The organism is Falsiroseomonas sp. (genome assembly GCF_041690465.1).
In the GTDB taxonomy this organism is placed as follows: Bacteria; Pseudomonadota; Alphaproteobacteria; order Acetobacterales; family Acetobacteraceae; genus Falsiroseomonas.
Genome location: NZ_JAWLHG010000007.1, coordinates 109,556 through 199,973, shown reverse-complemented (window position 1 = coordinate 199,973; position 90,418 = coordinate 109,556). Strand labels below are relative to the sequence as shown.

Annotated in this window: 86 protein-coding genes, 1 tRNA gene and 1 pseudogene (1 of these 88 only partly in view); 53 read left to right on the top strand and 35 right to left on the bottom strand. The window is 71.2% G+C overall.

Annotated features, from left to right (window positions below; genetic code table 11):
• Positions 1-96: 96 nt before the first annotated feature.
• The 4 genes and pseudogenes from ACESM1_RS10390 to ACESM1_RS10375 all read right to left on the bottom strand — a co-directional run.
• A pseudogene (locus ACESM1_RS10390) lies at positions 97-353 on the bottom strand (IS21 family transposase); the annotation flags it as partial.
• 369 nt (positions 354-722) lie between these two features.
• A complete protein-coding gene (locus ACESM1_RS10385; protein ID WP_372619806.1) occupies positions 723-1,733 on the bottom strand; it encodes a Bug family tripartite tricarboxylate transporter substrate binding protein in 1,011 nt (336 codons plus the stop codon).
• A gap of 134 nt (positions 1,734-1,867) precedes the next feature.
• Entirely contained in the window at positions 1,868-2,749 is an 882-nt protein-coding gene (locus tag ACESM1_RS10380) for a LysR family transcriptional regulator (RefSeq protein ID WP_372619804.1), read from the bottom strand.
• A 33-nt stretch (positions 2,750-2,782) separates the two neighbouring features.
• Positions 2,783-3,913, bottom strand: a complete 1,131-nt coding sequence (locus ACESM1_RS10375) for an NAD(P)/FAD-dependent oxidoreductase (protein WP_372619802.1) — start codon at positions 3,911-3,913, stop codon at positions 2,783-2,785.
• A 174-nt stretch (positions 3,914-4,087) separates the two neighbouring features.
• Here ACESM1_RS10375 and ACESM1_RS10370 point away from each other — a divergent pair, with 174 nt between their 5' ends.
• The 4 genes from ACESM1_RS10370 (at position 4,088) to glgP (ending at position 11,642) form a co-directional block, all read left to right on the top strand.
• On the top strand, positions 4,088-6,121 hold the full coding sequence (locus ACESM1_RS10370) for a hydantoinase/oxoprolinase family protein (protein WP_372619800.1): 2,034 nt from the start codon (positions 4,088-4,090) through the stop codon (positions 6,119-6,121).
• Positions 6,121-8,112 (top strand): hydantoinase B/oxoprolinase family protein, encoded by a 1,992-nt coding sequence (locus ACESM1_RS10365; RefSeq protein WP_372619798.1) that lies wholly within the window; start codon positions 6,121-6,123, stop codon positions 8,110-8,112. Before ACESM1_RS10370 ends, ACESM1_RS10365 begins: the two co-directional genes overlap by 1 nt.
• 73 nt (positions 8,113-8,185) lie before the next feature.
• Complete coding sequence (locus ACESM1_RS10360) at positions 8,186-8,575, top strand: transposase (protein ID WP_372619796.1); 390 nt, start codon at positions 8,186-8,188, stop codon at positions 8,573-8,575.
• A gap of 1,366 nt (positions 8,576-9,941) precedes the next feature.
• A complete protein-coding gene (gene glgP / locus ACESM1_RS10355) occupies positions 9,942-11,642 on the top strand; it encodes an alpha-glucan family phosphorylase (RefSeq protein ID WP_372619817.1) in 1,701 nt (566 codons plus the stop codon).
• Positions 11,643-12,401: 759 nt separating this feature from the next.
• On the opposite strand, the gene ACESM1_RS10350 is transcribed toward glgP, so the two are convergent.
• Entirely contained in the window at positions 12,402-13,358 is a 957-nt protein-coding gene (locus ACESM1_RS10350; protein WP_372619794.1) for a LysR substrate-binding domain-containing protein, read from the bottom strand.
• Positions 13,359-13,469: 111 nt separating this feature from the next.
• Between ACESM1_RS10350 and ACESM1_RS10345 the strand changes: the two genes are divergently transcribed.
• The 7 genes from ACESM1_RS10345 to ACESM1_RS10315 are packed head-to-tail and all read left to right on the top strand — an operon-like array spanning position 13,470 to position 20,766.
• Positions 13,470-14,600, top strand: coding sequence for a mandelate racemase/muconate lactonizing enzyme family protein (locus tag ACESM1_RS10345; RefSeq protein WP_372619793.1), 1,131 nt, complete (start codon positions 13,470-13,472; stop codon positions 14,598-14,600).
• Positions 14,597-15,682 (top strand): mandelate racemase/muconate lactonizing enzyme family protein, encoded by a 1,086-nt coding sequence (locus ACESM1_RS10340; protein ID WP_372619792.1) that lies wholly within the window; start codon positions 14,597-14,599, stop codon positions 15,680-15,682. The genes ACESM1_RS10345 and ACESM1_RS10340 overlap by 4 nt, the downstream gene beginning before the upstream one ends.
• A 53-nt stretch (positions 15,683-15,735) precedes the next feature.
• The gene (locus ACESM1_RS10335; RefSeq protein WP_372619790.1) at positions 15,736-16,929 is read left to right on the top strand and encodes an ABC transporter substrate-binding protein; all 1,194 of its coding nucleotides are present in this window, start codon (positions 15,736-15,738) and stop codon (positions 16,927-16,929) included.
• 23 nt (positions 16,930-16,952) lie between these two features.
• Entirely contained in the window at positions 16,953-17,813 is an 861-nt protein-coding gene (locus ACESM1_RS10330; RefSeq protein WP_372619788.1) for a branched-chain amino acid ABC transporter permease, read from the top strand.
• Positions 17,810-19,612 carry an ABC transporter permease subunit gene (locus ACESM1_RS10325; protein ID WP_372619787.1) on the top strand — a complete coding sequence of 601 codons (1,803 nt, stop codon included), beginning with the start codon at positions 17,810-17,812 and terminating at the stop codon, positions 19,610-19,612. Before ACESM1_RS10330 ends, ACESM1_RS10325 begins: the two co-directional genes overlap by 4 nt.
• Positions 19,593-20,330, top strand: coding sequence for an ABC transporter ATP-binding protein (locus tag ACESM1_RS10320; protein ID WP_372619786.1), 738 nt, complete (start codon positions 19,593-19,595; stop codon positions 20,328-20,330). The genes ACESM1_RS10325 and ACESM1_RS10320 overlap by 20 nt, the downstream gene beginning before the upstream one ends.
• The gene (locus tag ACESM1_RS10315; protein WP_372619785.1) at positions 20,320-20,766 is read left to right on the top strand and encodes a hypothetical protein; all 447 of its coding nucleotides are present in this window, start codon (positions 20,320-20,322) and stop codon (positions 20,764-20,766) included. Before ACESM1_RS10320 ends, ACESM1_RS10315 begins: the two co-directional genes overlap by 11 nt.
• A gap of 432 nt (positions 20,767-21,198) precedes the next feature.
• Here the strand turns inward: ACESM1_RS10315 and ACESM1_RS10310 are convergent.
• Positions 21,199-21,291: transfer RNA gene (locus tag ACESM1_RS10310), tRNA-Ser, on the bottom strand.
• Positions 21,292-21,396: 105 nt separating this feature from the next.
• Positions 21,397-22,026, bottom strand: a complete 630-nt coding sequence (locus ACESM1_RS10305) for a glutathione S-transferase family protein (protein WP_372619783.1) — start codon at positions 22,024-22,026, stop codon at positions 21,397-21,399.
• Positions 22,027-22,126: 100 nt separating this feature from the next.
• Between ACESM1_RS10305 and ACESM1_RS10300 the strand changes: the two genes are divergently transcribed.
• Positions 22,127-22,411 carry a hypothetical protein gene (locus tag ACESM1_RS10300; protein ID WP_372619782.1) on the top strand — a complete coding sequence of 95 codons (285 nt, stop codon included), beginning with the start codon at positions 22,127-22,129 and terminating at the stop codon, positions 22,409-22,411.
• Positions 22,412-22,490: 79 nt separating this feature from the next.
• Here the strand turns inward: ACESM1_RS10300 and ACESM1_RS10295 are convergent, their stop codons facing one another.
• Genes ACESM1_RS10295 through ACESM1_RS10275 form a run of 5 tightly spaced genes read right to left on the bottom strand, consistent with a single transcriptional unit; the run spans position 22,491 to position 27,820 of the window.
• Positions 22,491-23,360 carry a dioxygenase gene (locus ACESM1_RS10295; RefSeq protein WP_372619780.1) on the bottom strand — a complete coding sequence of 290 codons (870 nt, stop codon included), beginning with the start codon at positions 23,358-23,360 and terminating at the stop codon, positions 22,491-22,493.
• Between the two features lie 27 nt (positions 23,361-23,387).
• A complete protein-coding gene (locus ACESM1_RS10290; RefSeq protein WP_372619778.1) occupies positions 23,388-24,356 on the bottom strand; it encodes a tripartite tricarboxylate transporter substrate binding protein in 969 nt (322 codons plus the stop codon).
• An 11-nt stretch (positions 24,357-24,367) separates the two neighbouring features.
• The gene (locus tag ACESM1_RS10285; protein ID WP_372619776.1) at positions 24,368-25,942 is read right to left on the bottom strand and encodes an alkaline phosphatase family protein; all 1,575 of its coding nucleotides are present in this window, start codon (positions 25,940-25,942) and stop codon (positions 24,368-24,370) included.
• 8 nt (positions 25,943-25,950) lie between these two features.
• Positions 25,951-26,913, bottom strand: a complete 963-nt coding sequence (locus ACESM1_RS10280) for a tripartite tricarboxylate transporter substrate binding protein (RefSeq protein WP_372619775.1) — start codon at positions 26,911-26,913, stop codon at positions 25,951-25,953.
• A 37-nt stretch (positions 26,914-26,950) separates the two neighbouring features.
• A complete protein-coding gene (locus tag ACESM1_RS10275) occupies positions 26,951-27,820 on the bottom strand; it encodes a fumarylacetoacetate hydrolase family protein (protein ID WP_372619774.1) in 870 nt (289 codons plus the stop codon).
• 60 nt (positions 27,821-27,880) lie between these two features.
• On the opposite strand from ACESM1_RS10275, the gene ACESM1_RS10270 reads away from it, so the two are divergent.
• Positions 27,881-28,549 carry a GntR family transcriptional regulator gene (locus ACESM1_RS10270; RefSeq protein ID WP_372619772.1) on the top strand — a complete coding sequence of 223 codons (669 nt, stop codon included), beginning with the start codon at positions 27,881-27,883 and terminating at the stop codon, positions 28,547-28,549.
• A 2-nt stretch (positions 28,550-28,551) separates the two neighbouring features.
• On the opposite strand, the gene ACESM1_RS10265 is transcribed toward ACESM1_RS10270, so the two are convergent.
• On the bottom strand, positions 28,552-29,673 hold the full coding sequence (locus ACESM1_RS10265) for a PepSY-associated TM helix domain-containing protein (protein ID WP_372619770.1): 1,122 nt from the start codon (positions 29,671-29,673) through the stop codon (positions 28,552-28,554).
• Between the two features lie 168 nt (positions 29,674-29,841).
• On the opposite strand from ACESM1_RS10265, the gene maiA reads away from it, so the two are divergent.
• The 6 genes from maiA (at position 29,842) to ACESM1_RS10235 (ending at position 34,765) form a co-directional block, all read left to right on the top strand.
• A complete protein-coding gene (gene maiA, locus ACESM1_RS10260; protein WP_372619769.1) occupies positions 29,842-30,492 on the top strand; it encodes a maleylacetoacetate isomerase in 651 nt (216 codons plus the stop codon).
• Positions 30,493-30,572: 80 nt separating this feature from the next.
• A complete protein-coding gene (locus tag ACESM1_RS10255; RefSeq protein WP_372619767.1) occupies positions 30,573-31,163 on the top strand; it encodes a carboxymuconolactone decarboxylase family protein in 591 nt (196 codons plus the stop codon).
• The gene (locus ACESM1_RS10250) at positions 31,156-32,127 is read left to right on the top strand and encodes a tripartite tricarboxylate transporter substrate-binding protein (protein ID WP_372619765.1); all 972 of its coding nucleotides are present in this window, start codon (positions 31,156-31,158) and stop codon (positions 32,125-32,127) included. The genes ACESM1_RS10255 and ACESM1_RS10250 overlap by 8 nt, the downstream gene beginning before the upstream one ends.
• 60 nt (positions 32,128-32,187) lie before the next feature.
• Positions 32,188-33,153: a Bug family tripartite tricarboxylate transporter substrate binding protein gene (locus ACESM1_RS10245; RefSeq protein ID WP_372619764.1), complete on the top strand. Its 966-nt coding sequence runs from the start codon at positions 32,188-32,190 to the stop codon at positions 33,151-33,153.
• Positions 33,153-34,139: an ABC transporter substrate-binding protein gene (locus ACESM1_RS10240; protein ID WP_372619762.1), complete on the top strand. Its 987-nt coding sequence runs from the start codon at positions 33,153-33,155 to the stop codon at positions 34,137-34,139. Before ACESM1_RS10245 ends, ACESM1_RS10240 begins: the two co-directional genes overlap by 1 nt.
• A 14-nt stretch (positions 34,140-34,153) precedes the next feature.
• Positions 34,154-34,765, top strand: a complete 612-nt coding sequence (locus tag ACESM1_RS10235; protein WP_372619760.1) for a 2-hydroxychromene-2-carboxylate isomerase — start codon at positions 34,154-34,156, stop codon at positions 34,763-34,765.
• Between the two features lie 29 nt (positions 34,766-34,794).
• Here the strand turns inward: ACESM1_RS10235 and ACESM1_RS10230 are convergent, their stop codons facing one another.
• Positions 34,795-36,054, bottom strand: coding sequence for a D-amino acid dehydrogenase (locus tag ACESM1_RS10230; protein ID WP_372619758.1), 1,260 nt, complete (start codon positions 36,052-36,054; stop codon positions 34,795-34,797).
• Positions 36,055-36,188: 134 nt separating this feature from the next.
• On the opposite strand from ACESM1_RS10230, the gene ACESM1_RS10225 reads away from it, so the two are divergent.
• Positions 36,189-36,626 carry an Lrp/AsnC family transcriptional regulator gene (locus ACESM1_RS10225; RefSeq protein ID WP_372619756.1) on the top strand — a complete coding sequence of 146 codons (438 nt, stop codon included), beginning with the start codon at positions 36,189-36,191 and terminating at the stop codon, positions 36,624-36,626.
• Between the two features lie 66 nt (positions 36,627-36,692).
• Here ACESM1_RS10225 and ACESM1_RS10220 read toward each other — a convergent pair whose 3' ends face one another.
• Entirely contained in the window at positions 36,693-37,610 is a 918-nt protein-coding gene (locus ACESM1_RS10220; RefSeq protein ID WP_372619754.1) for an NAD(P)/FAD-dependent oxidoreductase, read from the bottom strand.
• 128 nt (positions 37,611-37,738) lie between these two features.
• Between ACESM1_RS10220 and ACESM1_RS10215 the strand changes: the two genes are divergently transcribed.
• From ACESM1_RS10215 to ACESM1_RS10200, 4 genes are all read left to right on the top strand, one after another.
• Complete coding sequence (locus ACESM1_RS10215) at positions 37,739-38,839, top strand: YihY/virulence factor BrkB family protein (RefSeq protein WP_372619752.1); 1,101 nt, start codon at positions 37,739-37,741, stop codon at positions 38,837-38,839.
• A gap of 141 nt (positions 38,840-38,980) precedes the next feature.
• Positions 38,981-39,952 carry a Bug family tripartite tricarboxylate transporter substrate binding protein gene (locus ACESM1_RS10210; RefSeq protein WP_372619750.1) on the top strand — a complete coding sequence of 324 codons (972 nt, stop codon included), beginning with the start codon at positions 38,981-38,983 and terminating at the stop codon, positions 39,950-39,952.
• Complete coding sequence (locus ACESM1_RS10205; protein ID WP_372619748.1) at positions 39,916-41,346, top strand: ABC transporter substrate-binding protein; 1,431 nt, start codon at positions 39,916-39,918, stop codon at positions 41,344-41,346. The genes ACESM1_RS10210 and ACESM1_RS10205 overlap by 37 nt, the downstream gene beginning before the upstream one ends.
• A 52-nt stretch (positions 41,347-41,398) precedes the next feature.
• Positions 41,399-41,857, top strand: coding sequence for a RidA family protein (locus ACESM1_RS10200; RefSeq protein ID WP_372619746.1), 459 nt, complete (start codon positions 41,399-41,401; stop codon positions 41,855-41,857).
• Positions 41,858-41,861: 4 nt separating this feature from the next.
• On the opposite strand, the gene ACESM1_RS10195 is transcribed toward ACESM1_RS10200, so the two are convergent.
• From ACESM1_RS10195 to ACESM1_RS10160, 8 genes are all read right to left on the bottom strand, one after another.
• On the bottom strand, positions 41,862-42,629 hold the full coding sequence (locus tag ACESM1_RS10195; protein ID WP_372619744.1) for an ABC transporter permease: 768 nt from the start codon (positions 42,627-42,629) through the stop codon (positions 41,862-41,864).
• 8 nt (positions 42,630-42,637) lie between these two features.
• Positions 42,638-43,714: an ABC transporter permease gene (locus ACESM1_RS10190; RefSeq protein ID WP_372619742.1), complete on the bottom strand. Its 1,077-nt coding sequence runs from the start codon at positions 43,712-43,714 to the stop codon at positions 42,638-42,640.
• Between the two features lie 98 nt (positions 43,715-43,812).
• Positions 43,813-44,838 carry an extracellular solute-binding protein gene (locus ACESM1_RS10185; RefSeq protein WP_372619740.1) on the bottom strand — a complete coding sequence of 342 codons (1,026 nt, stop codon included), beginning with the start codon at positions 44,836-44,838 and terminating at the stop codon, positions 43,813-43,815.
• Positions 44,835-45,824, bottom strand: a complete 990-nt coding sequence (locus ACESM1_RS10180; protein WP_372619738.1) for an aminotransferase class IV — start codon at positions 45,822-45,824, stop codon at positions 44,835-44,837. The genes ACESM1_RS10185 and ACESM1_RS10180 overlap by 4 nt, the downstream gene beginning before the upstream one ends.
• Before the next feature lie 50 nt (positions 45,825-45,874).
• The gene (locus ACESM1_RS10175; RefSeq protein ID WP_372619736.1) at positions 45,875-47,191 is read right to left on the bottom strand and encodes a TRAP transporter large permease; all 1,317 of its coding nucleotides are present in this window, start codon (positions 47,189-47,191) and stop codon (positions 45,875-45,877) included.
• The gene (locus ACESM1_RS10170) at positions 47,188-47,685 is read right to left on the bottom strand and encodes a TRAP transporter small permease (RefSeq protein WP_372619735.1); all 498 of its coding nucleotides are present in this window, start codon (positions 47,683-47,685) and stop codon (positions 47,188-47,190) included. The genes ACESM1_RS10175 and ACESM1_RS10170 overlap by 4 nt, the downstream gene beginning before the upstream one ends.
• Positions 47,682-48,719, bottom strand: a complete 1,038-nt coding sequence (locus tag ACESM1_RS10165) for a TRAP transporter substrate-binding protein (RefSeq protein ID WP_372619734.1) — start codon at positions 48,717-48,719, stop codon at positions 47,682-47,684. The genes ACESM1_RS10170 and ACESM1_RS10165 overlap by 4 nt, the downstream gene beginning before the upstream one ends.
• Before the next feature lie 27 nt (positions 48,720-48,746).
• Complete coding sequence (locus ACESM1_RS10160; RefSeq protein ID WP_372619732.1) at positions 48,747-49,682, bottom strand: fatty acid desaturase; 936 nt, start codon at positions 49,680-49,682, stop codon at positions 48,747-48,749.
• A gap of 46 nt (positions 49,683-49,728) precedes the next feature.
• Here ACESM1_RS10160 and ACESM1_RS10155 point away from each other — a divergent pair, with 46 nt between their 5' ends.
• From ACESM1_RS10155 to radC, 21 genes are all read left to right on the top strand, one after another.
• Positions 49,729-50,556 carry a phosphate/phosphite/phosphonate ABC transporter substrate-binding protein gene (locus ACESM1_RS10155; protein ID WP_372619730.1) on the top strand — a complete coding sequence of 276 codons (828 nt, stop codon included), beginning with the start codon at positions 49,729-49,731 and terminating at the stop codon, positions 50,554-50,556.
• 44 nt (positions 50,557-50,600) lie between these two features.
• A complete protein-coding gene (locus ACESM1_RS10150) occupies positions 50,601-52,034 on the top strand; it encodes an NAD(P)-binding domain-containing protein (protein ID WP_372619728.1) in 1,434 nt (477 codons plus the stop codon).
• A 74-nt stretch (positions 52,035-52,108) separates the two neighbouring features.
• The gene (locus tag ACESM1_RS10145) at positions 52,109-53,338 is read left to right on the top strand and encodes an ABC transporter substrate-binding protein (protein ID WP_372619726.1); all 1,230 of its coding nucleotides are present in this window, start codon (positions 52,109-52,111) and stop codon (positions 53,336-53,338) included.
• Entirely contained in the window at positions 53,338-55,206 is a 1,869-nt protein-coding gene (locus ACESM1_RS10140) for an ABC transporter permease (protein ID WP_372619724.1), read from the top strand. The genes ACESM1_RS10145 and ACESM1_RS10140 overlap by 1 nt, the downstream gene beginning before the upstream one ends.
• Complete coding sequence (locus ACESM1_RS10135; RefSeq protein WP_372619722.1) at positions 55,203-55,985, top strand: ABC transporter ATP-binding protein; 783 nt, start codon at positions 55,203-55,205, stop codon at positions 55,983-55,985. The genes ACESM1_RS10140 and ACESM1_RS10135 overlap by 4 nt, the downstream gene beginning before the upstream one ends.
• Positions 55,978-56,691 (top strand): ABC transporter ATP-binding protein, encoded by a 714-nt coding sequence (locus tag ACESM1_RS10130; RefSeq protein ID WP_372619720.1) that lies wholly within the window; start codon positions 55,978-55,980, stop codon positions 56,689-56,691. Before ACESM1_RS10135 ends, ACESM1_RS10130 begins: the two co-directional genes overlap by 8 nt.
• Positions 56,692-56,703: 12 nt before the next feature.
• The gene (locus tag ACESM1_RS10125; protein WP_372619719.1) at positions 56,704-58,722 is read left to right on the top strand and encodes a hydantoinase/oxoprolinase family protein; all 2,019 of its coding nucleotides are present in this window, start codon (positions 56,704-56,706) and stop codon (positions 58,720-58,722) included.
• Complete coding sequence (locus ACESM1_RS10120; RefSeq protein ID WP_372619718.1) at positions 58,719-60,407, top strand: hydantoinase B/oxoprolinase family protein; 1,689 nt, start codon at positions 58,719-58,721, stop codon at positions 60,405-60,407. Before ACESM1_RS10125 ends, ACESM1_RS10120 begins: the two co-directional genes overlap by 4 nt.
• On the top strand, positions 60,404-61,249 hold the full coding sequence (locus ACESM1_RS10115; protein ID WP_372619716.1) for an FAD binding domain-containing protein: 846 nt from the start codon (positions 60,404-60,406) through the stop codon (positions 61,247-61,249). Before ACESM1_RS10120 ends, ACESM1_RS10115 begins: the two co-directional genes overlap by 4 nt.
• Positions 61,246-63,933: a molybdopterin-dependent oxidoreductase gene (locus tag ACESM1_RS10110; RefSeq protein ID WP_372619715.1), complete on the top strand. Its 2,688-nt coding sequence runs from the start codon at positions 61,246-61,248 to the stop codon at positions 63,931-63,933. Before ACESM1_RS10115 ends, ACESM1_RS10110 begins: the two co-directional genes overlap by 4 nt.
• Entirely contained in the window at positions 63,923-65,419 is a 1,497-nt protein-coding gene (locus ACESM1_RS10105) for a 6-hydroxynicotinate reductase (protein WP_372619714.1), read from the top strand. The genes ACESM1_RS10110 and ACESM1_RS10105 overlap by 11 nt, the downstream gene beginning before the upstream one ends.
• On the top strand, positions 65,398-66,312 hold the full coding sequence (locus ACESM1_RS10100) for a UPF0280 family protein (protein ID WP_372619713.1): 915 nt from the start codon (positions 65,398-65,400) through the stop codon (positions 66,310-66,312). The genes ACESM1_RS10105 and ACESM1_RS10100 overlap by 22 nt, the downstream gene beginning before the upstream one ends.
• The gene (locus ACESM1_RS10095) at positions 66,309-66,896 is read left to right on the top strand and encodes an amino acid synthesis family protein (protein WP_372619712.1); all 588 of its coding nucleotides are present in this window, start codon (positions 66,309-66,311) and stop codon (positions 66,894-66,896) included. Before ACESM1_RS10100 ends, ACESM1_RS10095 begins: the two co-directional genes overlap by 4 nt.
• A 55-nt stretch (positions 66,897-66,951) precedes the next feature.
• On the top strand, positions 66,952-67,932 hold the full coding sequence (locus tag ACESM1_RS10090) for an NAD(P)/FAD-dependent oxidoreductase (RefSeq protein ID WP_372619710.1): 981 nt from the start codon (positions 66,952-66,954) through the stop codon (positions 67,930-67,932).
• Entirely contained in the window at positions 67,929-68,498 is a 570-nt protein-coding gene (locus tag ACESM1_RS10085; protein WP_372619708.1) for a pyridoxamine 5'-phosphate oxidase family protein, read from the top strand. Before ACESM1_RS10090 ends, ACESM1_RS10085 begins: the two co-directional genes overlap by 4 nt.
• A 15-nt stretch (positions 68,499-68,513) precedes the next feature.
• Positions 68,514-68,792, top strand: a complete 279-nt coding sequence (locus tag ACESM1_RS10080) for a DUF3253 domain-containing protein (RefSeq protein ID WP_372619707.1) — start codon at positions 68,514-68,516, stop codon at positions 68,790-68,792.
• Entirely contained in the window at positions 68,789-69,238 is a 450-nt protein-coding gene (locus tag ACESM1_RS10075) for a DUF1499 domain-containing protein (RefSeq protein ID WP_372619706.1), read from the top strand. The genes ACESM1_RS10080 and ACESM1_RS10075 overlap by 4 nt, the downstream gene beginning before the upstream one ends.
• Positions 69,239-69,262: 24 nt before the next feature.
• Positions 69,263-70,999, top strand: a complete 1,737-nt coding sequence (locus ACESM1_RS10070) for an ABC transporter ATP-binding protein/permease (protein WP_372619705.1) — start codon at positions 69,263-69,265, stop codon at positions 70,997-70,999.
• Positions 71,000-71,123: 124 nt separating this feature from the next.
• The gene (locus ACESM1_RS10065) at positions 71,124-71,321 is read left to right on the top strand and encodes a hypothetical protein (RefSeq protein WP_372619703.1); all 198 of its coding nucleotides are present in this window, start codon (positions 71,124-71,126) and stop codon (positions 71,319-71,321) included.
• Positions 71,322-71,386: 65 nt separating this feature from the next.
• Complete coding sequence (locus ACESM1_RS10060) at positions 71,387-72,313, top strand: alpha/beta fold hydrolase (RefSeq protein ID WP_372619701.1); 927 nt, start codon at positions 71,387-71,389, stop codon at positions 72,311-72,313.
• A 62-nt stretch (positions 72,314-72,375) separates the two neighbouring features.
• Positions 72,376-73,263 (top strand): RadC family protein, encoded by an 888-nt coding sequence (radC, locus tag ACESM1_RS10055; RefSeq protein WP_372619699.1) that lies wholly within the window; start codon positions 72,376-72,378, stop codon positions 73,261-73,263.
• Between the two features lie 68 nt (positions 73,264-73,331).
• Here the strand turns inward: radC and ACESM1_RS10050 are convergent, their stop codons facing one another.
• On the bottom strand, positions 73,332-73,703 hold the full coding sequence (locus tag ACESM1_RS10050) for a YraN family protein (protein WP_372619698.1): 372 nt from the start codon (positions 73,701-73,703) through the stop codon (positions 73,332-73,334).
• Positions 73,704-73,738: 35 nt separating this feature from the next.
• On the opposite strand from ACESM1_RS10050, the gene ggt reads away from it, so the two are divergent.
• The 3 genes from ggt to ACESM1_RS10035 are packed head-to-tail and all read left to right on the top strand — an operon-like array spanning position 73,739 to position 76,084.
• On the top strand, positions 73,739-75,445 hold the full coding sequence (gene ggt, locus ACESM1_RS10045) for a gamma-glutamyltransferase (protein ID WP_372619696.1): 1,707 nt from the start codon (positions 73,739-73,741) through the stop codon (positions 75,443-75,445).
• A gap of 47 nt (positions 75,446-75,492) precedes the next feature.
• Positions 75,493-75,777, top strand: coding sequence for a hypothetical protein (locus ACESM1_RS10040; protein ID WP_372619694.1), 285 nt, complete (start codon positions 75,493-75,495; stop codon positions 75,775-75,777).
• A gap of 4 nt (positions 75,778-75,781) precedes the next feature.
• A complete protein-coding gene (locus ACESM1_RS10035) occupies positions 75,782-76,084 on the top strand; it encodes a hypothetical protein (protein ID WP_372619693.1) in 303 nt (100 codons plus the stop codon).
• A 9-nt stretch (positions 76,085-76,093) separates the two neighbouring features.
• Here ACESM1_RS10035 and ftsY read toward each other — a convergent pair whose 3' ends face one another.
• The 3 genes from ftsY to dapF form a co-directional block, all read right to left on the bottom strand.
• Positions 76,094-77,044, bottom strand: a complete 951-nt coding sequence (ftsY, locus tag ACESM1_RS10030; RefSeq protein WP_372619816.1) for a signal recognition particle-docking protein FtsY — start codon at positions 77,042-77,044, stop codon at positions 76,094-76,096.
• 270 nt (positions 77,045-77,314) lie between these two features.
• On the bottom strand, positions 77,315-78,547 hold the full coding sequence (gene mtaB / locus ACESM1_RS10025; RefSeq protein WP_372619691.1) for a tRNA (N(6)-L-threonylcarbamoyladenosine(37)-C(2))-methylthiotransferase MtaB: 1,233 nt from the start codon (positions 78,545-78,547) through the stop codon (positions 77,315-77,317).
• Complete coding sequence (gene dapF / locus ACESM1_RS10020; protein ID WP_372619690.1) at positions 78,544-79,371, bottom strand: diaminopimelate epimerase; 828 nt, start codon at positions 79,369-79,371, stop codon at positions 78,544-78,546. The genes mtaB and dapF overlap by 4 nt, the downstream gene beginning before the upstream one ends.
• A 223-nt stretch (positions 79,372-79,594) precedes the next feature.
• On the opposite strand from dapF, the gene ACESM1_RS10015 reads away from it, so the two are divergent.
• Entirely contained in the window at positions 79,595-80,563 is a 969-nt protein-coding gene (locus ACESM1_RS10015) for a RimK family alpha-L-glutamate ligase (RefSeq protein ID WP_372619688.1), read from the top strand.
• Positions 80,564-80,642: 79 nt separating this feature from the next.
• Here the strand turns inward: ACESM1_RS10015 and ACESM1_RS10010 are convergent, their stop codons facing one another.
• From ACESM1_RS10010 to ACESM1_RS10000, 3 genes are all read right to left on the bottom strand, one after another.
• Positions 80,643-81,608, bottom strand: a complete 966-nt coding sequence (locus tag ACESM1_RS10010) for an SDR family NAD(P)-dependent oxidoreductase (RefSeq protein ID WP_372619686.1) — start codon at positions 81,606-81,608, stop codon at positions 80,643-80,645.
• A gap of 85 nt (positions 81,609-81,693) precedes the next feature.
• Positions 81,694-81,984 (bottom strand): hypothetical protein, encoded by a 291-nt coding sequence (locus ACESM1_RS10005; protein WP_372619684.1) that lies wholly within the window; start codon positions 81,982-81,984, stop codon positions 81,694-81,696.
• Between the two features lie 107 nt (positions 81,985-82,091).
• Positions 82,092-83,204, bottom strand: coding sequence for a Kelch repeat-containing protein (locus ACESM1_RS10000; RefSeq protein WP_372619682.1), 1,113 nt, complete (start codon positions 83,202-83,204; stop codon positions 82,092-82,094).
• 216 nt (positions 83,205-83,420) lie between these two features.
• Here ACESM1_RS10000 and ACESM1_RS09995 point away from each other — a divergent pair, with 216 nt between their 5' ends.
• Both ACESM1_RS09995 and ACESM1_RS09990 read left to right on the top strand, forming a co-directional pair.
• Positions 83,421-84,362, top strand: a complete 942-nt coding sequence (locus tag ACESM1_RS09995; RefSeq protein ID WP_372619680.1) for a manganese catalase family protein — start codon at positions 83,421-83,423, stop codon at positions 84,360-84,362.
• Between the two features lie 94 nt (positions 84,363-84,456).
• Positions 84,457-84,810, top strand: a complete 354-nt coding sequence (locus ACESM1_RS09990) for a YMGG-like glycine zipper-containing protein (RefSeq protein WP_372619678.1) — start codon at positions 84,457-84,459, stop codon at positions 84,808-84,810.
• A gap of 25 nt (positions 84,811-84,835) precedes the next feature.
• On the opposite strand, the gene ACESM1_RS09985 is transcribed toward ACESM1_RS09990, so the two are convergent.
• From ACESM1_RS09985 to msrA, 5 genes are all read right to left on the bottom strand, one after another.
• Positions 84,836-85,780, bottom strand: a complete 945-nt coding sequence (locus ACESM1_RS09985; protein WP_372619676.1) for a sterol desaturase family protein — start codon at positions 85,778-85,780, stop codon at positions 84,836-84,838.
• Positions 85,780-86,535, bottom strand: coding sequence for a polysaccharide deacetylase family protein (locus ACESM1_RS09980; protein WP_372619674.1), 756 nt, complete (start codon positions 86,533-86,535; stop codon positions 85,780-85,782). Before ACESM1_RS09980 ends, ACESM1_RS09985 begins: the two co-directional genes overlap by 1 nt.
• 4 nt (positions 86,536-86,539) lie before the next feature.
• Positions 86,540-87,586, bottom strand: a complete 1,047-nt coding sequence (locus ACESM1_RS09975; RefSeq protein WP_372619672.1) for a YncE family protein — start codon at positions 87,584-87,586, stop codon at positions 86,540-86,542.
• A gap of 88 nt (positions 87,587-87,674) precedes the next feature.
• Positions 87,675-88,100: a peptide-methionine (R)-S-oxide reductase MsrB gene (gene msrB, locus ACESM1_RS09970; protein ID WP_372619671.1), complete on the bottom strand. Its 426-nt coding sequence runs from the start codon at positions 88,098-88,100 to the stop codon at positions 87,675-87,677.
• Complete coding sequence (gene msrA, locus ACESM1_RS09965) at positions 88,100-88,660, bottom strand: peptide-methionine (S)-S-oxide reductase MsrA (RefSeq protein ID WP_372619670.1); 561 nt, start codon at positions 88,658-88,660, stop codon at positions 88,100-88,102. The genes msrB and msrA overlap by 1 nt, the downstream gene beginning before the upstream one ends.
• Before the next feature lie 93 nt (positions 88,661-88,753).
• On the opposite strand from msrA, the gene ACESM1_RS09960 reads away from it, so the two are divergent.
• Together ACESM1_RS09960 and ACESM1_RS09955 are read left to right on the top strand one after the other, a co-directional pair.
• Positions 88,754-89,803: a serine hydrolase domain-containing protein gene (locus ACESM1_RS09960; protein WP_372619668.1), complete on the top strand. Its 1,050-nt coding sequence runs from the start codon at positions 88,754-88,756 to the stop codon at positions 89,801-89,803.
• 171 nt (positions 89,804-89,974) lie between these two features.
• Positions 89,975-90,418, top strand: the 5' portion of a protein-coding gene (locus ACESM1_RS09955) for an asparaginase (protein ID WP_372619666.1). It continues 672 nt past the right edge of the window; the window shows 444 of its 1,116 coding nt (coding positions 1-444); its start codon is at positions 89,975-89,977; its stop codon lies beyond the right edge, outside the window.

The window sequence follows — 90,418 nt, the reverse complement described above, 5'->3', positions numbered from 1 at the left end:
ATCTCCGCCTCCAGCCAAAGCTGGACGCCTACGAATCACACCCTGCCGCGCCGCATCCAATCACAAGCCGATTCCAGCCTGGGCTACTCGGGTCTAGCCGCCAGCGAAGCCGTGCTCGTCCCGCAGCCGCTGCCAGATCCGCTTCGCCGTGTGCCGCTGCTTCGCCGGCGCACTCCGTCCGCCACCAGCATCGCATCGACCACCCCGGTCAGCGTACCCAGCTTCGGCCGCTCCACCGGCTTCGTCCGCACATAGCCCGGCGGCTCGGAGAACCGGCACATCTTCGCCACCGTGTCACGGCTGAGACCCAGCCGCCGCGCCACCTCTCGCCGACTCAACCCCTCCGCGAACACAAGCTACCGAACCGTCGCGTAAACCTCCACGGCATACATCCTCCGGAGCCTCCTCCCGACCGGAAGGCACTCCTATCAATGGCCGGATTTCACTACGCCCGCAGCGCCGCCATGGCGCCGCTCCATTGGCCGACTTTCGCGCCGCCACGTACATCGCAGGCCTGGCCGCTTTGGCGGACCCAGGCCTCCGAGCCGGATGATGCGCAGCCGGCAGTTCGGTCAGCCTCGGTCCGGCATAGCCGTCGTCCGGCAGCAGCCGGAACAATGCGCTGTCCAACCCCGCCGGAGCATGCCGGCACAGCGCCCGCGGCGTCGGCTCCTCGGCCGGACCACGATAGAAGCGCGCCGGCACGTTGTCGGCACCCTTGTTCAGTCGGCGCGGGCGCCACTCGCACGAACCAGCGGCACCCAATACTCGATCTCCTCCCGCAGGAAGACGGAGAACCGCGCTGGCGTGTAGCCGGTCATGGGCGGCAAGCCCAAATCGCCGCTCAGCTTCTGCGCGACGGAAGGGTCGGTCAGCACCGTCTCTGTCGCCGCAGCCAACCTGTCCACGATCCCCTGCGGTGTCCCGGCCGGTGCGAACAGGCCGAACCAGGAATACGCTCTGTAGCCGGGCAGGCCTGCCTCGGCGCTGGTCGGCACATCCGGAAGGAGCGACGATCGCTCCGGGGTGGCCATGACCAGCGCGACCAACGCACCGCTGTCCACATGCGGCTTGATCAGGCCCGGTGCATCGGCGGTGAAGTCGATCACGCCGGCCAGGAGGTCGTTGAACACCGGCCCGCTGCCACGATAGGGCACGTGCACGGCCTGCGTGCCGGTCTGCTGCAGGAACCCGACGCAGGAGATGTGGCCGGACGAACCATTGCCGGCGCTGCCATAGCTGAGCTTGCCGGGGTTGGCCTTCAGGTGCGCGATGAACTCCTGCAGGGTGGAGACGCCGAGTTCCTTACGCACCGCGATGCCGATCGGCACCAGCACGGTGGGGGCGACCGGGACCAGGTCCTTCACCGGATCGTAGGGCATGTTCCTGTAGAGGCCCATCGCCAGCGCGGTGGTCGAAAGGCCGCTGAAGGCGAAGGTGTAGCCGTCCGGCGCCGCCTTCGCGACGGTGTCCACGCCGACGGTCCCTCCTGCGCCTGGGCGGTTCTCGATGACCATCGGCTGGCCGAGAACCTCGGAGAGCTTCTGCGCGACGATGCGGCTGCTGATGTCCGTGGCGCCGCCGGCCGCGAAGGGCACTACGAGGCGCACCGGGCGGGTCGGCCAGTTCGCCTGCGCCGCAGCCGACGGGATCGCCGGAGGAGCGGCAAGAAGACCCGTGGCGGCAAGCAGCATCCGCCGGCGCGGCAGGATCGGAAGGAAGGAGTTGCGCATCGAATGGGGTCCGCCTTCTTGGATTTCTGGCTTGCTGTCACCGGCGATGCCGGTAGGCGCCGACTGTAGCATTTCCGCCGCAGCGCAACAGCCGGAGCGATTCCCGTATCGGCGCAAGGCCAGTTGCCAGTCGTTCAGCTGCCCGGAAGCGCGGCACGCAAGGCGGCGATGAAGCTGCTGGCCAGCTTGGAGGTGCCGAGCCCGACCGCGCGCACCAGCAGGATGCGCCGACGCAGCGCCGGGACGAAGGGGCGCGCGACGACACCCGGCGGCAGGTCGCGCGCAGACAGCCCGTCCACCACCGCCACACCCGCGCCCTCGCGCACCAGAGCCATGGCGCTCAAGGTGGTGCCGACCTCGATCGCGACGCGGCGCTCGATCCCCGCCTGCTCGAAGGCGGCATCCAGGCTGCGGCCGAAATCGAGCCAGCTTCCGAACCCGATCTCCGGCTCCCCCGCGAGATGCTTCGGGCCGAGCTGCTTGCGGCGTGCCAGGGGATGCTGCGTCCGGATCAGGACCACGCAGCTCGTGGTGCCGATCTCCGAGGTTTCGAGTCCCGGCAGCCCGATGGGGGACAGCGCCACACCGAGGTCGATGCGGCGGGCCACCAGCGCCTCCGCAAGTTCCGAAACCGGCAGCAGATGGAACACGATACGCGCAGCCGGGTGCTCCCGCCGGAGAGCCGCGATCGCCTTCGGCACCGCCGAGACTGCGAGCGAAGAGGTGGCCCCGATGCGCAGTACCCCTCCCCCACCGCCGCCCAGCTCCCGTGCCAGCGCCTTCAGACCCTGCATCTCGCGGAACAGGCGCTCGACCTCGGGCAACAGCTCCTCCGCCTGCGCGGTGGGCACCAGGCGGCCGGCACGACGGAGGAAGAGCGGATAGCCGAGGCGGTCCTCGCAATGGCGCACGGCCTTGGAGAGGGCGGGTTGCGACACGTGCAGCACCTCCGCCGCGGCACTCAGCGTACGGCACCGCATCACTGTCCGGAAGATCTCGATCTCGCGCGCGTTCACGGCGGCGGAGCGTACCGCCGTCGGGCGCGGCCGTCACGCGGACGCAAAGCGTCCAGGCGCGAAGGGGGCGGTCGGGACGGCCGTCTCGCCGCGCGCCGCCAGTTCCGCGACGGTGGCGCCGACACCGGGCGCCATCTGGAAGCCATGGCCGCTGAAGCCGAAGGCGTGGACGAGGCCCGGCATGGTCCGCGAAGGTCCGAGCACGGGTTGCATGTCCGGCGTGTAGCCCTCCACGCCGCTCCAGCTGCGGATGGCCTGGGCACCCGCCAGGTCGGGGATGATACGCACCAAGCGCTCGAGCATGGCGAGGAACTGCTCCGGCGCGCAGCGCGCCCGCGGTGGTTCCAGCGTCACCGGCTGCCGGGTGCCGCCGCCGAAGACGATGTTCCCGCGCAACACCTGGCGGAAGTAGAGACCGGCGCTCACGGTGCCGAAGGCCTCGCGCAGGCGATATGGCAGCGGCTCCGTCACCCCGAGCTGCGGCCCGCGCGGCGTCAGCGGCACTGCCTCCCCGGCCGCGCCGGCGAACTCCGGTCCCCAGGCGCCGGCGGCGTTGATGACTTTGCGTGCCCTCACGCGGCGCCCGTCGGACAGCTCCGCCACCAGGCCCGACCCATCGGGCGCAAGGTGGAGGACGCGCGTCTGTTCCACCACGATGGCCCCGGCGCCGCGTGCCGCCCTGCCGAAGGCCGGCGCGGCCAGGCGCGGATTGGCCTGCCCGTCGCCGGGCAGCACGGAGGCCCCGACGAACTGCCTGCCGAGCCACGGGAAGCGGCTGCGGAGCGTGTTGCGGCCGATCAGCTCGGGCACGACCCCATGCGGACGCGCCGCCTCGGCCCAGTCCGCCAGCACCTGCATGTCGTCGTCGCTGGAGGCAAGGCGCACATGGCCGGTCACCGCATATTCGCAGTCCGCGCCGATCAGCTTCGGCAGCTCGCCCCAGATCGCGCGGGAGCGCTCGGCGAGCGCCAGCTGCGTGGGATGGCGGCCGTGGCGACGCACATTGCCGAAGTTCACGCCGCTCGCCTGCGATCCCACCAGGCCGCGCTCGACCAGCACGACGGGAACGCCGTGGTCCCGCCGCAGGAAGAACGCGGCGGAGGCGCCGACCAGCCCACCGCCGATCACCAGCACATCCGTCCGAAGCTCCCCCTGCGCGGCCACTGCGCCCTCCCGCTCACCCGGTCTATCCTGGGGGCGAAGCCTCGCCCTGGCCAATGCCGCGGCGAGGCCAGGCCATAGCCGTTGGTTATGGGCTTCCCTCGTGTCGGAGTTGGACCTGCGGGCGCGCTTCGGCAACTCTTCCCGGCACATGTCACCAGGGACGGATGGAACAGCATGGGGTGGCGCATTGGCGTGGACATCGGCGGAACCTTCGCGGACTTCGCCGCCCTCGATGAGGCGAGCGGGACGCTCGCCACGCTCAAGGTGCTGACGACACCGGCCGAACCTGGCCGCGACGTGGCGGACGGGCTCGCGCGGCTCGCCGCGCAGGGCGTGGATCTCGCCTCGGTCGTACGCTTCGTCCATGGCACGACGGTCGGTGTGAACACGCTGCTGCAGCGGCGCGGCGCCGTGCTCGCGCTGTTCACGACCGCAGGCTTCACCGACATGCTCGAGCTCGCACGGCTCCGAATGCCGGAGACCTACGGCCTGTTCTGCACGCGCGCCGAACCTCTGGTGCCGCGCGAGCGCGTCTTCCCCATCCTGGAGCGGATGGACGCCGCCGGCCGCACGCTGCGCGCGCCCGACCGGCCCTCGATCGAGGCGGCAGTCGCAGGGGCGCGGGCGGCCGGGGTTGATGGAATCGTCGTCTCCTTCCTCCACGCATGGCGGAACCCGGCGCATGAGGAGGCGGTCGCCGCGATGCTCGCCGAGATTGCGCCGGACCTCTTCATCTTCCGCGGCAGCGAGGTCTGGCCGGCGATCCGCGAATACGAGCGCACCACCACCGCCGTGATGAACGCCTATGTCCACCCGCGCGTCGCCGGCTACCTCGAGCAGGTGGAGGGGCGGATCGCGGCGGCCGGCGTGCCCGCGCCGCTCCTGCTGACGACCTCGGCGGGCGGCACGATGACGGCCGGCCAGGGGCGGCGCGACTGCGTCGGCATGCTGCTCTCCGGGACCGCCTCCGGCGTGGTGGGGGCGGCGGTCGTCGCGCGCGCGGCGGGCGCGCGGGAGGTTCTGACGCTCGATGTCGGCGGCACCAGCGCGGACATCGCGCTGCTGCGGGATGGGGCGCCCTCCTTCGGCACCGGGCAGGAGATCGGCGAGTTCCCGCTGGCGGTGCCGACGGTTGCCGTGAACTCTGTTGGGCGTGGCGGTGGCTCCGTCGCCTGGATCGACGCGCAGGGCGTGCTGCAGGTGGGGCCCTCCAGTGCCGGGTCGGACCCCGGGCCCGCCTGCTTCGGGCGCGGCGGCAAGGAGTTCACCGTGACGGACGCGGCGCTGCTCTGCGGCGTGCTGGGGCACGGGCAACTCGGCTACGGCGCCATCTCGCCGGAGCCGGCGCTGGCCGAGGCGGCCGCCGCGCCGCTGGCGGCGCGGCTGGGGATGGAGGTGCCGGTCCTCGCCGAAGGCGTCCTGCGGGTCGCGGTGAGCGGCATGCTGGTCGAGATCGAGAAGCTGCTGGCGCGTGCCGGGGCGCATGCGAGCGAGCTGACGCTGATGCCCTTCGGCGGCGCGGGGCCGATGCTGGGCGCCATGCTCGCGGAGGCGGCCGGGATCCGCAGGATCCTGGTGCCCGCCGTGCCGGGCACGCTCTGCGCCCTCGGCGCGCTGGCGGCCGACCTTCGGCGCGACGCGGTGCGCACCGTGCTGCTGCCGCTGGACGCCGCGGCCTGGCCGGCGATCGTCACCGCCTTCCGCGGCGTCGCGGCGGAGGCCGCCGGCGCGCTTGCCGCGATGGATGGCGGCGCCGAGGGCGAGATCGAGCTCGGCGCCGAGCTGCGCTACCGCGGCCAGTCGCATGAGCTTCCAATCGAGGTGGCGGCGGAGACCGCGCAGGCCGAGGATCCGGCGCGACTTGCCGCGCTGTTCCACGCCGCGCACGAAGCCGCCTTCGGGCATGCCGAACACGAAGCTGCGGTGGAGGTGCTGAGCGTGCGCGCCGCCGCGCGGCGGCGCGCCCCACCCGTGCCCATGCCGCGGATGCCCGAGCAGCGCGCCGAGGCCACGCCGGCGGGCCGCGTGAAGCTGCGGGCCGGCGGCGCCTGGCTCGACGCGGCGCTGCATCGGCGGGAGGCATTGATGCCCGGCGCGCGGCTCGCCGGGCCCGCCATCGTCACCCAGGCCGATACCACGCTTCTCGTCCCGCCGGGCTGGCGGGCTCAGGCCGACGGGCTCGGCAACCTGGTGCTGGAGGCCATCTGATGCGCACCGACCCGATCACCCTGCAGGTGCTCCGCAACCACTGCCGCGCGGCAGCGGAGAGCATGGCGACGACGCTCTACCGCACCGCGCATTCCACCTTCGTGAAGGAGACGGAGGATTTCACGATCCAGATCCTCGACGTGCGGGGGAAGACCTGCGCGGTGCCGCTCGATCTCGGCGCCACCTGGTATCCCGGCGTGGACTATGAGGCCGCGATCGCGTTGGTGCCCGGCGGCTACCAGCCCGGCGACATCGCGATGACGAACGACCCCTATGCGGGCAACCTCGCCACGCACACGCCGGACCTGCATTTGTGGAAGCCCGTCTTCCACGCGGGCGAGCTGATCGCCTATGCCGCGGGCCACATCCACAATACCGATGTCGGCGGCGCGGTGCCCGCCAGCGTCTCGCGCACGCTCACGGAGGTGCACCAGGAAGGCATCCGCGTGCCGCCGTCCAAGCTCTTCAGCGCCGGCGTGCTGGACGAGGGCCTGCGCCGCCTGATGCTCAACAACGTCCGCGTGCCGGAGCAGAACTGGGGCGACCTGAAGGCGCTCATCGCCGCGGTGAACACGGGCGAGCGCCGCATCCTCGATCTCGTCTCGCGCTTCGGCGCCAGGACCTTCACCGACGGCCTGGCGGATCTGCTGGACTATGCCGAGGCGCAGGCGCGGGCGGTGATCGCATCGCTGCCGGACGGCGAATACGTCTTCGACGACTACTGCGACGAGGACGGCGCGAACGGCGACCCGCTGCGCCTGCACCTGGCGCTGCGCATCCGCGGGGATTCTGCGGAGCTGGACTTCACCGGCACCGATCCGCAGACGCTCTCGGCCATGAACGTGCCCACGGGCGGCCACCCGCGGCACACGCTGATCCTGGTCGGCGTCTACTACGTGCTGTCCACGCTGAGCCCCGGCATCCTGCTCAACTTCGGCACCACGCGCCCGTTCACCTGCATCCTGCCCGAGGGCAGCGTGGTGAACCCGCGCTTCCCCGCGGCCGTCGGCATCCGCAGCCTGACCTGCGCGCGGCTGCGCAGCGTGGTCTTCGGCGCCTTCGTCCAGGCGGCACCGGAGCGGATGCCGGCAGCGCCCGCGGGCTCCTCCACCATCGTGAACCTGGCGGCCGAGGATCCACGCACGGGCCGGCGCGCGATTGCGGCCGTCGCACCGATCGTCGGCGGCGGCGGCGGAATGCCGCACCGCGACGGAACGGATGGCTCGGGCGCGGACGCCGCCTACCTCAAGAACAGCCCTGTCGAGGTGACCGAGGCCGAGGCGCCGATCCGCGTCCTCCGCTACGGCCTGATGCCCGAGACCGGCGGCGCGGGCGAGACGCGCGGCGGTCTGGCCACCGTGCTCGAGTTCACCACCGACGCACCCGAGGCGCGCGTGACGGCGCGGAACAGGGACCGCTCCATCTTCCGCGCCTGGGGAATTCTGGGCGGCCTGCCCGGGGCGCCGAGTACCTTCCATCTCAATCCCGAGACGGATCGCGAGCGCGATCTGCGCAACACGGATCTGGTACAGCTCGCGCCAGGCGACGTGCTCCGTATCGTCTCGCCGGGCGGCGGCGGCCGCGGCGACCCCTTTCGGCGCGATCCGGCGCGCGTTCTGCGCGACGTCCGGGCGGGGAGGATCGGCGGCGAGGCGGCAGAGCGGGACTACGGCGTCGTGCTGCGCGGCGGTGAGGTGGACGACCTCGCCACCGTGACGCTCCGTGCAGCTCGCAGGCCGCGCAGCGGCTTTGACTTCGGTCCGGAGAGGCGCGCGCATGAGGCGATCTGGCCTGCCGCGGCCTATGCGCATATGGCTGAAATCATGGGGCAGATTCCGGTCAACTGGCGCAACCTCGCCAAGAAAGCCTTCTTCCACGCCATGAGCGCCCGGCGAGAGACGATGCCGCTCGAGCAGCAGCTCGACGCTGTGCTGGCGGACCTTACGGCCCGCCACCCGTCGCTGCATGCAAAGCCCAGATCGCCGCGTTGAGCTTCGACCTGTAGCCTCCCTCGACCGCGAGGTCATGCGTGCGGCCCGCGCCAACGAGGCGTGCAAGCGGTTCATGATCGCACCCGGCGTCGGCGGCGTGGTGGCGCTCTCGGTCTGGGCCGCGATCGACGAGCCCGCGCGGTTCCGGCACTCAGCGAGCGTCGGCGCCTACTTCGGTCTGACGCCGCGGCGCCGCGCATCGGGCGAGATCGACCGAACGGGGCGGGTCTCGAAGTGCGGCGACAAGGGCGTCCGCACGCACCTCCACGAGGCCGCGAACGTCATCCTGACCCGCATCCGCCGCCCCTCGGCGCTGCTGGCCTGGGGCCTCGGCATCGCGAAGCGATCCGGATTCAAGAAGGCCAAGGTGGCCGTTGCCCGGAAGCTCTCGGTCATCCTCCATCGCATGTGGCGCGACGGCACCGAGTTCCGCTGGACCGGTGCCGCGTCCGCCAGCGCCTGATCCCTACGCGGCCGTCGTCGGCCGGAGGAGTTCGTCCCCGCCGGGACGAGGGCGAGGGTTGAGGCCGATCCCGGGAAGGCCAGCCTGCCAAAGCGGCCGACGGCGAACACCACATTGGCCCACCCAGATCCACTCAAGGCCATGCTGTGGCGGCGCCAACCGACCACGGACAGAACCATGAGCCCGGCGGCGCCGATCAACCGATGTCCTTGACGACGGCCATTAGCCCGCGATCGCCCTGGGTGTGCACGCCGCAGGCGGGCACGCCAGGGCGTGAATCGCCGGCTCGAAAGGGCTGGACCCGAGTTGTCCGGACACAGTCCGGGCAACTCGGGTGTAGAGAACCAGCCGGGACGCGACCAGGAGACCTGACCGGCAGCCAGGGGCCGGAGTGCCTGGCCCCTCGCTGCCCCAAGGCCCGTTGACTACTCCAATGCGTTACTCCAACCTCCCGCCGTCGCTCGTTGTAAGGCGCAGGTTTCAGGCGGGCCGGAGCAAATCAGCTCCGAATCCAGATCCCCCAGCCACTCCGTTCCCAACCGCCGGCAGCTCCACGGTTTTTCCCCAGGTTTTCGGCACTTTCCTGCCTCAGACCGGGGTGTCGCACATGCGTGTCACACAAGGGTGTCGCACGCGGTACCTTCAGCCAGCGGCCCGGGCTGGCGGATCACGCGCCGGACGCCACCCACCTTCACCGTCGTGGTGACACCTAGTACTGGCGCGGTCGTCGCCCGGGCACTTCGAGCGCGCGAGAATCGCTTGACCTGTCGCGGCATAAGATTGGTCGAAGGGTGGCCCGCAGGGCCGCCATGGCCCTCGACGCCGCGTTCGAGGAGCGGGTCGCCAGGATGGCAGATGACGGGTTCACCGCCGAAGCCCAGGCCGCGATCATGCGGGCGGCACGGGACCTCGTCCTCGAGCGCATGACCCGCGAGCGGGCAGTCCGCGGCGCGGACGCCCCCCCCCACTGCCGCGGCCCCGAGGCGTCGACCCGACGACCCTACCGGCAGTGCCCGGTCGGCTGGAGACGGAACTCTCCAGCTTCCCGGCCCAGGTCGGGGACGCGGAGCCGGACGAGATCGGCACCATCGCCACCCTGCCGCCGCGAGCTCCGGCTCGCCATCGCCCATGATCACTGCCTGTGCGCCATGCTGCTCCGCCAGGGTGCCCAGGCGGCAGGTGTGATCAAGGCCAGGGGCGAGACTCTTGGTGATCGGCACGCCGGCGCCTGCAGCATGCTGCAACCTTGTCCCGTCGCGATGAATGGATGCGGCTTGGCACGGCACAGCTATGCTAGTCTCATTTCCCTATGCGACGGCTGGCGGCTCGCGCGCCGCACCGCCCGACGACGAGAGGCCGCGTGTCTATGCCGCCGACGATCGATGCCTTCCTGCCGGCAACCCGGATTGCCTATCTCTCGATGGAGATCGCGTTCGACCCGGCGGTCCCGACCTATGCCGGCGGCCTCGGCGTGCTGGCTGGCGACACGATGCGCTCCTGCGCCGACCTGGAACTGCCGGTGGTCTTCGTGACGCTGGCCAGTCGCGAGGGCTATTTTCGCCAGGAGATAGGGCCGGACGGCACTCAGGTTGAGCAGCCCGATCCGTGGGATCCCGCAGCACGGGCGACGCGCCTCGACGCGATGGTCGCCGTCCGCCTCGAAGGACGCGCCGTGTGGATCCGGGCCTGGCTGCATCTGCATGCCTGTCCGCATGGCGGCTGCGTGCCGCTCATCCTGCTCGACACCCAGCTCGAGCAGAACGATCCCGAGGATCGAGGCATCACAGATCGCCTCTATGGCGGGGACGCGACGCTTCGTCTGAAGCAGGAAGCGGTCCTCGGCATCGGCGGCGAGCGGATGCTACGCGCGCTGGGCTTCGAGATCCGGATCTACCACCTGAACGAGGGGCACGCCGCGTTGCTTCCCCTCACGCTGCTCCGCCGCCGGCGCCTGCCGCTCGACCAGATCGCTGCAGGTCCGCTGCATTACGACCTCGACGAGGTGCGCGAGCGGTGCGTCTTCACCACGCATACGCCGGTCGAGGCGGGGCATGACCGTTTCCCCTACGATCTGGTCGAACAGGTGCTCGGGGACTTCTTCGAGACGGACCAGCTTCGCCTGCTCGGCGGGCCCGGAGCGCTGAACATGACGCTCCTGGCGCTGAACCTGAGCGCGTGGGTGAATGGCGTCGCGGCGCGCCATGCGGAAACCGCGCGGCGGATGTTCCCGGGCTATCGTATCCGCGCCATCACCAATGGGGTGCATGTGCCGACCTGGGCGCATCCGGCGTTCCGGCGCCTGTTCCAGACCATCGCGCCTGACTGGGCGCATGATCCGGATACGCTGGTGCGCGCCGACCGGCTTCCCGACGAGGCGGTGTGGAACGCCCGCACGGACGCGAAAGCCCGGTTGATCGAGGACGCGCGTCAGCGATGCGGCGTGCAACTGCAGCCGGATCTGCCGGCGATCGTCTTTGCCCGGCGCATGACCGGGTACAAGCGGCCGGACCTGCTCTTCACCGACCTGGAACGGCTGCGAGCGATTGCTGCCCGGCACCCGTTCCAGGTCGTCGTCGCAGGCAAGGCGCATCCGAACGACCGAGACGGCAAGGCGATGATCCGGGCGGTCCACGAGCATGCACGCATGCTCCGGGGTGCCGTGCCTCTCGCCTTTCTGCCCGGCTACGACATGGCCCTGGCGAAGGTGCTGGTCGCCGGCGCCGACATCTGGCTGAACACGCCCCTGCCGCCGCTCGAAGCGTCCGGCACCAGCGGGATGAAGGCTGCCCTGAACGGCGGGCTGAACCTGAGCGTGCTGGACGGCTGGTGGGCGGAGGCCTGCGAGGAGGGCATCACCGGCTGGGGCATCGGCCAGCAGGTGGCGGCGGGGGATGGCGACCATGCGCGGGAGCTCTACGCTAAGCTGGAGGAAGCGGTGCTGCCGCTGTGGCACGGCGACCGGGTGCGCTGGATCTGGATGATGAAGCAGACCATCGCCCGGATCGGCTCGCGCTTCCACAGCCAGCGCATGATGCGCCGCTACGCCGCTGAGGCCTACCTGCGCTGACGCGAACGACGTGCACCGCCGCGGAACGGCCGCCACCGGTATGCTGCCCTATTGCCCCACTCTCCGGTAGCGGTCGTCGTAGGCCTTCATCGTGACCGCGAGCGCCTGCAGCACTGCAGCCTCCGCAGCCGGCAGCCCGACCCAGCACCGCGCTGATGATCTCGCCGCGGGACGCGCCGGCGCTGGCCAGGGCGACATGGGGGTGTCAGGCCCTCGTGCATGCCCAGAGCCGCGAGCACCGCGAGATAGGCCAGGGCCTTTGTCTTCGCGTCTATCCCCGTCCTCGTGCGGGTGCGCGGCGATGGCGCAGCCGGTGTTGCATGGGGCTTTGGTGGCCTTTCGGCGGCTCGATTGTCGTGACGCGGCCGGGCGGCTCCGTCGCTGCCCGGTGGGCGGCGTTGGCGGTGGTGATGTCGGCTGTGCGGCGTCTGGTTGGTAGGGACGGCCGGACGCCATGGCCAGCGTGACGCGGCGGACCGCGACCGGCGGACTTGCGCGCCGATCTTGCGGAGCGCGAGGCGCATCGTGCTGCAGGGTGCATGGGCTCGGCATATTGGCCGATCACCGCAGAAGGGCGGGTGCTCTGCATCCTGCTCGAAGTCCATGCCTTCGCGGTATTCGGCTAAATCACCGCCGCCTTCGCCTGCTTCTTCGTCGGCGGCGATGCCAGGGACCGCGCGGCCGTATCGGAACAGGCCGTCCGCCCCCCCGAGCCACCCCCTCCGGCGGCGGCGCCCGGTGCTGCGGGCCGCCAGTTGCTCACTGGGCGGCGTCCTCGATCTCCTGCGGCAGGTTTCGCCCCCGCGCCACCAGGCTGGTGACGCCCGGCATAGCGCCGCCGTGCCGACGGATCGCCGCCAGCAGCATCAGGGCCGGGCGTGACAGCGTGCCCTCCCCCGGTACAAGCGCTTGCGCCGTTACCACCGAGCGTGGCTCCAGCCGCAGCCGCGCCACGCCGTGGTCGCGGTCGTCGAGCAGGAGGAAAGGATCGATGACCGCCACGCCGGCGCCTGCGCGCACCAGTGCAAGTGCCGTCGAGGACTGGTTGACCTCCAGCGCGATGCGCCGCTGCATCCCGGCTTCCCGGAAGGTCTGCTCCACCAGCCGCCCGAGCGGCAGGCTTCGGCTGAAGGAGATCAGGGGATAGGGCGCAAGGTCTTGCGGCGTCACCGCGGCCGACGCGGCCAGCGGATGACCGCTGGGCGCCACGCAGACCAGTTCCCCGCCGCAGAGGGGCACCAGCCTCGCATCGGTTTCCGCAACCGGCGTCAGCACCAGGCCGAAATCCACGCCACCCTGCGTCACCGCCTCGACCGCCGCCAGGTTGTCCATGGTCTGCACGGTGATCTGAATGCGCGGCCGCGCGCGCCGGAAGGCGGCGACGGCCTGCGGCAGCAGGTTGTCCGCCAGCGTCGGCGTCACCGCCACCACGACCGAGCCGACACTGGCGTCGCGGATATCGGCAACCAGGCGGTCGATGCGTTCAAGGCCCTTGAAGACGCGGTCCACCTCGTCGAGCAGGATGCGCAGCTCCGGCGTCGGCTGCAGGCGGCCCTGCGCGCGCAGGAACAGCGGGAAGCCGGCGCTGGCGGCGCATTCGCGCAGCATCATGCTCACCGCCGGCTGCGAGACGCGCAGTTCGGCCGCCGCCGCGGTGACCCCACCATGCAGCGCGACCGCACGGATCACCTCCAGCTGTCGGAAGCTTAGCTTCATCAGTTCAACTTACATCCTTCTGCCGAAATGGGGGTTGATCTTATTTTTCCAGAGTTCCAGGCTACCGCCATCTCGCCGGGACCATAAGGCGGGCCCAACCAGTGGACATCCATGCGCATCACGGCCATCGAGAGCTCCGTCGTCGCCTTGCCATTCTCCATGGGCGGCCCGCATCCGCTCTTCGCCGGGCAGCCCTGGGACCGGCTGGAGATCCTGCTGGTCCGGGTGGAAACCGAGGAGGGGCTGGTCGGCTGGGGCGAGGCCTTCGGCCATGCGGCCATCCCGGCCACGAAGGCGGCGCTCGACACCATCGTCGCGCCACTGGTGGTCGGCCGCGACGCGCGCGACATCAACGCGATCACCCGCCAAGTCTTGCACGGCGTGCATCTGCTCGGGCGCAACGGGCCGTTCGTCTATGCCTTTTCCGGCATCGAGATCGCACTGTGGGACCTGCTCGGCAAGCGCAGCGGCCAGCCGCTCTGGCGCCTGCTCAGCGGCAGCGCACCGGATCCGGCAGGATTGGACGCCTATGCCAGCCTGCTCTCCTATGGCGGCGACCTCGAGCTCGTCGCGCGCAACACCGCCGACGCACGCGCGCAGGGCTATCGGCACGTGAAGCTGCACGAGCTGACGCGGGAGGCTGTGCTGGCGGCCAAGGCGGCGGCGCCGGACGCGGCGATCATGCTCGACGTGAACTGCGCGTGGACACCGCCGGTCGCGCGCGACATGGCGGCCAGCCTGGCGCGCGACGGGCTGGCCTGGCTCGAGGAGCCGGTCTGGCCGCCGGAGGATTCCGCCGGCCTCGCCAGCCTGCGCCGCTTCGGCATTCCGCTGACCGCCGGTGAGAACACCGCCGGCCTGTTCGGCTTCCGCGCCCTGATGGAAGCGGGCGCCATCGACATCGCGCAGCCCAGCGTCACCAAGCTCGGCGGCATCGGCGAGATGCTGCAGGTCATCGCCCTGGCCCGCGCACATGGCGTCGAGGTGGTGCCGCACTGTCCCTATTTCGGGCCGGGCTTCGTCGCCACGGTGCACATCGCCGCCGCGCAGGTGGAGCGCCCGCTGATCGAGGTGCTTTGGCTGGAGATGGAGGCCAACCCCTTCGACCCCTGGGTGCGCGTGCGTGACGGCAAGGTCGAGGTGCCGACCGCGCCGGGGCTCGGCTGCGACCCGGATCCGGCGGTGCTGGCGCGCTACAGGCGCGCAGCGCCCACACGCATCGAGGCGAGGCGCGCCGCATGAAGGTTACCGCTGTCGAGACCACGCCCGTCGTCGTCACGCTGCCGCAGCCGATCGGCAGCGCGCTCGGCCAGATCACCTGCTTCGGGTGCATCCTGGTGACGCTGCGCACCGATGCAGGGATCACCGGCGAGAACCTGGTCTTCACCCTGAACGACCGGCGCACCAAGGTGCTGCGCCAGATGGTGGACGACTTGGCCGATGTCGTCATGGGCCGGGATGCCGGGCACATCGCCGGCTTCTGGGCGCGCGCCTGGAAGGACATCAACTTCCTCGGACACAAGGGCGTGCCGGTGGTCGGCATCTCGGCCATCGACGGCGCGCTGTGGGATGCGCTCGGCAAGGCGGCGGGACTGCCGCTGTACCGCCTGCTCGGCGGCGCGCAGGACCGCGTGCCGGCCTATCACAGCGGCGGGCTTTGGCTGTCGCGCTCAGTGGACGAACTGGTCGCGGAGGCTCGCAGCTTCCTCGACCAGGGCTTCCGGGCGATGAAGATGCGGCTCGGCAAGCCCGATCCGGCCGAGGATGCCGCCCGTGTGCGGGCGGTGCGCGACGCCATCGGGCCGCATGTCGCGCTGATGGCCGATGCAAACCAGGGCCAGACCGAGGCGCAGGCGATCCGCCTCGGCCGCATGATCGAGGAATTCCGCCTCACCTGGTTCGAGGAGCCGCTACCCGCCTGGGACCTCGACGGGCTGGCGCGCGTCGCCGCCGCGCTGGATACGCCGATCGCCAGCGGCGAGACGGAATACACGCGCTACGGCTTCCGCCGCATGCTGGAGCTGCGCTCGGCCGACATCCTGATGCCCGATCTGCAGCGCGTCGGCGGCGTGAGCGAGTTCATGCGTGTCGGCCACATGGCCGAAAGCCACGATGTGGCGGTTTCCAGCCACCTCTTCCCGGAGACCAGCATCCAGGTGCTCGGCGCGCTCTCGAACGCGATCTACCTCGAATACATGCCGTGGTTTTCGCCCCTCTACACCGAGAAGCTGGAGTTCGTGGACGGGGATGCGGTGGTGCCCGAGCGTCCCGGCTGGGGGTTCTCCTTCGACTGGGATCGCATCCGGCACCTGCAGAACCAATAGCCCGGCCCCGCACAGGCGTGGCCCGAGAACGAAGAAGACAAGGAGGAAGCACCATGACCATCACGCGCCGCGGTCTCGCACTCGGTGGCGTCGGCCTTGCCGCCGCAGCCGGCTCCGGTCTCGCCCGCCCCGCGCTGGCGCAGGGCGAGCCCATCCGCATCGGCTGGCTCGCCGCGCTGACCGGGCCGAGCTCCGCGCCCGCTATCGGCTTCGACCGCGGCGTGCACCATGCGGTGGACGCGCTCAATGCCGCCGGCGGCGTGCGCGGCCGCCGTCTCGAACTCGTCGTGCGCGACACCCAGGGCGATCCCACCAAGGCGGTGAACGCGGCGCAGGAGATGATCAGCCGCGCCCGCGTGCATGCCATCTGGGGACCGACCAATTCCGGCGAGTCGCTCGCCGTCACGCCGATCATCGCGCGCGCGCGCATGCCCAACGTGCATCCCTGCTTCGTGGACACGCTGATCGACCCGGCGCGCTATCCGAACGCCTTCCGCATGGCGCCGTCGAACAGCCAGATCGACGACGCCGTCAGCAAATACGGCGTGGACATCCTGAAGCTGAAGCGCTTCGCGGTGATCGGCGACACCACCGGCTATGGCACCACCACCGTCAACAGTTCCTCGGCCAGCTTCCAGCGGCGCAATGCCGAGGTCGTCTACCGCGGCACCATCGATGCGACCCAGCCGGACCTGACGCCCGACATGCTGCGGATGCGCAATGCGGGCGCCGAATCCATCGCGATCTGGACCGTCTCGCCCGGCCTGATCTCGCGCATCATGAACACCCGCGCCAACATGGGCTGGGACGTGCCGCTGATCGGTCATCCCGCCATGGGCTCCGGCGAGGTGGGCCAGCTCATCGCCAAGCCGGAGAATTGGCAGAAGACCTACATCCTGGGCTTCAGGAACTGCAGCTACGGCGAGGACGGCAAGCTGCCCCAGCATGTGCAGGCTTTCGTGGACAGCGTGCGCGGCAAGATCAACCTGGAGGACACCACGCTCTGGTGGGTCGCCGCCGGCGTGGACGCGATCAACATCATCGCCAAGGCCGTGCAGGAATCCGGCGGCACCGATCCCGCGGGCATCATCGCCTACTGGAACGGCGTACGGGCCTATCCGGGCCTCTACGCCAGCTACACCTGGTCGCCGCAGAACCACAACGGGCTGCCGGAGAGCGACCTGGTGATGTCGGAGGCGAATTCGCTGCGCCAGGGCGCTTACAAGCTGGCCCCAGGCTACACCTGAACCGAAGGGAACGGCGCACGGCCATGCTGCCTGCCATCATCCTGTCCGGCCTCGCGGTCGGCGCCGTCTATGCGATGATCGGCGTGACCTACAACGTCATGTTCTCGGCGTCGCGGGTCATGAGCTTCACCGCCGGGCAGCTGGGCATGCTCGGCGGCGTGCTCGGCGCCGCCTTCATCGGTGTGCTCGGGCTGCCGGCCCTGCTCGGCTTTCTGCTCACGCTTGCGGCCTGCGCGCTGGTGGGCGTGCTGACGGAGATCATCGCGGTGCGCCCGGTGCTGAAAAGCCTGGACCAGCACCTCTACGTGCTCTCGACCCTGGCGCTGGCGTTGATGATCCAGCAGTTCGTCGCCATCGAATGGAGCACGGAGCCGCAGCCCTTCCCGAACCTCTTCGGGTTCCAGGGCGGCGGAGCCGGCGACGAGAAGTTCTGGCTGCCGATCCTGGCCTGCGCGGCGACGGTGCTGGGGCTGGAGTTCCTCTACCGGCGCACCCTGATCGGACGCGCCTTCCTCGCCATCGCCGAGGACAATTTCGCCGCCCGGGCCCTCGGGCTGCCGGAGCGCAACCTGCGGATGGCGAGCTATGCGCTGGCCGGGGTGATCGGCGGCCTCGCCGGCTTCGCGTCCGGCCAGCTCTTCCTGGCCTTCTTCGCGAATGGCGCGATGCTGAACTTCTACGGCTTCGTGCCGGTGGCGCTGGGCGGGCTCGGCAACAACCGCGGCGCCATCATCGGCGGGCTGGCGCTCGGCGTCTTCCAGCAATCGGCGAACTTCACCTTCGGCGGTGTCTTCGCCTCGGTCGCCGTTTTCAGCGTGTTCATCGTCGTGCTCCTCATGGCACCGCAGGGGCTGTTCGGCGCCCCCGCGCAGCGCCGCGTATGAGCGCGTCATCGAGCGTGGCCGCGGGGCGCGGCGCCCCTCGCCAGGCATCGGGCGCATTGTGGCAGGCGCTGCCCTTCCTCGGCATCTTCGCCGCGGCGCTGATCCTGCCCATGGTCAGCAACGACTACTGGACGCTGATCGCGACGCGCGCGGCGATCTACTGGGTGCTGGTCTCGGCGCTGAACCTCGTCGTCGGCTTCGCCGGACAGCTGGCGATCGGCTGGGTGGCGATGCTCACCCTCGGCGCCTACACCACGAGCGTGCTGGTGGCCGGCAACGTGATGCCGCCCGTACCGGTCTTCCCCGCGCTCGGCGTGGCGGCCCTGGTCGGCGGCGTCTTCGGCTTCATCGTCGGCCTGCCGGCGCTGCGGCTGCGCACCTTCTACTTCGCCATGACCACGCTGGGCTTCGCCACCATCGTCACGCAGGTGGCGCTGGCTTGGCAGGGCGTCACTGGCGGCGGCATCGGCATCGTCGGCCCGGTGCTGCCCGCCCCCTTCGACACCATCTTCGGCTTCTACCTGTTCTGCCTGGGCCTGGCGGCCTTCTGCACCTGGATCAGCGCGAATGCCGCGCACAGCCGCTTCGGCCGCTCGCTGGTCGCGATCCGCGATGCGGAGGTGGCGGCGGAATCGTCCGGCATCTCCAAGCCGCGGCTGCTCGGCGCCGTGTTCCTGTTCGCCGGCGCCATGGCAGGGATCGCCGGCGGGCTGTTCGCCACGCTGCAATCCTACATCAGCCCCGAGGCCTTCACCTTCGACCTCTCGGTGCTGTTCTTCATCGCGATCCTGATCGGCGGCCGCGGCTCCATCCTCGGCCCGTTCATCGCCACGATCGTGCTCACCTGGCTGCCGGAATTCGCCGCACCGCTGGTCGCCTGGTCCACCTTCCTCTACGCGGCCCTGCTGCTGGCGATCGTGCTGCTGGTGCCGGGCGGCATCGCCGCGCTGCTGGACTTCCGCAGCCGACGGCGCATCGAGGCCGACCGCACCATCGTCCCGCGCCCTGAACTGCTGCCCGAGATCCTCGGCGGCCGGAAGGCGTCGGAGGCGATCACGCTCAAGGACATCGTGCTGAGCTTCGGTGGCGTGCGCGCCGTGGATGGTCTCGACCTGACGATCGAGCCGGGTGCGGTGCACGGCCTCATCGGCCCGAACGGGTCGGGGAAGACCACCACCCTCAACGTCATCTGCGGCTTCTATCGGCCGGAGACCGGCAGCGTCACGGTGGATGGCGAACCCCTGCCCGCCGCTGCGCCGCAGACGCGCGCCGCATCGGGTATCGCCCGCACCTTCCAGACACCGAAGCTGATCGGCGAGGCCTCGGTGCTGCAGAACGTCATGGTGGGCGGCGCCATCCGCGGTCGCGGCAGCTTTGTGGAATCACTGCTGGCCCTGCCGCGCCACCGGCAGGACGAGGCGATGCTGCGCCACGATGCGCTGCTCGCGCTGCGGTGCGTGGGCCTCGGCGCACTCGCCGATGTGCGTGCCGACCGGCTGCAGCACAGCGAGCTGCGCTTCCTCGAGATTGCGCGGGCCCTGATGCTGCGGCCGCGCTTCCTGCTGCTCGACGAGCCCGCCGCCGGGCTCTCGGCCGAGGAGATCCGCAGCCTCGGCGGGCTGATCCGCGCGATCAGCCGCCAGGGCACCGGCGTGCTGCTGGTGGAGCACCATGCCGACCTCATCTTCGAGATCTGCGACCAGGTGACGGTGCTCAATCTCGGCCGGGAACTGGCCGCCGGCACGCCGGCGGAGATCCGCGCCCATCCGGAGGTGGTCAGTGCCTATCTCGGCTCCTGAAGCGCTGCTCGAGGTCAGCGGGCTCGAGGCTGGCTACGGCAAGATTGCGGTGCTGCACGGCGTGGACCTGCGGGTCGGGGCGGGCGAGGTGGTGTCGCTGCTAGGGCCGAACGGCGCCGGCAAGACGACGCTGCTGCGCGCCGTCACCGGCCTGCTGCCCTGGAACGGCGGCAGCGTCCGCTTCGGCGGCCGTGACATGCAAGGCGCCGGTCCGCGCGGGTCGGCGCGCGCCGGACTGGTGCACGTGGTGGAAGGGCACCGCATCTTCACGCAGCTCAGCGTCACCGACAACCTGCTGCTGGCCGCCTACGACCTGCCGCGGCGGGACCGCTCGGCCCGCATCGAGGAGGCGCTGGCCGTGTTCCCCGAGATCGCCGCCAAGCGGCACGACCGCGGCGGCGCGCTGAGCGGCGGACAGCAGCAGATGCTGGCCGTGGCACAGGGCCTGGTGCGGCGCCCGCGGCTGCTTCTGCTCGACGAGCCATCGGCGGGCCTCTCGCCAGTGTTGGTGGACCGCGTGCTCGGCGTCGTTTCAGAGTTGCGAGCGGCCGGCACTGCCGTGTTGCTCGTGGAGCAGTTGATCGACAAGGCGCTGGCCGTTTCGGACCGGGTCTATGCCATGGCGCAGGGGCGCGTGGTGCTGGAGGCCAGGGCGGACGAGCCCGGCCTGCACCAGCGGCTGGAGCGTGCCTATTTTGGCGAGGCCGTTGCGGCTTGACCGCCTGGGTCCTCCGCTTGTGCGTGCAGATCTCGAGCTCGGCCACGAGAGGCGCAACCCGCAACTGCCGCGGGGCGAGGCGCTGATCGGCAGGCCGTTGATGGCGCACTCAGCGGTGAAGATCGCGTCGGTCCGCGCGGCGACGCGTGGCACCGCACCGGAGCCGGCGGCTGCATCGTCCGCCACCTCGCCCGCACTGGCCGCGCCACCCGGCAAGGGAACGTGGCAGGGACCGGGCGGCACGCAAGCCGCAACGGCCGCACAGGGTTCGCCTGGCACCACGGCGCAGCCCGCGACGAGGGCGGCCGAGCCGAACGCCCCGCCTACCGCAGCCATCTACGCCGAGCCGGCGTCGGGCGCATCGGGCGCCGAAACATCGGAGTTGTGGGGCATCGCCGATGAGCCCGCGCGGCCGGACTACCAGCCGCAAACCTAAGATGCCGCCGAGCATGACTTACGCGCAGCCTGGGGCTCCGACTATGACAGCCGCCTCAACCGCGCTCGGACCCTCCCCGCCCGTCGCGGCAGAGGCGAAGAAGCTCGGCTTGGACAACAGCAGCCGCTTCACCGTCGCGGTTGAACGCGCTGCGCGGCGGCGCGGCCGGTTGCGCCGTCCCGCTGCGCTGGCGCAACAGCGCGGGCAGGCGGCGGCGGGTGGTCGCCCCGTCCGAGCTGTCCAAGCCCCTCCCGCACGCTGGAAACCTTGGACGCTTCGCCACACCAACCCGGCGCGTCCACCTCGAAGTGGTGCCCGGCTATCCGCCGTCACTGCAATGCCTACCCGGCCGAAAGTGTGGGGAAGATTGTGGGGACACCGCCCGCGCGACACACGAAATCTGTGTAAAACCAAGCGCATACGGCACCAGGGTGGCGGAGGGGATGGGATTCGAACCCACGATAGGGCTTAACACCCTATAACGGTTTAGCAAACCGTCGCCTTCAGCCGCTCGGCCACCCCTCCGCACGGGTGTTCAAGGCTAGGTGCTGAAGTCGCACGACGTATGCGACGGCGCTTCTACCCGCCCCGCCACACCCAAGCAACCCTCACCACCTGGCCGCGCCGACCTCAGGAAAGCGCCACCTCGAAGCCGCGGCGCACGGCCGGGCGGGACATCATCCGCCCATACCAGGCGCCGACCTGCGGGAACTCGTCGAACGATACCTGATGCCGTTCGTGCCGCCAGGCCCAGCCGATGATCGCAAAATCCGCGATGCTCGGCTCGCCCTCGGTCGCCACGAAGTCGCGGCCGGCCAGGCGCCGGTCCAGCACGTCATACAGGCGCTTGGTCTCACCGTGGTAGCGGGCGAAGCCGTAGTCGCGGGCTGGGCCCTCGGACTGCATCAGGAAGTGATGGACCTGGCCGGGCATGGGGCCGAAGCCGCCCATTTGCCACATCAGCCACTCCCACACCGCCACCCGCCCGCGCATCTCCCGTGGCATAAAGCGGCCGGTCTTCTCGGCCAGATAGAGAAGGATGGCACCCGATTCGAAGACGCTGATCGGCTGCCCCTCCGGCCCGTCCGGATCGACGATCGCCGGAATCCGATTGTTGGGGGAAATCCGAAGAAAGGCGGGCTCGAACTGCTGGCGCTTGCCGATGTCCACCGGCGTGACCCGGTAGGGCAGGCCCATCTCCTCCAGCGCGACGCTGATCTTGCGCCCATTGGGCGTGTTCCAGGTGTAGAGGTCGATCATCCTGAGGGGCTCCCGGCCGGCAGTGCCAGCCGCTTGATCCCACGCCCGGCAGCGCACGCCAAGCTTGACCGCCCCCCGTCCGGTTTGCGATTCAGGCGGGGTGACAAGCCTCGTCAGCCTCCGCGCCGGGGACGACGACACGCTCTGGGCCGTGATCGCGACCGCGGGCCGCAAGAGCCGTGTCGCGAACGTCTATCGCTCGCGGGTGGATGCGCTGGCGGACAGCGCCTGGCGCACCCAGCAGGTCAGCGACTACGCGGACTGGCTGCGGCGATCCCGCCAGCCGGTACCGCATTACAGCGTGGCGCCCATCCGGCGGGCCGATCTGCCGAAGAAATGGAGCCCCCTGCCCGCCCTCGGCTTCCTGCGCGGGCAGGTGATCTGATCCCGGGCAGCGGCGGAACGGGGATCAAGGGCACGCCGAGACCACGACGGCCGCGCCAGAGCTTCGAACGAGCATCCTTTTAGGCACGCGCCATCCGGATGAGCAGCGGCGCATGCAGCACGCGCTCCGGCAGCCTGTCGCGGGCGGCCAGATGCGTGGGCGTTTCGCCGTTCGCCAGGGTGCCGAGCGGCACGACCAGATCCTCGCGCACGCCGAACACCGCATCGCTGTCGAGGTAGGGGTCGCCCTCCGGGAAGAGTTCCGTCACCAGCGGCCTGTAGCCCGCTGCCTCGGCAATCACGTGCAGATGGGCAGGCCGCCAGGCATCGCGGCCGAGCGCGCGCAGCATGTCCCCGGCCGGGCCGTCATAGGGAACGTTGTAGGACTTCGGACGCGTCGTGCTGAAGGCGAAGGTGCCGTCCGGCGCGCAGCGCAGCAGCGCATGATAGTTCTTGGCTGGCTGCGCCGCATCCTGCACCGCATAGAGGCCATTGTCGGCGTTCTGCCAGAGGTCGAGCGTCGCACCCGCGATGCCCTCGCCGGTCTCGGCATCGAGCACGCGGCCGGTGACAACCATCGGCTCGCCGGGCTGGTCCTTCCACAGGTCGCCGCCATCCGCCAGCTCCGGCGCACCCCGCTGATGGAAGGGTCCGAGGTTGGAGCAGTTCGTGGCGCCCTTCGGCGTGTTCACCATGTCCACCAGCGCGGAGACGCCGAACAGGTCGCTGAACAGGATGAACTCGTTGCGCTCCGGCGTGGTGATCTCGCCGGCGCGGGTCAGCGCCATCAGCCCGGCCATCCACTCGGCATGGGTGAGCTGCGTCTCCTTGACGAAGGCGTGCAGGTGCTTCGCCAGGCTGCAAAGCACTTCCTTCGTACGGGCATCTTCGGCCTTTGCCGCGTAGTCGGCGAAAGCCTGGGTAATGGTATCGGGTGAGACGTTGCGCATGATGCTCCTTTCGGCCGGCCTGCCGCCTCAATCCGCGCGGGCGCCGGAGGCGCGGACCACGCCGGCCCATTTCTCCACCTCCGCGCGCATGTAGGAGGCGAAGTCGGCGCGGCTGCGGGTGTCGGGCGCGAAGCCCATGCGGTCCAGACGCTGGCTGACCTCGGGCGAGCGCAGCGCCCGGTTGACCTCCACGTTCATCCGCTCGGTCACCTCGGCCGGCGTGCCGGCGGGCGCCATCAGGCCGAACCAGGTCAGCGCCTCGAAGCCGGGATAGCCCTGCTCCGCCACGGTCGGCACATCGGGCAGCGAGGGGTCGCGCTGCAGGCTGGTGACTGCGATCCCGCGGATCCTGCCCTCGCGCACCAGCGGCAGCGCCGGCGGCAGGGAGGTGCTGCCGATCGGAACCTGGCCGCCGACCACGGCGGTGACGGCCTGCGCCGGGCCGAAGGGCACGTGCTGCACCTCCACCTTCGCCAGCGTGCGGAACAGCAGTTCCATGCCGAGATGCGTCGTCGTGCCGTTGCCGGAGGAGCCGTAGTCGAGCGGCCGCGTGCGCGCCGCCGCGATCAGCTCCGCCAGCGTTCGGACATCGAGCTTCCCGGGATTCACGGTGAGGATGTTCGGCGTGCTGGCCAGCAGCGCGACGGGCTCGAAATCCGCCGACGCATCATAGCCGGCACTGCTGTAGAGGCTCGGGTTCACGGTGAAGGCAACCGAATGGGCCAGGAAGACCTGGCCGTCCGCCGCGCTGCGCTTGACCTGCACCGTGGCGATGTTGCCGCCGGCACCCGGGCGGTTCTCCACCACCACGGGCTGGCCGAGCACCGGCGTGAGTGCGTTGCCGAGCGAGCGCGCCAGCACGTCGGTCGAGCTGCCCGGCGGGAAGGCGACCAGGATGCGCACCGGACGCTCCGGCCAGGCGGCGCGCGCGGCGTGCGGGGCGGCGAGCACGCCGACCGCCGCGGTGAGTGCCGTGCGGCGCGTGAGCTTGGTCATCCTCTCTCTCCCTACCATTCGCCGATGATCACGCCGTTCGCGCGGGCGCCATCGGTTCTTGCCTCGACATCCTCGTCGCTGACCGTGATGCGGTTGCGCCGGTCGGCGAGGCGCGCGAAGAGCTTCGCGTGCAGATCCGCACGAACCGCGGCGTGCGCAGGATCGCGGCCGAGGTCCACCAGCTCATCCGGATCGCTTTCCAGGTCGAAGAGCTGCGCGCGGTCGAAGGCCTTGAAGGCTACGTATTTCCAGCGCGCGGTGCGGATCATCCAGCACTTCGCCTCCTGCGCGCCGAGGCCCAGGATCCTGCGCGCGCGATAGAAGGCGAAGTCGAGCTCGCTGAACACCGCATCGCGCCAGGCGGGGTTCGCGCCATGCAGCAGCGGCAGCAGCGAGCGGCCTTCGAGGCGATGCGTCGGCAGCTTCACGCCCATTGCGTCGAGGAACGTCGGCACCAGGTCGATCGCCTCCACCATGCGCGCGTCCACCGTGCCGCGTGTGGCGTCTGCTTCGGCGGAGGGATCCACGATGATCAGCGGGATGCGCAGGCTGCATTCGTGGAACAGCTCCTTCTCGCCCATCCAGTGGTCGCCGAGATAGTCACCGTGATCGGAGGTGAAGACGATGATCGTATCGTCGAGCCGGCCCTGCGCGTCGAGCGCGGCGATGACTCGCCCGACATGGTCGTCGATCTGCTTCACCAGGCCCATGTAGCCGGGCAGGACATTGGCGCGGACCTCGTCGCGGCCGAACGCCTGCGCAGCGTCCATCGCCAGGAAGGCGCCATAGACGGGGTGCGGGTCCCCGCGCTCGGCCGCGTGCTTCACCGCGGGCAGGAAGTGCTGTGGGCCATACATCGCGTGATAGGGCGCGGGCGCGATATAGGGCCAGTGCGGCTTGATGTAGGAGAGGTGCAGCAGCCAGGGGCGCTCGCCGCTTTCGCGGATGAAGTCGATGGCGCGGTCGGTCATCCACGCCGTCTCGCTATGTTCCTCCTTCACGCGGGCGGGCAGGTGGCAATTGCGCAGCGACCAGCCGGAGAGGATTTCTCCCTGTGACCCCTCGGCCGAGTTGGCCCAGCTGTGCCAGGGATTCTCGCCGTCATAGCCCTGCGCGCGCAGGAACTGGTTGTAGCGCAGCGAGGGGCCGGTACGCTTGTCCGGGTGCTCGCCATCGTCGCGCTCGAAGGGCTCGAACCCGCCTTCGGCGATGGTCACGCCGAGTTCGCTCTCCCGCGCCAGGCCGAGCCGCGCCATGCCCTCGCCGTCCGGTATGATGTGGGTCTTGCCGGCGACGGCGACGCGCATGCCGGTCGGGCGCAGGTAGTCGCCGAGCGTGTATTCGCCGATCGGCAGCGGCACGAAGTTCCAGCTTGCGCCGTGGCTGTGCACGGTGCGCCCGGTGTAGAAGGACATGCGCGAGGGGCCGCAGACCGGCGACTGCACGAAGGCGCGGTCGAAGCGCACCCCACGCCGCGCCAGCGCGTCGATATGCGGCGTTTCCAGATGCGGATGGCCGTAGCAGGACAGGTAGTCCCAGCGGAGCTGGTCCGCCATGATGAAGAGGATGTTCCGCGGGCGGCCCATGGATGCGCTCAGTCCACCGTCACGCCGACGAAGCGCACCACCTCGCCCCAGATCCGCGCCTCGCGCTGCACGAAAGTCTGCGCTGCCGCGCCGTTGAGGCCCGTCGTCGTCAGCCCGGCCGTGGCGAGGCGCGCGCGCAGCGCCGGCGTGGCGAGCATCTGCGCGCAGGCCGCTTCCAGCTTCGCCATGCCTGCCCCGTCGAAGCCATGCGGCGCGAAGAGGCCGTTCCAGGCGCCGACGTCGAAATCCGGGAATCCCTGCTCGGCGACGGTCGGCACATCGGGCAGCGAGGGATCGCGCCGCGCACTGCCGACGGCGACCGCCCGCACCTGCCCGCCGCGGATCAGCCCCATCGCGGTGGGCAGCGCCACCACGGCCATCGGCACGTGCCCCGCCGCGACCGCACCGACCGCCTGCGCCGGCGGAAAGGCGACGTGCTGCACCTCCACCTGCGCGAGCCGACGGAACAGCAGCTCCGCCCCCAGCCGCGGCACCGTCCCGGCGCCGGAGGAGGCGTAGTCCAGCGGCCTGGCGCGCGCCATCGCCAGCAGGTCCCCCAGGTTCCGTGCCGGGCTGTCCGCGCGCACGATGAAGGCGGCGGGCGTGGTGGCGATGATCGCAATGGCGCGGAAATCCTCGACGGTGTAGCCGGCCGAGCGGAACAGGGTCGGGTTCACCGCGAAGGCCGCGCCATGGACCAGCAGCGTGTGGCCGTCATTCGCGCCGCGCACAGCGTTGGCCGCGATGTTGCCGCTGGCGCCGCCGCGATTCTCCACCACCACCGGCTGGCCGAGCGCCGGCGCCACCGCCTCGGCCAGCGCACGTGCAGCGATGTCGGTGGCGCTCCCGGGCGGGAAGCCGACGACGAAGCGCACCGGCCGTTCCGGCCACGCGGCATGGGCGAGACGCGGGCCGACCAGGGTCGCGGCGGCGGCGAGCGCCGCACGGCGGCCGAAGGCGATGCGTGTCATCGGTTGTTCCCTCCCACTTGGCGCAAGCCGGGCGCGGTCAGGCTGCGAAGGCGGGATCGTCCGCGACGGTGTTGCGCAGCACGCCGATCCCTTCGACCTCGACCTCCACCAGCATGCCGGGCGCCAGGAACAGCGGCGGCTTGCGCGCATAGCCGACGCCGGACGGCGTGCCGGTGGCGATCACATCGCCCGGCTCCAGCGTCATCACCTCCGACAGGATCGCGATGCAGCGCGCGACGGGGAAGATCATGTCGCCGGTCGTGCTGTCCTGCACGGTCTGGCCGTCCACGCGCGTGGTGATGCGCAGCGGCGCTGCGCCGGCGGGCAGTTCGTCGGGCGTGACGAGCTCCGGCCCGAAGGCGCCGGTGGCGTCGAAGTTCTTGCCCATCGTCCATTGCGTGGATTTGCGCTGGTAGTCGCGCAGCGAGCCGTCGTTGAACAGGCTGTAGGCGCCGACATGGTCGAGCGCATCCGCCTCCTTGACGCAGCGCGCGGTCCTGCCGATGACGACCGCGAGCTCGGCTTCGTAGTCGAGCTTCGTCGAGCAGCCGGGCCGCAGCATCGGCGCCTCCGGCCCGACCAGCGAGCTCTGCACCCGCAGAAACACCGCCGGATAGTCGGGAATGGGATTGCCGCCTTCCTTGGCGTGCAGCGCGTAGTTCAGCCCGATGCAGACCACCTTGCCAGGCCGCGAGATCGGCATGAGCAGCTTCAGCCCCGCCATCGGCCGGCGCGCGGACGACTCCGCAGCCGCGGCGGCGAGGCGCCCCCGCAGCTCCGCGCCCCCAGCCAGGATGGCGGCGGGATCCTCCGGGAAGCCGGACAGCGCCGAGACCGGCACCACCGCATCGCCGATGCGCACCCCGGTGGCTGCGCGGTCTCCATCCTCGAAACGCAGGAGGCGCATGACTTGGTTTCCTCTCGGCAGAACTGGCCTAAATGGGTTTTTATCGATAGAATGTGCTTCATGCAAGCGAGTACCGACGACGGCCTCACGCTCCAGGTGCATCGACAGCTGCGCAGCGACCTGCTGCTCGGCCGCATCGCGCCGGGGACCAAGCTGAAGGTCCAGGCGCTCAGCGCCACCTACGGCGCCAGCGCCAGCCCCGTGCGGGAGGCGCTGTCCTCGCTCGCCGCCGAGGGGCTGGTGCAGCGAATCGAGGGCCGCGGCTTCCGCGCCGCCCCCGCCACGGTCGAGGATTTCGACGAACTCGTGCGCGCCCGCTGCTGGCTCGAGGAAGTGGTGCTGCGCGAGAGCATCGCGGCCGGCGACGCGGCGTGGGAGGAGGCGCTGGTGGTGGCACGCTGGCGGTTCGCCCGCATCCCGCGCTCAGGCAGCGCCGAGCGCTTCGCGCCCAACCCGGCCTGGGAGGCCGCGCATGGCGCCTTCCACCAGGCGCTGCTCGCGGCCTGCCCCTCCTCGACCCTGCGCGACATGGCGGAGGCGCTGCGCGAGCGCGCGGAGCGTTATCGCGCGCTGGCCAATGCGGTGGCCTATCCCGGCCGCGACATCGCTGCCGAGCATGAGGCGATCGCCGAGGCGGCGCTGGCCCGCGATGCGACGCGCGCCGTTGCGCTGCTGCAGGACCATTACCGCCGCACGGCAGGCTTCCTGCGCAACGCGCTGGCGGCGTGATCTCAGGAGCGGCGCGGCACCAGCAGCAGCGGCCGCACCAGCCTGCGCCAGGCCAGCGCCAGGCCGGTATAGACGAGGAAGATCGCGGCCATCGAGGCGAGGCCCGCCAGCGTCTGCCCGGTCCCGCCATAGACCTCGCCGGTGTGCAGGAAGCGCAGGAAGGCGCGCGCGCGCTGCGCCGGCGGGGCCTCCGCGCTGCCGCGGCGGAGAAGGACGCTGCCATCGGCGCGCGAGAGGGTGAGCGCCGTCTGGCGATCGAACTGCGCACCGTTGCCGGTGTCCACGCGCAGCTCGGCCGTGGCGGCGTCGGGCGCGGGGATGCGCAGCGACAGGGTGCGGTATTCCGGGATCTGGGCGCCGGCGACGGCAAGCAGGCGCGCCGCCGTCACCGACTCACCCGGCACAAGCGGGGCGGCGACCGTTGCGCCACGCGCCGCCGGCGGCGCCTCGCCGGAGACGCGCTGCAACAGCGCGCCGGCCCAGGAATAGGAGATCACCACACCGGAGACGACGATCGCCAGCAGCGGCAGGAAGGCCCAGGCGGCGAAGACGTGGTGCCAGTTGTAGTCGCGCGCCTTGCCAGCCGGCAGGCTCGTGCGGAACAGCAGCTTCGGCCGGATCGCCACCCATCGCCAGACCCGCGGCCACCAGAGATAGGCGCCCGAGGCCAGGATGAAGAGGAAGGCGAGATTGGCCGCGCCGGTGATGCCACGCCCGGTGGCGCGCGCCTCGCCGGACATCGCCAGCCAGCGGTGCAGCGCGGTCACGGTCGCGAAGAACGCCTTGGTCCGCTCGGCCGGTCCCTGTAGCACCTCGCCGGAATAGGGATCGAGCAGGAAGGCCACGCGCCGGCCGGAGAGCACCCGGATCGGCGCCGCCGGATCGCGCGCGAAGACCACGCCGTGCCCGGGCGCGGCGCCGTGCGCGAGGGCGGCGGCAAGCACCGCATCGGGCTCCAGCGGCGCCCGGCCGGCCGGCGCCGAGACCGCCTGGTTCTCGGCGAAGGCGACGATCTGCCGCTCATAGGTCAGCAGCACGCCGGTCGCCGAGAGCAGCAGGATAACGAGGCCGGTCTCCACGCCCACGATCAGGTGGGACCAGAACACGGCGCGCTTGAATGTCATGGCTGGACCTGCCCGATACCGGAGGCACTCTAGCGCCGTCCGTTGTGTCGTTCTGTTGCCGATCGTCCTTTGTGGTTTCGCTGCCGCGGCGCCGCGGCCCGCCGCGCGATTGACAGGTGCACCCACCCTCCGCCGTCATGCCGCGGCGAGCCCAGGAGGAGAGGGATCATGGACGCGGCGCTGACACTGCACGGCTATTTCCGGTCCTCCGCCGCCTGGCGGGTGAGGATCGCGCTGGAGCTCAAGGGCATCCCCTACGCCCAGACTTCCCGCCACCTGCGCCGCGGCGAGCAATCGGCGCCCGACTTCCTCGCGCTGAACCGCCAGGGCCTGGTGCCGGCGCTGGAGGTCGAGGGCCAGGGCGCGCTGGCGCAGTCGCTGGCGATCGTCGAATGGCTGGAAGAGACGCAGCCAGGTGCGAAGCTGCTGCCGGCGGATCCCTGGGACCGGGCGCGGGTGCGGGCGCTCGGGCAGATCATCGCCTGCGAGGTGCATCCGATCCAGAACCTGCGCGTGCTGCAATACCTGAAGCGCGAACTCGGCCAGGAACAGCCGGCGATCGACGCCTGGGCACGGCACTGGATCGCGCTCGGCCTGGAGGCGTTCGAGGCACGCCTTGGGGAGAAGGAGAGCGGCCGCTTCTGCCATGGCGATGTGCCGGGGCTGGCCGATCTCTGCCTGGTGCCGCAACTCGGCAATGCGCGGCGCTTCGGGCTGGACCTCGCAGCCTATCCGCGGATCCTGGCTGTGGAAGCGGCCTGCATGGCCCTGCCCGCCTTCCGCAAATCCGCGCCGGAAGTGCAGCCGGACGCCGAGTAGATGTCGCCTTGCCGGCCGGCCGACTGCCGGAAAGAATGGGTGCAACGCGGGGCGCGACCCTCCGCGCCGGGAGGAAACGCATGCCGCTGATCGAACCGCTGCCGGAGGATCACAACCCGGATCTCGTGGACCTGATCCAGTTCTTCCGCGGCCCGCTCGGTACCGTGCCGAACTCGGTGCTGACCATGCAGCGCCGGCCCGCCATTGCGCGCGCCTTCACCGAGCTGAACAAGGCGGTGATGGCGAACCATGGCCGCGTCACCGCCGAGCAGAAGCGGCTGATCGGCTACCTGGCCTCCCACACCGCCGGCTGCCACTACTGCGAGGCGCATACCATCCTCGCCGCCGAGCGCTTCGGCGCCACGCCGGAACGGCTTGCCGATATCTGGTCCTACGGCACCAGCCTGCACTTCACCGTTGCGGAGCGCGCCGCCTTCGACTTCGCGATCGCCGCGGCCTCCGTGCCCAACGCCGTGACGCCGGCGATCGCCGCGGCGCTGCGCGCGCATTGGACCGAGGACGAGATCGTCGAGATCCTCGGCGTCGTCGCGATGTTCGGCTTCCTGAACCGCTGGAACGATTCCATGGGCACCACGCTCGAGCCGATCGGCATCGCGGCCGGCGAGAAGAACCTGGCACGGGAGGGGTGGGATGTCGGCAAGCATGTCTAGGATGGGGCGCCGCGGGCTGCTCGGCGGGGCGCTGGCGCTGCCGGGACTCGGGCTGGGGCTGCGCGCCGCGGCACAATCCGCGCGGGCGCTCACCATCGTCGCGCCCTTCCCGGCGGGCGGGTCCTCCGACATCCTGGCGCGGGTGGTGGCCGAACGGCTCGGGCCGATGCTCGGGCGCAGCGTGGTGGTGGAGAATGTCAGCGGCGCCGGCGGGCGCATCGCCGCGCGCGGGGTGGAGGCGGCCGCACCCGATGGCACGCGGCTGCTGCTGGCCAATACCTCGGTGGCGGCGCTGACGCCGCTCAGCGATCCGCAGGCCGGCTATGATCCGCTGCGCTTCGTCCCGGTCGCGGGGGCGGCGGAATTCGCCGCCGGGCTGGCCAGCGGGCCGATGACGGGCGCGACGACGCTCGCCGAGCTCACGGCCTGGCTGCGCGCCAATCCCACGCGGGCGAATTACGGCGTGCCCGCCACCGGCAGCCTGCCGCACCTGACCGGCATCCTTTATGGCCGCGTCATCGGGCTGGAACTGACCGTCGTGCCCTATCGCGGCGGTGCGCCGATCGCGCAGGACCTGCTGGCGGGCAATCTCGCGGTGGGCATCGCGGCGGCGGCGGATTTCGCCGGCGTGCACCAGGGCGGCCGGGCGCGGCTGCTGGCGGTGACGGGCACGCGGCGGTCGCCGGGCCTGCCGGATGTGCCGACCTTCACCGAGGCGGGGCTCGCAGGCTTCGAGGCGAATGCCTGGACCGGTTTCTTCGCACCGCCCGACACGCCCGAGGCGCTGGTCGCACCGATCGGCGCGGCGATCCGCACCATCCTGGCCGATGCCACCGTGCGTGCGCGGCTGGAGCAGGTGGCGCTGATCCCGGCGCCGTCCGACGGAACGGCCCTTCGTGGCTGGCTGGAGCGCGACCGTGCTGCGTTCAGGCCGTTGCTCGCAGCCGCGGGGCTCGGCCGGTAGCTTGCCGGAACGGCCGCGCCGGGCCAGCCTCTCCGCCCCGATCTCCTGGAGCGACGACGCATGATCACCCGACGCGGCCTTGGCCTGCTGGCCGCTGCCTTGCCGCTGCCTGCCCTTGCGCAAGGCTGGCCGGCGCGCACGATCTCCATCGTGGTGCCCTTCCCGCCGGGCGGGTCGAACGACCTGCTGGCGCGCCCCATGGCCGCGAAGCTGCAGCAGGCGCTCGGCGGGCACTCGGTGGTGGTGGACAATCGGGGCGGCGCGGGCGGCACGGTCGGGGCGGCCTTCGTGGCGCGCAGCCCGGCCGATGGCCACACGCTGATGTGGGGGCATGTCGGCACGCTGGCGGTCAATCCCTGGATCTATCCCAACATCCCCTACGACGTGCTGCGCGACTTCACGCCCGTCGCGCTCTGCGCCACGCTGCCCGGCGTGCTGGTGGTGCATCCCTCGGTCGGGGTGCGCAGCGCGGAAGATTTCGTCGCCCTCGCCAAGGCGAACCCGGGCACCATCGAGTATGGCAGCGCGGGCAACGGGTCGGCCTCGCACATCACCATGGCGGCTTTCGCCGATGCGGCCGGCATCGAGCTGGTCCATGTGCCCTATCGCGGCAACGGCCCGATGCTGACGGACCTGCTGGCCGGCCGCGTGAAGTGCAGCTTCGCCGGCGCGCCCGTGGTGCTGCCGGCGGCGCGGGAGAACCGCCTGCTCGCCCTCGCCGTCAGCTCGCGCGAGCCCTCGCCGCTGGTGCCCGGCGTTGCGCCGGTCAGCGCGCGTGCGGTGCCCGGCTACGACATGGTGCAGTGGCATGGCATCGTCGCACCGGCAGGAACGCCGGCCGCCGTGGTGCAGCGGCTGAACGGCATCATCAACGGCCTGCTCGGAGACGCCGAGATGCAACAGCGCCTGGCGATGGAAGGCGCGGTGGCCGCCCCGCGCACGCCGGAGGGCTTCCGCGAGCTGATCTCGACCGAGCTGGATCGCTTCAAGGTGCTGATCGAGCGCGCCGGCATCCGCCAGGGCTGATGCCGACCCTGACGCTGGCCTGCGGCGACTACGACCGCACGCGCCCGATCCTCGATGGGCGCGTCGCGGTCGCCGGCGCGCGCATCGCGCCGGTGAAGCTGGCCAGCGAGCAGACCTTCCCGCGCGCGGTCACGCGCGCGGAGTTCGACGTGACGGAGCTCTCGCTCTCCTCGCAGATGGTCCAGGTGTCGCGCGGCGAGGGCGAGTATGTCGCGCTGCCGGTCTTCGTCGCGCGCGCCTTCCGCCATGGCTGCATCTACCTGCGGCGCGACGCCGGGATCACAGCGCCGAAGCAGCTGGAAGGCCGCCGCGTCGGCATCCCGGAATACGGCATGACGATGGGCCTCTGGCTGCGCGGCATCCTGGCCGACGAGCACGGCGTGGATGTCAACGGCATCGCCTGGCGCACGGCGGGCACCAACGCCGCCGGCCGCAAGGAACGCCTGCCGCTCGAACTGCCGCCGACGATGGATGTGCGGCCGCTGCCGCCGGATGCGACGCTGAACGCGGCGCTGCTGGACGGCGAGATCGACGCCATCCTCTCGCCGACGCCGCCCGCCGCCTTCGCCGCCGGCGATCCGCGCGTGGTTCGCCTGTTCCCCGATCCGCGGGCCGCGGCCGAGGCTTTCCACCGCCGCACCGGCTTCTTCCCGATCATGCACCTGATGGGCGTGCGGCGGGACGTGCTGGCGCGCGCGCCGGGCATCGGCCGCGCCCTGTTCGAAGCCTTCGCCGCTGCGCAACGCCTGGCGGAGCGGGAATGGGACACGACGCTCGCCGCGAGCTCGCCGGCGACGCTCTTCCCCTTCCTCGCCGAGGAGCGGGCTGCGATGCTGGCGCTGCTCGGCCCCGATCCGTGGGTGCACGGCATCGCCGCCAACCGGGCGGAGCTCGGAGCCCTCTGCCGCTGGTCGCAGGCGCAGCACCTGGCGCGGCGACGCCTGGCGGTGGAGGAATTGTTCGACCCGGCGACGCTCGACACCTGACGAGGAGCACGACCATGGCCGCGCCCGACATCGACTACTACATCTCGCTGAACAGCCCCTGGACGCATCTCGGCGCCGCCCGCATCGAGGCGATCGCGCGGCAGCACGGCGCGCGGCTGCGGGTGTTCCCGGTGGAGTTCGGCGCGGTGATCTTCCCCGCCTCCGGCGGCGTGCCGGTGCCGAAGCGCAGCCCGCAGCGCCAGGCCTACCGGATGGCAGAGCTGCGACGCTGGCGCAGCCATCTCGACATCCCGATCGAGCTCTCGCCCACGCATTTTCCGTTCGACGAGACTCTGGCGGCGCAATGCGTGATCGCGACGCGCGAGCTGACCGGCGACGCGCAGGCCGTGGCACTCGCGCACCGCATCCTGAAGGCGCTGTGGGAGGAGGACGACAATCCCGGCGAGCGCGAGGTGCTGGCACGGCTGATCGCCGAGGTCGGGCTCGATCCCGCCGCGCTGATTGCCGAGGCCGACCGCGACGAATGGGCGAAGCAGCGACGTGCCGACAGCGAGGCCGCGCTCGAAAGCGGCGTGTTCGGCGCGCCGAGCTATGTCATCGAGGACGAGATCTTCTGGGGCCAGGACCGGCTGGAGTTCGTCGCGCGATACCTCGCGCGCGACTGATGGAGCCATACCTCGCCAATGGCTGAGAGCTACGCCGCGGCGTAGCGCGCCAGCGCCAGGTCGTCATGCGCGATCTCCGGCTTGCGGCCGGTGACGAGATCCGCCAGCAGCCGCCCCGAACCGCAGGCCATGGTCCAGCCCAGCGTGCCGTGGCCGGTGTTCAGGAACAGGTTGGCATAGCGCGTCGGGCCGACCACCGGCGTGCCGTCCGGCGTCATCGGGCGCAGGCCGGTCCAGAAGCTCGCCTGCGCCAGGTCGCCGCCGCGCGGGAAGAGGTCGGCGACGGAATGCGCCAAGGTCTCGCGCCGCGGCTTGCGCAGCCGCAGCGAGAAACCCGCCAGCTCGGCGGTGCCGCCCACCCGGATCCGGTCGCCGAGCCGGGTGATCGCCACCTTGTAGGTTTCGTCCATCACCGTGGAGACCGGTGCGGCGGCTTCCTCGGTGACCGGCAGCGTCAGGGAATAGCCCTTCACGGGATAGACCGGCACATGCACGGCCAATGGCTTCAGCAGCGCCGGCGTGTAGCTGCCCATCGCCACCACATAGCGATCCGCTGTGAAGCGTCCGGCGCTGGTCTCGACGCCGGTGACGGCGCCGGCCTCGGTGGTCAGCGCATTGATCGTGACGCCGTGGCGGAAGGTGACGCCGGCATTCGCCGCCAGCGCGGCAAGCCGCTGGGTGAACAGGAAGGCGTCGCCCGTCTCGTCGCCCGGCAGCTGCAGCCCGCCGACGAACTTCCCGGGCACCAGGCCAAGCGCCGGCTCCGCACCGACGCAACCGGCGGCGTCGAGCAGGCTGTGCCGCACGCCGAACGCCTTCAGCACCTCGACATCGGCCCCGACCGCGTCGAGCTGCTTCTGGGTGCGGAACAGCTGCAGCGTGCCCCTGGTGCGCTCGTCATAGGCGATGCCGGTCTCGGCGCGCAGTTCCTTCAGGCAATCGCGGGAGAACTCGGCCAGCCGCACCATGCGCGCCTTGTTCACGCCGTAGGCGGCCTCGGTGCAGTTCGCCAGCATCTGGCCGAGCCAGCGGTACAGCCCGCCATCGAGCTGCGGCCACAGCACCAGCGGGCGGTGGCGCATCATCAGCCATTTCAGCGCCTTCACCGGGATGCCGGGGCCGGCCCAGGGCGCCGAATAGCCGGGGGAGACCTGGCCGGCATTGGCGAAGCTGGTCTCCATCCCCGGCGCGGGCTGGCGGTCCAGCACCGTCACCTCGTGGCCGGCGCGCGCCAAGTACCAGGCGCTCGCCACGCCGACCACGCCGGAACCGAGAACCAGGACCCGCATCGCAACGCTCCCACCAACGGAACGCCGGCAGCATAGCCGCAGCGATCGGCGAATTTCCGGCGGATCCGGCGCATGGGATGGCGGAATGACCCAGGTTGTCGCAGAATATTGCGTCTTTCCGCAGGATCTGCCGCATGGATGAGCTCGACCGCGCGATCATCCGCGAACTCCGCCGCGACGGCCGCATGCCCAACGCCGCGCTGGCCGAGGCGGTGGGCCTCTCGCCCTCCGCCTGCCTTCGCCGGCTGCGGCTGCTGGAGCGCCAGGGGACCATCCGCGGCTACACCGTGGTGGTGGAGGAACCGCCGGCACGCGACAGCGTCACCGTGATCGTCCAGATCACACTGGAACGCCAGACGGACGAGCATCTCCGCCGCTTCGAGGACGCGGTGCGGAAGTGCCCCGAGGTGCGCGAGTGCCACCTGATGACCGGCATGTCCGACTACCTGCTGCGCGTGGAGGCGCGCGATGCCGCCGATTACGAGCGCATCCACAAGGAGGCGCTGTCGCGCATGCCGGGCGTGGCGCGCATCCAGTCAAGCTTCGCCATCCGGACGGTGATCCGCGGCTGAACGGCGCTGCGGCGGTTTGTAGAGCGGATTCACGCCTCCGGGCTTTCACGCCTCCGGCGATCCGCTCTATCCCTCCTGCTCGCGGTCCGCGGCGCAGGCATTGTGGATGCGCGTGGCCGCGATCGCCGCATGGCCCATGCCGACCACGATCTGGTCGAGCCCCGCCACGATGTCGCCCGCGGCATAGAGGCCCGGCACGCTGGTCATCATGCCGGCATCCACGCGCAGCGAGCCGTTCGGCTCCTGCACGGCGCCGAGCGCCTCGGCCAGGCTGGTTCGGTAGCGCAGGCCGAGGGCGGAATAGAGGATCTCGAAGCGCAGTTCCGCCTCGTCCACGCGCACCGCGGCGATGCGCCCGCCCTGGACGTCGAGGCCGATCACCGGCCGTTCCTCGATGCGCACGCGGTGGCGATCCAGCCGCGCACGCAGAGCGCCATCGAGTTCCATCGGCTGGCCGAGCGTGAGCAGCGTCACGTCCTCGGAATAGCTGCGCGCGATGAACAGCGCCTCGCCAGCGCCGCGCGCGCCATGGCCGATCACGGCGATGCGCCGGTCGCGGCTCTCGAATCCGTCGCAGATCGGACAGTAGCGCACCAGGCCGCGCCGCACCGCGTCCGGCAGGTCCGGCAAGGCGGGCTCCACATCCACCGCGCCGGTCGCGAGCACCACGTTCCGCGCGCGGATCGGCACGTGCTGCTCGGGCGTGGCGACGAAGCCCTCGGCGTCGCGCTCCAGCCTCGCGATGCGGGCAGCGATGACCGGCACGCCGTAGCGCGCCAGGTGCTCCCGCTGGCGGGCCAGGATCTCCGGGCCGGGAATGCCCTCGGCGAAGAAGGGGATATTGTGGCTGGCCGGGATCCAGGCGGCGCGCGGCTCGCCGGCATCGGCCAGCGCCACGCGCCGGCGGAAGCGGGCGAGGTAAAGCGCCGCGGTCATGCCCGCCGGGCCGCCGCCGATCACCAGCGCATCGAGGGTGTCTTGCATCCTGTGGCAACGCCCGGGGGGCCGCGGGGCTTCATGTCGCGGCACCATTGCCGCTCCGCCGCGTTGCGCCCCGCGACAGACGCAGCGCGGGAGCCCCCCCGCGACGCATGCCTTGCGGGAGACACGACATGGCCCGGAACCCTGGCCCCCCCACGCCTTGGATGGTCCTCGCCGCCGCGATGGCGGGCTGGCTGGCCGTCGGCGCCGCGCGGCAGCAGCAGGGCTCAGCCCACTCCAAGGCACCGCTGCGCGCGGTGGGGCGGCGGCGGCGGCGGCTTGGCCAGCGGCACGCCGCACTCGGCCACGATGCCGCACAGCCGCAGGAGATCCCCGGCCGCGGCTGGTGGCAGATCCTGAAGCGCACCATGAAGGAGGCGGGCAACGACCGGCTGCTGACGGAGGCGGCGGGCATCACCTTCTACACGCTGTTGGCGCTGTTCCCGGCCATCGCGGCGCTGGTTTCGATCTACGGCCTGGTCGCCAACCCCGAGACGGTGCAGCAGCAGGTGCAGGCGCTGTCCGGGGTGGTGCCGGGCGGCGGGATGCAGATCATCGAGGAACAGGTCACGCGCGTGGCGAGCCAGCCGGGTGGCACGCTTGGCTTCGGCGTTGCGCTCGGCCTGCTGGTGTCGCTGTGGAGCGCCAACGCCGCCACGAAGGCCGTCTTCGACTCGCTCAACGTCATCTACGAGGAGGAGGAGAAGCGCGGCTTCGTGAAGCGCACCCTGGTCACCCTCGCCTTCACGCTGGGCTTCCTGCTTTTCGCCGTGCTGGCGATGGCCGCCGTGCTCGTGCTGCCGGTGGTGCTCGGCTATCTCGGCCTCGGCACCACGGTCGAGTGGCTGCTGCATGTCGGGCGCTGGCCGCTGCTGGCGGTGGCGGTGGCGCTGGTGCTGGCCGCGCTCTACCGCTACGGGCCGAGCCGGGAGACGGCGCGGTGGCAATGGGTGAGCTGGGGCAGCGTGGTGGCCTCCGTGATGTGGCTGCTCGCTTCGCTCGGCTTCTCCTGGTACGTGGCCAATTTCGGCAGCTACAACGAAACCTACGGCTCGCTCGGCGCGGTGATCGGCTTCATGACCTGGATCTGGATTTCCGCCGCCGTGGTGCTGTTCGGCGCCGAACTGAATGCCGAGATGGAGCATCAGACCGCTCGGGACACCACCACCGGGCCGGAACGCCCGATCGGCGATCGTGACGCCGAGATGGCCGACCGCGTCGCCCGCCCCTGACGGGGCGTGTCTCGGTTCGGCCTAGACCGGCGCGGCAAGCCGCGGCGCCGGCGGCCAGACTGAGACACTGGGGACGCAAGCGGATTGTTGCACCCGGCCGCGCCCTGCATGAGAGTATGGGCGACAGCTGGGAGAGAAGAGATGCAATCCAAGACTACCCGCCGTGGCCTGATGGCCGGCGCCACGATACTGCTGCCGCTGCCCGCGCTCGGGCAGGGCGGCTTCCCGGACAAGCCGATCCGCATCATCGTGCCCTTCCCGCCGGGCGGCGGCACCGACAACCAGGCGCGCGCCTTCGCCGACGCGCTTTCGCGCGAGATGCCGCAGCGCGTCGTGGTGGACAACCGCGCCGGCGCGGGCGGCAACATCGGCGTGGATGCCGCGGCGCGCAGCGCGGCCGATGGCTACACGCTGCTCGCCACCGGGCCGAACATCATCAACACGCGCTACCTGATCAGGGACACGCCGTTCCGCTGGGAGCGCGACTTCGACACGCTCGGGCTGATGTTCTCCTCGCCGAACGTGCTGGTGGTGCATCCCTCGGTGCCGGCGCGGACGGTGCCGGAGCTGATCGCCCACCTGAAGGCCAATCCGGGCAAGGTGAACTTCGCCTCGGCCGGCGCCGGCGGCTCGATCCACCTCTCGGGCGAGCTGTTCATGAGCATGACCGGCACTCAGATGGTGCATGTGTCCTACCGCGGCGACGCGCTGGCGCGCGCGGACCTGACCAACGGCAATGTGCAGCTGATGTTCAACACCCTCGTCACCTCGGTCCAGCCGATCCGCGCCAACCAGTGGCGCGGCCTGGCGGTGACCGGCGATACGCGCAACGCATCGCTTCCCGAGCTGCCGACCGTTGCCGAGGCCGGCGTCCCCGGCTTCAGCGTGATCTCCTGGATGGGGCTGTTCGCGCCGAAGGGCATTCCAGCGGATGCCGTCGCGCGGATCCGCGAAGGCTTCGACAAGGTCTTCGCCAATGCGCAGAACCGCGCCGAGTTCGCGCAGAAATTCGGTGTGGACGTGATCCCCTCAAGCGGTGCGCAGCACCTCGCCTTCATGCAGGCCGAGGAGCGGAAATGGGCGCCGATCCTGTCGAGGATCGAACCGGCCTGACCATGCGGCGCCTGACGATCGCGGCGGAGAAGTGCCGCTTCCTGCCGAGCGGGCGCGTCACCGACGACACCAGCGTCCTCACGCTCAAGACGCTGGTGTTCGAACCCCTGGTACGATGGACCGAAGGCGGCCGCGTAATGCCCGCCCTGTTCGCGCGGTGGGAGGTGGGCGCGGGCGGCAGGCGCTGGCTGTTCCACCTGCGCGAGGGCGCCGTATTCCACGACGGCAAGCCCTGCCTGGCCGAGGACGTCCTGGCGATGATCCAAGGCATCCTAGGCTCGGTGGACATGTTCGGGATGAAGTGGTCGTACAGCCGCTACCTGGCGCAGGCGACGCTCTCGGCGCCGACGCGCACCACATTGCTTGTGGAGAATCCGGAGCCCTTCGCCGATATCCTCGACATCTTCTCGGAATTCTTCATCTGCCGCGAGGATGCGTCCGGCGCCCCAGTGCTTGGCACCGGGCCGTATCGCGTGACGGGCTTCGCGCAGGACGATTTCGCCGAGCTTTCCCGCGTGGGCGACACGCCCGGGCCAGAACGCATCACCTTCCGCGCCATCCCCGACGCCGCCGCGCGGATGGCGGCGTTGAACGCTGGCGACGCCGATGCAGCGATGCAGCTTGAGAAGCTGGAGCACGGGCCACGCTTCGAGGACGCCTTCGCATGGGGGCGCGCGGTCAGCACGCTCTCCGTCATGCATTACCTGAACTGCTTCGCGGGCGCCTTCGCGCATCCGGCGGTGCGGCTGGCGATCAACCATGCGGTGGACCGCCACGCGATCCTGGACGGGTTGTTCCACGGCCTCGGCGCGCTCTCCGCCACCGTGGTCAGCCCGCTGCACCTGGGCGCGCGGGAAGCCGCGCTGTCGCCGATCGCCTATGACCCGGAGCGCGCGAAGCGGCTGTTCGAAGAGGCCGGCACGGCTGGCCCGATCCATCTGCGCACGCCGCTGGAACTGCCAGAGAAGGCGCGGCTGATCACCCAGGCAGTGGCGGATGCACTCGCGCGGATTGGCCTCCCCAGCCGCATCGAGGAACAGCCCGACCGCCCTGAATATGCGCGCGAGGTCGGGCGCAAGCAGATCGGTGACGTCGCCATCTTCGACAGCTCGCCGCACTCCACCTTCCGCGTGCTGGACGACAAGGTCTCCTCCGTCAACGAGGCCGTGTGGTGGCAGGGCTATCATGACGAGGAAGTGCAGCGCCTGATCGCAGCGGCCAACCGCTCAGTGGAGGATGACGCGCGCGAGGCGGCCTATGGCGCGGTGCTGCGGCGCCTGCAGGCCAACCCGCCCTGGCTCTATCTGTTCCACCCCATCGAGGTCTTCGCTGCCCGCCCCGGCGCCGGGCGCTTCACGCTGGAAGGCAGCGGGATTCTGCGGGTCGAGGGCTGACGGGACACCACCACCTCGGGCAGACTGGCGGCAGCGACAATGGAGGTCCGCGATGTCCGCCGAGAAGCGCCTTGCCGAGCTTGGTATCGCGTTGCCGAGCCCGCCCGCACCGCTCGCCAACTATGTGCCCTGGCGCATCGGCGCCGGGCTGCTGTTCCTCTCCGGCGTCGGACCGCGGCGGGCGGATGGCAGCTCCATCACCGGCGTGCTCGGCGCCGATCTCGACGTGAAGGCGGGATACGAGGCGGCGCGGCTTTGCGGGCTGAACCTGCTGGCCAACATGCGCACGGCGCTCGGCACGCTCGACCGGGTGGACACCATCCTGAAGGTGCTCGGCATGGTGCGCGCCACGCCGGAGTTCGGCGACCAGCCGGAGGTGATCAACGGCTGCACGGACCTGTTCGTCGAGGTGCTCGGCGACCACGGCCGCCCGGCACGCTCGGCGGTGGGCATGGGCAGCCTGCCGCGGGGCATCGCGGTGGAGATCGAGGCGGTCGTGCTGATCCGCTGACCGGTCAGCGCCTCCGCAGCGCCTCCGTCACCAGCAGCAGCGCGAGCGAAGCGAGGAACAGCAGGCTGGCCGCCGAGAGGATCGTCGGCGTCATGTATTCGCGGACGTTCGCATACATCTGGCGCGGCAGGGTGAACTGGCCCGGCCCCGCCAGGAACAGCGTGATGACGAACTCGTCGAGCGAGGTGGCGAAGGCGAAGACCGCGCCCGCGGCCACGCCCGGCCAGATGCGCGGCAGCAGCACGCGGCTGAATGCCATCCAGGGTGGCGCGCCGAGCGAGGCGGCCGCGCGCAGCAGGTTCGGATCGAAGGTGGCAAGACTCGCCAGCACCGAGACCAGCACGAAGGGCACCGCCACGACCGTGTGGCCCAGCACCAGGCCCGGCAAGGTGCCTGACAGCCCCACCAGCGAGAAGGCAAAGAACATCGAGGCCGCGGTGACGATGAAGGGCGTGACCATCGGCAGCGTCAGCAGCCCGAGCAGCACAGCGCGGCCGCGGAACTGCCCGAGATGCAGGCCGAGCGCCGCCGCGGTGCCGAGCACGGTCGCCACGCACATCGTCGCCGCACCGACCACCAGGCTGTTCCGCGTGGCCAGCACCCAGCGGTCATCGGCGAAGAAATCCGCATACCAGCGCAGCGAAAGACTGCGCGGCGGGAAGCTCAGCACCTCGGTCGGCGAGAAGGAGAGAACCAGCACCGCCAGCATCGGCAGCATCAGGAAAGCGAGCACTAGCCCGGCCACCACCAGCAGCAGCGGCGATGCACGCATCCCCGGCATCAGACGCGCGCACCCACGGGCGTGCCGCCGGTCAGCACGCGCAGCAGCGCCACCACGGCGCCCGCCATAGCCAGCAGATACACCGACAGCGCCGCCGCCATCCCCCAGTTCACGTCGCGATTCAGGAACTGCGCGATGAACCAGGCGACCATCTGGTCACGTTCCCCGCCCAGCAGCGCCGGCGTGATGTAGAAGCCGACGGCGAGCAGGAAGGTCATCGCCCCGCCCGCCAGCACGCCTGGCAGCGACAGCGGCAGCCAGACGCGGCGGAAGCGCAGCCAGGGCCCGGCACCGAGCGAGGCCGCCGCCTGCAGGTGGCGCGGATCGAGCCGCGCCATCACGCCCACCATCGGCAGGATGGCCACCGGCAGCAGCACATGTACGGTGGACAGCAGCACCGCGATGCGCGTGCCGACCAGCTGCACCGGCGCCTCCACCAAGCCGAGGAAGACCAGCGCATCGTTGATCGGGCCCTCGCGCTGCAGCAGCGCGAACCAGGCGGTGCTGCGCACGAGCACCGAGGACCAGAAGGGAACGAGCACCAGCAGCAGCCCGATCGAGGACCAGGGCGGCCGGAGCGAGGCGATCGCCGCCGCCACCGGCCAGCCCAGCAGCACGCAGGCAGCGGTGACGATCACGCTGACCCAGAGCGTGCGCAGGAACAAGGTGATGAACAGCGCCCGGTCCGGCTCCACCGGGCGGACCTCGCCGTCCGGCGTCCGCGTCAGGTCCAGCGCCCGCAGCAGGTAGAGCGATGTGAAGGGGCCGCCAGCGCGCTGCAGCAGCTTCCAGACCTGCGGGTCCGCCCAGCGCGGATCAAGCGCGGGCAGGCTCTCCGCATAGGGCGCGGTAAGCCTGTCGCTGGCGCGCGCGGTGCGCAGCAGCAGGGCGCGCATGCCGCTCTGCTCGAAGTTGAGGCGCTGCGCAAGCGCGCCGATTCGGCGCTCTTCCAGCGCAGCGCCTGCTTCCTCCGCCAGGGCGGCGAAGGCGGCTTCGGGCGGCAGGCCCTGCCCATCCCAGCCGGCGAGCGCAGCGCGCAGACGCGGCATGGTCTCGGCCACCTCGCGGTCGGTCACCGCCGTCAGCAGGGTGTTGCCGACCGGCAGGAAGAAGGCGCCACCGAGCAGCAGCAGCAGCGGCGCCAGCAGCGCCGCCGCCAGGAGCTTCTGCCGGCTCAGCGGTTAAGCCATGCCGCGAAGCGCTGCTCGAGATCCGGCCCCTGGTCGAGCCAGAACTCGGTGTTGATCTGCAACCCGCGATCCTGGTGGTTGCTCATCATCAGCGGGTTGCGTTCGCGGATCGCCGGATCGTTCGCCACGGCCGCGGTCACCGGGTTGATCGCCCAGAGCTGCGCCAGCGCGCGCAGCGGTTCGGGGTTTGTGATGTGCTCGACCAGCCGCATCGCCGCGGCCCGGTGCGGCGTGCCGCGCACCACCGCCCAATAATCATAGGCGAACAGCAGCGTGTCCCAGTTCAGGTCGAGCTTCGCGCCATTGCGGATGGCCGTCGCCGTGCGCCCGGTGTACCCCGCGGCATAGGCGACCTCGCCGGCATTGACCAACTCGAGCGGCTGCTGGCCGCCGGTCCAGAAGGTGAGGTGCGGGCGGATGCGGTCCAGCGCGGCGAAGGCGCGGCGCTGGCCCTCCGGCGTCGCCAGGACCCGATAGACATCGGCCGCGGGCACGCCGTCGCCCATCAGCGCGATCTCCAGCGTCATCCGCGCGCCGCGGCGCAGTGCGCGGCGGCCCGGGAAGCGCTGCACGTCGAAGAATTCCTGCCAGCTGGACGGGCCGGTGGGATGGCGATTGAGGTCGCGGAAGAGGGAGACGCCCCAGCCGATCGCCCCTGCCCCGCAGGTGGTGGTGCCGCCCGGCAGGAACTTCCCGCGATCCACGACGGACCAGTCCATGCGCTCGAAGATGCCGTCCTCGCAGCCGCGGATCAGGTCCGGCGCCTCCACCATCACGACGTCCCAGGTGACGTTGTTGGCCTGCACCATCGCGCGGATGGGACCCACGTTGTAGTCGTAGGAGGCATCGCGCACCGGGATTCCGGTCTGCTGCGTGAAGCTCTGGAACAGCGTGGTGCGCATATGGCCCTGCAGCGCGCCGCCGCCGGCCACGATGGTCAGCTCGCGCTGCGCCATCGCCGGCGTGGCGCAGAGGGCCAGCGCGGCCAGCAGGACGAGAATTCTTTTCATCGTGGTGCCTCCCAGGGCATATCGGGCGGCGGGATGCTCGCCGCCGGCGTGATGTGCCAGCCCGCATTCTTCCTGTCGTAGTAGGTATTGAGCAAGCGCGTCGTGATCGGTCCCGGCACGCCTGCATGCGCGCCTCGACCGACCTTCGCTCCATCCAGCCGCGTCACCGGGAACAGGCCGCAGGAGGTGGCGGTGAGGAACACCTCCTCCGCCCGCGCCAGATCCTCCGGCATCAGCCGGCCGTACCGGGCAGGGATGCCGAGGTCGCATGCGATCTCGAACATGGTGCGGCAGGAGATGCCGGGCAGCACGTTGGCTTCCGGCGAGACCAGGCCACCATCCAGCACCGCGACGACGTTGAAGCCCGGCGCCTCCGCCACTGCGCCATCCGGGCCAAGCAGCACGGCGACGTCGTATCCGGCGTCCTTGGCGGCGAAGGTGCCGCGATGGAAGTCGCCCCAATGGGTGTTCTTCCAGTGCGGATTCACCGAATCGGCGGCGATGCGCGGCACGCCCCGGACGATCATGGCATGCAGGCCGCGCCGCATCTCCTCCGGCTGGCCGCGCAGGATCAGCGGCGTGACGGTGGCGAAGAAGCGGTGCGCATTGTGCTTCGCCGGGTCCCGCGTGCCGGGCACCGCGGTGCCGCGCGTGCAGGCGAAGTAGACCAGCGTGTCGGGCAGCAAGCTGCGGCGGAGCAGCCCGGCCAGAAGCCGCCGCAGTTGCTCGCGCGTCATGCCGGGATCCAGCCGCAGCCCCGCGCAGGAGGCGAGGAAGCGGTCGAGATGGTCCTCCAGCCGGAAGAAGCCGCCCTTCCAGCTGTGCACCACGTCGTAGGTCATGTCCGCATACATCAGGCCGAGGTCGCGCACCGGGATGCGCGCCTCGCCGAGCGGCACCACTTGGCCGTCCACGAAGGCCAGCGCCTGCGAGAAATCGGCATTCGCCGTGGTAAGGTGGGTGGGGACGTGCAGCATCTCGGCCATGGTGGAGATGTGGCGCTACCCGGCGCGGAGGTCAAACGGGCCGCCCCCCGCTACCACAGGCCAGGCAGCCAGAGGCTGAGCGCAGGGAACAGGGCCAGCAGCAGGATGCGCGCGAAGTCGCTGCCGACGAAACCGAGCACGCCACGATAGGTCTCGCCCATCGGCACGTCCTTCGCCATCGCGTTGATGACGAACAGGTTGAGGCCGAAGGGCGGGCTGATCATGCCGACCTCCACGCTCATCAGCACCAGGATGCCGAACCAGACCAGCACCTGCGTCTGGTCCAGGCCGAAATCGAGACTGAGCATCAGGGGCACGAAGATCGGCAGGGTGAGGAGCACCATCGCCAGGCTCTCCATGAAGCAGCCGAGCAGGAAGTAGATCAGCAGCACCACCAGCAGCACCGCCAGTGGCGGCACCGCCAGCCCCGCCACCGCGGCGGAAAGCTCGGCCGGCAGGCGGGAGAGCGCGAGCGCCGCGCTGAACAGCTCGGCGCCCAGCAGCACCAGGAAGATCAGGCCGGTCGTCACGGCCGTCGAGAGCAGGCTCTCCTTCAGTCCCTGCCAGCGCATGCCGCCGAGCGCGACGGCCAGGATCCCGACCGCGGCGGCGCCGATCGCCGCCCCTTCGGTGGCGCTGAACCAGCCGCCATAGATGCCCGTGATCACCACGACGAAGACCAGCATCACCGGCCAGACATCGGCCGTCGCGCGGAGCCTGTCGCCGAAGGGCAGCCGCTCGGCGGGCGGTGCCGCCTGCGGCGCGAGCCGGGCATAGAGGCTCACCACCAGCATGTAGCCGGCGGTGGCGAGCAGGCCGGGGATGACGGCGGCAACGAACATCGCGCCGATGCTCTGCTCGGTGTAGATCGCGTAGATCACGAGGATGACCGAGGGCGGGATCAGGATGCCGAGCGTGCCGCCGGCGGCCAGCGTGCCGGTGGCGAGCGCGGGCGAATAGCCGTGCCGCCGCATCTCGGGGAACGCCACCTGGCTCATCGTGGCGGCGGTGGCCAGCGAGGAGCCGCAGATCGCGCCGAAGGCCGCACAGCCGCCGATGGTCGCCACCGCCAGCCCGCCGCGCCAATGCCCCATCCAGGCGCGCGCGCAGCGGAACAGCGCGCGGTTCATGCCGCCTTTGGTCGCAAAGTCGCCCATCAGCAAGAACAGCGGAATCACCGACAGCGTGTAGGAGGAGAAGCGGCTGAAGGTGAGCGTGTTGAGGGTCGCGAACAGCGGATCCCATCCCGCGATGCCGGCATAGCCGAGCCCGCCGACCAGCAGCATGGCGATGCCGACCGGCATCCGTAGCGCAATCAGAACGAGCGCCGCCGCAAACATCAGCAACCCGATGTCGAAGTTGCTCATGCCGGGTGGCGCGCCCTGGCCGCGGCCTCTACCGCCACGAATCCGGCGCAGAGCGTCCACAGCGCCATGCCGAGGCCCGCCGCGGCGTAGCCCCACCAATACGGGATCAGCAGGAACATCGTCTCTCGCTCGCGGTCCCACATGTTCAAGCCGCCGACCGCAAGCCGCCAGGCCAGCACCGCGACCACCGCCGCCGCCACCGCGCGCATCACGGCATCCAGCCCGGCGATACCGCGCGCGGGCAGCTTCTGGGTGAAGAAATCCACCATCACATGCGCGCCCTTCATCTCGCAGAGCGGCAGGCAGAGCGCGACCGCGACGCCGAGCGCCATCTCGACGATCTCGGAGTCGCCCAGGATCGGCTGGTTCAGCAGCGCGCCACGCAGCACCGAGGCGACGGTGACGCCGACCGCCACCAGCAACAGCGCGCCCGCAACCAGGGCGGCGAGCGTCGCGGCGCCGGTCAGGGCGCCGCGCAGTCGCGCAAGGCTCACGCGCGGCCGTGGCGGGCGGTGATCGCGGTCATCTGGTCGAACAGCGCGCGCCCGTTGCGACCGCGGCGGTTCATCTCGCCGATCCAGGCCTCGTAGGCCGGCGCAACGGCGTTGCGCCAGCGCGCCTTCTCCTCAGGGCCGATCTCGATGATCTCGTTGCCAGCGGCGCGCGCGGCATCCACCGCCTGCTTGGTCTGCGTGTCCCAGATCTCGCCGAGCTGGCGCGAGAGGCCGCCGCCGGAATTGGCATCGATCACCGCCTTCAACTCGGCGGGCAGGCGATTGTAGCTGCGCTGGCTCATCAGCGTCAGCAGCATGCCCTGGAACAGGCCGGTGCCGGCCGGCTCGCTGTGGTATTTCGCCACCTCGTAGAGGCGGAAGGGATGGGTGATGGCCCAGTTGATCAGGAAGCCGTCCACCTGGTTGCGCGCCGTCGCCTCATAGACGCCGCCGAGCGGGATCCCGACCGGCGTGCCGCCAAGAGCGGTCACCGCCTCGCCGATCCAGCGGCCGGCGACGCGCAGGCGCAGCCCCTTGAAATCGTCCTGCGTGCGGACCGGCTTGCGGCTGGTGTGGACCAGTGCGCGGTCGGTGGAATGGATCGAGATGATCTTGATGCCGCGATACTCGCTGTCAGCCAGGTTGTTCGCCGCATACTCATAGGCGGCCGCCGACATCGAGGCGGAGAGGCCGGTGTTCATGAAGGGCATCTCGATGCCCTCCGTGCCGATGAAACGCCCGGGCGTGAAGCCCGGGACGGTCCAGATCATGTCCACCACGCCGTCCTCGAGCTGCTGCGGCAGGTCGCGCGGCTGCCCGCCGAGCTGCATCGCCGGGTACATCTCGACCTTGATGCGGTTCTGCGATTGCTGCGCCACGCGCTCCGCCCAGCGATCCAGGTGGAGCGTGTGGTCGAGCGCGGTGGGCGAGGAGAAGGAATGGCAGCGGAAGGTGAATTGCTGCTGCGCCTTCGCCACCAGCGGTGCGGCCAGCGTCAGGCCGAGGCCCGCGCCCATCAGGTGTCGTCGCTTCATGGTGTCCCCCATTCTCCCTGGTGTCGTTCAGCGCGCGGGATGCGCCGGCACGAAGACCGGCCTCAACAGCCAGCGCCGCGCGATGTCGAAATAGCCGCGGAAGACGAAGTGGCCGTTATGCGCCAGCAGCTTCTCGCGGTTGCGTCGCCAGAAGCCGGGGATCTCGAACCACGGCATCTGCGGGTAGAGGTGGTGCACGATGTGCAGGTTGTTCCACAGGAAGAGCAGCCCGAACACCCAGTTGCTCTCGACGCTCGCGGTGCGCTCGCCCGGCGTCGGCCCCCAGCGATGCTCGGTGAAGGCGCGCAGCAGGCCGATGGAGATGCCGGGCAGCACCATCACGACGTAGTAGTACCACACCGGCATGCCGGCGACGGCGCTGACGAACCAGAGGATCACCGCAAGACCCGCAAGGAAGCCGATCCAGGCCGGCACGTCCGAATAGTCGCCCCGCGCAAGCTTGCCGTATTCCACCAGCACCAGCTTGCGCAGCCGCAGGAACGGCCCGATCAGCAGCCGCCCGGCCAGCGTCTGGTTGGCCAGCAGCACGGCCCGCCACGCCGGTGAATACTGCGACCAGTCCGCCTGGCGGTGATACTGGGTTTCCGTGTCCTCGCCGGGGTAGGTCAGCACCGTGTTGCGGTGATGTGCGCTGTGGCTGCGCTTGTAGAGCTCGAATGGCCACCAGCCGCCGATCGGCGGCCAGACCAACGCCGTCCGCAGCCAGCGCGGGATGCTGCGCCAGCCATGGATCGCCTCGTGCTGCAGGGAGAAATGCCAGGCCAGTACATAGCCGCCCGCCAGCATCAGCAACGGCCAGAGAATCGCGGCGTGGAACCAGACCAGCACGAACCAGCTGGCATAGATCGCGACCGCCACGCCCCAGGTCGGCAGCTCCCACCGCCGCCACCAGATCGGCGACGGCGCCAGCGCGGCGGCCCGGGGGAGTTCCGTCTCCAGCATGGGCCAAGCGTGGCAAGAAACATGCCGGCATGGCAAGCTGCGTGGCATGCAGCTGATCGCCTGTTCCCGCATGTACGACGTCGCGCCCGCCGCGCGCGAGGCCTGGCACGGGATCTTCGCCCGACTCGTGGCGCTTTCCGGCATCCCCCTCGCGCCCTTCATCCACCAGGCGCCGGCACCGATCGAGGAGCTCTGGGCGCGCCCGGACATGGGCTGCGTCTTCATGTGCGGCTGGCCCTGGGCGATGGACCCGGCGCCGCGCCCGGTGCCACTGGCCGCCCCCCTGCCCTCGCCGTCGCGCTATGTCGGGAAGCCGGTCTATCTCAGCGACTTCGTGGTGCGCGAGGACGCGCCCTACCGGCGGCTGCCGGATGCCTTCGGCGGGCGGCTCGGCTGGACGGTGTCGCACAGCCATTCCGGCTGCAACGCGCCGAGGCACCATCTGCTGCGATATGCGGCACGCTTCCCCTTCGCCGGCGCTGTCGGCCCGCTGGTCACGCCGATGGCCGTCGCCGCCGCGGTGCGGGAGGGGCGGTGCGAGGTCGGCCCGATGGACGGCTTCGCGCACGACCTCCTGCGCCGCCACGCGCCGGAGCGGGTGGCAGGGCTGCGCATCCTGGAAAGCACGGATGTTGCGCCAATCCCCTTCCTGGTCGCCGCGCCGGAAACACCGGAACGCATCGTCAGGCCGCTGCGCGCCGCGCTGCTGGCACTGCATGAAGATGCGGCCTCACGCACCCTGCTCGACCAGCTGCTGGTGCGCCGCTTCGTGCCGGTGGAGGAAGCGGCCTATCTGCGCCTCGGCCCCACCTGGGCCGCCGCGGCCGAGAAGGCCGGCATGGAATTGCCGCCGCGCGGCATGGCGGCTGCATAACCCGCCCCCATATCGGCATCGATCCAACCGGAGAGCACCCCGCCTTGCCCGCCCCGAGAACCCTCGCCGAGTTGGAAAAGGATGCCGCACGCGACCTAGCGCTGATCGCCCATCCTCGCCTCGAATGGCTGCAGCCCAAGACCAGCGGCGGTGCGCCCGTGCTCGATGTGCTGATCGTCGGCGGCGGGCAATGCGGCGTGGTCACCGGCTTCGCGCTGCTGCGCGAGAAGGTGCGCAACATCCTGGTGATCGATCGTGCCGAAGCAGGCAGGGAAGGCCCCTGGCTGACCTACGCCCGCATGCCGAACCTGCGCAGCTGGAAGGACCAGAGCGGGCCGGATCTCGGCATCCCTTCCCTCACATACCAGGCCTGGCACGAGGCGCAGTTCGGCACGGCGGATTGGGAGAAGCTCAAGCTGATTCCGAAGGAGAAATGGAGCGATTACCTGCTCTGGTTCCGCCGCATCACTGGCGTGCCCGTCCGCAACGGCGTCGAGGCCGGGCGCATCACGCCCGCGCGCACCGATGACGGCCTGCCCTGCCTCAGCGTGGAGACCAGTGCCGGCCCGATGCTGGCGCGCAAGGTGGTACTGGCCACCGGCCAGGAGGATGCGGGCCGCTGGTGGATGCCGGAGTTCGTCGCCGCCCTGCCCGCGCATCTGCGCGCACACGCCGCCGATGCGGTGGATTTCAGCACGCTGCGCGGCAAGGTGGTGGCCGTGCTTGGCGCCGGCGCCTCGGCCTTCGACAACGCGGCAACCGCGCTGGAGCACGGCGCCACCGAGGTTCACCTGTTCTGCCGCCGTGCCGAGCCGCAACTGGTGCAGCCTTACCGCTGGCTGACCTTCTCCGGCTTCCTCCGCCACCTGCACGAGATGCCGGACGAATGGCGCTGGCGCTTCATGGCGCATGTGCTTGGGCTGCGCGAGGCCTTCCCGCAGGATACCTGGGACCGCTGCGCGCGCTTTGCGAATTTCACGATGCATGTCGGCCGCCCCTGGACCGATGCGCGCGTCACGCCCGACGGGCAGGTGGAGATCGCAACGCCGCGCGGTGCCTTCACCGCCGATCACCTGATCTGCGGCACCGGCATCCGGATGGCGTTCGACGCCGTGCCGACGCTCGCCAGCTTCGGCCACAACATCGCGCGGTGGTCGGACCGCTACACGCCGCCGGCGACCGAAGCGGATGAGCGGCTCGGCGAGTTCCCCTATCTCGCCGGCGACTACGCCTTCCAGGAGCGTGTGCCCGGGGAGACGCCGTGGATCCGCGACATCCACCTGTTCGGCATCTCCACCACCATGTCCTTCGGGCCCGCCGGCGCCTCGATCAACGCGATGGTCTATGCCGTGCCGCGGCTCGCGGCCGGCCTCACCCGCGGCCTGTTCCGGGCCGACCTGCCGCGGCTCTGGCAGGACTACCAGGCCTACGACGTTCCACTGGCGGAGATAGACCCCGCCAGGCTGGCGGCTGAATAGCGAAGGGGTCTGGACCGCGCGCGCCGGCGCGGTGATGCTGCGCTACCGGGCAGTACAACAAGGGGGCTAGGTCCATGGCTATCGTTCCGCTTTCCCGCCGTGCCGCGTTGCTGGCGGGCGGCAGCCTGGCCGCTTCGGCCATCGCCGCAATACGCCCTGCGGCCGCGCAGGGCGCGCCGATACGCATCGGCGAGCTCAATTCCTACAGCCGCATGGCGGCCTTCTCGGTGCCGTACCGGAACGCAATGCAACTGGCCGCCGACACCATCAACCGCAACGGCGGCGTGATGGGCGGCCGTCCGCTGGAATTCATCTTCCGCGACGACGGCGCGACGCCGGGCGACGCGGTGCGCGTGGCGGAGGACCTGCTGACGCGCGAGAACGTCGCCTTCATCGCAGGCACCTTCCTCTCCAATGTCGGCCTCGCCGTGTCGGACCTGGCGAACCAGCGCAAGCGCCTGTTCCTGGCGACCGAGCCGCTGACGGATGCCATCACCATGGCGCAGGGCAACCGCTACACCTTTCGCCTGCGGCCCTCCACCTACATGCAGACGCGCATGCTGGTGGAGGCATCCCGCGGCAAGACGCAGAAGCGCTGGGCGATCGTCGCGCCGAACTACGAATACGGCCAGTCGGCCGCCGCCAACTTCAAGAAGCTGATCGGCAGCGCCATCCCGGGCGTGGAGATCGTGGCGGAGCAATACCCGGCGCTCGGCCGCATCGACGCCGGCGCCACCGTCGGCGCGCTGCTGCAGGCCCGCCCCGATGCGATCTTCAACGTGCTGTTCGGCGCCGACCTGACGGCCTTCGTCCGCGAAGGCAACACGCGCGGCCTGTTCGAGCGCCGCTTCGTCCTCAGCCTGCTGACCGGCGAGCCGGAATACATGATCCCGCTCGGCGATGAATGCCCGGAGGGCTGGGTCGTCACCGGCTATCCCTGGGAGCAGGTGGAGTGGCCCGCGCACAAGGCCTATGTCGAGGCCTATCGCGCGCGCTTCAATGATACGCCGCGCAAGGGCAGCCTGCTCGGCTACGTCACCGTGGAGGTGATCGCAAACCTGCTCAACAATGCGAACACGCTGGACAACGAAGCGCTGGTGGATGCGTTCAAGGACCTCCGCACCGACACGGTCGTCGGCAACGTGACGATGCGCGGCCTGGACCACCAGGGCACCATGGGCACCTGGGTCGGCGAGACGGTGCTGCGCGGCCGCACCGGCACGATGCGCAACGCGCGCTACGCCGATGGCGCGAACTACCTGTTCCCCGAGGCCGAGGTGCAGGCCGCGCGGCCGAACGTCTAGTGGATCCTGCGCTCCTGCTGGTTCAGTCGCTGTCGGGGCTGGCCAGCGCCTCCTCCCTCTTCGTGATCGCCTCCGGGCTGACGCTGGTGTTCGGCGTCACCCGCATCGTGAACTTCGCGCATGGTTCCTTCTACATGCTGGGCGCCTACATCGCCGTGACGGTGGTGCCCTGGATGCTGGAGCTGGACCGCTCGCCATGGCTGTTCTTCGTCGGCGTGCTGGTCAGCGCGCTGGCGGTCGGCCTGCTCGGCGTGGCGATGGAGCTGCTGCTGCTGCGCCGCATCTACAAGGTGCCGGAGCTGTTCCAGCTGCTCGCCACCTTCGGCGTCGTGCTGATGGTGCAGGATGCGGTGCTGTGGATCTGGGGCCCGGTGGACATCACCGGCCCGCGCGCGCCGGGTCTCCGGCATGGCGTGTACATCCTGGACCAGCGCTTCCCGGCCTATGAGCTGTTCTTGATCTTCGTCGGGCCTGCGGTGCTCGGCCTTCTCTGGCTGCTGATGCACCGCACGCGCTTCGGCATCCTGATCCGCGCCGCGACGCGCGACCGCGAGATGGTCGGCGCGCTAGGTGTGAACCAGGCCATGCTGTTCACCGGCACCCTGTTCCTCGGCGCCTTTCTCGCGGGGCTTGGTGGCGCGTTGCAGATCCCGCGCGTCTCCGCCTCGGCGCAGATGGACCTCTCCATCATCACGGAGGTCTTCGTCGTGACTGTGATCGGCGGCATGGGCAGCGTGACCGGCGCCTTCCTCGCCGCGGTGCTGATCGGCCAGTTGCAGGCCTTCGGCGTGCTGATCTTCCCGAAGATCACGCTGGTGCTGGTGTTCCTGCTGATGGCCGTGGTGCTGGTCGTGAAGCCCTGGGGCCTGCTCGGCCGGCCGGAGCCCGCCGCGGGCCGCGCGGCGCTGCCGGAAGGCATCCTGCATCCGCGCGGCTTCGGGGCGGTGGAGCGCGTGCTCCTCCTGCTGGCGATCGGCGCGACGCTGGCCCTGCCGCTGTTCGGCGACGCCTATGCGCTGAAGGTCGCGACCGAGGTGCTGGTCTTCGCGCTGGCCGCCTTCTCGCTGAACTTCCTGGTCGGCAATGGCGGCATCGTCAGCTTCGGCCATGCCGCCTATTTCGGGCTGGGGGCCTATGCCGCGGGGCTGCTGGTCACGCGGCTCGGCGTGGCGATGGAACCTGCGCTGATCGCCGCCCCGCTCGCCGGCGGGCTGTTCGCGGCGCTGTTCGGCTTCTTCGTGGTTCGGCTCTCCGGCATCTACCTGGCGATGCTGACGCTGGCCTTCGCGCAGATCGCCTATGCGGTCTGCTTTCAATGGGTGGAGGTGACCGGCGGCGACAACGGCGTGGTCGGCGTCTGGCCCTCCGCATGGGCCGCCTCGCGCCAGGTGTATTTCTACTTGGTGGCAACCTGCGCGATCGCCGCCATCCTCGCGCTGCGCCATGTGGTCTACGCACCCTTCGGCGCGACGCTGCGCGCGGCGCGCGATTCCGAACAGCGTGCGGATGCGATCGGCGTGGATGTGCGCACGCATCGCTGGCTCGGCTTCACGCTCGCCGGCAGCGCGGCCGGCCTGGCAGGCGGGCTCTACGCCTTCTCGAAGGGCTCGATAGATCCCACGCTGCTCGGCGTGCCGGTCTCGGTGGATTTCCTGGCGATGATCCTGCTCGGCGGCATCCAGACGGTGATGGGACCGCTGATCGGCGCGGCGGCATTCCACAGTATCAAGGACGTCTTCATGCCGCTCACCGATTTCTGGCGCTTCTTCCTCGGCGCCTCGATCATCGCGCTGGTGCTGATCTTCCCGCGCGGCCTCGGTGGCGCCTATGGCGCGCTGCGTCGCAGCCCGGAGGCCTCGCGCGCATGACGCTGCTCGCTGCCGAGGCACTGAACAAGCGGTTCGGCGGCGTGGTTGCGGCGCGCGACGTTTCCTTCGCGCTGGCCGCGGGCGAGATGCTGGCGATCATCGGGCCGAACGGCGCGGGCAAATCCACCACCTTCAACATGGTCGGCGGACAGCTCCGGCCCGACAGCGGCCATGTGATGCTGGCGGGCCAGGACATCACCGGCATGCCGCCGCGCGCGGTCTGCCGGATGGGTGTCGGCCGCACCTTCCAGGTGGCGCAGACCTTCCTGTCCATGTCCGTCGCCGGCAACGTGCAGATGGCGCTGATCGCCCATGCCGGCCGCACGCGCGACATGATCGCGCGTGCCGATGCGCTCTACCGCGAGGATGCGCTCGCCCTGCTCGACCGCGTCGGGATGCGCGCCGAGGCGGACCGGCCGATCGGCGAGCTTGCCTATGGCGACGTGAAGCGCGTGGAGCTTGCCATCGCGCTCGCCGCCGCGCCGCGCCTGCTGCTGATGGACGAGCCGACCGCCGGCATGGCGCCGCGGGAACGCGCCGCACTGATGGGCCTGACCGCCGGCATCGCGCGGGAGCAGCGGATCGGCGTGCTGTTCACCGAGCACGACATGGACGCGGTCTTCGCCCATGCCGACCGCATCCTGGTGCTCGTGCGCGGCGAGATCATCGCCGCCGGCACGCCGGAACAGGTCCGCGCCGACGAGCAGGTCAAGCGCGTCTATCTCGGCACCACCGGCCATCGCGCCGCCCTGCGCGCGCGGAAGGTTGCGCATGGCTGACCCGGTGCTGGAGGTCGAGCGACTGACGGCCGGATACGGCCCGGCGGAAGTGCTGTTCGGCGTCTCGCTTTCGCTCGGCCGCGGCGAAGTGGCGGCGCTGATGGGCCGCAACGGTGCCGGCAAATCCACCACGCTGAAGGCCATCATGGGCCTGCTGCCGCCGCGCAGCGGCCGTGTGCGCTTCGCCGGGCAGGACATCGCCGGCCTCGCGCCCTTCCGCATCGCGCGCCTCGGCCTCGGCTACGTGCCCGAGGACCGGCGCATCTTCACCGACCTGACGGTGTTCGAGAACCTGGAGGTCGGCCGGCGCGCGCCACGCGAAGGGCGTGCCGCCTGGACGCCGGAGAGGCTCTTCGCCGTCTTTCCCAATCTGGCCGAGATGCGCAGCCGCCGCGCCGCGGCGATGTCGGGCGGCGAACAGCAGATGTTGACCATCGCGCGCACGCTGATGGGCAACCCGGACGCCGTGCTGCTTGACGAACCATCTGAGGGCCTCGCGCCGGTGATCGTCGAGCAGATGGCCGAGGCAGTGCTGCGCATGAAGCAGGAGGGCATCGCCGTGCTGCTCTCCGAGCAGAACCTGGATTTCGCCGCCGCCGTCGCCGATCGCGCCTATGTCATCGAGAAGGGCGAGATCCGCTACGCCGGCACGATGGCGGCGCTGGAAGCGGATGAGCAGGTCCGCGAAGCCTGGTTGACGGTGTGACGCATGCGGCGCGTGGCGGGCATCGATGTCGGCGGTACCTTCACCGACCTGCTGCTGCAGGAGGCGGATGGCAGCGTCCGCCTGGCCAAGGTGCCGACGACCGCGTCCAACCAGGCCGATGGCGTGCTGGCGGCGATCGAGGCGGCAGGCAGCGATCCCGCCTCGCTCGACCTGATCATCCACGGCACCACGGCCACCACGAATGCCGTGCTGGAGCGCAAGCTGGCCCGCGTCGGGCTGATCACCACGCAGGGATTCCGCGACGTGCTCGAGCTCGGCCGCCGCACGCGGCCGCATCCCTACGGCCTGACCGGCAGCTTCGAGCCGTTGGTGCCGCGCGAGCTGCGGCGGGAGGTGGCGGAGCGGATGGACGCGCGCGGCGCCGTTCTGATGCCGCTCGACGAGCAAGCGGTGGAGCGGGAAGTCCGCGCGCTGTTGGTGGCGGGCTGCGAGGCGCTCGTCATCCATTTCCTGCACGCCTATGCCAACCCCACACATGAACGCCGTGCGGGCGAGATCGCGCAGGCCATCTGGCCGAACGCCTACGTAACGCTCGGCCACGAATTGCTGTCGGAGTTCCGCGAGTATGAACGCGGCACCACGGCGTCCGTGAATGCCGCCGTGCAGCCGGTGCTCGATCGCTACCTGCATCGCCTGCAGGAACAGCTCGCCACGCGTGGCCACCGGCGCGACCTTCTGGTGATGAACGGCAATGGCGGCACCGTGCCGGCGCGGCTGGTGGCGAAGGAAGCGGCCAAGACGGTGATGTCCGGCCCCGCTTCCGGCGTCATGGCGGCGGCTGCGACACTGGCGCAGAGCGGCCTGAAGAACGCGATCACCTACGACATGGGCGGCACCTCCACCGATGTCGCGCTGATCGCGGGCGGGGTGCCGGAAGTCTCCGCGGAGCTCTCGATCGCCTATGGCCTGCCGATCCATCTGCCGATGGTGGATGTGCGCACCGTCGGCGCCGGCGGCGGCTCCATTGCCGGGCTGGATCGCGCCGGGATGCTGCGCGTCGGTCCCGAGAGCGCCGGCAGTGACCCGGGCCCGATCTGCTACGGTCGCGGCGGCGCATGGCCGACCATCACGGACGCCAACCTGGTGCTCGGCCGGCTCGATCCGGAACGCCTGCTCGCGGTGCGCGATGCCGTGCCGATGGCACGCATCCGCGAAGCCTTCGCGCGGGAGATCGGCGACCCACTCGGCCTCTCGGTCGAGCAGGCGGCGGAAGCTGCGATCCGCTTGGCGAACGTGCACATGACGGGTGCGATCCGCATGGTGTCGCTCTCGAGGGGGCATGACCCCCGTGACTTCGTGCTGTTCGCCTTCGGCGGCGCCGGGCCGCTGCATGCGGTGGCGCTGGCGCGCGAGATCGGCATCCCCGAAGTGCTGGTGCCGGCGCGTCCCGGCCTCACCAATGCGCTCGGCTGCCTGGTGGCGGACCTGCGGCAGGATCTGGTCAACACGCTCAACCGCGGCCTTGACGACATACCCAAGGAGGAGGTCGCCGCCACCCTGGCTGCGCAGCGTGAGCGCGGGCTCGCCATCGTGCTGGCCGAGCGGGGCGAGGTCGAGCAAGCGGTGGTGCAGCATTCCGCGGACATGCAGTTCCGCGGCCAGACGCACCTGATCCGTGTCGCGCTGCCCCGCGCGCAGATGACTCGCGCCGAGATCCAGGCCGCCTTCGAAGCCCGCTATTTCGCACGCTTCCAGATCCGCATGCCGGAGATCCGCGCGGTGCTGGTGAACCTCAACACGAGCGTGATCGGCAAGCGGCGCGGCTTCGATCTGCGCGCGCTGCTCGGCAAGCACCCGCGCGCCGAGGATGCGCGCATCGGCAATCGGCCGCTCTACGCCGAGGGCGCCTGGCACCGCGCCGCGGTCTGGCAGCGGGAGAACCTGCCGGAAGGTGCCCGCATCGCAGGCCCGGCGATCCTGCAGCAGGCGGACGCAACGACCGTGCTGGAACCGGGCTGCCATGCAGTGGTAGACTCCATCGGCAATCTTCGCATCCGGGTGCAGGCATGAGCGAGCCCGACCCGCTCACCCTCGCCGTCATCCAGGCCGGCCTCCAGCAGGTCTGCAACGAGATGGACATCGCCTTCTCGCGCGCCGCCTTCTCGCCGGTGATCGCCGAGGCCGACGATCGCAGCGACGGCATCTACGCCGCGGAAGACGGCGCGCTGATCGCGCAGGGCGAGCTTGGCCTGCCGGTCTTCGTCGGCACCATGGCGCATTCCGCCGCACACCTGGCGCGGCTGATCCGCGAGGGAGCCGTGGCGCCGCCGGAGCCGGGCGACATCTACATCGTCAACGATCCCTATCTCGGCGGCACGCATCTGATGGATGTGCGCTTCGCAAAGCCGGTCTTCGTGGACGGGGAGCAGTTCTGCTGGCTGCAGAACACCGGCCACTGGCCGGATATCGGCGGCATGGTGCCGGGCGGGTTCAGCGCGCATGCAACGGAAGTCGAGCAGGAAGGGCTGCGCCTGCCGCCGGTGAAGCTGTTCAAGCGCGGCGAGCTGGACCGCGAGATCCTCGCCATCATCCAGTCCAACATCCGCGTCGCCGAGCAGCGCATCGGCGACATCAAGGCACAGGCCGCGGCGCTGCTTGTCGGCGAGGCGCGGCTGCGCGAGATGCTGGACCGACACGGCGCCGGCACGCTGCGCGCCGCCATCGCCGGCATCCGTGCCCGCGCGGCGGATCGGATGCGCGCGGAGATCCGGCGCATTCCCGAGGGTGTCTACCACAGCGAAGCCTTCGTGGATTCCGACGGCGTGGTGAACCAGCCGCTCCGCATCGCGCTCACCGTCACGAAGCGCGATGACAGGCTGGCCTTCGATCTTTCCGGCTCCTCGCCGCCCTGCCAGGGGCCGATGAACTCCGTCTGGGCGACGACGTGCAGCGCGATCTACCTCGGGGTGAAGCACGTCTTCCCGCATGTCCCGATCAACGCCGGCACCTTCGAGCCGCTGGAAGTGATCAGGCCCGAGGGTACCTTCCTCGATGCGCGCTATCCCCGCCCCGTCTCCGGCTGCGCGGCGGAGGTCTCGCAGCGCATCGCGGAGGCGGTATTCCTCGCGCTCGCGCAGGCGATTCCGGATGAGCTCTGGGCGGCGCCCGCCGGCACATCGGGCAACTTCGCGCTCGGCGGCTTCGATCCGCAGCGCAACGCAGGCTATGTGATGTACCAGATCACCGGCGGCGGCTATGGCGGCAATGCGCGGGAGGACGGCCTGACAAATGGCTGCTCCACCATCGGCATCAGCAAGACCGCGCCCGTCGAGGTGATGGAGCAGTACTACCCCGTGCTGTTCCACCGCTTCGCGATCCATGAAGGCTCCGGCGGCGGCGGCCGACGCCGCGGCGGGTTTGGCGTGCATTACGAGATCGAGCTGCTGCGCGGCGAGGCGAAGGCCAGCTTCGTGATGGACCATGGTCGCTTCGGCCCGCCGGGCGTGCTCGGCGGCGGCGACGGCGCGCCCAATGTCGTGAGGCTGCATCGTGGCGGCGCCACGACCACGCCGGAACATCTCTCCAAGGATCAGGGCCTGCGCCTCGCCGCTGGCGACCGGGTGGAGGTGATGACACCGGGCGGCGGCGGGTACGGCAACCCTCAGATGCGCGAGCGCGAACTCGTCGCGCGCGACGTGGCCCGCGGCTACTACACGGAAGAGCAGGCCTTCCGCCTGTTCGGGCCGTTCAGATGACCGCCTATCATCGCCCGCACAGCCTGGCCGAAGCGCTGGCGATCCGCGCCACGCACGACGTCGCGGTGATTGCCGGCGGAACGGACATCTACCCGGCGAAGGCCGCGCGCCGCGCCTGGGGCGAGCCGACGCACAAGGACGTGCTCGACATCACCGCAATTGCAGGGCTGGACCGGATCGAGGAGACCGCATCCGGCTGGCGCATCGGCTGCCTGGTCACCTGGTCGGCGCTGCGGCGCGCCGTGCTGCCGCCGCTGTTCGACGGACTGAAAGCCGCGGCGAAGGAAGTGGGCGGACCGCAGGTACAGAATCGCGGGACCGTCGTGGGCAATCTCTGCACCGCCTCACCGGCTGGCGACGGCATTCCGAACCTGATGGCGCTCGATGCCTGCGTCGAACTCGCCGGACCGGAGGGTCGGCGCGTGGTGCCTCTCCGCGATTTCCTCGTCGGCTACCGCGCGACGGCACTTGGCGCGGCGGAGATCGTCCTCGCGCTGCACGTGCCGCATCTCGCCGGTGCGCAAGCGCGCTTCGAGAAGCTCGGCGCAAGGCGTTACCTGGTGATCTCGATCGCCATGGCCGCCGCCGTGGTCGCCACTGATGGAACTGGCCGCATCGCGGTGGCGCGCATTGCCGTCGGCGCCTGCTCGGCCGTGGCGCAGCGGCTGCCGGTCCTGGAGGCAGCGCTCGCGGGCGTCGCGCTGCGCGATGCGGCCGCGGTGCCGCAGGCGTCGCATCTCGCCGCACTAACGCCGATCGACGACGTGCGCGGCTCCGCATCCTATCGCCGCGATGCCGCGCTGACGCTGCTGCGCGACCTGCTGCGGGGGTTCGCCGCATGATCGCCTTTACCCTCAATGGCACGCCTCGCGCAGTGGAGGGACCACCTTTCGCGCCGCTCTCGGAGACGCTGCGCGACCGGCTCGGCCTCACCGGCACCAAGGTTGGCTGCGAGGCCGGTGATTGCGGCGCCTGCACCGTGCTGGTAGATGGCGCACAGGCCTGCGCCTGCCTGGTGCCGACCGCGCAGGTGGCAGGCGCGGCGATCCTCACCATCGAGGCAGAACATCCCGTGCTGGAGCGGCTGCGCGCCGCCTTCCTCGCGCACGGCGCGGCGCAATGCGGCATATGCACGCCCGGCATGATTATGGCCGCGGCCGACCTGCTTCTGCGGGATCCCGCACCGACACGCGACGCGGTGGCAGATGCCATCGGCGGCGTGCTCTGCCGCTGCACCGGTTATGTGAAGATCCTGGATGCGGTGATGGACGCGGCGCCGTCCGTCCTGCCCATGCCGGCGTCCGGTGCGGCCGTGGGTGCCGCGATCGCACGGCTCGACGGTGCACCGAAGGTGTTCGGCACCGACCACTTCGGCGCCGATGCCGCGCCCGCTGATGCGATGTGGCTGCGCATCGTGCGGTCTCCGCATCACCGCGCCCGCTTCACGCTGGGGGATCTGGAGGTCGCGCGCGTGCGGCTCCGGCTGGAGGCCATCCTCTCGGCACGGGACGTGCCGGGCCTCAACGCCTTCGGCATCATGCCGAACCTCAAGGACCAGCCCGTGCTGGCCGAGGGCGAGGTGCGCTTCCGCGGCGAGGCCGTGCTGGCACTCGTCGGCGAGCGCGCCGCGGTGGAGGCGGTGCGCGATGCCGATGTGCCGATGGCCTGGGAGCCCCTGCCCGCGCTGCATGGCGTGGAAGACGCGACGGCGGCGGGCGCGCCGCAGTTGCACGCGCATGCGCCGGGCAATGTGCTGGTGCGCGGCCGGCTGACCTGCGGCGACGTCGACACCGCCCCTTCCGCCGTGACCGCCGAGGGCCGCTTCACCACCAGCTTCGTCGAGCATGCTTATATCGAGCCGGAGGCCGGCTACGCGGTGCCGACGGCGAATGGCATGGAGATCGTCGCCTGCACCCAGGCGCCCTACATGGACCGGGAGGAGACCGCGCGCGTGCTCGGCCTGCCCGAGGAAGCGGTACGCATCATCCCGACCGCCTGTGGCGGCGGTTTTGGCGGCAAGCTCGATGTCTCCATCCAGCCCTTGCTCGCCATCGCGGCCCAGAAGGTGAAGCGGCCGGTGCGCATCATCTATTCGCGCACCGAAAGCATGGCCTCCACCACCAAGCGCCATCCGGCGGTGCTGCATGCGCGCATGGCCGCCGATACCGCCGGGCACTTCACCGCCTTCGAGCTCGACGGTGATTTCAACACCGGCGCCTATGCCAGCTGGGGGCCGACGGTTGCCAACCGCGTGCCGGTGCATGCCTCCGGTCCCTATCGCGTGCCCAATGTCCGCAACCGCACGCGCGCGATCCACACCAACGAGACGCCCGCCGGCGCCTTCCGCGGCTTCGGCGTGCCGCAGGCCGCGATCGCGACGGAAGCCCTGGTGGACGAGCTGGCCGAACAGCTCGGCCTCGACCGGTGGGAGATCCGGCGTCGCAACGCGATCCGCGCCGGCGATACCACGCCCTCCGGTCAAGTGCTGCACGCCTCGGCGGGGCTCCCGCAATGCCTGGATGCGCTGAAGCCGGAATGGGATGCGATGCTCGCCCGCGTCGCTGGGCACAATGCGGGCGCCGCCCGCCACAGGCTTGGCGCCGGCATCGCCTGCATGTGGTACGGCTGCGGCAATACCTCGATGTCGAATCCCTCGCGCATGCGCGTGGTGCTGGCCCGCGACGGCACGCTCACGCTGTTCAACGGCGCGGTGGATATCGGCCAGGGCAGCACGACGGTGATCGCGCAGATCTGCGCCGATGCGCTCGGCCTGCCGCTGGCCACGTTCCGCTTCGTTCTTGGCGACACCGGACTCACCTTCGATGCGGGCAAGACCTCCGCCTCGCGCCAGACCTTCGTCAGCGGCCGCGCCGCGCTGGAGGCCGGCCGTGACCTGCGGCGTCGCATCCTCGCCCTGGCCAACGCCGGGGAGGATGCGACGCTCGCCCTGGATGGCACACGGCTGGCCGTGACCGATGCGAACGGCGGCGGGCGCGTGATCGAACTTGCCGGCCTGCCCGGAGACCTGGAAGGCGACGGCCGCTACGATCCGCCGACCACCGCGCTCGATGCGGAAGGCCAGGGCGTGCCCTACGCCACATACGGCTTCGCCGCGCAGCTCGCGCTGGTGCGCGTGGACACGGCACTCGGCACGGTGAAGGTGGAGGAGATCGTCGCGGCGCAGGATGTCGGCCGCGCGGTGAACCCCACCCTCGTGCTCGGGCAGATCCATGGCGGCATCGCGCAGGGCCTCGGGCTGGCACTGATGGAGGAGTTCATCCCCGGCCGCACCGAGAACCTGCACGACTACCTGATCCCCACCGCGGGCGACGTGCCGCCGATCCGCGTGCACCTCATCGAGGATCCGGAACCCGAAGGCCCCTTCGGCGCCAAGGGTGTCGGCGAGCCGGCGCTGGTGCCGACCGCGCCGGCGATCCTCGGCGCGATCCGGCACGCCACCGGCGTCACCATCCGCCACGTGCCGGTGCTCCCGCATCGGCTGTGGGAGGCGCTGCATGTCCGATAGGGTCAGCGCACAGGCCCGCAGCGAGAAGTACGGGCAGAGCGAAGGCGATGGCATCATCCGCTGCGATGCCTGCCCGGTGCTGTGCCGCATCCGCCCCGGCCGGTCCGGCGCGTGCAGCCGCTACGCCAACGAGGATGGGCAGCTCGTCCGCACCGATCCCGCCCTGGCACTGGCGCAGACGCTGGAAGCAGGCCGTCCCGTCGTCGCCTTCGCCGAGGGCGCGTGGGACGGCAAGCTGCTCGATCCCGGCCGCGCCTTCGTCACCGGCATCGGCGCGGGCACGACCTATCCGGACTACAAGCCGGCGCCCTTCATCGTCGGCGCCACGCATGCGGGCGTGGACACCGTCACCGTGGTGACGGAGGGGATGTTCAGCTATTGCGGCGTGAAGGTGAAGATCGACACCGACCGCCATCTCGGCCCGGAAGCCGCACCGGTGCGTGCGAAGGGCGAGCAGGTCGGGCACGTCACCACCGCCGAGTACGGCAGCCAGATGCTCAGCCTCGGCGGCGTGCGGCACCTGACGGGCGGCAGCAAGAAGGAGGGCAATGTCACCTGCGAGACGCTGCTCGCCCTCTGCGCGGCGGAGCCGGTGACGCTGACGATCGATGGCGGGCACGAGGTCGTCGTGCAGGCCGGGCAGGCGCCGATCGTGGATGGCACGCCGGAACGCCGCATGCGGGTCGGCTGCGGCAGCGCGACGGTCGGCATCTTCGCGCAGCAATGGCTCGGCCATGCCGACGAGGTGATCGTGGTGGATGACCACATCACCGGCGTGCTGAGCGAGCACCAGGCCGGCAAGGTGCTCGGCATGCGCGCGACCGGCATCCGCGTGCGCGGCCGCCGCTCCACACCGGGGCGGTATTTCCAGGTGGCCGCGCCCGGCCTCGGCTGGGGCGGCACCGACATCACCGATCCGCTCGCCATCATCGAGAGCATCGACCCGAAGCTCGCCTGGCCCGGGCTGCGCCTGCTGCTGACCTCCACCACCGGCGAGGACGCGTTGTGGTGCGTGCTGGACGAACAGCTTCGGCCGATCCCCGCCGAGATGCCGAAGCCCGTGCGGACCGTGGTGGAACGTATCGGCGAGAATTGCGAGCCTTCGCTCTGCACCGTGCTGTTCATGGCCGGCGCCGGCGGCAGCCTGCGCGCCGGCGTCACGGAGAACCCTGTGCTGCTCACGCGCGCGGTCGCGGCGGGCGAGGTGCGCGTGACGATGGGCGGCGCGCCGGTCTATCTCTGGCCCGGTGGCGGCATCACGGTGATGGCGGATGTGCTGCGCTTCCCCGGCAACGCCTTCGGCCACGTGCCGACCCCCGCCCTCGTCGCGCCGATCGAGTTCACCCTGCCCCGCGCGCTCTACCAGCGCCTCGGCGGCCACATGGACGAGATCGTGCCGGTGGAGGAGCTGCTGCGCGGCCTTGGCGAGCAGTTGCGCGTCGAGGGCTGGATGCCCGGCAATCCATGGCCTTTCGCGAAGCCATGATCGCGCAGCGCCTGGCCGGAGAACGCCTGCATCTGAGCCACGGGCCGATGGATGTGGTGCTGCGCGGCTGGGGCGCGGCGCACGAGGTGGCGGCGGCGGAGCTCGCGGCGGCGGCCCGCTTCGCCACGATCCTGCAGGAACTGGTCGCCGAGCTGCCCACGCTGCGTGCCGCCGTCGGTGCGGAGACGAGGCTGGACGGCCCGGTCGCCCGGCGGATGCTCGCCGGCTGCCTGCCCTTCGCGCGCCAGGGGGTCTTCGTCACGGCGATGGCGGCGGTGGCCGGCGCGGTGGCGGACGAGGTGTTGGCGGCGATGCGCGCGGCTGCGCCGGGGCTCAGGCGCGCCTACGTCAACGATGGCGGGGATATCGCGGTGTTCGTCGCGCCAGGGGAATCGCTGACGCTGGGAATGGTGGCGGATCCGGCGGGGAGCCCAGCACGTGCGGGCGGCTGCGCGCGCGGGCCTGTCGCCGACTTCGACGGCACGCTCAGTCTCGGCCATGGCATGGGCATCGGCGGGGTGGCCACCTCCGGACGCCACGGCCGCTCCTTCTCGCTCGGCATCGCCGATGCGGTCACCGTGCTGGCGCGCGATGCCGCCACCGCCGATGCCGCCGCCACGCTGATCGCCAATGCGGTGGATGTCGAAAGCCCCGCCGTGCGGCGCCGCGCGGCACGCGCGCTCGATCCCGACAGCGATCTCGGCGACCGGCCCGTCACCGTCTCCCTTGGCCCGCTGGACGAAGCGGAGATCGCCGCCGCGCTCGATGCCGGCGCCGCGCGTGCCGAGGCCTGGTGCCGCGCCGGCCTTATCCGCGGCGCCGCGCTGCGCCTCGCTGGCCGCGCGCGGATTGCCGGTGCGTCTGTCCCCGCCCTCCCGGAGCACGCCGCATGAGCCAGGAAGTCGCAATCCGGAAAACCGTGCTGCATGTCGAGGAGGTTCGCCATGATGGCGGCCCGCCGCTGGCCAGGCCCGTGCTCAAGGGCTGGTGCGCCGTGGTGCTCGCGAACCCCTTCGCCGGCCGCTACGAACCCGACCTCATGTGGATGATGGAGGCGATGAAGCCGGTCGGCCTCATGGTCGCCGAGAAGCTGCTCGCCGGCCTCGGCGGCAACCCGGACGCCATCGAGGCCTATGGCAAGGGCGGCCTGGTCGGCAGCGCGGGCGAGCTCGAACACGGCGCGCTGTGGCACGTCGCGGGCGGCTACGCCATGCGCGGCCTGCTCGGGAAGGCGCTGTCCATCGTCCCCTCCATGACCAAGGTGGGGCCGATGGGGGCGGTGCTCGACCTGCCGATCCACCACCGCAACGCGGCCTACGTGCGCAGCCATTTCGACGGGATCACCTGCGTCGTGCCGGACGCGCCCCGGCCCGACGAGATCCTGTTCGCGCTTGCCATGACCACCGGCTCCCGCCCCCATGCGCGCGTCGGCGGCCTGCGGCAGGAGGAAATCGCGCAATGGGATGGCCAGCGCTGACATCGCCGCAAGGCGCGCGCTTCCCGTCCCGCGTGACAGGCCTCATATAGCCGGCATGTCCACCCGTTCCGTCGCGATCGTCGGCGCCGGCCTTGCCGGGCTTGCCTGTGCCAAGACGCTGGCTGCCCACGGCATCGCCGCCCGTCTGTTCGACAAGGGCCGCGCCCCCGGCGGCCGCATGGCCACCCGCCGCGTCGAGGTGGAGGGGCGCACGCTGGAATTCGATCACGGCGCCCAATACCTCACCGCGCGCAACACGCTGTTCCGCGCCGCGCTCGAGGCCAGCAACACCAAGCCCTGGCCGGATGAGACCCGCCGCGTCGGCGTGCCCCGCATGTCGGCCATCCCGCGCGCCCTGGCGCAGGGGCATGACGTGACGCTCGCGCGAGAAGTGCAGGCGGTCATCGGCGAGCCGGGCGCCTGGCGCCTGCGCCACGTCGGCGCCAGCCGCGGTGGCCAGCCCGGTGGCGCTGCCTCCGAGGACGGGCCGTTCGATGCGGTGCTGCTCGCCCTGCCGGCGCCGCAGGCCGCTGCGCTGCTGGCGCAGCCGGCACCGCATCTGCAGCGCGTGCTGGAGATGGTGCGGATGGCCCCCTGCTGGACGCTTATGGTGGCCTTCGAAAGCCGTGTCGCGCTGCCCGATTCGGTGCGGTTGCCGGGCGGGCCGATCGGCTGGGCAGCGCGCGACAGCTCGAAGCCCGGCCGCAACAGCGACAACGAGTGCTGGGTGGTGCAGGCCGGCCCCGACTGGTCGCGCGAGAACCTGGAACTTTCCGCCGCCGCGGCCGGGGAAGCGCTGCTCGCCGCCTTCGCCGCGCTGGCCGGCGGCGGCCTGCCGCCGACGACCTACGCCGCCGCGCATCGCTGGCGCTACGCCCTGGTCGAGAAGCCGCTCGGCGCGCCGTGCCTGTGGGATCCGCCGCGCGGCCTCGGCGCCTGCGGCGACTGGTGCATCGGCGCGCGCGCGGAGGCGGCGGTGGATAGCGGCGCCGCTCTCGGCGCGGTGATCGCCTCTGCAAAGGGCACGCCCGGGTGATCCTCGGCGCGACGCTGGAGGATTGCCTGGCGGAGGCGTTCCGCCGCCTCGCCCGCGGCGTCGCGGATCGCCGCTCGCCCTTCCACACGCCGACGCTGGCGACCATCGGCGCGGATGGCGCGCCGGAGGCCCGCACGCTGGTGCTGCGCGGCTTCGAGCCGGCTTCCCGGCAACTCCGCCTGCACAGCGATGCGCGCTCCGGCAAGGTCGCCGCGCTTGCGCGCGATCCACGCTGCCAGCTGCACCTCTACGACGCGGCGGCGAAGCTGCAGCTGCGCCTCTCCGGCCGGGCTGCGCTGCATGACGACGCGCTGGCCGACGCCGCCTGGCGCGACAGCCGGCAAAGCTCGCGCATGTGCTATGCGGTGGAGCCCGGTCCCGGCACGCCGGTGGCAGCACCACCGCCCGCGCCGCGCGATGCCGAGGCCGGCCGCGGCTGGTTCCGCGTCATCCTGCTCCGCTTCGACCGGCTGGAATGGCTGGAGCTCGCCGCCGCCGGGCACCGCCGCGCCCGCTTCGACTGGCCGGCCGAGGCGCCGCTCGCCGCGACCTGGCTGGTCCCCTGAGCGAGGAGCGCAGCGATGACCGACCATGAGGCGATCGCCGCCGAAATCCTGCGCCAGACCGCAGCGCGCGGTGCGGAGAAATCCATCTGCCCGAGCGAGGTCGCCCGCGCCCTGGCGCCGGAGGAGGAGGCCTGGCGGCGACTGCTCGGCCCGGTGCGCGCCGCGGCCATCCGCCTCGCCCGCGAGGGCCGCATCGAGGTGCTGCGCAAGGGCAAGCCGGCCGATCCGGCGGGCGAGATCCGCGGCGTGATCCGGCTGCGGGCCTCACCGCCCGCGGCGGCGGAGAAGGAATGACCATGCTGCAGATGATGCTCGGCCGGGGTCCGGCCGGCCTGCCCCCGCCGGCGCCGCTGGATTTCGCCACGCTGCGCCTGCCCACCTCGCCCAACGCGCATCTCGCCGCGCCATCCGGCACCACCACGGAGCGGCATGAGACCACGCCAGTGCTGCCCATGCCGCCCGATGCCGCGTGGCAGGTGCTGCGCCGGCTCGGCGAGGGGATGGAGCGCGTCTGGAAGCTCGCCGAATGGCCGGAACTGCGCCAGGCGCAGTGGGTCGCGCGCACGCGCTGGATGAACTACCCCGATCTGGTCAACGGCCAGGTCGTGGAGCTGCCCGGCGGGTCCGGCCTGTTCCTCTATTCGCGCAGCCTGATCGGCCATTCCGATTTCGGCGTGAACAAGGCCCGCATCGCGGACTGGCGGCGCGCCTTCGACGAAGCCCTCGCCACTGGCCGCTGACACAGCGCCAACGGAGCGCCGCCCATGCGCCGTCTCGGTTCCTTCCTCGGTGACGCCTGGGCGCTGACGCGGCCCTATTGGCGGAGCGACGAACGCGGGCGCGGGCTGCTGCTGCTCGGCGCCGTCGTCACCCTGAACCTCTCGCTGGTCGGCATGACGGTGGTGCTCACCTACTGGCAGCGTGCCTTCTACAACACGCTGGAGCAGAAGGACGCCGCCACCTTCTGGCGCCTGCTGCTGCTCGGCGGCGAGGCGGACGGTACCTGGTTCCCCGGCTTCGCGCTGATCGCCTGCGCCTACATCCTGGTCGCGGTCTATGCGCTTTACCTGCGCCAAGCCCTGCAGATCCGCTGGCGGCGCTGGCTGACCGAGCGCTATCTCTCGGAATGGCTTTCGGGGCGCGCCTATTACCGCATCGCGCTGACCGACCCGACCACCGACAACCCGGACCAGCGCATCGCCGACGACATACGGCTCTTCGTGGACGACACGCTCTCCCTCGGCCTCGGGCTGATGAACAGCGTGGTCACGCTGGTTTCCTTCATCTTCGTGCTGTGGTCGTTGAGCGGGCCGCTCGAGGTCTTCGGCGTCTCGATCCCCGGCTACATGGTCTGGGTGGCGCTGCTCTATTCGGCGCTCGGCACTTGGCTCGCGCATCTGATCGGCCGGCCGCTGATCCGTCTGAACTTCCTGCAGCAGCGGGTGGAGGCGGACTTCCGCTACGCGCTGGTGCGGCTGCGCGACAATGTCGAGGGCGTCGCCCTGCATGGCGGCGAGGCGGATGAGGAGCGCGGCCTGCGGGCCCGCTTCGGCGCGCTGATGCAGAACTGGTGGGGCATCATGGTCGCCACCAAGCGGCTGACGTTCTTCACCGCCGGCTTCACCCAGGTGGCGAGCATCTTCCCGATCGTCGTGGCGGCGCCGGGCTACTTCGCCGGCAGGATCTCGCTCGGCGGCCTGGTGCAGACCTCGTCGGCCTTCGGCCAGGTGCAGGGCGCGCTCTCCTGGTTCGTGGACAACTACGCGCGGCTGACCGAATGGCGGGCGACAGTGGAGCGGCTCACCGGCTTCAACCGCGCCATCGAGGCCGCCCGCTTCGCCGATGCCGGCGTGCGCGCGGCGGCGGAGCCGGACGAGGCGGTGGTGATGCGGGGCGTCACCCTCTCGCTGCCCGATGGTCGCGTGCTGATCCAGGATGCGGCGCTGCGGCTGGAGAAGGGCGAGGCGGTGCTGATCACCGGCGCTTCCGGCAGCGGCAAGTCCACGCTGTTCCGTGCCCTTGCCGGCATCTGGCCCTTCGGCCGCGGCACGGTGGGCATTCCGGAAGGCAGCCGTGCGCTGTTCCTGCCTCAGCGCCCCTACCTGCCGCTCGGCTCGCTACGCCGCGCCGTGTGCTACCCGCTGAATGCGGCTGAGGTGCCGGAACCGACGATCCAGGAGGCGCTGGATGCGGTCGGCCTCGGCCGCCTCGGCGACCGGCTGGACGAGGAGGATGCCTGGGAACGTCGCCTCTCGGGCGGCGAGCAGCAGCGCCTGGCCTGTGCGCGGGCGCTGCTGGTGAAGCCCGACTTCCTGTTCCTGGACGAGGCGACGGCGAGCCTGGACCCGGCGGCCGAGGAATCGCTCTACACACTGCTGCGGACCCGGCTGCGCGACACCGCCATCCTCTCCATCGCCCACCGCCCCGCCGTGGCCCGGCACCACGACCGGGAATTGCGCGTGGCCGATGGTCGGCTGGCGCCTGCGCATGCGCCGATCTAAAAACGTGAGACAAATCCTTTGAAGCACGCTTCTGAACGGATCTTCACTTTTACGACAGCGAATCCAACCCCAGATTGCGGTGCGGCCCGGCTGGCCGGGCGCGACCCTGAAAGGAGACCTCAACATGATCCGCATGTTCCTTGCTGCCGGCGCCCTGGCGTTCGGCCTCGCCACCACCCCGGCCGTGGTGACGCTGGGCGGCACGGCCGCCGTGGTGGCGACCGCCTTCGCAACCGGCGAGGCGCAGGCGCAGCCGGCTGCCGACCGGCGCACGCAGCCGGGCTCCGGCTCCTGCCGCTACGCGGGGGGGCGCCGCTGCTGACGCCGGCGCGGGGCGGCCATCGCGCCGCCCCGACCTCGCGCGCCACATCGGCAGGCTGAGGGCGCATGCGCGTGCTAGCCTGGATCGGCGTGCTTCTCGGCGTAGCGCTGCTCGCTGGCCTCTGGTGGCTCTGGACGCCTGACGAGCCGCGAGCGGCGCTCGAAGCCCACTACGCGGCGCCGCCCAGCCGCTTCACGGAAGTGGACGGCGTCCGCTTCCATATCCGCGACACCGGCCCCCGGCAGCCGAAAGCGGTGCTCCTGCTGCACGGCTTCGGCTCGTCCCTGCACACCTGGGAAGAATGGGCGCGGCTGATCGAGTCGGAGCGGCGTGTCGTACGCCTCGATCTGCCAGGCTTCGGCCTGACCGGCGCCGACCCTTCCGGCGATTATTCGGACCTGCGTGCCGTGGCGCTGCTCGAGGCCCTGCTGGACCGGCTCGGCGTGCAGCGGGTGGACCTGGTGGGCAGTTCCATGGGTGGGCGAATCGCCTGGCGCTTCGCGGCCGAGCGACCTGAGCGTGTACGCCGCCTGGTGCTGATGGCGCCCGACGGCTTCGCCAGCGCCGGCTTCGAATACGGCAAGCCCATCGGCGTCTCGCCGCTGATGCGCACACTGCCCTACACGCTGCCGACGCCCCTGCTGCGCGCCGGGCTCGCGCCCGCCTACGCCGACCCCGCAGCGCTGCGGCCCGAGGTGCTGGCGCGCTACCGCGCCATGATGCTCGCCCCCGGCGTGCGACAGGCGATCCTCGACCGCATGGCGACCCACGCGCTGGTGCCACCCGAGCCCTTCCTGCGGCGCATCACGGCGCCGGTGCTGCTGCTCTGGGGCGCGGCGGACCGGATGGTGCCCGCCCCGCACGCCGCCGACTACGCACGCATATTGCCGGACAGCCGGACGGTGGTGCTGCCCGGCCTCGGCCATGTGCCGATGGAGGAGGAGCCGGCGCGGTCGCTGGCGCCGGTGCGGGCTTTCCTGGAGGAAGAGTAGGCCGGGCAGAAATCAACCTCTTGTTGATGAATGCCTGCGTCGGTGGCATTCATGGTTGTGGAATGTCCGGCTTCGCAACCCGACTCGCCGCCCTGCTGAACCCGCTCCGCGCCCGCGGCGGTGGCGCGCCGCGCGGCTTCTCCGAAGGCCAGGCCGGGGTGATCGCCGAGCCGGCGCCGGTCGGCGTCAAGGCACCGCGCGCCTGGCGGCCCGAGCCGGCGGAGGGAGCGGCGCCACCCGCCCTCCCGCCCGACGGCCTGCCCTTCCCGTCCACCGGCCCGCACGGCCATCGCCACCGCATGCGCACGAAGCTGCTGGAACGCGGCCCCGATGCGCTGGCCGACTATGAACTGCTGGAGATGCTGCTCTTCCTCGCCATGCCGAAGGGCGACACCAAGCCCTTGGCCAAGGCGCTGATCAACCGCTTCGGCAGCTTCGCCGCCGTGCTCGCCGCACCGCAGCGCGACTTGCTCGAGGCGCGCGGCCTCGGCGAGCACAGTGTCGCGGCGATCAAGCTGGTGCAAGCCGCCGCGCACCGTCTCGCCCGCGCCGAGCTGATGGAATCGCCGATCCTCAACAATGCCGAGCGGCTGGACGCCTACCTCGCCACGGTGATGGCCCGCGAAAAGGTCGAGCAGTTCCGCGTGCTGTTCCTCGACCCCAAGAACCGGCTGATCGCCGACGAGGTGCAAGGCCGCGGCACGGTGAACCACACGCCGGTCTATCCGCGGGAGGTGGTGAAGCGGGCGCTGGAGCTGCACGCCACCGCGCTGATCCTCGTGCACAACCACCCGAGCGGCGATCCCACCCCCTCGCGCGGCGACCTCGACATGACCGCCGAGCTGCGCCAGGCGGCGACGCTGTTCGGCATCGTGCTGCACGACCACATCGTGGTCGGCAACGGCACCACCTTCTCCTTCCGGCGCGAGGGCCTGCTGCCGCGCGGGTGACCACCGTCCGATGACCGCAGGGCCGTCAGGCCCGGAGGTCTGAATCGGCCGGCTCGGCGTCAGGCTCGTCACTCCAGCCGGAAAGCGTCGGCGATGCGCCGCACCCGGCCGTCGGCATCCACCAGCAGCACGTCGAAGCGCACGCCCGCCGCGCCATGGCCGGGATTCGCCGCCATCCAGGCCTCGGCCGCGCCCGCCAGCCGGCGTCGCTGCGCGGGGCCGAGCGCATGGGCGGCCTCGCTCAGCGTCGCGCGCGCCTTCACCTCGACGAAGGCAAGCAGCCCGTCGCGCTCGGTCACCAGGTCGAGTTCGCCGGCCGGCGTGCGGACACGCGCGGCCAGCACCTGCCATCCCTCGGCGGCGAGCGCCTCGGCGGCGCGACGCTCGGCGTGGCGGCCGCGTGCATCGGCGGCTTTCCTCGAGGTGTCGTCGCGCGCCATGCTGCGCTTCTCGCATGGCGACTCCGGAGGCTGGAATGCGCCGACTGCTTCCCCTGCTCCTCGGCCTGCTGCTCGCCGGCGCGGCCGCCGCCCAAACAGCCATCCCATCCGCACGGCCAGCCGCGACGCGCCACATGATCGTCGCACCCCACCCGATGGCGGCCGAGGCGGGGCTCGAGATGCTGCGCGAAGGCGGCAGCGCACTCGATGCCGCGATTGCCGCCTCCGTCATGCTGACGCTGGTGGAGCCGCAGGCCAGCGGCATCGGCGGCGGCGGGCTGATGTTGCACTGGTCGGAGCCGCTCCGCGCGCTGACCGCCTGGGACGGGCGCGAGGCGGCGCCGGCCGCGGCGACGCCCGGCCTGTTCCTCCGCGCCGACGGCCAGCCGATGCGCTTCGCCGAGGCGATGGAAGGCGGCCGCAGCGTCGGCGTGCCCGGCCTGCTGCGCATGCTGGAAGCCGCGCACCGGATGCACGGCGAGCTGCCCTGGGCCCGGCTGATGCAGCCCACCATCCGCGCCGCCGAATCCGGCTTCCCGGTGCCGCAGCGCATGGCGGCCGCGATCGGCGCCACCGCGGACTCCCTCCGCCGCAACGCCGGCGCCCGCGCCTATTTCCTGGACCCCGAGGGCAACCCCTGGCCGCCCGGCCACATGCTGCGCAACCCCGCCCTCGCCGCCACGCTGCGCGCCGTCGCGGCGGAGGGCGCGGATGCGCTGATGCGCGGGCCGATCGCCGCTGACATCGTCGCCGCGGTGCGCAGCCATCCCAACCCTGGCGGGCTGACCGAGGCCGACCTCGCCGCCTATCGCCCGGCGATCCGCGAGCTGGCCTGCGTGCCCTATCGCCAGCGCCGCGTCTGCGGCATGGGGCCGCCGACCTCGGGCGGCGTCGCGGTCGGGCAGATCCTCGCGCTGCTCTCGCGCTTCGAGGTCGCGGCGCTCGATCCCGCCGGCGCGGAGGCCGCGCATCTGCTCGGCGAGGCCGGGCGCCTCGCCTTCGCCGACCGCAACCTGTTCCTCGCCGACGACGCCCATGTGCGGGTGCCGCTGCGCGGGCTGCTCGACGCGCGCTATCTCGCCGCCCGTAGCGCCTTGATCGAGCCCGGCCGCGCCATCGCAGCGCCGGCCGCGGGCGATCCGCCCTTCCAGGAGGGCAGCCGGGCGCCGCAGCGCGCCGAGTTCGGCGCCGGCACCAGCCACATCGTGGTGCGCGACGCCGCGGGCGACGCCGTCTCGCTGACCCCGACGATCGAGGCGGTGATGGGCTCGCGCATCTTCGTGCGCGGCTTCCTGCTGAACAACCAGCTCACCGACTTCGCCTTCCGCCCGGACCAGGATGGCCGCCCGGTCGCGAACCGGGTGGAGCCCGGCAAGCGCCCGCGTTCCTCCACCGCGCCGACCATCGTGGTCGATGCGCTCGGCCGGCCGGAGATCCTCGCCGGTTCGGCGGGCGGCGCGCGCATCATCGGCCATGTCGCACAGACCATCGTGGCGCTGCTGGACTGGGGCATGACGCCCGAGCAGGCGGTGGCGCTGCCGCGCATCGGTGTCGCCGGCACCGGGCCGGTGGAGCTGGAAGCCGGCACGCCGGCGGCCGCCCTCGCGCCCGCGTTGCAGGCGATGGGCCACCGCACGGATGTGCGGGAGATCACCTCCGGCCTGTCGGTGCTCCGCGTCACGCCCACCGGCCTGCTGGGCGCGGCCGATCCGCGGCGGGAAGGCGTGGCGCTCGGCGATTGAACTCGGGGGGCTGTTCGCACCCGCCGGCATGTCACTACGATGGCGACGTGATCGCCTATCGCACCCTGCTCGCCATCGACCTGCTGACCGCTGGCGTGTTCGGCTGGTTCTTCCTGCTCGGCCTGGCTGACGGGACCGTCTCGTCCTTCAACATCGTGCTGTGGCTGGCGATCCTGGGTGGGCTTGCGGCGGTGATCGGCGGCGGGATGGCGCTGCGCCGCCGCGGGTCGCCGGCGCGGGGCGCGGCGCTGCTGGCAGTGGTCGGCGTGCCGGCGCTGCTGGCCGGCCTTGCCTTCGTGGTGCTGATCCTCTCCAACCCGCGCTGGAACTGAGGCGATGCGCGCGGTCTGGGCCTGGCGGATGATGATGCTGGTGGCGATGCCGGCGCTGGCGCTGCTGGCCTTTGTGCTCGCCGCGGTGCCACCGATACCCGGGGAGGCGGGTCAGCAGAGCGCGGAAGATACCCAGCGCTGGATGGTCGCGCTGGTGCTGGGCGTCCTCGCCGTGCTGGGCAGCATCGTGCTGCGCCGGCGCGGGCAGATGGGCGGGGCGATCGTGCTCGCGGCGATCGTCGCGCTGCCGGCGCTGCTTGGCTTCGGCCTCGTCGCCTTCATCCTGCTGCTGTTCATCGTGAAGTAGCCCCGGGCCTCAATCCAGCCCGACCAGCCCCCGCGCGAAATCCCGCGCGGTGAAGGGGCGCAAATCGTCGGCCTTCTCGCCGACGCCGACGAAATGCACGGGCAGCCCGAATTCCTGCGCCAGCGCCACCACCACGCCGCCCTTGGCGCTGCCATCGAGCTTGGTCACGGCCAGGCCATCCACCGACACCATCTCCTTGAACACCTTCACCTGGCTCAGCGCGTTCTGGCCGGTGGTGGCGTCCAGCGTCAGCAGCACGGAATGCGGCGCTGTCTCGTCCAGGCGGCGGATGACACGCACGACCTTGCGCAGTTCCTCCATCAGCGCCGCCTTGTTGTGCAGCCGCCCGGCGGTGTCCACCAGCAGCACGTCCATGCCCTCGGCCCTGGCGCGCGCCAGCGCGTCATGCGCCAGGCCCGCGGCGTCGGCGCCCATCTTCGCGGGTGCGACCACCGGGCAGCCGGTGCGCTCGCCCCAGATCTGCAACTGCTCGACCGCCGCCGCACGGAAGGTATCGCCAGCGGCGAACATCACCTTCAGCCCCTGCCGGCGATACTGCTGGCCGAGCTTGGCGATGGTGGTGGTCTTGCCGGTGCCGTTGACGCCCACCACCAGCACGACATGCGGCGCATGCGACGCGACGATCTCCAGCGGCCGCGCGACCGGGGCGAGGATGGCCGCGATGCTGTCCGCCAGCGCCGCCTTGACCTCCTCGTCCGTGACCTCCTTGCCGAAGCGGGACTTCCGAAAATCCTCCACGATGCGCCGCGCGGCGGGCAGGCCGAGATCGGCGGCGATCAGCGTCTCCTCCAGCTCCTCCAGCGCCTCGTCGTCCAGCTTGCGCTTGCGGAAGACGGTGGTGATGGCGTCGGTGAGGCGCGCGGTGGACCGCGAAAGCCCGGCCTTGAGGCGGGAGAACCAGCCGCCACGCTGCTCCGGCGCACCCTCAGGCTCCGGCACGCTGTCGGCCAGCGCCTCGCGCACGGCACCGGCGTCGTCGCGCGGCGGAACTTCCGCTGCCGGCGGGGTGGGCTCGGGGGGCGGCGCGACACCCGGCGTGGTGTAGGAGGTCGCCGGCGACTCGTAGGGCGGCGCGACATTGGGGTCCGGCTGCACCGGCACCGCCGGCGGTGGGATCGACGGCTCCGGCTCGGCGGAGGGCGGCTGCCCATCCTCCCCCGGCGCGCCTCGGCCACGCAGACGATCCCAGAACCCCTTGAGCGCCATCGTCTAATCCTTCGTGGCGCGCTGCTCGCGCGACTCCACCGCGATCAGGCCGTCATCGTCGAGCGCAACGGTCCGCAGCGCCCGCAGTTCGCCGCGCAGACCGGCCGCTCCGCGCAGCCGCACCGGCGCGAAATGTGCGCTGTGGCCTCGGTCGGGTGCTTCCAGCAGTACATGTTCCACCTGGCCGAGGCGCGCTTCGCAGAAGCGGCGCGCCGCGCGGCGGCCGGCCTCGCGCAGCCTTGCCGCGCGCTCCCGCCGCACCGGCACCGGCAGTTGCGGCATGCGCGCGGCGGGCGTTCCCGGGCGCTCGGAATAGGGGAAGACGTGCAGGAAGGTCAGGCCGCATTCCTCCACAGTCGCCAGCATCTCGGCGAAATGTTCCTCGGTCTCTGTGGGGAAGCCGGCGATCAGGTCCGCACCGAAGGCGATGCCCGGCCGCAGCCGGCGGGCACGGTGGCAGAGCGCCACCGCTTCGGCGCGCGAATGCCGCCGCTTCATCCGCTTCAGGATCAGGTCGGCACCGTGCTGCAGCGAGAGATGCAGATGCGGCATCAGCCGCGCCTCCTCGGCCAGCAGGCGCCAGAGGTCGTCATCCATGCCAACGGGATCAAGCGACGACAGGCGCAGCCGCGGCAATTCCGGCACCAGCGCCAGCAGCCGCCGCACCATCTGCCCGAGCGTCGGGCGGCCAGGCAGGTCGGGGCCGTAGCTGGCGATGTCCACCCCGGTCAGCACGACCTCCTTGTGGCCGCGCGCCACCAGGCCGCGCACCTGCTCCACCACCGCGCCGACCGGCACGCTGCGCGAGGGGCCGCGGCCGAACGGGATGACGCAGAAGGTGCAGCGATGATCGCAGCCCTGCTGCACCTGCACGAAGGCGCGGGCGCGGCTGCCGAGGCCGGCGGGCGCCTCCGGCAATGCGATGGGCGCCGCGCCCGGCATGGCCCAGCTCTCCGGCCGGAGCTTCGCCGCGTTGGCGATCACCCGCTCCACGCCCGGAAGCCCGGCCCAGGCGTCGGGCGCGATCTCGGCGGCGCAGCCGGTGACCAGGATGCGGCGCGAGGGATTCTCCCGCGCGGCCTTGCGGATCGCCTGGCGGGCCTGGCGCTCCGCTTCCGTGGTGACCGCGCAGGTGTTGACGATCAGCGCATCGCCCTGCCCGGCCGCGAGCGCGCGGATCGCGTCCGACTCGCTGGCGTTGAGCCGGCAGCCGAAGGTGAGGATGTCGGGCATCATCCGAAGCGCGACAGGTCCAGTTCGCCGGTGAAGGCGGTGGCGACGGGCCCGGTCATCAGCACATGGCCATCCTCGCGCCACTCCATGTCCAGCGCGCCGCCGGGAAGCTCCACGCGGGCGCGCCGCCCGGCCAGCCCGCGGCGCGCGGCATTGACGATGGTGGCGCAGGCGCCGGAGCCGCAGGCGAGCGTCATCCCCGCCCCGCGCTCCCAGATCACCAGGCGGATGCGCTCGGGCGAGAGCACCTGTGCGAAGCCGATATTGGCGCGGTCGGGGAAGAGCGGGTCGCGTTCCAGCTTCGGGCCGATCTCCGCCACCGGGATTGCGTCCAGGTCGTCCACGAAGAAGGTCGCGTGCGGGTTGCCCATCGAACAGGCCGCCGGGTCCGAGACCGGGCCGAGCGCGAGCGGCAGGTGCCGCGTGTCCATCTCGCGCGCCAGCGGCACCTCCCGCCAGCCGAGGCGGGCGGGCCCCATGTCGGCGCGCCAGAGGCCGCCGGAAAGGCGTTCCACCGGCAGGTCGCCGGCGATGGTGCGCACCACGACGCGGTCAAGGCCGGCCTCGTCGGCTACCAGCGAGGCGATGCAGCGCGTGGCGTTGCCGCAGGCGCCGGCTTCCGAACCATCCGGGTTGCGGATGCGCATGAAGACGTCGGCCCCGGGCTGCGGCGGCTCCATGACGATGAACTGGTCGCAGCCGACGCCGAAATGCCTGTCCGCGACCGCGGCGGCGAGCGCCGGCGTGACCGGCAGCGCCCGGGCGCGCGCATCCAGCACGCAAAAATCGTTGCCGAGACCGTGCATCTTCCGGAAGGGCACCTGCATCCTCCGCATATAGAGCGCCGGGCGCGGCGCCGGAACCCGCGACGCCCCGCGCGGCGCCCGGCACATCGGCGGAGCAGCGCCACCTCGCCCATCCCGGGCCGCCGCTGCGTTCCTTCCGGAGACGCCAAGCGGTTGTGGTAAGATTTTCTTTTTTCCGCGACACTATTGCGTCCTGGCAGAAATTTCCCCTCTTTCTCCGGTGTCAGAGCCCGCGGGGAACGCCATGCCGAGCATCCACGTCCTGCACGAGAACGACGCCTGGGTGGTGCCGCTGCGCGCCGCCTTCGCCGCCACCGGCGGGCGCTTCGAGGAATGGTTCCTCGACACCGGCCTGCTCGACCTGACGCGGCCGCCGCCGGAAGGCGTGTTCTACAATCGGATGAGCGCCTCCTCGCACACCCGCGGCCACGTCCATGCGCCGGAATATGCCGGCGCGGTCATCGAGTGGCTGGAGCGGCACGGGCGGACGGTGGTGAACGGGCGCCGCGCGCTGCAACTCGAGCTTTCCAAGGTGGCGCAGTACCAGGCCCTGGCCGCGCATGGCATCCCGACGCCCGAGACCATCGCCGTGGTCGGCGTGGCGCATATCCCGACGGCGGCGGACCGGCTCGGCTATCCGCTGATCCTGAAGCACAACCGCGCCGGCAAGGGGCTCGGCGTGCAGCTGGTGCGCAGCAGCGAAGGCCTGGCGCAGGCACTCGACAAGCTCGCCGCGACCGACGACCCGCACGCCCATCCCCGGGACGGCATCTGGCTGGTGCAGCGCTACGTCGAGGCGCCGGAGCCCTTCATCACCCGCGCCGAGTTCATCGGCGGCCGCTTCCTCTATGCCGTGCGGGTGGACACGTCGGAGGGCTTCGAGCTCTGCCCGGCCGACGCCTGCGCGACGGAGGAGGGCGCGGCGTGCCCCGCTGTGGCGCCCGGCGAGAAGTTCCGCATCGTCGAGGGCTTCACCCATCCGCTGATCCATCGGATGGAGGCCTTCCTGACGGCCAACGGCATCGGCGTCGGCGCCATCGAGTTCATCACCGACCGCACCGGCCGCACCTTCGCCTACGACGTCAACACCAACACCAACTACAACGCCGAGGCCGAACGCCGCGCCGGGCGCGAGGGCGCTCGCACCGGCATGGGCGCGGTGGCGGCGCATCTTGCGGAGTTGCTGGGGCGGCAGATGCGGCGGGCTGCGTAGCCCGCGATCGCCCGGAGTCTGCACATCGAAGGTGGGCACGCCGGGGTGTGAATCGCCGGCTCCTGTCCAGCGGCGCGCCTCAGGGTGGCTGGTAGCCGCCCTCGACCCGCGAGGGCTCGGGGCTCGGCTGGAACAGGTTGCCCGGACGGTCCGGCGCGGGCGGTGCCCGCTGCAGCGTTCGGTGGACCAGCCCGGAGGCCAGCCGCGTCACCAGCCCGGGGGCGAGCTGGGCCCCGAGCACCGCCGCCCCCGCCTTCGGCCCGACCGGGAATTCGCCGGGCGGCGCGTTCACCGCCGCCCAGACGATCGCATCCGCCACGGCCCGCGCCTCGTCCATCAAGGGCATGGTTGGCTGCCGCCCGGTATACACGGCGGCGTTCCCCCAGACGGGCGTGTCCACCGCCCAGGGCAGTATGGTCACGATGCGGATGCTGTCGAGCCCGGCCAGCCGCATCTCCTCCCGCAGAGCCGCATCCAGGCCGATGATGCCGTGCTTGCTGGCGGCGTAGGAGGCGTAATAGGCAACCGGCACGCGCCCCACCACCGAGGCCATGTTCACCAGCGTTCCGCCGCCCTGCACGCGGAAGCGCCGCAGCGCGGCGTGGCTGCCGCGGATCACGCTGCCGAGGTTCACATCGACCGTCCGGATGTGGTCCGCGAGCGGGACCTCCGCGAAGCGACCGATCGGGATCACCCCAGCATTGTTGAACCATACATCCACCCGCCCGAACCGCCGCCAGGCGGCCTCGGCGAGCGCCTCGACCGCCTCCGCGCTGCCGACATCGGTTGGCACCACCAGCGCCTCGCCGCCATTGGCGCGGATCAGCCGCGCCACCGCCTCCAGCGCCTCGCCGCGGCGGGCGGCGAGCACGACGTTCCCGCCCAGCGCGCCGACACGCTCCGCCACGCCACGCCCGATGCCGGAGGAGGCGCCGGTGACGACCCAGCTGCGGCCGGCGACCGCGGCGCGATCGGACTCGTAGACCGCCGGCATGGCGCAGGCGGCAGGCAGCAGCAGCAGGATCGCGAGGAGGATGCGCGGCATCGCGGGCTTCCGGCCGTCGCGCGCCGGGATGCGCGGGACCGGGATGCAACGGCAGGCCGCCTCCTTCGTTGCGCGCGGCCTGCTCTCAGCGATCGCGAAACGCGATGGCGTTGCGCAGCGCATGGGCGATCTGCTCCATGCGCCGCTCGAAGCCGGCGGCCGCCTCCGGCCGGCCCAGCGCTTCCGCGCCCACGACGCCGCGCAGGACGGAGCCCTCGAGCTGCGCCGCCATGCCCTCCATCGAGCGCAGCGCCGCGGCCGAGCCACCGCCCTCCACCGCCGCGCGCAGCACGGCGATCTCCCCGAAGGCGGCAGCGAGGGCCGTCTCAAGTGCGACGATCTCGCCGCGCAGTTCCTCCATCTCGTCGCCCGGCATCCCGCGCTCCACCCTCGGTTGCGGTTCGGCCCGCCCAGTGCCACGGCCGCCGGAGCGCCAACGCGCCGCGCGGCGCAGCGTGGCGCCCGTGCGGCTAGGACAGGCGGCTAGGACAGCGTGAAGGCCTCGTGCACGGCGGTCTTGATGCCGCCGCCGACCACCGGCCCGCCGCCGGCGACGTAGATGAAGTCGCCGATCGTCACCGCGCCCATGCCGTGGCGTGGCGTCGGCATCGGCGCATGGTGCTGCCAGCTGTCGCTGACCGGGTCGTAGCTCTCGACCTGGCCGTGCACCTGGCCGGTGAGCTGGCGGTTCACGAACCAGCCGCTCTCGCCCCCCATCGCAAAGAAGCGGCCGCGATACACCACCAGCCCATGTCCCGAACGCGGCGTCGGCAGCGGCGCGCGGACTTCCCACTGGTTGCGCGCAGGGTCGTACACGTGGTGCAGGCCGGTGTTGTACTCGAAGGTGTTGAAGCGGCCCCCGACGATGTGGATGAGGCCGTCATGCACCACCACGCCGGCATGATCCCGCGCGCCGGGCAGCGCCTTGCGCATCTCCCACCTGTCCGCCTGCGGGTCGTAGACCTCGTGCCAGCCCACCGAGGCTCGCTCGGGCTCGGGGTTCGAGGCGCCGCCGATGTGGTGGATCTTGCCGTCCACCACGGCGAGCGCGCCGGCGCCACGCGGGCGGGGCATCGGCGCGATGCGGTCCCAGCGGTCGGCGGCGACGTCATAGACGAAGGCCAGGTCGTCGGCGGCGCGGTTCTGGTTGTTGAAGCCGCCGAAGGCGTAGATGCGGCCGGCATGGGCGACCACGCCGACATGGTTGGCGCCGCGCGGCAGCCGCGCCTTCTCGGCCCAGCTGTCGGTCGCCGGGTCGTAGACGTGATGGTAGTTGTTGTTCACCCGCTGCTCGGCATAGCCGCCGATCACGTGCAGCTTGTTGTCCCACGCCGCGGCCCAGGCCATCTCGGTGCGCGGAATGGGCAGCGGCGCGCGGTTCACCCAGCGGCCGGGCGGGCCGGCGGGGGCGGGGCTGTCCACGAAGCGCTGCGAATACTGCTCCGGCGTCAGCTGCACCGGCCCCTGGCCGCGCAGCGGCGCCATCTGGTCCGACGGGATCGGCACGCCGTGGTGCGGCATCGCCGTCTGCGCCCTCGGCGCTGCCGTCGCACCGAGCAGCCCCGCGGCCGCGCCGAGCATCATCCTGCGTTGCATCGTTCCTGGAATCCCCTGGGGCTGCCGCGTTCGTCGCGGCGCCGGCCAGCATAGAGGGTCGCGGCGAATCTGGCAGTGAGCGTTGTTGCCGCGGCGCGGCGCCCGAGCTTGCTTCACGCTGCGGTGAGACGCGCGGCTCATTGCCCTACTGGCGCCGAACCCCCGCACCGGCAGGCGGTTGCCTCGCCCAGGCCCACGGCTGAGGAGCAGCCCGCGATGTTCTTCCGGACCAACCAGTTCCAGTACAACGCAAAGCCGGAGAAGCCGGACCCGCTCTACGCCAAGAAGCTCCAGGAGGTGCTCGGCGGCCAGTGGGGCGAGATGAGCGTGATGATCAGCTATCTCTTCCAGGGCTGGAACTGCCGCGGCCCGGCGAAGTACCGCGACATGATCCTCGACATCGGCACCGAGGAAATCGCGCATGTCGAGATGCTCGCGACCATGATCGCGCGGCTGCTGGAGACCTCGCCCGTGGACGCGCAGGAGGATGCGGCGAAGAACTCGCTGGTCGGCGCCATCATGGGCGGCTCGCGCATGGAGGACGTGATCCTGGCGGGCATGAACCCGCAGCACGTGATCGTCAACGGGCTGGGCGCGGCGCCCAACGACAGCGTCGGGTATCCCTGGAATGCGCGCTACACCATTGCCAGCGGCAACATGCTGGCCGACTTCCGCTACAACGTCACGGCGGAGAGCCAGGGCCGGCTGCAGGTCTGCCGTCTCTACGAGCTGACCGAGGACCGCGGCGTGCGCGACATGCTCTCCTTCCTGATCGCGCGCGACACCATGCACCAGAACCAGTGGCTCGCCGCGATCGCGGAGCTCGAGGCCGAGGGTCTCGGCGAAACCCCGGTGCCGGCCTCCTTCCCTCAGGAGCGCGAGTTCCAGGAGGTGTCCTACCAGTTCTGGAACTGCTCCGGCGGGACGGAGAGCGCGCAGGGCCGCTGGGCACGTGGCCCCGCCCCCGACGGCAAGGGGCAGTTCGAATACCTGGCCGACCCGAAGCCGCTCGGCGAGACGGTCGTGGAGCTGTCGGCGGTCGACCCGCGCGTGCACGGCACGCCGAAGGCCCCGGTGCCGCCGAAATCTGCCGGCGGCCCGAATCCCGCGGCGGCCAATGATCCGGCGAAGGCCGGACGCAGCGGCAAGTCGGCCTGAATCCTGCCGCACTCCGGCCCGGTTCGGGCGTTTCCATGCCGTCTCGAACCACCGCCGCGGCAATGGCCGCGGCGGCCAAGCCGGAGTGCCATGCATGCGACGCCTCATTCCTGCCCTGCTGCTCGCCCCCGCCCTTACCCTCGGTGCCTGCGCTGGGGGGCTCGATGCCAATGACCGTAACCAGCGCGCGCTCGGTGGCGCCGCGCTGGGAGCCGGTGCCGGCGCGCTCATCGGCTCGGTGACCGGCAGCGCCGGGCGTGGCGCGCTGATCGGCGGCGCGCTCGGGGGGGTGGCCGGCGCGCTGACGCCGCAGCCGAACCCGGCCGGCATCCCGGCCGACCCCTACCCTGCGCAGCCCTACGATCCGCGCTATGGCGGCTGGTACGACCAGTACGGGCAGTGGCATCACGGCCCGCCGCCCTCCGGTTACCAGCCGAACTATCGCTGAGACGGGCGGCCCGCCCTGCCCGGCCTCACCGCCGGCGCAGCGCCCGCCCGAACTGCTGCAGCCCGACCACCTGCTGGCGCAGCCAGCCGCCGGTGGCCAAGCTCTCCGGCGCGGTCGGGTCGCCGGTGCGCGGATAGCTGCGGCGGTCGAAATCGGCGGTGTGGAAGATCCAGTCCCACACCGGCAGCAGCACCGCGTAGTTGCGGCCATGCTCGCCGGCGGAGAGCTCGCCATGGTGGATGCGGTGGAAGCGGGGGCTGACCACCAGCCGCTCCCCCACCCGCCCGTAGTCGAGCCGCACATTGGCGTGGCTCAGGCTCTCGGCGAGCTGGCGCAGCATGACGATGAGCACGAACTGCACCGGCGGCACGCCGATCAGCAGCGCCAGCGCGCCGAACCAAAGCGCCGCGATCGCGTCGTCCAGCAGGTGGTTGCGGTCGTCGGTCCAGAAGGTCATCTGGCGCTGCGCGTGATGCACGCTGTGCAGCGCGTACCACCAGCCGAACATGTGCTGGAAGCGGTGGCGCCAATACTCGCCGAAATCGAGGATCACGACATACAGCGCGAGCGCCAGCAACGGCGCATCGCGCAGGGCGGGAAACACGGTCTCCAGCGTCGGCGGCACGAAGCCGGTATCGGCGAGCCAGCCATTCATCGCCCGCTCCGCCGAGGAGAGCAGCACGAAGGCGATGAGCGGCAGCAGGCCAAGGCGGGCGAGCAGCGTGTAGAGCACGTCCGTCCTGATCGCGCCGTGGTCGGTCACCGGCTCCACCGGCCGCAGCGCCTCCAGCGGTCGGCAGACGGCATAGACCAGCGCAACCTGCACGACGCCGAGCAATGCGAAATCAAGCCATTCCTGGACGCGGTCCGCCCATTCCATGAGCCCCGCCTCGTAGAGTGCCGGTTGCACGGCGCCTTCGTAGAGCGTGCCGGAGGCATCCACCCAGAGGTTCATCAACCAGTCGAACATCAGGCTGCAACACCCTGCGCCGGAAGAGTTTCGAAGCAAAATCCCTTGGCGACGAGGCCGGTGACCAGCGCCTCCAGGACGCCCGCGAAGGGCTCGCGCCGGCTGCGTACGCCCCAATGCATCACCAGCACCTCGCCGGCGCGGATATTCGCCAGGTTCCGCCGCAGCAGCGCCGCGTTGGGGTGCTGCGTGCTGTCGAGCTCGTCGCCGAGGAAGCCGTTGCGCGTCCAGCCCTGGTGCCTCAGCCCACAGCCCTCGGCCAGCCGCAGCGCGTTCGGCGTGGTGATGCCACCCGGCGCGCGCCACAGCGGCAGCACCACCGCTTCCGGCACCATGCGCCGCAGTGTCTCGACCGGGCGGGCGAGTTCGGCGCACATCGCCGCCTGGTCCAGCACCGCCGCCCCCGGCCCGCGCCGGGGAACGAAGCGCACCTGCCCGGGCGCCGGATCGCCGCGGAAATACCAATGCCGCCAGGTGTGGCTGGCGAAGACATGCCCCTCCGCCACCCGGGCGCGCCAGAACGGTGCCCAGGGCTCCGCGAGCGTCGTGTCGCCGCGGAAGGTCGGCTCGTCGGCGACGAACAGCGTCGCGCGGACACCATGCCGGCGCAGGATCGCGGCGATCGCCTCCGCCTCGCGGCTCCAGCCGGTGTCGATTGTCAGGTAGACCGGCCCGGCGCAGCGCGCCGGCGACTGCGCCAGCGCCGGGGCGGCAAGCGCGCCGAGGCCCGCGCCGAGCAGCAGGCGGCGCCGCATCGACCTAGCGCACGGCCGCCGGCGCCGCCGGGGCCGCCTCTGGCGCGCCGCGCGGCGCCGGCAGCGGGCGCGAACCGGAGGTCGCTCCCGGCATGGCCGCGGCGAAGTCGCCGGACAGCCCCTCGCGCAGCGGCTTGAAGAAGATGCCGTGCGGGCTGCGGCCGACGCGGATGGTCTGCCACTCCGCCTGCTCCGGGTCGAGCACCGCGACGCGCCCGGACCAGCGCAGCGTCATCCAGACCCGGCCTTCCGGATCGAAGGTCAGGCAGTCCGGCCCGCCCGGGATGTTCCAGGTGCGGCGCACCGCCAGCGTCTCAGGGTCCAGCTCCGCCAGGCGGCTGTCCACGCGGGAGGTCGCGAACAGCGCGCGGCCGTCCGGCGAGGGGAAGATTGTGTGCGCCCCCCGCCCCAGCGTGAAGGCGGGCGTGACCTCCCGTGTCTCCGGGTCGAGGGAGACGAAGTGGTCGCTGCCCATGATGCCGACGAGCAGCTTGCCGCGGTGCCAGATGATGCCGGCGGGCTGTGGCCCGACCTCGACCGACCACAGCTGCGTGCGGCTTTCCAGGTCGAAGGCGACCACCGCGGCGTCGCCCTGCATGGTGACGAAGACCCGCCTGCTGTCCGGCGAGAAGGCCACGTGGCTCGGCATGTCGCCCGGCCGGAAGCGGTGCACCAGCTCGAGCGTCGCCGCCTGGTAGATGTCCACCTGGTCGCGACGGAGGCTGGCGACCACCAGGAACCGGCCGTCCGGGCTGTACTCAAGATGGTAGGGATTGGAGATGCGCTCGCGCCGCCGCACCTCGCCGGTTCGCGCGTCCATGAAGATCAGCTCGTTGCCGCCGGAATCGCCGATGACCAGCTGCGTCGCGTCCGGCGTCAGCACCAGGTGATGCGGCTCCCGCAGGACCGGGATGCGGCGGATCTCCTCGCGGGTGGTGGCATCCAGCAGCAGGATCGAGGCCTCGCCCGAATTCAGCACGTAGAGCATGTCCGCCCGCGCCGCGAAGGGCGCCGACAGCGCAAGGGCGAGCAGAAGTTTACGCAACTGCACCGTGGCGGTCCTCGGAAGGCGGCAGCGTGGAGAATCCGCGGGATGCCGGTGGTTGTCCAGCTTCCCGCCCCTTGCGTCTACCGGCGGCTCATTGCGCCGGCTTGAAGCCCAGCGCGACGCCGTTCATGCAGTAGCGCTGCCCGGTCGGCGCCGGCCCGTCCGGGAAGACATGGCCGAGATGCCCGCCGCAGGTGGCGCAATGCACCTCCGTCCGGCTCATGAAGAAGGAGCGGTCGGTGCGGGTGGCGACCGCGCCCTCGATCGGCGCCCAGAAGCTCGGCCAGCCGGTACCGCTCTCGAACTTGGTCGCGGCGTCGAACATCGGTGTGCCGCAGCCGGCGCAGACGAAGGTGCCGGGGCGCTTCTCGGCGTTCAACGGGCTGGTGCCCGGGCGCTCGGTGCCGTGCTGGCGCAGCACGCGGAAGGCCTCGGGCGAGAGCTCGGCCTGCCATTCGGCTTCCGACTTCTCAACCGGGAAGTGCTCCTCCGCATGCTTCTCTTTCGATCCGAACATCAGGCAGCCCCCTTCTTCAGGCGGTCGGCGAAGGTCTTGCGGAACTTGGCGACCTTCGGCGCCACCACGACGCGGCAATAGCCCGACCATGGGTTCCGCGCGAAGTAGTCCTGGTGCTCCGGCTCGCCGGGCCAGAACTTCGTGAGCGGCACCACCTCGGTCACCGCCTTGGCGCCCCAGATGCCGGACGCATCGATCTCGGCGATGACCTCCTTCGCCACCCGCTCCTGGTCGGGCGAGTGGGTCAGGATGATGCTGCGGTATTGCGGGCCGACATCGTTGCCCTGGCGGTCCTTCGTGGTGGGATCGTGCAGGGTGAAGAACATGCGCAGCAGGTCGGCGTAGCTCACCCGGGACGGGTCGAAATCGATCTGCACCACCTCGGCATGGCCGGTCTTCTTGCCGCAGACCTCCTCGTAGCTCGGATTGTCCACATGGCCGCCGGCATAGCCGCTTTCCGCGCGGGAGACGCCGTTGAGATGGCGCAGCGCGCCCTCGATGCACCAGAAGCAGCCGCCCCCAAGGGTCGCTGTCTCCCGCGTCGCGGTGTCCGTCGCCATGCCATCCTCCATCCTGTTGACCCGGATGTGGGGTGTTCGGCGCCCGGGTGGAGGGGGTTACGCGAAGACGCGAGGGGCGGCAGTCTCTTTGCCATGCCTGACTTCGCCGCCCGCCTCGCCGCCGCAACCGCCTTCGCCGAGGCGCATGAATCCCCCTTCCCCCGCGACCTGCGCGCGCATCTTGAGGCCGGGCATTTCGAACCCGCACCGCACAATGCGCTGATCGGCCCGATCTTCCCCCGCGGCGCCCCCAACGGCCTGATCGAGCGCCGCGGCGAGCGCCTGGCCAGCTGGGGCGACACGCGCCAGGCGGACATGACCTTCAGCGCCGCCAAGTCCTACCTCTCCCTGCTGGCCGGCATCGCCTGGTCCGACGGGCTGTTGCCCGACCTCGACGAGCCGGTGCGGGCCCGCATCCGGGATGGAGGCTTCGAGAGCGACCAGAATGCCGGCATCACCTGGCGCCACCTGCTGACCAACACCTCGGAATGGGAGGGCGAGCTGTTCGGCAAGGCCGACCTGATCGACCGCGGCCGCGACCTGGCGCGCGAGGGTGCGGGGCCGAAGGGCATCGCCCGGCCGTTGCAGGCGCCGGGCAGCTACTGGGAATACAACGACGTGCGGGTGAACCGCCTGTCGCTCTGCCTGTTGCGCCTGTTCCGCCGCCCGCTGCCGGAAGTCTTCGCCGAGCGCATCCTGGACCCGATCGGGGGCAGCCGCGACTGGACCTGGTACCCCTACGACAACAGCACGGTGGAGGTGGATGGCCGCCGCCTGCCCAGCGTGCCCGGCGGCACGCATTGGGGCGGCGGGATGCGCATCCATGCCGAGGACCAGGCGCTGATCGGCCGGCTGGTGCTGAACCGCGGCGCCTGGGGCGGCAGGCAGGTCATCCCGGCACGGTGGATCGACTGGTCGCTCGCTCCCTGCCCGCTCAACCCCTCCTACGGTTTCCTCTGGTGGCTGAACGGCGCAGGACGGCAGCCGGGGGCGCCGCGGGATTCCGTCTTCGCGCAGGGGGCGGGCGGCAACTACACCTGGATCTGGCCCGCGGGCGAGGTCGTCGCGGTGCTGCGCTGGGTACACCCGGACGCGCTCGGCCGCTTCTGCGGCATGGTGGCGGCGGCCCTCGGCCCGGCCTGAGCGCTGCCCAGTGTCTCGGTCTGGCCGCCGGCGCCGCGGCCCGCCGCGGCGGGCAAGGTCGAATTGAGTCACGACCGAGCGCAGGACGCGCCGCGGCGCGCCCTCTATTCGCTCACCATTGGGGATGCATTCCGTTGCTGTCGGCGGGCGGCGATGGGGGAGGGACATGCCGTGACGAATGGCGTTGAACTGGTCGAACTCGCCCGGGTCTGGCGCGGCCCTGTCGTGGAAAGCATCCATCACGGCGTGATCGCCGTGGCGGACACTGGCGGGACTCTGCGCCACGCCTGGGGCGACGCAGGCTGGATGCCGACGCCGCGCTCCGCGCTGAAGCCGTTCCAGGCGATTGCGCTGGTCGAATCCGGTGCCGCCGACGCGCTGGGGCTCACCGACGAGCACATCGCGATGGCCTGCGCCTCGCACCACGCGCAGCCGTTCCAGGTCGCGCTGGTCGGCGACTGGCTCGGCCGGCTCGGCCTGACGGAGGATGCGCTGGTCTGCGGCCCGGCCGTGCCGCGCAACGAGGCCGATGTCGCCAATGCCTATGCGCAGGGCGGGCCGCGGCGCGTCTTCCACAACTGCTCGGGCAAGCATTGCGGCTTCCTGAGCGTGGCG

Excerpts from the sequence above, each read along its gene's own strand:
- ACESM1_RS10385 (WP_372619806.1), bottom strand. The coding sequence starts at position 1,733 with ATGCGCAACTCCTTCCTTCCGATCCTGCCGCGCCGGCGGATGCTGCTT.
- ACESM1_RS10370 (WP_372619800.1), top strand. The coding sequence starts at position 4,088 with ATGGGGTGGCGCATTGGCGTGGACATCGGCGGAACCTTCGCGGACTTC.
- ACESM1_RS10365 (WP_372619798.1), top strand. The coding sequence starts at position 6,121 with ATGCGCACCGACCCGATCACCCTGCAGGTGCTCCGCAACCACTGCCGC.
- ACESM1_RS10360 (WP_372619796.1), top strand. The coding sequence starts at position 8,186 with ATGATCGCACCCGGCGTCGGCGGCGTGGTGGCGCTCTCGGTCTGGGCC.
- glgP (WP_372619817.1), top strand. The coding sequence starts at position 9,942 with ATGCCGCCGACGATCGATGCCTTCCTGCCGGCAACCCGGATTGCCTAT.
- ACESM1_RS10350 (WP_372619794.1), bottom strand. The coding sequence starts at position 13,358 with ATGAAGCTAAGCTTCCGACAGCTGGAGGTGATCCGTGCGGTCGCGCTG.
- ACESM1_RS10345 (WP_372619793.1), top strand. The coding sequence starts at position 13,470 with ATGCGCATCACGGCCATCGAGAGCTCCGTCGTCGCCTTGCCATTCTCC.
- ACESM1_RS10340 (WP_372619792.1), top strand. The coding sequence starts at position 14,597 with ATGAAGGTTACCGCTGTCGAGACCACGCCCGTCGTCGTCACGCTGCCG.
- ACESM1_RS10335 (WP_372619790.1), top strand. The coding sequence starts at position 15,736 with ATGACCATCACGCGCCGCGGTCTCGCACTCGGTGGCGTCGGCCTTGCC.
- ACESM1_RS10330 (WP_372619788.1), top strand. The coding sequence starts at position 16,953 with ATGCTGCCTGCCATCATCCTGTCCGGCCTCGCGGTCGGCGCCGTCTAT.
- ACESM1_RS10325 (WP_372619787.1), top strand. The coding sequence starts at position 17,810 with ATGAGCGCGTCATCGAGCGTGGCCGCGGGGCGCGGCGCCCCTCGCCAG.
- ACESM1_RS10305 (WP_372619783.1), bottom strand. The coding sequence starts at position 22,026 with ATGATCGACCTCTACACCTGGAACACGCCCAATGGGCGCAAGATCAGC.
- ACESM1_RS10295 (WP_372619780.1), bottom strand. The coding sequence starts at position 23,360 with ATGCGCAACGTCTCACCCGATACCATTACCCAGGCTTTCGCCGACTAC.
- ACESM1_RS10290 (WP_372619778.1), bottom strand. The coding sequence starts at position 24,356 with ATGACCAAGCTCACGCGCCGCACGGCACTCACCGCGGCGGTCGGCGTG.
- ACESM1_RS10285 (WP_372619776.1), bottom strand. The coding sequence starts at position 25,942 with ATGGGCCGCCCGCGGAACATCCTCTTCATCATGGCGGACCAGCTCCGC.
- ACESM1_RS10280 (WP_372619775.1), bottom strand. The coding sequence starts at position 26,913 with ATGACACGCATCGCCTTCGGCCGCCGTGCGGCGCTCGCCGCCGCCGCG.
- ACESM1_RS10275 (WP_372619774.1), bottom strand. The coding sequence starts at position 27,820 with ATGCGCCTCCTGCGTTTCGAGGATGGAGACCGCGCAGCCACCGGGGTG.
- ACESM1_RS10270 (WP_372619772.1), top strand. The coding sequence starts at position 27,881 with ATGCAAGCGAGTACCGACGACGGCCTCACGCTCCAGGTGCATCGACAG.
- ACESM1_RS10265 (WP_372619770.1), bottom strand. The coding sequence starts at position 29,673 with ATGACATTCAAGCGCGCCGTGTTCTGGTCCCACCTGATCGTGGGCGTG.
- maiA (WP_372619769.1), top strand. The coding sequence starts at position 29,842 with ATGGACGCGGCGCTGACACTGCACGGCTATTTCCGGTCCTCCGCCGCC.
- ACESM1_RS10255 (WP_372619767.1), top strand. The coding sequence starts at position 30,573 with ATGCCGCTGATCGAACCGCTGCCGGAGGATCACAACCCGGATCTCGTG.
- ACESM1_RS10250 (WP_372619765.1), top strand. The coding sequence starts at position 31,156 with ATGTCTAGGATGGGGCGCCGCGGGCTGCTCGGCGGGGCGCTGGCGCTG.
- ACESM1_RS10245 (WP_372619764.1), top strand. The coding sequence starts at position 32,188 with ATGATCACCCGACGCGGCCTTGGCCTGCTGGCCGCTGCCTTGCCGCTG.
- ACESM1_RS10240 (WP_372619762.1), top strand. The coding sequence starts at position 33,153 with ATGCCGACCCTGACGCTGGCCTGCGGCGACTACGACCGCACGCGCCCG.
- ACESM1_RS10235 (WP_372619760.1), top strand. The coding sequence starts at position 34,154 with ATGGCCGCGCCCGACATCGACTACTACATCTCGCTGAACAGCCCCTGG.
- ACESM1_RS10230 (WP_372619758.1), bottom strand. The coding sequence starts at position 36,054 with ATGCGGGTCCTGGTTCTCGGTTCCGGCGTGGTCGGCGTGGCGAGCGCC.
- ACESM1_RS10225 (WP_372619756.1), top strand. The coding sequence starts at position 36,189 with ATGGATGAGCTCGACCGCGCGATCATCCGCGAACTCCGCCGCGACGGC.
- ACESM1_RS10220 (WP_372619754.1), bottom strand. The coding sequence starts at position 37,610 with ATGCAAGACACCCTCGATGCGCTGGTGATCGGCGGCGGCCCGGCGGGC.
- ACESM1_RS10215 (WP_372619752.1), top strand. The coding sequence starts at position 37,739 with ATGGCCCGGAACCCTGGCCCCCCCACGCCTTGGATGGTCCTCGCCGCC.
- ACESM1_RS10210 (WP_372619750.1), top strand. The coding sequence starts at position 38,981 with ATGCAATCCAAGACTACCCGCCGTGGCCTGATGGCCGGCGCCACGATA.
- ACESM1_RS10205 (WP_372619748.1), top strand. The coding sequence starts at position 39,916 with ATGGGCGCCGATCCTGTCGAGGATCGAACCGGCCTGACCATGCGGCGC.
- ACESM1_RS10200 (WP_372619746.1), top strand. The coding sequence starts at position 41,399 with ATGTCCGCCGAGAAGCGCCTTGCCGAGCTTGGTATCGCGTTGCCGAGC.
- ACESM1_RS10195 (WP_372619744.1), bottom strand. The coding sequence starts at position 42,629 with ATGCGTGCATCGCCGCTGCTGCTGGTGGTGGCCGGGCTAGTGCTCGCT.
- ACESM1_RS10185 (WP_372619740.1), bottom strand. The coding sequence starts at position 44,838 with ATGAAAAGAATTCTCGTCCTGCTGGCCGCGCTGGCCCTCTGCGCCACG.
- ACESM1_RS10180 (WP_372619738.1), bottom strand. The coding sequence starts at position 45,824 with ATGGCCGAGATGCTGCACGTCCCCACCCACCTTACCACGGCGAATGCC.
- ACESM1_RS10175 (WP_372619736.1), bottom strand. The coding sequence starts at position 47,191 with ATGAGCAACTTCGACATCGGGTTGCTGATGTTTGCGGCGGCGCTCGTT.
- ACESM1_RS10165 (WP_372619734.1), bottom strand. The coding sequence starts at position 48,719 with ATGAAGCGACGACACCTGATGGGCGCGGGCCTCGGCCTGACGCTGGCC.
- ACESM1_RS10160 (WP_372619732.1), bottom strand. The coding sequence starts at position 49,682 with ATGCTGGAGACGGAACTCCCCCGGGCCGCCGCGCTGGCGCCGTCGCCG.
- ACESM1_RS10155 (WP_372619730.1), top strand. The coding sequence starts at position 49,729 with ATGCAGCTGATCGCCTGTTCCCGCATGTACGACGTCGCGCCCGCCGCG.
- ACESM1_RS10145 (WP_372619726.1), top strand. The coding sequence starts at position 52,109 with ATGGCTATCGTTCCGCTTTCCCGCCGTGCCGCGTTGCTGGCGGGCGGC.
- ACESM1_RS10135 (WP_372619722.1), top strand. The coding sequence starts at position 55,203 with ATGACGCTGCTCGCTGCCGAGGCACTGAACAAGCGGTTCGGCGGCGTG.
- ACESM1_RS10130 (WP_372619720.1), top strand. The coding sequence starts at position 55,978 with ATGGCTGACCCGGTGCTGGAGGTCGAGCGACTGACGGCCGGATACGGC.
- ACESM1_RS10120 (WP_372619718.1), top strand. The coding sequence starts at position 58,719 with ATGAGCGAGCCCGACCCGCTCACCCTCGCCGTCATCCAGGCCGGCCTC.
- ACESM1_RS10115 (WP_372619716.1), top strand. The coding sequence starts at position 60,404 with ATGACCGCCTATCATCGCCCGCACAGCCTGGCCGAAGCGCTGGCGATC.
- ACESM1_RS10110 (WP_372619715.1), top strand. The coding sequence starts at position 61,246 with ATGATCGCCTTTACCCTCAATGGCACGCCTCGCGCAGTGGAGGGACCA.
- ACESM1_RS10105 (WP_372619714.1), top strand. The coding sequence starts at position 63,923 with ATGTCCGATAGGGTCAGCGCACAGGCCCGCAGCGAGAAGTACGGGCAG.
- ACESM1_RS10100 (WP_372619713.1), top strand. The coding sequence starts at position 65,398 with ATGGCCTTTCGCGAAGCCATGATCGCGCAGCGCCTGGCCGGAGAACGC.
- ACESM1_RS10095 (WP_372619712.1), top strand. The coding sequence starts at position 66,309 with ATGAGCCAGGAAGTCGCAATCCGGAAAACCGTGCTGCATGTCGAGGAG.
- ACESM1_RS10090 (WP_372619710.1), top strand. The coding sequence starts at position 66,952 with ATGTCCACCCGTTCCGTCGCGATCGTCGGCGCCGGCCTTGCCGGGCTT.
- ACESM1_RS10080 (WP_372619707.1), top strand. The coding sequence starts at position 68,514 with ATGACCGACCATGAGGCGATCGCCGCCGAAATCCTGCGCCAGACCGCA.
- ACESM1_RS10075 (WP_372619706.1), top strand. The coding sequence starts at position 68,789 with ATGACCATGCTGCAGATGATGCTCGGCCGGGGTCCGGCCGGCCTGCCC.
- ACESM1_RS10070 (WP_372619705.1), top strand. The coding sequence starts at position 69,263 with ATGCGCCGTCTCGGTTCCTTCCTCGGTGACGCCTGGGCGCTGACGCGG.
- ACESM1_RS10065 (WP_372619703.1), top strand. The coding sequence starts at position 71,124 with ATGATCCGCATGTTCCTTGCTGCCGGCGCCCTGGCGTTCGGCCTCGCC.
- ACESM1_RS10060 (WP_372619701.1), top strand. The coding sequence starts at position 71,387 with ATGCGCGTGCTAGCCTGGATCGGCGTGCTTCTCGGCGTAGCGCTGCTC.
- radC (WP_372619699.1), top strand. The coding sequence starts at position 72,376 with ATGTCCGGCTTCGCAACCCGACTCGCCGCCCTGCTGAACCCGCTCCGC.
- ACESM1_RS10050 (WP_372619698.1), bottom strand. The coding sequence starts at position 73,703 with ATGGCGCGCGACGACACCTCGAGGAAAGCCGCCGATGCACGCGGCCGC.
- ggt (WP_372619696.1), top strand. The coding sequence starts at position 73,739 with ATGCGCCGACTGCTTCCCCTGCTCCTCGGCCTGCTGCTCGCCGGCGCG.
- ACESM1_RS10035 (WP_372619693.1), top strand. The coding sequence starts at position 75,782 with ATGCGCGCGGTCTGGGCCTGGCGGATGATGATGCTGGTGGCGATGCCG.
- mtaB (WP_372619691.1), bottom strand. The coding sequence starts at position 78,547 with ATGATGCCCGACATCCTCACCTTCGGCTGCCGGCTCAACGCCAGCGAG.
- dapF (WP_372619690.1), bottom strand. The coding sequence starts at position 79,371 with ATGCAGGTGCCCTTCCGGAAGATGCACGGTCTCGGCAACGATTTTTGC.
- ACESM1_RS10015 (WP_372619688.1), top strand. The coding sequence starts at position 79,595 with ATGCCGAGCATCCACGTCCTGCACGAGAACGACGCCTGGGTGGTGCCG.
- ACESM1_RS10010 (WP_372619686.1), bottom strand. The coding sequence starts at position 81,608 with ATGCCGCGCATCCTCCTCGCGATCCTGCTGCTGCTGCCTGCCGCCTGC.
- ACESM1_RS10005 (WP_372619684.1), bottom strand. The coding sequence starts at position 81,984 with ATGCCGGGCGACGAGATGGAGGAACTGCGCGGCGAGATCGTCGCACTT.
- ACESM1_RS10000 (WP_372619682.1), bottom strand. The coding sequence starts at position 83,204 with ATGCAACGCAGGATGATGCTCGGCGCGGCCGCGGGGCTGCTCGGTGCG.
- ACESM1_RS09995 (WP_372619680.1), top strand. The coding sequence starts at position 83,421 with ATGTTCTTCCGGACCAACCAGTTCCAGTACAACGCAAAGCCGGAGAAG.
- ACESM1_RS09990 (WP_372619678.1), top strand. The coding sequence starts at position 84,457 with ATGCGACGCCTCATTCCTGCCCTGCTGCTCGCCCCCGCCCTTACCCTC.
- ACESM1_RS09985 (WP_372619676.1), bottom strand. The coding sequence starts at position 85,780 with ATGTTCGACTGGTTGATGAACCTCTGGGTGGATGCCTCCGGCACGCTC.
- ACESM1_RS09980 (WP_372619674.1), bottom strand. The coding sequence starts at position 86,535 with ATGCGGCGCCGCCTGCTGCTCGGCGCGGGCCTCGGCGCGCTTGCCGCC.
- msrB (WP_372619671.1), bottom strand. The coding sequence starts at position 88,100 with ATGTTCGGATCGAAAGAGAAGCATGCGGAGGAGCACTTCCCGGTTGAG.
- msrA (WP_372619670.1), bottom strand. The coding sequence starts at position 88,660 with ATGGCGACGGACACCGCGACGCGGGAGACAGCGACCCTTGGGGGCGGC.
- ACESM1_RS09960 (WP_372619668.1), top strand. The coding sequence starts at position 88,754 with ATGCCTGACTTCGCCGCCCGCCTCGCCGCCGCAACCGCCTTCGCCGAG.